This window comes from Microbacterium sp. NPDC056044 (assembly GCF_042267145.1).
Classification (GTDB): Bacteria; Actinomycetota; Actinomycetes; order Actinomycetales; family Microbacteriaceae; genus Microbacterium.
The window spans coordinates 1-113337 of the sequence record NZ_JBHJWZ010000001.1 but is presented as its reverse complement, the minus strand read 5'-3'; the positions used below and the strand labels follow the sequence as shown (position 1 = coordinate 113337).

Annotated in this window: 102 protein-coding genes and 1 tRNA gene (1 of these 103 only partly in view); 25 read left to right on the top strand and 78 right to left on the bottom strand. The window is 71.3% G+C overall.

Annotated elements, in window-relative coordinates; translation table 11 throughout:
* The 9 genes from ACFC1I_RS00515 to ACFC1I_RS00475 all read right to left on the bottom strand — a co-directional run.
* Positions 1-945, bottom strand: partial view of an NAD(P)H-dependent flavin oxidoreductase gene (locus ACFC1I_RS00515; RefSeq protein ID WP_376005757.1) — the 5' portion only. 177 nt of this gene lie to the left of the window's left edge; 945 of the gene's 1122 nt are visible here — the first part of the coding sequence; it begins with the start codon at positions 943-945; its stop codon lies off the left edge, out of view.
* A gap of 99 nt (positions 946-1044) precedes the next feature.
* Positions 1045-1845, bottom strand: coding sequence for an enoyl-CoA hydratase/isomerase family protein (locus ACFC1I_RS00510; protein WP_376005756.1), 801 nt, complete (start codon positions 1843-1845; stop codon positions 1045-1047).
* Positions 1842-2618, bottom strand: coding sequence for an enoyl-CoA hydratase/isomerase family protein (locus ACFC1I_RS00505; protein ID WP_376005755.1), 777 nt, complete (start codon positions 2616-2618; stop codon positions 1842-1844). Before ACFC1I_RS00505 ends, ACFC1I_RS00510 begins: the two co-directional genes overlap by 4 nt.
* Positions 2618-3775, bottom strand: coding sequence for an acetyl-CoA acetyltransferase (locus tag ACFC1I_RS00500; RefSeq protein ID WP_376005753.1), 1158 nt, complete (start codon positions 3773-3775; stop codon positions 2618-2620). Before ACFC1I_RS00500 ends, ACFC1I_RS00505 begins: the two co-directional genes overlap by 1 nt.
* Positions 3772-4167, bottom strand: a complete 396-nt coding sequence (locus ACFC1I_RS00495) for a Zn-ribbon domain-containing OB-fold protein (RefSeq protein WP_376005751.1) — start codon at positions 4165-4167, stop codon at positions 3772-3774. The genes ACFC1I_RS00500 and ACFC1I_RS00495 overlap by 4 nt, the downstream gene beginning before the upstream one ends.
* Complete coding sequence (locus ACFC1I_RS00490; protein WP_376005750.1) at positions 4164-4556, bottom strand: MaoC/PaaZ C-terminal domain-containing protein; 393 nt, start codon at positions 4554-4556, stop codon at positions 4164-4166. The genes ACFC1I_RS00495 and ACFC1I_RS00490 overlap by 4 nt, the downstream gene beginning before the upstream one ends.
* Positions 4553-5014: a MaoC family dehydratase N-terminal domain-containing protein gene (locus tag ACFC1I_RS00485; RefSeq protein WP_376005748.1), complete on the bottom strand. Its 462-nt coding sequence runs from the start codon at positions 5012-5014 to the stop codon at positions 4553-4555. The genes ACFC1I_RS00490 and ACFC1I_RS00485 overlap by 4 nt, the downstream gene beginning before the upstream one ends.
* Positions 5011-7125: an acetate--CoA ligase family protein gene (locus tag ACFC1I_RS00480; RefSeq protein ID WP_376005746.1), complete on the bottom strand. Its 2115-nt coding sequence runs from the start codon at positions 7123-7125 to the stop codon at positions 5011-5013. The genes ACFC1I_RS00485 and ACFC1I_RS00480 overlap by 4 nt, the downstream gene beginning before the upstream one ends.
* The gene (locus ACFC1I_RS00475; protein ID WP_376005744.1) at positions 7122-7886 is read right to left on the bottom strand and encodes an SDR family NAD(P)-dependent oxidoreductase; all 765 of its coding nucleotides are present in this window, start codon (positions 7884-7886) and stop codon (positions 7122-7124) included. The genes ACFC1I_RS00480 and ACFC1I_RS00475 overlap by 4 nt, the downstream gene beginning before the upstream one ends.
* A gap of 297 nt (positions 7887-8183) precedes the next feature.
* On the opposite strand from ACFC1I_RS00475, the gene ACFC1I_RS00470 reads away from it, so the two are divergent.
* From ACFC1I_RS00470 to ACFC1I_RS00460, 3 genes are read left to right on the top strand one after another with little or no spacing between them, the layout of a single operon-like run.
* Positions 8184-9221 carry an acyl-CoA dehydrogenase family protein gene (locus ACFC1I_RS00470; RefSeq protein WP_376005743.1) on the top strand — a complete coding sequence of 346 codons (1038 nt, stop codon included), beginning with the start codon at positions 8184-8186 and terminating at the stop codon, positions 9219-9221.
* A 1-nt stretch (position 9222) separates the two neighbouring features.
* Positions 9223-10359 carry an acyl-CoA dehydrogenase family protein gene (locus tag ACFC1I_RS00465; RefSeq protein ID WP_376005741.1) on the top strand — a complete coding sequence of 379 codons (1137 nt, stop codon included), beginning with the start codon at positions 9223-9225 and terminating at the stop codon, positions 10357-10359.
* Positions 10360-10372: 13 nt separating this feature from the next.
* Positions 10373-10975 (top strand): TetR/AcrR family transcriptional regulator, encoded by a 603-nt coding sequence (locus ACFC1I_RS00460; protein ID WP_376006750.1) that lies wholly within the window; start codon positions 10373-10375, stop codon positions 10973-10975.
* Positions 10976-10995: 20 nt separating this feature from the next.
* Here the strand turns inward: ACFC1I_RS00460 and ACFC1I_RS00455 are convergent, their stop codons facing one another.
* From ACFC1I_RS00455 to ACFC1I_RS00415, 9 genes are all read right to left on the bottom strand, one after another.
* The gene (locus tag ACFC1I_RS00455) at positions 10996-11433 is read right to left on the bottom strand and encodes a nuclear transport factor 2 family protein (RefSeq protein WP_376005739.1); all 438 of its coding nucleotides are present in this window, start codon (positions 11431-11433) and stop codon (positions 10996-10998) included.
* Positions 11430-12872 carry an aldehyde dehydrogenase family protein gene (locus ACFC1I_RS00450; RefSeq protein ID WP_376005738.1) on the bottom strand — a complete coding sequence of 481 codons (1443 nt, stop codon included), beginning with the start codon at positions 12870-12872 and terminating at the stop codon, positions 11430-11432. Before ACFC1I_RS00450 ends, ACFC1I_RS00455 begins: the two co-directional genes overlap by 4 nt.
* Positions 12860-13633, bottom strand: coding sequence for an SDR family oxidoreductase (locus ACFC1I_RS00445; RefSeq protein WP_376005736.1), 774 nt, complete (start codon positions 13631-13633; stop codon positions 12860-12862). The genes ACFC1I_RS00450 and ACFC1I_RS00445 overlap by 13 nt, the downstream gene beginning before the upstream one ends.
* A 100-nt stretch (positions 13634-13733) precedes the next feature.
* The gene (locus ACFC1I_RS00440; RefSeq protein ID WP_376005735.1) at positions 13734-15305 is read right to left on the bottom strand and encodes an ABC transporter substrate-binding protein; all 1572 of its coding nucleotides are present in this window, start codon (positions 15303-15305) and stop codon (positions 13734-13736) included.
* A 152-nt stretch (positions 15306-15457) separates the two neighbouring features.
* Positions 15458-17884 (bottom strand): CoA transferase, encoded by a 2427-nt coding sequence (locus ACFC1I_RS00435; RefSeq protein ID WP_376005734.1) that lies wholly within the window; start codon positions 17882-17884, stop codon positions 15458-15460.
* A complete protein-coding gene (locus tag ACFC1I_RS00430; RefSeq protein WP_376005732.1) occupies positions 17881-18660 on the bottom strand; it encodes an enoyl-CoA hydratase/isomerase family protein in 780 nt (259 codons plus the stop codon). The genes ACFC1I_RS00435 and ACFC1I_RS00430 overlap by 4 nt, the downstream gene beginning before the upstream one ends.
* Complete coding sequence (locus tag ACFC1I_RS00425; RefSeq protein ID WP_376005730.1) at positions 18660-19475, bottom strand: crotonase/enoyl-CoA hydratase family protein; 816 nt, start codon at positions 19473-19475, stop codon at positions 18660-18662. The genes ACFC1I_RS00430 and ACFC1I_RS00425 overlap by 1 nt, the downstream gene beginning before the upstream one ends.
* Complete coding sequence (locus ACFC1I_RS00420) at positions 19472-21856, bottom strand: CaiB/BaiF CoA transferase family protein (protein ID WP_376005728.1); 2385 nt, start codon at positions 21854-21856, stop codon at positions 19472-19474. Before ACFC1I_RS00420 ends, ACFC1I_RS00425 begins: the two co-directional genes overlap by 4 nt.
* Positions 21853-22545 carry a nitroreductase gene (locus tag ACFC1I_RS00415; protein WP_376005726.1) on the bottom strand — a complete coding sequence of 231 codons (693 nt, stop codon included), beginning with the start codon at positions 22543-22545 and terminating at the stop codon, positions 21853-21855. Before ACFC1I_RS00415 ends, ACFC1I_RS00420 begins: the two co-directional genes overlap by 4 nt.
* 55 nt (positions 22546-22600) lie before the next feature.
* Between ACFC1I_RS00415 and ACFC1I_RS00410 the strand changes: the two genes are divergently transcribed.
* The 4 genes from ACFC1I_RS00410 to ACFC1I_RS00395 all read left to right on the top strand — a co-directional run bounded on the left by ACFC1I_RS00410 (position 22601) and on the right by ACFC1I_RS00395 (position 25754).
* Complete coding sequence (locus tag ACFC1I_RS00410) at positions 22601-23542, top strand: MarR family winged helix-turn-helix transcriptional regulator (protein ID WP_376005725.1); 942 nt, start codon at positions 22601-22603, stop codon at positions 23540-23542.
* A gap of 111 nt (positions 23543-23653) precedes the next feature.
* Positions 23654-24085, top strand: a complete 432-nt coding sequence (locus ACFC1I_RS00405) for an HtaA domain-containing protein (protein ID WP_376005724.1) — start codon at positions 23654-23656, stop codon at positions 24083-24085.
* Positions 24082-24981: an LLM class flavin-dependent oxidoreductase gene (locus ACFC1I_RS00400; RefSeq protein WP_376005723.1), complete on the top strand. Its 900-nt coding sequence runs from the start codon at positions 24082-24084 to the stop codon at positions 24979-24981. Before ACFC1I_RS00405 ends, ACFC1I_RS00400 begins: the two co-directional genes overlap by 4 nt.
* A complete protein-coding gene (locus ACFC1I_RS00395) occupies positions 24978-25754 on the top strand; it encodes an enoyl-CoA hydratase/isomerase family protein (protein ID WP_376005721.1) in 777 nt (258 codons plus the stop codon). The genes ACFC1I_RS00400 and ACFC1I_RS00395 overlap by 4 nt, the downstream gene beginning before the upstream one ends.
* Positions 25755-25763: 9 nt before the next feature.
* Here the strand turns inward: ACFC1I_RS00395 and ACFC1I_RS00390 are convergent, their stop codons facing one another.
* Genes ACFC1I_RS00390 through ACFC1I_RS00365 form a run of 6 tightly spaced genes read right to left on the bottom strand, consistent with a single transcriptional unit; the run spans position 25764 to position 34005 of the window.
* Positions 25764-27218: an MmgE/PrpD family protein gene (locus tag ACFC1I_RS00390; protein WP_376005719.1), complete on the bottom strand. Its 1455-nt coding sequence runs from the start codon at positions 27216-27218 to the stop codon at positions 25764-25766.
* Complete coding sequence (locus ACFC1I_RS00385; RefSeq protein WP_376005717.1) at positions 27203-28786, bottom strand: ABC transporter substrate-binding protein; 1584 nt, start codon at positions 28784-28786, stop codon at positions 27203-27205. Before ACFC1I_RS00385 ends, ACFC1I_RS00390 begins: the two co-directional genes overlap by 16 nt.
* A 48-nt stretch (positions 28787-28834) precedes the next feature.
* Positions 28835-29860, bottom strand: coding sequence for an MBL fold metallo-hydrolase (locus ACFC1I_RS00380; RefSeq protein WP_376005715.1), 1026 nt, complete (start codon positions 29858-29860; stop codon positions 28835-28837).
* Positions 29857-31908 carry an acetate--CoA ligase family protein gene (locus ACFC1I_RS00375; protein ID WP_376005713.1) on the bottom strand — a complete coding sequence of 684 codons (2052 nt, stop codon included), beginning with the start codon at positions 31906-31908 and terminating at the stop codon, positions 29857-29859. Before ACFC1I_RS00375 ends, ACFC1I_RS00380 begins: the two co-directional genes overlap by 4 nt.
* Positions 31908-33050, bottom strand: a complete 1143-nt coding sequence (locus tag ACFC1I_RS00370) for an acyl-CoA dehydrogenase family protein (protein ID WP_376005712.1) — start codon at positions 33048-33050, stop codon at positions 31908-31910. Before ACFC1I_RS00370 ends, ACFC1I_RS00375 begins: the two co-directional genes overlap by 1 nt.
* A gap of 25 nt (positions 33051-33075) precedes the next feature.
* Positions 33076-34005 carry a cyclase family protein gene (locus ACFC1I_RS00365; protein WP_376005710.1) on the bottom strand — a complete coding sequence of 310 codons (930 nt, stop codon included), beginning with the start codon at positions 34003-34005 and terminating at the stop codon, positions 33076-33078.
* Positions 34006-34089: 84 nt separating this feature from the next.
* On the opposite strand from ACFC1I_RS00365, the gene ACFC1I_RS00360 reads away from it, so the two are divergent.
* Together ACFC1I_RS00360 and ACFC1I_RS00355 are read left to right on the top strand one after the other, a co-directional pair.
* Positions 34090-35592, top strand: a complete 1503-nt coding sequence (locus ACFC1I_RS00360) for a cytochrome P450 (protein ID WP_376005708.1) — start codon at positions 34090-34092, stop codon at positions 35590-35592.
* A 69-nt stretch (positions 35593-35661) separates the two neighbouring features.
* Positions 35662-36201, top strand: a complete 540-nt coding sequence (locus tag ACFC1I_RS00355) for a nuclear transport factor 2 family protein (RefSeq protein ID WP_376005706.1) — start codon at positions 35662-35664, stop codon at positions 36199-36201.
* A gap of 79 nt (positions 36202-36280) precedes the next feature.
* On the opposite strand, the gene ACFC1I_RS00350 is transcribed toward ACFC1I_RS00355, so the two are convergent.
* The 6 genes from ACFC1I_RS00350 to ACFC1I_RS00325 all read right to left on the bottom strand — a co-directional run bounded on the left by ACFC1I_RS00350 (position 36281) and on the right by ACFC1I_RS00325 (position 44084).
* Positions 36281-37780: a CoA-acylating methylmalonate-semialdehyde dehydrogenase gene (locus tag ACFC1I_RS00350; protein WP_376005705.1), complete on the bottom strand. Its 1500-nt coding sequence runs from the start codon at positions 37778-37780 to the stop codon at positions 36281-36283.
* 57 nt (positions 37781-37837) lie between these two features.
* A complete protein-coding gene (locus ACFC1I_RS00345; protein WP_376005703.1) occupies positions 37838-38611 on the bottom strand; it encodes an enoyl-CoA hydratase-related protein in 774 nt (257 codons plus the stop codon).
* Between the two features lie 23 nt (positions 38612-38634).
* Entirely contained in the window at positions 38635-39921 is a 1287-nt protein-coding gene (locus ACFC1I_RS00340) for an NAD(P)/FAD-dependent oxidoreductase (RefSeq protein WP_376005702.1), read from the bottom strand.
* Complete coding sequence (locus tag ACFC1I_RS00335) at positions 39911-41422, bottom strand: class I adenylate-forming enzyme family protein (RefSeq protein WP_376005700.1); 1512 nt, start codon at positions 41420-41422, stop codon at positions 39911-39913. The genes ACFC1I_RS00340 and ACFC1I_RS00335 overlap by 11 nt, the downstream gene beginning before the upstream one ends.
* Positions 41423-41526: 104 nt before the next feature.
* A complete protein-coding gene (locus tag ACFC1I_RS00330; RefSeq protein ID WP_376005698.1) occupies positions 41527-42885 on the bottom strand; it encodes an amidohydrolase family protein in 1359 nt (452 codons plus the stop codon).
* A complete protein-coding gene (locus tag ACFC1I_RS00325; protein ID WP_376005697.1) occupies positions 42882-44084 on the bottom strand; it encodes a CoA transferase in 1203 nt (400 codons plus the stop codon). The genes ACFC1I_RS00330 and ACFC1I_RS00325 overlap by 4 nt, the downstream gene beginning before the upstream one ends.
* 41 nt (positions 44085-44125) lie before the next feature.
* On the opposite strand from ACFC1I_RS00325, the gene ACFC1I_RS00320 reads away from it, so the two are divergent.
* Complete coding sequence (locus tag ACFC1I_RS00320; RefSeq protein ID WP_376005696.1) at positions 44126-45148, top strand: enoyl-CoA hydratase/isomerase family protein; 1023 nt, start codon at positions 44126-44128, stop codon at positions 45146-45148.
* A 15-nt stretch (positions 45149-45163) separates the two neighbouring features.
* Here the strand turns inward: ACFC1I_RS00320 and ACFC1I_RS00315 are convergent, their stop codons facing one another.
* From ACFC1I_RS00315 to ACFC1I_RS00280, 8 genes are all read right to left on the bottom strand, one after another.
* Entirely contained in the window at positions 45164-46162 is a 999-nt protein-coding gene (locus ACFC1I_RS00315) for a TIGR03617 family F420-dependent LLM class oxidoreductase (RefSeq protein WP_376005695.1), read from the bottom strand.
* The gene (locus ACFC1I_RS00310) at positions 46159-47718 is read right to left on the bottom strand and encodes an FAD-dependent oxidoreductase (RefSeq protein WP_376005693.1); all 1560 of its coding nucleotides are present in this window, start codon (positions 47716-47718) and stop codon (positions 46159-46161) included. The genes ACFC1I_RS00315 and ACFC1I_RS00310 overlap by 4 nt, the downstream gene beginning before the upstream one ends.
* A complete protein-coding gene (locus ACFC1I_RS00305) occupies positions 47715-48128 on the bottom strand; it encodes a nuclear transport factor 2 family protein (protein WP_376005692.1) in 414 nt (137 codons plus the stop codon). The genes ACFC1I_RS00310 and ACFC1I_RS00305 overlap by 4 nt, the downstream gene beginning before the upstream one ends.
* Before the next feature lie 73 nt (positions 48129-48201).
* Complete coding sequence (locus tag ACFC1I_RS00300; protein WP_376005690.1) at positions 48202-48420, bottom strand: hypothetical protein; 219 nt, start codon at positions 48418-48420, stop codon at positions 48202-48204.
* Positions 48421-48550: 130 nt separating this feature from the next.
* Positions 48551-48871 carry a 2Fe-2S iron-sulfur cluster-binding protein gene (locus tag ACFC1I_RS00295; RefSeq protein WP_376005688.1) on the bottom strand — a complete coding sequence of 107 codons (321 nt, stop codon included), beginning with the start codon at positions 48869-48871 and terminating at the stop codon, positions 48551-48553.
* 22 nt (positions 48872-48893) lie between these two features.
* A complete protein-coding gene (locus ACFC1I_RS00290) occupies positions 48894-50108 on the bottom strand; it encodes a cytochrome P450 (RefSeq protein ID WP_376005687.1) in 1215 nt (404 codons plus the stop codon).
* A 48-nt stretch (positions 50109-50156) separates the two neighbouring features.
* The gene (locus ACFC1I_RS00285; RefSeq protein WP_376005685.1) at positions 50157-51047 is read right to left on the bottom strand and encodes an SDR family oxidoreductase; all 891 of its coding nucleotides are present in this window, start codon (positions 51045-51047) and stop codon (positions 50157-50159) included.
* Positions 51048-51096: 49 nt separating this feature from the next.
* Positions 51097-52032, bottom strand: a complete 936-nt coding sequence (locus tag ACFC1I_RS00280) for an SMP-30/gluconolactonase/LRE family protein (protein WP_376005683.1) — start codon at positions 52030-52032, stop codon at positions 51097-51099.
* 176 nt (positions 52033-52208) lie between these two features.
* On the opposite strand from ACFC1I_RS00280, the gene ACFC1I_RS00275 reads away from it, so the two are divergent.
* On the top strand, positions 52209-52820 hold the full coding sequence (locus ACFC1I_RS00275; RefSeq protein WP_376005682.1) for a TetR/AcrR family transcriptional regulator: 612 nt from the start codon (positions 52209-52211) through the stop codon (positions 52818-52820).
* Here the strand turns inward: ACFC1I_RS00275 and ACFC1I_RS00270 are convergent.
* The 8 genes from ACFC1I_RS00270 to ACFC1I_RS00235 form a co-directional block, all read right to left on the bottom strand.
* A complete protein-coding gene (locus tag ACFC1I_RS00270) occupies positions 52766-53089 on the bottom strand; it encodes a hypothetical protein (protein WP_376005680.1) in 324 nt (107 codons plus the stop codon). The two genes, ACFC1I_RS00275 and ACFC1I_RS00270, sit on opposite strands and share 55 nt — an antisense overlap.
* A 144-nt stretch (positions 53090-53233) precedes the next feature.
* The gene (gene dmpG / locus ACFC1I_RS00265; protein WP_376005678.1) at positions 53234-54274 is read right to left on the bottom strand and encodes a 4-hydroxy-2-oxovalerate aldolase; all 1041 of its coding nucleotides are present in this window, start codon (positions 54272-54274) and stop codon (positions 53234-53236) included.
* Positions 54275-54276: 2 nt separating this feature from the next.
* On the bottom strand, positions 54277-55194 hold the full coding sequence (locus ACFC1I_RS00260) for an acetaldehyde dehydrogenase (acetylating) (protein ID WP_376005677.1): 918 nt from the start codon (positions 55192-55194) through the stop codon (positions 54277-54279).
* Between the two features lie 28 nt (positions 55195-55222).
* Positions 55223-56005 (bottom strand): 2-keto-4-pentenoate hydratase, encoded by a 783-nt coding sequence (locus ACFC1I_RS00255; RefSeq protein WP_376005676.1) that lies wholly within the window; start codon positions 56003-56005, stop codon positions 55223-55225.
* 86 nt (positions 56006-56091) lie between these two features.
* Entirely contained in the window at positions 56092-56853 is a 762-nt protein-coding gene (locus tag ACFC1I_RS00250; RefSeq protein ID WP_376005674.1) for an IclR family transcriptional regulator, read from the bottom strand.
* 53 nt (positions 56854-56906) lie between these two features.
* Entirely contained in the window at positions 56907-57803 is an 897-nt protein-coding gene (locus tag ACFC1I_RS00245; RefSeq protein WP_376005672.1) for an alpha/beta fold hydrolase, read from the bottom strand.
* Positions 57800-58831, bottom strand: coding sequence for a VOC family protein (locus ACFC1I_RS00240; RefSeq protein WP_376005670.1), 1032 nt, complete (start codon positions 58829-58831; stop codon positions 57800-57802). The genes ACFC1I_RS00245 and ACFC1I_RS00240 overlap by 4 nt, the downstream gene beginning before the upstream one ends.
* Before the next feature lie 52 nt (positions 58832-58883).
* Positions 58884-60059 carry a hydroxylase gene (locus ACFC1I_RS00235; protein WP_376005669.1) on the bottom strand — a complete coding sequence of 392 codons (1176 nt, stop codon included), beginning with the start codon at positions 60057-60059 and terminating at the stop codon, positions 58884-58886.
* Between the two features lie 353 nt (positions 60060-60412).
* Between ACFC1I_RS00235 and ACFC1I_RS00230 the strand changes: the two genes are divergently transcribed.
* The 3 genes from ACFC1I_RS00230 to ACFC1I_RS00220 are packed head-to-tail and all read left to right on the top strand — an operon-like array spanning position 60413 to position 63033.
* Positions 60413-61600, top strand: a complete 1188-nt coding sequence (locus tag ACFC1I_RS00230; protein WP_376005667.1) for a Rieske 2Fe-2S domain-containing protein — start codon at positions 60413-60415, stop codon at positions 61598-61600.
* A complete protein-coding gene (locus tag ACFC1I_RS00225; RefSeq protein WP_376005665.1) occupies positions 61600-61905 on the top strand; it encodes a hypothetical protein in 306 nt (101 codons plus the stop codon). Before ACFC1I_RS00230 ends, ACFC1I_RS00225 begins: the two co-directional genes overlap by 1 nt.
* Before the next feature lie 12 nt (positions 61906-61917).
* Entirely contained in the window at positions 61918-63033 is a 1116-nt protein-coding gene (locus tag ACFC1I_RS00220; RefSeq protein WP_376005663.1) for a 2Fe-2S iron-sulfur cluster-binding protein, read from the top strand.
* Between the two features lie 19 nt (positions 63034-63052).
* Here the strand turns inward: ACFC1I_RS00220 and ACFC1I_RS00215 are convergent, their stop codons facing one another.
* On the bottom strand, positions 63053-63412 hold the full coding sequence (locus ACFC1I_RS00215; protein ID WP_376005662.1) for an ArsR/SmtB family transcription factor: 360 nt from the start codon (positions 63410-63412) through the stop codon (positions 63053-63055).
* A gap of 152 nt (positions 63413-63564) precedes the next feature.
* Between ACFC1I_RS00215 and ACFC1I_RS00210 the strand changes: the two genes are divergently transcribed.
* The 3 genes from ACFC1I_RS00210 to panD all read left to right on the top strand — a co-directional run bounded on the left by ACFC1I_RS00210 (position 63565) and on the right by panD (position 67223).
* A complete protein-coding gene (locus ACFC1I_RS00210) occupies positions 63565-65052 on the top strand; it encodes an FAD-dependent oxidoreductase (RefSeq protein ID WP_376005660.1) in 1488 nt (495 codons plus the stop codon).
* Positions 65053-65107: 55 nt separating this feature from the next.
* A complete protein-coding gene (locus ACFC1I_RS00205; RefSeq protein ID WP_376005658.1) occupies positions 65108-66694 on the top strand; it encodes an ABC transporter substrate-binding protein in 1587 nt (528 codons plus the stop codon).
* Positions 66695-66839: 145 nt separating this feature from the next.
* A complete protein-coding gene (panD, locus tag ACFC1I_RS00200; protein ID WP_376006749.1) occupies positions 66840-67223 on the top strand; it encodes an aspartate 1-decarboxylase in 384 nt (127 codons plus the stop codon).
* A 19-nt stretch (positions 67224-67242) separates the two neighbouring features.
* On the opposite strand, the gene ACFC1I_RS00195 is transcribed toward panD, so the two are convergent.
* Positions 67243-68241 (bottom strand): phosphotransferase family protein, encoded by a 999-nt coding sequence (locus ACFC1I_RS00195; protein ID WP_376005656.1) that lies wholly within the window; start codon positions 68239-68241, stop codon positions 67243-67245.
* A gap of 5 nt (positions 68242-68246) precedes the next feature.
* The gene (locus tag ACFC1I_RS00190; protein WP_376005654.1) at positions 68247-69674 is read right to left on the bottom strand and encodes an NAD-dependent epimerase/dehydratase family protein; all 1428 of its coding nucleotides are present in this window, start codon (positions 69672-69674) and stop codon (positions 68247-68249) included.
* 241 nt (positions 69675-69915) lie between these two features.
* On the opposite strand from ACFC1I_RS00190, the gene ACFC1I_RS00185 reads away from it, so the two are divergent.
* The 3 genes from ACFC1I_RS00185 (at position 69916) to ACFC1I_RS00175 (ending at position 74072) form a co-directional block, all read left to right on the top strand.
* Positions 69916-72153 carry an MMPL family transporter gene (locus tag ACFC1I_RS00185; RefSeq protein ID WP_376005652.1) on the top strand — a complete coding sequence of 746 codons (2238 nt, stop codon included), beginning with the start codon at positions 69916-69918 and terminating at the stop codon, positions 72151-72153.
* A 102-nt stretch (positions 72154-72255) separates the two neighbouring features.
* Positions 72256-73416: a sensor histidine kinase gene (locus ACFC1I_RS00180; RefSeq protein WP_376005651.1), complete on the top strand. Its 1161-nt coding sequence runs from the start codon at positions 72256-72258 to the stop codon at positions 73414-73416.
* The gene (locus ACFC1I_RS00175; RefSeq protein ID WP_376005650.1) at positions 73413-74072 is read left to right on the top strand and encodes a response regulator; all 660 of its coding nucleotides are present in this window, start codon (positions 73413-73415) and stop codon (positions 74070-74072) included. Before ACFC1I_RS00180 ends, ACFC1I_RS00175 begins: the two co-directional genes overlap by 4 nt.
* Positions 74073-74291: 219 nt before the next feature.
* Here the strand turns inward: ACFC1I_RS00175 and ACFC1I_RS00170 are convergent, their stop codons facing one another.
* The 6 genes from ACFC1I_RS00170 to ACFC1I_RS00145 form a co-directional block, all read right to left on the bottom strand.
* The gene (locus ACFC1I_RS00170; protein ID WP_376005649.1) at positions 74292-75044 is read right to left on the bottom strand and encodes an enoyl-CoA hydratase/isomerase family protein; all 753 of its coding nucleotides are present in this window, start codon (positions 75042-75044) and stop codon (positions 74292-74294) included.
* Positions 75041-76243 carry a CaiB/BaiF CoA transferase family protein gene (locus ACFC1I_RS00165; protein ID WP_376005647.1) on the bottom strand — a complete coding sequence of 401 codons (1203 nt, stop codon included), beginning with the start codon at positions 76241-76243 and terminating at the stop codon, positions 75041-75043. The genes ACFC1I_RS00170 and ACFC1I_RS00165 overlap by 4 nt, the downstream gene beginning before the upstream one ends.
* 176 nt (positions 76244-76419) lie before the next feature.
* Positions 76420-79047 (bottom strand): family 78 glycoside hydrolase catalytic domain, encoded by a 2628-nt coding sequence (locus tag ACFC1I_RS00160; RefSeq protein WP_376005646.1) that lies wholly within the window; start codon positions 79045-79047, stop codon positions 76420-76422.
* A 19-nt stretch (positions 79048-79066) separates the two neighbouring features.
* Complete coding sequence (locus tag ACFC1I_RS00155) at positions 79067-79951, bottom strand: alpha/beta hydrolase fold domain-containing protein (protein ID WP_376005645.1); 885 nt, start codon at positions 79949-79951, stop codon at positions 79067-79069.
* A gap of 166 nt (positions 79952-80117) precedes the next feature.
* Positions 80118-85163, bottom strand: coding sequence for a family 78 glycoside hydrolase catalytic domain (locus tag ACFC1I_RS00150; protein ID WP_376005643.1), 5046 nt, complete (start codon positions 85161-85163; stop codon positions 80118-80120).
* A gap of 26 nt (positions 85164-85189) precedes the next feature.
* Complete coding sequence (locus tag ACFC1I_RS00145; protein WP_376005641.1) at positions 85190-86527, bottom strand: MFS transporter; 1338 nt, start codon at positions 86525-86527, stop codon at positions 85190-85192.
* A gap of 101 nt (positions 86528-86628) precedes the next feature.
* On the opposite strand from ACFC1I_RS00145, the gene ACFC1I_RS00140 reads away from it, so the two are divergent.
* Positions 86629-87621 (top strand): LacI family DNA-binding transcriptional regulator, encoded by a 993-nt coding sequence (locus tag ACFC1I_RS00140; protein WP_376005639.1) that lies wholly within the window; start codon positions 86629-86631, stop codon positions 87619-87621.
* A gap of 116 nt (positions 87622-87737) precedes the next feature.
* Here ACFC1I_RS00140 and ACFC1I_RS00135 read toward each other — a convergent pair whose 3' ends face one another.
* From ACFC1I_RS00135 to ACFC1I_RS00120, 4 genes are all read right to left on the bottom strand, one after another.
* Positions 87738-88886, bottom strand: a complete 1149-nt coding sequence (locus tag ACFC1I_RS00135) for a LacI family DNA-binding transcriptional regulator (RefSeq protein WP_376005637.1) — start codon at positions 88884-88886, stop codon at positions 87738-87740.
* A 148-nt stretch (positions 88887-89034) separates the two neighbouring features.
* Positions 89035-90663 carry an FAD-binding protein gene (locus tag ACFC1I_RS00130; RefSeq protein ID WP_376005635.1) on the bottom strand — a complete coding sequence of 543 codons (1629 nt, stop codon included), beginning with the start codon at positions 90661-90663 and terminating at the stop codon, positions 89035-89037.
* Positions 90660-91454, bottom strand: coding sequence for an SDR family NAD(P)-dependent oxidoreductase (locus tag ACFC1I_RS00125; RefSeq protein ID WP_376005634.1), 795 nt, complete (start codon positions 91452-91454; stop codon positions 90660-90662). Before ACFC1I_RS00125 ends, ACFC1I_RS00130 begins: the two co-directional genes overlap by 4 nt.
* Positions 91455-91626: 172 nt before the next feature.
* Positions 91627-91700 (bottom strand) — tRNA-Pro (locus tag ACFC1I_RS00120).
* A gap of 131 nt (positions 91701-91831) precedes the next feature.
* Between ACFC1I_RS00120 and ACFC1I_RS00115 the strand changes: the two genes are divergently transcribed.
* Complete coding sequence (locus ACFC1I_RS00115; RefSeq protein WP_376005632.1) at positions 91832-92419, top strand: GNAT family N-acetyltransferase; 588 nt, start codon at positions 91832-91834, stop codon at positions 92417-92419.
* Between the two features lie 43 nt (positions 92420-92462).
* Here the strand turns inward: ACFC1I_RS00115 and ACFC1I_RS00110 are convergent, their stop codons facing one another.
* On the bottom strand, positions 92463-93644 hold the full coding sequence (locus ACFC1I_RS00110; protein WP_376005631.1) for a low temperature requirement protein A: 1182 nt from the start codon (positions 93642-93644) through the stop codon (positions 92463-92465).
* A gap of 37 nt (positions 93645-93681) precedes the next feature.
* On the opposite strand from ACFC1I_RS00110, the gene ACFC1I_RS00105 reads away from it, so the two are divergent.
* Positions 93682-94359, top strand: a complete 678-nt coding sequence (locus ACFC1I_RS00105) for a lysoplasmalogenase (RefSeq protein WP_376005630.1) — start codon at positions 93682-93684, stop codon at positions 94357-94359.
* Positions 94356-94754 carry an RNA-binding S4 domain-containing protein gene (locus ACFC1I_RS00100; protein WP_376005628.1) on the top strand — a complete coding sequence of 133 codons (399 nt, stop codon included), beginning with the start codon at positions 94356-94358 and terminating at the stop codon, positions 94752-94754. Before ACFC1I_RS00105 ends, ACFC1I_RS00100 begins: the two co-directional genes overlap by 4 nt.
* A 9-nt stretch (positions 94755-94763) precedes the next feature.
* On the opposite strand, the gene ACFC1I_RS00095 is transcribed toward ACFC1I_RS00100, so the two are convergent.
* Entirely contained in the window at positions 94764-95666 is a 903-nt protein-coding gene (locus tag ACFC1I_RS00095) for an NUDIX domain-containing protein (protein WP_376005626.1), read from the bottom strand.
* Positions 95667-95756: 90 nt separating this feature from the next.
* Between ACFC1I_RS00095 and ACFC1I_RS00090 the strand changes: the two genes are divergently transcribed.
* Entirely contained in the window at positions 95757-96194 is a 438-nt protein-coding gene (locus ACFC1I_RS00090; RefSeq protein ID WP_376005624.1) for a GNAT family N-acetyltransferase, read from the top strand.
* A 52-nt stretch (positions 96195-96246) separates the two neighbouring features.
* On the opposite strand, the gene der is transcribed toward ACFC1I_RS00090, so the two are convergent.
* From der to ACFC1I_RS00005, 17 genes are all read right to left on the bottom strand, one after another.
* A complete protein-coding gene (der, locus tag ACFC1I_RS00085; RefSeq protein WP_376005623.1) occupies positions 96247-97782 on the bottom strand; it encodes a ribosome biogenesis GTPase Der in 1536 nt (511 codons plus the stop codon).
* A gap of 1 nt (position 97783) precedes the next feature.
* A complete protein-coding gene (cmk, locus tag ACFC1I_RS00080; protein WP_376005621.1) occupies positions 97784-98512 on the bottom strand; it encodes a (d)CMP kinase in 729 nt (242 codons plus the stop codon).
* Positions 98505-99611: a prephenate dehydrogenase gene (locus ACFC1I_RS00075; protein WP_376005620.1), complete on the bottom strand. Its 1107-nt coding sequence runs from the start codon at positions 99609-99611 to the stop codon at positions 98505-98507. The genes cmk and ACFC1I_RS00075 overlap by 8 nt, the downstream gene beginning before the upstream one ends.
* A complete protein-coding gene (locus ACFC1I_RS00070) occupies positions 99612-100382 on the bottom strand; it encodes a pseudouridine synthase (RefSeq protein WP_376005619.1) in 771 nt (256 codons plus the stop codon).
* Positions 100379-100993 (bottom strand): SMC-Scp complex subunit ScpB, encoded by a 615-nt coding sequence (gene scpB, locus ACFC1I_RS00065; RefSeq protein WP_376005617.1) that lies wholly within the window; start codon positions 100991-100993, stop codon positions 100379-100381. Before scpB ends, ACFC1I_RS00070 begins: the two co-directional genes overlap by 4 nt.
* A complete protein-coding gene (locus ACFC1I_RS00060; protein WP_376005615.1) occupies positions 100983-101804 on the bottom strand; it encodes a segregation and condensation protein A in 822 nt (273 codons plus the stop codon). The genes scpB and ACFC1I_RS00060 overlap by 11 nt, the downstream gene beginning before the upstream one ends.
* Entirely contained in the window at positions 101788-102678 is an 891-nt protein-coding gene (locus ACFC1I_RS00055) for a ParA family protein (RefSeq protein WP_376005613.1), read from the bottom strand. Before ACFC1I_RS00055 ends, ACFC1I_RS00060 begins: the two co-directional genes overlap by 17 nt.
* Before the next feature lie 128 nt (positions 102679-102806).
* Positions 102807-103322: a septum formation family protein gene (locus ACFC1I_RS00050; RefSeq protein WP_376005612.1), complete on the bottom strand. Its 516-nt coding sequence runs from the start codon at positions 103320-103322 to the stop codon at positions 102807-102809.
* Positions 103323-103411: 89 nt separating this feature from the next.
* Complete coding sequence (xerD, locus tag ACFC1I_RS00045) at positions 103412-104362, bottom strand: site-specific tyrosine recombinase XerD (protein WP_376005610.1); 951 nt, start codon at positions 104360-104362, stop codon at positions 103412-103414.
* Positions 104363-104428: 66 nt separating this feature from the next.
* Positions 104429-105016 (bottom strand): NUDIX domain-containing protein, encoded by a 588-nt coding sequence (locus ACFC1I_RS00040; protein ID WP_376005609.1) that lies wholly within the window; start codon positions 105014-105016, stop codon positions 104429-104431.
* Between the two features lies 1 nt (position 105017).
* Positions 105018-106715 (bottom strand): CTP synthase, encoded by a 1698-nt coding sequence (locus tag ACFC1I_RS00035; RefSeq protein ID WP_376005608.1) that lies wholly within the window; start codon positions 106713-106715, stop codon positions 105018-105020.
* 17 nt (positions 106716-106732) lie between these two features.
* Positions 106733-108424, bottom strand: a complete 1692-nt coding sequence (gene recN / locus ACFC1I_RS00030; RefSeq protein ID WP_376005607.1) for a DNA repair protein RecN — start codon at positions 108422-108424, stop codon at positions 106733-106735.
* Positions 108421-109440 (bottom strand): NAD kinase, encoded by a 1020-nt coding sequence (locus tag ACFC1I_RS00025; RefSeq protein ID WP_376005605.1) that lies wholly within the window; start codon positions 109438-109440, stop codon positions 108421-108423. The genes recN and ACFC1I_RS00025 overlap by 4 nt, the downstream gene beginning before the upstream one ends.
* Entirely contained in the window at positions 109437-110237 is an 801-nt protein-coding gene (locus ACFC1I_RS00020; protein WP_376005604.1) for a TlyA family RNA methyltransferase, read from the bottom strand. Before ACFC1I_RS00020 ends, ACFC1I_RS00025 begins: the two co-directional genes overlap by 4 nt.
* Positions 110234-110392 (bottom strand): hypothetical protein, encoded by a 159-nt coding sequence (locus ACFC1I_RS00015; RefSeq protein ID WP_376005602.1) that lies wholly within the window; start codon positions 110390-110392, stop codon positions 110234-110236. Before ACFC1I_RS00015 ends, ACFC1I_RS00020 begins: the two co-directional genes overlap by 4 nt.
* 53 nt (positions 110393-110445) lie before the next feature.
* Positions 110446-111483 carry an HAD-IIA family hydrolase gene (locus ACFC1I_RS00010; protein WP_376005600.1) on the bottom strand — a complete coding sequence of 346 codons (1038 nt, stop codon included), beginning with the start codon at positions 111481-111483 and terminating at the stop codon, positions 110446-110448.
* On the bottom strand, positions 111483-113201 hold the full coding sequence (locus ACFC1I_RS00005) for a primosomal protein (RefSeq protein WP_376005598.1): 1719 nt from the start codon (positions 113199-113201) through the stop codon (positions 111483-111485). The genes ACFC1I_RS00010 and ACFC1I_RS00005 overlap by 1 nt, the downstream gene beginning before the upstream one ends.
* Positions 113202-113337: the final 136 nt, after the last annotated feature.

Sequence of the window (113337 nt, the reverse complement as noted above, 5' to 3'; positions counted from 1 at the left end):
CTCGGAGTAGAGCATCTGCTGCAGCGGCATCGGAAGGTTGCCGGGGCTGCTCGGGCCGTCCCACGCGTCGGTCCACGGCGTGCGGATCTGGCGGTTGTACTTGCCCGTCTGCGACTTGGAGCGCACGGTGTCGCTCGAGTTCATCTCGAGCATGTGCTCCTTGACGCGCTGGTCGGTGGACGACTCCTGCGACGTGAGCCAGATCGAGCCCGTCCAGATGCCCTCGGCGCCGAGCGCCATCACGGCCGCCATCTGGCGGCCCGTGGCGATGCCGCCCGCGGCGAGCACGGGGGTGCCTCCGGCGGCGTCGACGACGTCGGGGGTGAGCACCATCGAGCCGATGTCGCCGGTGTGCGCGGCGGCCTCGTACGACTGGGCGATGTAGACGTCGATGCCGGTGCCGGCGCTCTTGGCGATGTGCTCGGGCTTGCCGACGAGCGCGCCGACCTTGGCGCCCTTCGCGTGGGCGCGCTCGATCGTCTCCACCGGCGGGGCGCCCAGTCCGCTCACCAGGAACGGGATGTCGTGGGCGAAGACGGCCTCCAGCTGCGCGGCGCCGTACGACGCGCTCAGGCCCTTGGCGCCGAAGCGGCGCGCCGCGTCCTGCGGCACGGGCACGTGGTACTGATCCATGAGGGCCTCGGCGAACGCCCGGTGGCCCTCGGGGATGAGCTTGTCGAGGTCCTCGACGAGGCTCTCGGTGTCGGTGAGACCCTGCTCGCGGTCGGCGGTCTTGGCCGGCATGACGACGTCGACGCCGAACGGCACGTCGCCGCACTGCTCCTTGAGCCAGGCGATCTCGACGTCGATCTCCTCCGGCGACATCGCCACGACGCCGAGGACGCCCATGCCGCCGGCCTTCGACACGGCGGCGACGACGTCGCGGCAGTGGCTGAAGGCGAAGATCGGGTACTCGATGCCGAAGTCACGACTGAGCTTGTTCATCTGCGGTACATCCTCGGAACGCTGAGAGGGAGATTTGATATTCGATCATAATCGCTGGATGCGGCGGCCTCAAGCCCGTGGGCTCAGCGAGGCCGGCGGTCAGCGACCTTCGAAGCCGGGGGTGCGCTTCTCCATGAAGGCGGCGGTCGCCTCGCGATGGTCGTCCGACAGGAACGTCACGGCCTCGCTCCACAGCCCGTGGTCGAGGACGAGCTCGACCTTCTCGCGGACGATGCGGTTCAGCGTCGACTTCGTACCCTGCACCGCGAGCGGCGCGAGGGCGGCGAGCTTGTCGACGACGGCACGCGCCTCGTCGTCGACGGCGTCTGCGGCGACGGCACGGTAGACCAGCCCCCACTCCGCGGCGAGGGCGCCGGTGACCCGCTCCCCCGTCAACAGGTGGAACCGCGCACGGCCGAGGCCCGCCAGGAGAGGCCACATCACCGCGCCGCCGTCGCCGGCGACGACGCCGATGTTCACGTGCGTGTCGGCGAGCACCGCGTCGTCGGCGGCGATCACGACGTCGGAGAAGAGCGCGATCGTCGCGCCGAGCCCCATCGCGTACCCCCGCACCGCGGCGACGATGGGCTGCGGCACGGCCAGCAGCGCGTCGACGAGCTCGCGGCCGCCCATGACGGCCAGCGCGCGCTCGGCGGCCGTGGGCGGCACCTCCGGCGTCTGGAAGTCGGCGACGTCGGCGCCCGAGCAGAACGACCGGCCCTCGCCCCGCAGGAGGACGACCCGCACGGCCTTGTCGTGCCGGGCCCGCTCGAGGGCGGCGACGAACTCGCGGTGCATCCGGCCGGTGACGGCGTTGTGCCGCGCCGGGCGGTTGAACGAGATCGTCATCACCCCGTCGGCGACATCCACCAGGACGGGCTGCTCCTCGGCGTCGGTCACGGCTTCTCCTTCTCCGGGGTCTTCGACCCCATGCTCTCGACGGCGCGGGCGCGCGCGGCCGCGCGCTCGGGGTCGGACACCGCGAGCTGCTGCAGCTCGACCTCGAGGTCGAGATTCGCCGCGAGCAGGCGACGGCCCTCGGCCCACAGCATCCGTTTCGTCAATCCGTAGGCTCGCCCCGGCGCGGACGCGAGCCGGCGTGCGAGGTCGATCGCGGCGGGCAGCGGCTCGTCGATGACGGCCTCGTACACACCGCGCGCGAGCGCCTGGTCGGCGGTCAGGGGCTCGCCGCCGGCGAGCCAGCGCAGCGCCTGGGCCTCGCCGAGCACGCGCGCCGCGAGGTAGCCGACGCCCGAGTCCGGGACGAGGCCGATGGTCGCGAACGCCGGCACGAGCTTGGCCGCGGGTGCGCCGATGCGCGCGTCGGCCGCGAGCAGCAGCGCGAGCCCTGCCCCGGCGGCGGGCCCGTTGACGGCGGCGACCACCGGCTTCTCGAGCGCCGTGAGCGCGAGCACCATCGGGTGGTAGGTCGCGCGCAGGCTCTCGCGGGCGACGTCGCCGGTACGCGTGTCGCGGAGGTCGGCGCCCGCGCAGAAGCCGCGGCCGGCGCCGGTGACGACGACGGCGCGCACGTCGGGCTGCGCGGCGCGGGTGAACGTGCGGGTGAGCTCGTACGAGAGCGCCACGGACAGCGCGTTCATCGCCGTGGGGCGGTTGAGGGTCACCACGAGGACGCCGTCCTCGAGGCTCGTCAGCACGATGTCGTCGCTCATCAGCGCTCCGCCGAGAGGATCGCGGTGACCTGGCTCGACAGCTGGCCGCCGTTGCCGTGCGCGAGGGCGGTCGTCACGCCGGCCACCTGGCGCTCGCCCGCCTCGCCGCGCACCTGACGCACAGCCTCGATGAGGGCGAAGATGCCGTACATGCCCGGGTGGCAGAACGAGAGGCCGCCGCCGTTGGTGTTGACCGGCAGAGCACCGCCGGGCGCGATGCGCCCGCCCTCGACGAAGGCACCGCCCTCGCCCTTCGCGCAGAAGCCGAGGTCTTCGAGGAAGAGGATCGGGTTGATCGTGAAGGCGTCGTACAGCTGCAGCACGTCGATGTCGGCGGGCGTCAGGCCCGCCATCTCGAACGCCCGCTCGCCCGACTCGCGTGCCGAGGTCGTGGTGAGGTCGGGCATCTGCGAGATCGACCGGTGCGAATGCGCCTCGCCGGCGCCGAGCACGTACACGGGCGCCTTCGCGCGGTCGGTGTACGCGTCGGCGCGCGTCATCACGATGGCGCCGCCGCCGTCGGTCACGAGGCAGCAGTCGAGCGTCGTGAAGGGGGTCGCCACGACCCGTGCCGAGAGCACGTCGTCGATCGTGAGCGGATCGCGCTTGAACGCCTTGGGGTTCAGCTGCGCCCAGCGCCGGGCCGACACGGCGACCTCGGCGAGCTGCTCGCGGGTCGTGCCGAACTCGTGCATGTGGCGGGCGGCGGCCAGCGCGTAGCCGGTCACCGGATGCACCGGGCGCGCGGGCGCTTCGTAGTTCGGAAGCTCGGGCGGGTACGGCACGCGTCCGGGCCGCCGCGCGTCGGTGCGCGCCGTGCTGCCGTACGCGATGACGGCGACGTTGCACGCGCCCGCCTGGAGCGCGAGGGCGGCGTGGTGCACGTGGCTGACGAACGAGCTGCCGCCGATCATCGTGCCGTCGGTGAACGACGGGGCGATGCCGAGGTACTCGCCGACGTCGAGGTTCGACATCGCGCGGCCGCCGACCGCGGTGAACAGGCCGTCCACCTCGGACTTCGCGATGCCGGCGTCGGCGAGCGCGCCTGCCACCGCCTCGCCGACGAGGTCGAGCGGGTAGCGGTCGGGCCCGACCTCGCCGAGCTGGGACTCGGCCACGCCGCGGATGACCGCGGCGCCGCGCAGCGCGTGCGTCATCGCGGCCCCTCCTCGGCGAACACGAAGCGGGGCTCGCCCTCGGGGACGCCGGCATCGACCGAGCCGCGCACGCGCGAGCCGATCACGTAGTCGCCGGTGTCGTCGGTCGCCGACCCCATGACGCGGAACCCCTCGTCGAGGTCGACGAGCAGCACGTAGCGGCCACCACCTTCGCGGCCCGGCAGGAACGTCTGCGAGTACACCGTGCCGAGTCCGGCGCTGTCGCGCCACTCGAGTTCGACCGACCCGCAGTGCGGGCACAGCACGCGCGGGTAGAACACCGCGCGCTCGCACGACGAGCAGTACTGGAACGGGATGCGTCCCTCGGCCCGGCGCGCCGCGAACGCGGCCCACGGAGCGGGCTCGGCGGGCGCGAGATCGGCGGCGCTCATCGGGCCGCCTCCGCGGTGCCGGTGATGACGACGCGCCGCTCGGCGCCTCCTGCAGCCGCCTCGACGGTCACCTCGAAGGAACGGAGAGTGGATGCCGCGGCATCCGTCTCCCGCACCGTCACGCTGATCGTGTCACCGGGCCACACCTGACCGACGTAGCGCACCGCGAAGCGCCGCAGTGCGAGCGGTCCGACCGCCTCGGCCAGCGCCGCGCCGGCGAGGCCCGCGGTGTAGAGACCGTGCGCGAAGACCGACGGGTAGCCAGCCGCCTGCGCGAAGCCCTCGTCGTGGTGGATCGGGTTGAAGTCGCCGCCGGCGCCGGCGTAGCGGACCAGGTCGGTGCGGGTGACCGGGCCGAAGTCCTTCTGCAGGACGATCCCGGCGCTCATGCGCCGACCTCGTCGACGGCGCCGAACTGGATGATGTTCGACGTGTACCGCTGCACGACTTCACCGTCGCGCGAGAAGTCGGTGCGCACGCGGATGACCGCCATGGGCCCGCGGCTCCCCTGCTTCTCGACGACCGACTCGACGGAGGTGACCGCCTCGAGCTCGTCGCCGGCGACGACGGGCGCGAGGTACTCCCACTCTCCCCCGCCGGCCAGCACCCGCTTGAGGTCGAGGCCCAGCGCGGGCGACGACTCGGGACCTGCCCAGTGCGCACTCGCGGTGCTGAACGTCGGCGGCGCGAGGACGCCCGACAGGCCCGCGTCGGCGGCTGCGGCGGCGTCCCGGAACAGCGGGTCGGTCGCCTGCACGGCGCGGGCGAACTCGGCCACCTTGCCCTCCTCGACGACGAAGCGGAACGGCTGGGCGGCCGTGCCGACGAGCTCGGTGAGCCGGCTCACGACGCGTCGCCTCCGCGGTCGAACACGACGAGGGCGTCGGCGGCGACCGCGCGTCCGTCGTGGACGCGCACCGGGTTGACATCGATCTCGGCGATCTCGGGGACGTCGACGGCGAGGCGGCCGACGGCGACCGCCGTGCGCGCGAGCTCCGAGAGTTCGGCGTCGTCGAGCCCGCGGGCGGCCGAGGTGATGCGGCCGTCGAGCAGGCCCGCGATCGTGCGGACTGCCATCTCGTGCGAGAACGGCGCGTGCAGCAGCACCGCGGCGGCCATGATCTCGACGGCGACGCCGCCGAGACCCACCGCGACGACCGGGCCGAAGACCGGGTCGCGGCGCATGCCCACCGTGAGCTCGAGGCGTGCCGGCACCATCTCCTGTGCGAGCACGCCGACGATCTCGGCGTGCGGCGCCTTGCGACCGACCTCGGCGAGCATGTCGGCGGTGGCGGCCGTCACGTCGTCGGCGCGCACGCCGAGCCGGATCGCGCCGTACTCGGTCTTGTGCGGCAGGTCGTAGCTCATCGCCTTGAGGGCGACGGGAGCGGCGAGCTCGGCGGCGAAGGCCGCAGCATCCGTCGCCTCCCCCACGAGCCGTTCCCGCGTGACGGCCACGCCGTACTCGGCGAGAAGCGCCTTCGCGTCGTGCTCGAGCATCGTCGAGCGGCCCTCGGCCGGCGCCAGCAGGCGGGCGAGGTCGCCCGGCGCCGAACCCGCGGCTCCGGGCTCATCCAGCGGCGCGCGCTGCGAGTGCCGGGCAACCGCCGAGAGCGAGCGCATCAGGCGGTTCGGATCGAGGTACATCGGCACGCCCGCTGCCTGGAACTTGTCCATGTACCCCGTGGTCAGCACGAAGAACGGCTTGTCGGTCGACTGGTAGGTCTCGACGATGCGGTCGTTCGAGGGATAGTCGCCCTGCCACGTGACGACGGCCATGCAGTCGAACGTGTCGAGGTCGCGCACGGCGTCGAGCACGAGGCCGAACGAGTGCGGCGAGGCGGTTCCCTGCGCCGTGATGTCGACGGGGTTCTCGATGCTGCCGTAGAAGGGCTGCGGCATGACCGCGGCGATGCGCTCGACGGCGTCGGCCGGCGGAGGCGGAACGTCCAGACCCGAGGAGGCCGCGGCATCCGTCAGCAGCACACCCGCGCCGCCCGAGGCCGTGATGATCCCGACGTCGCCGCGGGGCGCGCGGCGTCCGTCCTGGAACGCCAGGCCGAGGTCGATCAGCTCCTCCATGGAGTACGCGATGTGGATGCCGTACTGCCGGCACACCGCATCGAGCACGTCCGCCGAGCCGGTGACCGACGCGGTGTGGCTCATCGCGGCGCGCGCGGCCTCCTCGGTGCGGCCGGCCTTCAGCAGCGCGATCGGCTTGTCGAGCTCGTGGGCGCGACGCGCGGCGCGGATGAGGGTCTCGGGCTCCTTCAGCGACTCGCTGAAGACGAGCACCGTGCCGACCTCGTCGCGTTCGACGAGGTGCTCGACGGCGTGCGCGAGCACGACGCCCGCCTCGTTGCCGGTCGAGACGAAGTAGCCGAGTCGGATGCCGGCGCGCAGCGACGCGTTGGTGAGGTACGACGCGAAGCCGCCGCTCTGCGAGACGAGCGCGACCGGGCCGGGCTCGGGGAGCTTGACCGCGCCCGACATGGCGAAGTTCGCCATCACGCCCTCGTGGAGGTTCATGAAGCCGATGCAGTTCGGCCCGAGCACCTTGATGCCCGTCGACGCGATGATGTCGGCGAGCTCGGCCTGGCGCGCGATGCCCTCCGGGCCCGACTCCGAGAAGCCCGAGCTCAGCAGCGTCACGCCGCCGACGCCCTTGGCCGCGAGACGCGCCACGGTGGGCACGGCCTGTTCGGCCGGCACCGCGACGACCGCCATGTCGACGCCGTCGGGCAGCGCGTCGACGTCGGCGACGACCGGCAGTCCCGCGAGCACGTCGGCGCGGGGGTTGACCGGGTAGATCTCGCCCGCGAACAGCCGGGAGATGTTGTCGAGGAGCTGCGTGCCGATGCGGCCCGGCTTGTCGGAGGCGCCGACGACCGCGATCGAGCGCGGCGACAGCAGGCGCGTCAGGTCGGACGCGGTCACGGTCAGGGCATCGGCGCTCATCGGACCATCATCGATCCGCCGTCGACCGACAGCACCTGACCCGTCATGTAGCTGGACGCCGAGCTCGCGAGGAAGAGGTATGCCGGGGCGATCTCGTCGGGCTCCGCGAAGCGGCGCAGCGTGCTCTTGGACGGGTCGGCGCCGAACTTCGGGTCGGTCATGACGGTGCGCGTCATGTCGGTGAGCGCCGCCGGTGCGACGGCATTCACGAGGATGTTGTAGCGGCCCAGCTCCTTCGCGGCACTGCGCATGAGTCCGAGCATGCCCGACTTCGCGGCGGCGTAGTTGACCTGTCCGATCGACCCGTTCTGCGCGGTCGACGACGACGTGAAGATGATGCGCCCGCCGCCGGCCTCGATCATGGGCTCGACGACCTCCTTGAGCCAGTAGAATGAGGCGTTGAGGTGGACATTCACCACCTGCTCCCACTGCTCGTCGGTCATCTTGCGGATCATCGCGGGGCGGGTGATGCCGGCGTTGCTGACCAGCACGCGGATGGGGCCGAGCTTCTCGGTCACGGTTGCGACCGCGGCGCGGACGCTCTCGCGGTCGGCGACGTCGCACGTGACGGCGACCGCGCGGCCGCCGGCGGCCTCGATCTCGCCCACGACCGCCTGGGCGGCGGGCTCCTGGACGTCGATGACGGCGACGTGCGCGCCCTGTGCGGCGAAGGCGAGGGCGATCGAGCGGCCGATGCCCTGCGCTGCACCGGTGATGGCGACTACAGTGCCCTCGAACTCTGACGGGGACCACGGACTCATGGGGGCAGCTCCTTCGATGCTGAATCCGATTCGGGTGGAATCGAGCAGTTCATTCGTAGTCCGTGCGGTGCTACAGTGTCAAATACTTGATCAGAAATCTGGAACGCCGGTATGGGACGAAATACATCCTGAACAGGCATATTACGTGACAGAGGTCGACGGCTGACTGCCGATCCCACGCGGGTCGCAGCATCCATCCCCTCCCGTGATCCAGAACCTCACTCATGACGAAGCCGCTTCAGAGATGAACCGGATTCATGCAACGATCACAGTCCGGCACACGCACGAAGGAGTCGCATGCAGGCCCTCATCGACGAGACGCAGCAGGAGTTCCGCGAACTCGCGGACGACATCGCCGCGTCCATCGGGATCGCGAACCCGTCCGACATCGACGGCGCCGATCCCCTGGCGGGATGGAGCACCCTGCAGTCCGCAGGACTCCTCGAGCTGCGCGAGCGCACCGACGGCGCGCCTCTCGCCGGCGGTGTCGAGATCGCACTGCTGTCGCAGGCGCTCGGCGCGGCCCTCTCCCCCGCCCCGTACCTGGCCGGCGGCGCCCTGGCCGTGGACCTCATCAGCCGCTCCGGTGACACCGGCGCGTGGCTGCCGGGACTCCTCGCCGGCACCGACCACTACAGCCTTCTGCTCGATGCGGGCCTCGACGCGCTCGGCGGCACCGGCGGTGAGAACGGCGTGCTGTGGGGCGCCTCCCGCGAGTCGGGCTTCGCCCTGACGGTGCTCCGCGACGACGACGGCGGCACGTTCGTGGCGCGCCGGCCGATCGCCGGCGCCCGCAGGCTCGACTCGATCTCCCTCACGAACGAGCTCTGGGAGCCGGCCGGTGACGGCGAATGGGAGCGCGGCGGGCGCGTGTCGCCCGAGGATCTCGACCGCTTCACCGCGCTCGCGCTCACCGGGCTCGCCGCCGACACCGCGGGGACCCTCCGCGCGGCGCTCGCGGGCGTCGTGGAGTACTCGAAGCAGCGCATCGCCTACGGCGTGCACATCGGCTCGTTCCAGGCCGTGCAGCACATCGCCGCCGAGGCGCACGTGGCCATCGAGGCGATCGCCGCCGCGGTGAACTACGCGGCCTGGTCGGTCGACGAGCTCGACGCCGGCGAGGCTCTGCTCGCCGCGCGGACCGCGAAGGCGGTCGCCGCCCGCAACGGCCGGCCTACCGCCGAGGCCGTCATGCAGCTGTACGGCGGCATCGGCCAGACCTGGGAGCACATCGCCCACTTCTACACGCGCCGCGCCATCTTCGACTCCGTGCTGTTCGGCGGCGAAGAGGCCCAGCTGCGCGCGATCGCCGACGCACGACTCGGAGGAGAGTGACATGGACTACCGCGACAGTACGGAAGAGGCCGAGTACCGCGCGACGCTGCGCGCCTGGCTGACCGAGAACGTGCCCGCGAAGCACGACGACGAGCGCACCAACGCCGAGATGGCCGCCGAGCGCCTCGCGTGGCACCGCAAGCTCTACGAGGGCGGCTACATCGGCCAGTCCTGGCCCGTGGAGTGGGGCGGCAAGGGCCTCAGCCCCACGATGGACGCGATCCTCAACGAAGAGAACGGCAACGCCGACGCCCCGTCGCTGCCGGCGATGGTCGGCTACATCGGCCGCGCCCTGCAGATGTTCGGCAACGACGAGCAGCGCGCCCGCTTCATCCCGCCCACCCTCAGCGGCGAGATCCAGTGGTGCCAGGGCTTCAGCGAGCCGGGCGCCGGCTCCGACCTCGCCTCGCTCACCACCAAGGCCGTACGCGACGGCGACGAGTACGTCATCTCGGGCCACAAGATGTGGACCTCGGCGGGCCAGTGGGCCGACTGGTGCCTCGTGCTCGCCCGCACCGACCCCGACGCACCCAAGCACAAGGGCATCTCGGCGTTCCTGGTTCCGATGGACTCGGCGGGCCTGGTGCTGCAGCCGATCGTGCTGGCCAACGGCGACCCCGAGACCAGCGAGGTCTTCTACGACGCCGTGCGCGTCCCCGCGTCGGCGCTCGTCGGCGAGGAGGGCGACGGCTGGAAGATCGCCATGACCACGGTCGCCTACGAGCGCGGCCCGTCGGACGTCGGCGCGATCTCGACCCTCAACAAGCAGCTCGCGAGCCTCGAGCGCCACGCGAAGGCGACCGGCGCGACCGCCGACCCCCGCGTGCGCCTCGAGCTCGCACGGGCCTACGTCCGCGGCGAGGTGGTGCGCCTGGTGGCGCTCGAGCAGCTCAGCTCGCGCGCGACGGGCAAGCTCGTCGGCGAGGAGGGCTCGGTCGCCAAGATCCTGCAGACCGAGGCGAGCCAGGAGCTCGCCCACCTGGCACTGGAGCTCCACGGCGCCGACATCGTCACCGGACGCGCGGCCGAGGTCGTCGGCCAGTACTTCCAGACGCGCCCGATGAGCGTGTACGGCGGCTCGGCGCAGATCCAGCGCAACATCATCTCGTCGCGCATCCTCGGCATGCCGCGCAGCTGAGCGGAGCACGACGATCGCAAACACCACCACCAGGACCGCCCCGGCCGCACCGACGACCGGGGCGGCTCTGGATGCCGCCGCCGAGCTCTTCATCGAGCACGGCTACCAGGGCGCGGCGATGTCGGACATCGCCCGCCGCGCCGGCATGAGCGTCGGCACGCTGTACAACCGGTTCCCGAGCAAGGCCGACCTCTTCCTCGAGGTGTTCCACTCCTATGGACGCCGCCAGGGCGAGCGCGTGCGCGACGCGATCGCCGGCGCCCGCAGCGCCGGGGTCGTCGACGACGTCGCGCTCTTCGTCGCCGGCACGCACGCGTACCTCCTGGGCGCGTTCCGCGAGGCCTCGCTCGGCCGGCTGTTCCAGACGATCGGCACCGCCGACATCGACGTCTCGTCGATCCGCTCGGGGCAGGAGATCTGGGTCGAGCGCAACGCCCGCCAACTCGGCCTCGAGACGGGCACGCCCCGCGCCGACGCCATCGCCGCCGCCATCACCGGCGCCCTCGGCGGCTGGGTGCGCGGCGTGCAGCTCTGCGAGAGCGACGACGAGGCCCAGGCCTACATCGCCGAGGTCGTCTCGATCGAGCGGGCCATGCTCCGCGCCGTCATGGGCTGACACGCGAACCACCGGATCCGCTACAGCGGGTAGCGCTCCAGCACGGACGCGGCCATCGCGGGGTCGACCTTGAAGAAGATGTTGATCCGCGAGATCCGGCCGTCGGGCGCGAAGGTGTACTCGAACAGCTCGTCGATCTCGCGGCGGCGGTCGCCCCGCACGAACACCTCGTGACAGCGCATGAACGCGTAGGCGCCGTCGTCCGACACGTGGATCGGACCCGGATCGAGATGCCACTCGTCGAACGACGGGATGATCTCGCGCAGCTTCTCGAGGTAGGCGTCCCGGCCGACGCGCGTGTCGGGGCCGCCGTACCAGAGCACGATGCGCTCGACGTCTTCGTGCAGCAGCGGCACCAGGTCGTCGAACCGGTGCGCGTGGACGTGGTCCCAGAAAGCGCGCACGGTGGATCGCCGCGCCTCGGCGCGGTCGGTGTCGGCCAGGGCCTCGGCGCTCATCCGGCCGCCCCCTTCGTGATCGGCAGGTGCACGACGCGCACCCGCGTGTACTCGTGGAGCCCGAGGCGGCCGTTCTCGATGCCGAGCCCGGAGTGCTTGTGCCCGCCGAAGGGCAGCGTGGGAGCGAGCGCCAGGTGCGCGTTGACCCACACCGTGCCGGCCTCGAGCCGGCCGGCGACGGCGGCCGCAGCATCCGCGTCCACTCCCCAGACCGAGGCGCCGAGACCGTAGTCGCCCGCGTTCGCGCGTTCGACGGCGTCGTCGAGGTCGCGGTAGCGGATCACCGGGAGGGCGGGCCCGAACTGCTCCTCGGTCTCGAGCCCGGTGCCGTCGGGAAGGTCGGCGACGATCGTCGGCGCGTAGAACCAGCCGGGGCCGTCGATGCGCCTGCCGCCGGTCACGATGCGCGCGCCGTCGCGCGCGGCCTCGTCGACGAGCGTCTCGACGCGGTCGCGCTGGGCCTCGTTCGCGAGCGGGCCGAGGCGCACGCCCTCGTCGAACCCGTTGCCGACGACGGTCTCGGCCGCGATCGCGCCGAGTGCGGCCACGAGCTCGTCGTAGACGTCGTCGTGGGCGTAGACGCGCTTGACCGCGGTGCAGATCTGGCCGTTGTTGGCGAAGGCGGCGGTGAACAGCCTCGGTGCGATGTCGGCGACGTCGGCGTCGCCGAGCACGATCGCGGGGTCGTTGCCGCCGAGTTCGAGGGTGACGCGCTTGAGGTCGTGGCCTGCGGCGACGGCGACCTTGCGCCCTGTGGCGACCGAGCCCGTCATCGTGACCTTGCGGGGAGTCGGATGCTGCGTCATGGCCGCCCCGAGATCGTCACCGCCCGTGACCACCGTGAGCACGCCGGGCGGCAGCACGTCGGCGACGAGCTCGCCCAGGCGTGCGGTGGCGACCGGCGTGAACGGCGAGGGCTTCAGCACCATGGTGTTGCCCGCCAGGAGCGCCGGGACGAACTTCCAGGCGGCCAGCCCCAGCGGCACGTTCCACGGCGTGATCGCGGCGATCACGCCGATGGGCTCGCGACGGAGCTCGACGATCTTGTCGTCGGTCCGCTCGAGGATCTCGGGCTCGAGGTCGTACGCCGACAGCGCCGCGATCCACCGCAGCACCGTGCCGACCTCGCCGCGCGCGTTGGCGAGGGGCTTGCCCTGCTCGTGGGTGAGCAGCGCCGCGAGTTCGTCGGTGTGCTCCTCGAGGCGGCGGCCGACGGACTCGAGCAGCGCCACGCGCTCGGCGTGCGGGCGTGCGGCCCACCCGGGCTGCGCCGCGGCGGCGGCGGCGAACGCGTCGTCGAGGTCGGCGAGCGTCGCGTCGGCGACGGTCGCGAAGACCTTCCCCGTCGCGGGATCCTCCACCTCGATGCGGCGCGCGGTGTCGCGGGCGACGCCGCCGATCACGAGCGCGGGCTCGACGAGTGAGGTCAGAGCGTCCATTCGGCGAACTCCGCTCCTGCCAGGTAGCCGCCGTCGACGACCAGGTTCTGCGCGTTGAGCCGCGATGCCGCGTCGCTGAGGACGAACCGCATCACTGCGGTGATCTCGGACGCGACGATCGGCGCCCCCACGATGTCGTTCATGCGCGCGCGCACCGCATCCGACATCGTTCCTTCGAATGCGGCCCGCAGGCGCGTGTCGACGAGGCCCGGGCCGACCGAGTTCACGCGGATGCCGCGCGCGTAGAGCTTCGTCGCGAGCACGCTCGTGTATGCCCACACCGCCTCCTTCGAGGTGGCGTACACCGGGCGGTCCTGGATCTCGTCGGTCGTGCGCAGCCACGCGAGGCCGGCCTCGAACGACCCGTCGGCGAGCAGCCGCCGGTACGCGTCGGCGCGGTCCTTCCAGCGGTGGCCGGCCATCGAGCCGATGCTGAGCACCGCTCCCCCGTCCGCGATCTTCGGCACGAGCACGTCGGTGAGCGCCCGGAGGCCCAGGAAGTTGACGGCGAACACGGTCTCGTCGGGCGCTGCACCGCCGCCGGGGATCCCGGCGCAGTTGACCAGCGCATCGAGAGAGGAGATGGCGGATGCCGCGGCCGCGATCGCCGCCGGATCCGCCAGGTCGACGCGCACGAACCCGTCCACCTCGACGGTCGGGTCGGCGACGTCGAGCGCGACGACCTCGACGCCCTCCCGTCGGACTTCACTCACGAACTGCGCACCCATTCCCGTGGATGCCCCGGTCACCACATAGCGCATGCGCGCTCCCGTCTTCTTCGTCGGTCTCGCTTCGAACGGATGCACCCGAGGGGTGCGGGGCGCCGGACGTGCCGGCGCCGCGCACCCCTCGGGTGTCAGCTCACTGCTCGAGCCACGCGCTGTCGAGGTACACCATCGTGCTTCCCACATACGGGTGCTCGGGGGTGCCGAGGTGCAGCTCCGGGCTGTGCGCCATGGCCGCGGTGTACGGCGACGTCCAGAACAGGATCGACTTGTCGTGGATGATCTCGGCGACGTCCTGCCACGCCTTGTTGCGGTCCTCGAGCGTCAGCTCGTCGCGGGCGCGCAGCAGCGCCTCGTCGAGGTCGTCGTAGGCCACCTTGCCCCAGTTCGTGCCGCCCGAGTAGTAGCGGGTCCACACGGTGGGGAAGCCGGCCGACGCCGTCGATCCGAGGAAGATGCCGTAGTCACCGGCGGCCTGCCGCGCTGCGAGGGTTGCGGCATCCACCGACGTCAGCGTCACGTTGAGGCCGATCTCGTTGAACTGCTGCTGGTAGTACGTCGCCTGGTCGGTGAGCGTCTGGAAGTAGACGAGCTCGGTGTCGGGGCTGCCGCCCTCGTCGAGGTACTCCTTGACGAGCTCCTTCGCCTTCTCCATGTCCTGGGCGTTGGTGGTGCCCTCGGCGCACGCGGGCGAGCCCGGTGCGAACGGGATGCACGACACGTCGGCGTCCCACACCTGCGTGCCGCCGAACAGCACCTGCGCGGTCACCTCCGGGTCGAGCGCCATCGTCATCGCCTCGCGCACGCGCTCGTCGCTTCCGGGCTCCATCGTGGCGTTGGGAACGAGCGCCTGGCCACCCGTGGGCACGGGGATCAGCACGATGCTCGGCAGATCCTTCACGGCGTTCCACGCGTTGCCCTGGATCAGACCGAGGTCCTTGCCGCCCGAGATCAGGTCGTCGGTGCGGGTCTGCGAGTCGACCATCACCGTGTAGACGACGCCGTCGAGGTAGGGCTTGCCCTCATCCCAGTAGTCGGGGTTCTTGTTGAGGACGAGCTTGTCGTCGGGCGTCCACGACTCGAACACGAACGGGCCGGCACCGACCGGGTTCGCGTTGAACGCGGCGGGGTCGGCGAGGGCCTTCGGGGAGCCGATGAGGCTCGCCGACGACGAGCCGGTCAGTGCCAGCGGGAACGACCCGCTCGGCTCGGCGAGCGTGATGGTGACGACGTATTCGTCCGTCGCCTCCATGCTCTCGATGCCCGACAGCATCGCCTTGGCAGTGCTGGTCGAGTCCGGTGCGATGTGGCGCTCGAGGTTGAAGATGACGGCCTCGGCGTTGAGCGGCTCGCCGTCGGTGAACGTCACGCCCTCGCGCAGTTCGAGGGTCCACACCTTCGCGTCGTCCGAGGTGATGGACTTCGCGAGCTTCGGGTACACCTCGTCGGTGAGGTCGTCGCGCATGAGCAGGGTGTCCATCACCTGCGCGGCGCGTTCGATGCCGGTGCCGACGTTCGCGAGCTTGACCGGGTCGAAGCCCGGCATCTCGCTGAGGGCGGCGATCTGCGCGACGCCGCCGGTCTGGATCTCGGCCGTGGCGGATGGCTCCGCCGGTGCGCCCCCGCTCGTCCCCGCACACGCGCTCAACGCGAGCGCGAACACTGCGGCCCCCGCCGCGAGGCCGATGCGCATTCGCTTGTTCTTCATCGAGCATCCTTTCCGCCGCCCCACGTCGCGCGGCGTGTTCCGACCGCAGCTTCGCGGCTCAGGAACCATTTCTACTGGATTTTTGATCAAAAGTCACGGGAATGCATGATAAACATCACGTAACGAATTCCGCTCGGCGGGATCCCCCGTTGTCACAGCGATCGCGGACGGTTACCGATCAGGCCTTTTTCCTCCCACGCGTCGAGCGCCTCCGCGGACACGCCGAGCAGGCCGCCGAGCACGCGGGCGTTGTGCTGCCCGAGCGTGGGTGCAGCGGTGCGGGGCGCGCACGGCGTCCGCGACAGTCGCAACGGCGACGAGGGGTACGGCCAGCTGCCGACCCACTCCCGCTCGACGACGTGGAACGCGTCCGCCAGTAGCGGATCCGAGAGCACATCGGCGGCCGATGCCACGCGCGCGGCCGGCACCCCGGCGGCGCGCAACTCGGCGGCCGTGGCGGCGGCGTCCCGCTCCGCGCAGCGCGCGGCGGCCCACGCTGTCACCTCCTCCGCGTGCGCGGCACGCGCCTCCGCATCGGTCCAGGCGGGGGCGGCGCCGCCCAGGATCCCCGCGAGCGCGACCCACTCGGCGTCGTCCATCGCCGAGAGCACGATCCATTCGTCGTCTCCCGCGGCCGCGAAGCATCCGCTCGGCTGTGCCCCCAGAACGCCGCTTCCCCGTCGTGGGGGCACGGCGCCGAGCAGCTGGGTCGCCAGCAGCTCCGCACCCACGTGGGTGACAAGGGCTTCAAGCTGGGCGACCTCGATGCACCCGCCTTGCCCCGTCAGCATCCGGTGCCGGAGTGCGAGCGCCGTCGCGAACGCGCCCACGAGGCCCGCGTTGGGATCGGCGTGCTGCTGCGCGACCACCTGCGGCACACCGTCGGGGTAGCCGCACCTGCTCGTCACACCGGCGACTGCCTCGGTCACAAGCGCAGTGGCCCGGAAGTCCGACCATGGTCCCTCCCGGCCCATCCCCGGCATCGACACGATGACGAGGTCGTGCCGCGCAGCCCGGAGTACCTCGTCCGTCAGTCCCAGGTTGCGCATCACGCGGGGGGTGAAGTTCTCGACGAGGACGTCGGCAGACTCGACGAGCCGGAGCAGGATGCCGCGGCACTCGGCATCCGTCAGGTCCAGGGTGACGCCGAGCTTGCCCTCGTTGACGCCGTTGAACATCGGTGAGGTCTCCCACAGGTGCTCGACGACATCGTCGGGCCCGGTGAAGAACCGTCGCGCCGTGCGCACCCAATCGGTGCGCCCGACGGATTCGACCTTGACGACCTCGGCGCCCAGATCCGCGAGGAGCTGCGTCGTGTAGGGTCCCGCCCACCCCGCCGTGAGATCGACGACTCGGAGACCCGCGAATGGGAGCGACGCCGCGGTCAGGAGGGCCGGGGTCGCTGTCGGGGCGGGACGCGAGCCATCCTGCCATTCGGCATCGACGGCGTCGTCGTGCGCACCAGGTGCGGGCGCGACCCCGCCGCCGGCCCACGGCAGGTGCGGGATGCGGACGGGCGCGCCAGCCGCACGCAGGACGAGGCGGTCGCCGCGTTCGCACGTCGGGATGTCGACGAACCAGTCGCGCTGGGTGAGCTGCGGAAGCTCGAGCACGTCGTACAGGGATGCGACCTCGCCCACCAGATGTCCCAGCAGCTGCGCGAGCTCCATCAGCTCGCGCTTCTCGCGCGTCGCGATGAGCGCGGCCAGTCGTTCGAGATCCTCGGCATCCGACGGCTGTCCGTCCCGCGCGAGGCGATCACCGACAGCCTGTTCGCCGAAGACCACTGCCCACAGCGAAACCCACGCACGCGCTGCGGACGAGCTGACGCTGACGTGGCCGTCGGCGGTGGCGAAGACCGCCCACGACTGCCCGGGTTCGGTCGTCCGGCGTGGGCGCAGACGCCCCGTGCCGGCATAGCCGGTGGCATCGAACATCGTCGAGCCGAGAGCGACGTCGATCGCGCGCACCTCGACGAGCTGGCCGCCGCCGCCGGCCTCGGCGACCAGCAGTGCTGCGACGGCGCCGAGCGCCCCCGCAGCACCGCTGAGGTGCGCGACATAGTCGCCGCCGGCGCCGACCGGTGGGCCGTCGGAGGCGCCCTGCACGCTCATCCAGCCGGCCATCGCCATCAGCGTGGGATCCGTGGCGGCCTCGCCTGCCCGGAGCCCCGTCACGCCGAAGGGCGTGATGGCCACGAGAGGGACGCCGGGGCACCGTGCGGCGAACTCCCGGGGCTCGACCCCCAGCGTCTGCGCCTCGGCACCCACGGCAGCTGTCACGACCAGGTCGGCGGCCTCCTGGAGCCGCCGCAATCGCTCGCGATCACGCGCCTGGCGCGCGTCGATGCGCACGCTGCGTTTGCCCGCGTCGGCGTGCAGGCGGCGCGCCCGCGCGGCAATGCCCGCCGCGTGGTCTCCGCTCGCCGCGTGCGGTTCCGCCGTGTCGGTGACGAGGTCGACGCGCACCACGTCGGCGCCGAAGCCCGCCAGCAGCCGCGCACACCACGACGCCGCGAGATCGGACCCCACCTCGAGCACGCGCACGCCCTCGAGCGCCCGCGCCGCGCCGTCGGTCACGCGCGAGCGGCCGCCGCGCCCGCGCCCCGAGCAGCCAGGAACTCCGCGTCTCCGTCGCCTCGTCGCCGTTGGATCTCGAGGCGCAGCTCGAGGGCCGCGTCGACCAGCTGCTGCGGCACCGCCGGGGCGATCTGCTTCAGCAGCGCGCGATTGTCGCGGATGACCTCGGGCGGCATCGCCGCGATCTCGCGCGCCGCGGCGAGCGCCGTGTCGAGCAGCTCGTCGTCGTCGCACACGCGGTTCACGAGGCCCATGTCGTACGCGCGCTGACCGGAGACCTTCATGCCGAACGCGAGCTCGTGCGCCGCGGCTCGGCCGAGGCCCATCCAGAACCCGGTCTGCCAGCCGTGCAGGATGCCGCGGGGCACCTCGGCGATCTGGAACGTCGCCGATCGCGCGGCAACGCTGAAGTCGACCGCGCGCGTTCCGAGATAGAACCCGGCACCTCCCGCGTAGCCGTTGACGGCGGCGACGAGCGGTTTCGGCGAGTTGTTCTCCATGAAGAGATCGGTGTTGGCCGACGTCGCCTGGTCCTGCAGCCTGGCCCCCGCCTCGGCGCCCTCCTTGATGTCACGCCCGGCGCAGAAGGCCCGCCCGGTGCCGGTGATGACGCCGACGCGCAGGTCATCGTCTTCGACGAGGGCACGGTACGCATCGCGGAGCTGGCCGAGCATCAGCGCGCCCATCGCGTTCATGCGCTGAGGCCGGTTGAGGCGGATCACGGCGACCTCGCCGTGGCGGTCGAACTCGACGAACGTCTCTTCGGCGTCTGTCATCAGGATTTCCTTTCGTCTGTGGCCGCGTGGGCCCGGGCGGACGGCCACTGCGGCGCCCGCTTCTCGAGGAAGGCGCGCGCGCCCTCGCGCGCGTCGGGCGAGCGGACGGCTTCGGTGAGGATCGGCCGCTGCCTCTCGAAGAACTCGGCCTCCGGCCAGTCGGCCGACTCGTCGATGATGCGCTTGGTCGCGGCGAGCGCCACGGGGGAATTGGCGGCGATGGCGTCGGCCAGCACGTGGGCCGCCGCGAGCGCGTCGCCGTCGTCGACGACCCGGTTGAGCACGCCCCACGTCCCGAGCTGCTCCGCCGTCGTCGTCGCGCCGGTCAGCAGCAGCTCGAGCGCGACGCCGCGCGGCGCGCGCTGCAGCAGCCGCAGGATGCCGCCGCCCCCGGCGACGAGACCGCGCGACACCTCGGGCAGCATGAAGCGCGCCGACCGCCCCGCCACGATGAGGTCGCACGCGAGCGCGATCTCGAACCCGCCGCCGGCGGCGAACCCCTCGACGGCCGCGATGAGCGGCTTCGCGCCGGGTCGCTCCACGATGCCCGCGAACCCCCGGCCGGTCATCGACGAGTCCCCGGCGATGCCGAGGCTCTTGAGGTCGTTGCCGGCGCAGAAGCCGGCGCCCGCCCCGTGCAGGATGCCGACGCTGAGCGACGGGTCCGCTTCGAGCTCGTCGAGCGCGGCGTGGATCCCCCGCGCGACCGCCCCGTTGATCGCGTTGCGCACGCGTGGGCGGTTGAGGGTGATGACGAAGGTGCGGCCGCTGCGCGCGGTGAGCACCTCGGGCTCGGACGCGGTCTCGCCGGTCACGGCTGCAGCACCTTGCCGTCGCGCGAGCCGCGGGGCTCGGTGCCGCTGACGCCGTCGGCCTCGAGCTCGTCGACCTCCCCCGCGTCGATACCCAGCCAGTCGCCGAGCACGGCGCGGGTGTCGGCGCCGAGGGTCGGTGCCGCCGTCCGCGGCACGACCGGCGACGTCGAGAGCCGGAACGGCGCCGACGGGTACGCGTGCGCGCCGACGTACGCGCGATCGGTGCGATGGAAGAATCCGGATGCTGCGAGCTGCGGGTCCGTGAGCACCTCCCGGGCGGACTGCACCGGCGCCGCCGCGACGCCCGCCGCCTGCAGCTCTGCCGCCGCAGCACGGGGATCGCGCGCGGCGATGAAGCGCGACACCGCGTCCGCAGAGGCCGAGCCGACGACGCGCGCGAGGGCCGCGGCATCCGTCGTCGACACCACCACCCATGCGTCGTCGCCGGCAGCAGGCCAGCAGCCCGACACCGTGGCGCCCGGGACGCTGTTGCCTCGCCGCGCGGGCTCCTCGCCGGTCGCTTGGAATTCGAGCAGGTCGAACGAGAGGTGGTGCGTCATCGCCTCCACCTGCGCGACCTCGATGCGCTGCCCGCGCCCCGAGCGCCGCGCCGCCCGCACGGCCGCCATCGCGGCCCACGCGGCGACCAGCCCCGCGTTGGGGTCGGCCGGGCTCATCTGGATCACCTGGGGCGGCCCGTCCGGGTGGCCGCCCCGCCCCGTCAGGCCCGCCATGGCCTCGGTGACCAGGGCGGTGCTGCGGAAGGCCCCCCAGGGTCCGCCCGCACCGAATCCCGGCATCGAGACCATGACGGCGCCCGGGTTGAGCGCGCGGATCGCGTCGTACGAGAGCCCGAACGAGCCCATCACGCGCGGCGTGAAGTTCTCGATCACGAGGTCCGCCTGCGCCGCGAGCCGGCGGATGATGTCGCGGCAGCGCGGGTCGGAGAGATCCAGCGTGATGCCGCGCTTGGACTCGTTGACGCTGTTCCACAGCGGCGACATCTCCCACAGCCAGTCGGGGTCGTCGACGCCCCCGGTGAACATGCGGCGCGCGGTGCGCCACCAGTCGGTGCGAGTGACGGATTCGACCTTGACGACGTCGGCGCCGAGGTCGGCGAGCAGCTCCGTCGCGTAGGGACCGGCCCACCCCATCGTGAAGTCCAGCACCCGCAGCCCGCGGAGCGGCGGCTCGGTGCGGGCGGGCGCGGCAACGGCCCCGGGGTGGGCGTCCCCGGTCAGCTCGGCGAGCACCTCCGCGGTGTGCTCACCGAGCGCTGGAGCGCGCAGTGCGCCGTCGGCGACCGTGCGCCACGGCGTGTCGGAGAAGCGCACCGGCGGGCCGGGCTGACGTACGCGCCCCGACGGGTAGGGCACTTCGTCGAAGAATCCGCGCGCCTCGTGCTGCGGCGACTCCAGCACCTCGGGGATGGTCAGCACCTCGCCCACGATGTGCCCGAGCAGCTGGCACAGCTCGACGAGCTCTCGCTTGTCGCGCGTGGCGACCAGGGCGCCGAGCGCTGTGCGCACCTCGTCCCCGCTCGCCGCCACCGTCGGGTCGAGCACCCACTCGGGAACCGCGTCGCCGAACACCGGGATCCACAGCTCCTCCCACGCGCTCATCGCCGACCGGGCGGCGGCGATGTGCCCGTCGCGGGTCGCGAGCACCGCCCACGGTTCGGCGGGGTCGTTGGCGCGGCGGGGGCGCTCGATGCCGGTGTACGAGTACGCGACGGTGTCGAAGATCTGGGTCGCGACGGCGACCTCGAGCGCACGCACGTCGACGTGCTGCCCACGTCCATCGCGATCGCGACCGGCGAGCGCCGCCGAGATGCCGACGACCGCGGCGTTGCCGGTGAGGTAGGCGACAGCATCCGTCCCCGTCGCCAGTGGCTCACGGTCCCGCTCCCCCTGCACCGCCATGAGGCCCGACAGCGCGGCGATGACGAAGTCGTCGGCCGCGTGGCCGGCGTACGGGCCGCGATCGCCGAACGGCGTGAGCGAGGCGTGCACGATATGCGGGTGACGGGCGGCGACCTCGTCGGCACCGATGCCCAGCGCGGCACGCTGGCCCGCGCCGGCCGAGTCGATCAGGACATCGGATGCCGCGACCAGGCGCTCGAGCGCCGCGCGGCCCTCGGGCGAATCGGTGTCGAGCAGCGCCGAGCGCTTGCCCGCGTTGCACGCGGCGAAGGCGGTCGAGATGCCGTCGCCGAGGTCGGCGCCGAGGTCGCGCAGCGGGTCGGGCCACCGCACCGTCTCGACCTTGACGACATCGGCGCCCAGCCCCGCGAACACCCGCGCGGCGTACGCGCCGGCGATGCCGGTGGAGAGGTCGACGACGCGCAGGCCGGCCCACAGACCGGGAGCCGGACTCGTCACGGGTGGATCCGCACGGTCTCGTCGAACGTCGCCCGTTCGGTGCGGAACGCGTTCGCGGGGTCGTCGAGGTCCTCGTAGCCCAGGGCGATGCCGCACACGAGGTGGCGGTCCTCGCCGATCGCGAGGACGCTGCGGATCGCCCTCGGCCGCAGCACGACGGCCGCCTGCGCGATGGCCCCGAGGCCGAGGCTCTGCGCCGCGTTCAGCACGTTCGCGACGAACCCGCCGCAGTCGACGTAGCCGTAGGGACCGAGCGCCACGGGGCTGGAGACGATCGCGACGTGGGGGGCGCCGAAGAACTCGTAGTTGCGCAGCATCTGCCGCGTACGGCCCGGACGGTCGTCGCGCGCGATGCCGAGGGCGTTGTAGAGGGCGTAGCCCGAGCCGCGGCGGCGCTCGGCGTACTCGTTCTCGTAGCTCGCCGGCGGCGGGATGTCGCTGCCGCCGGCGGGGTTCGCACGCACGTCTGCGAGAAGGGCGTCGGCGAGCAGGCGCGTGGTCGCGGTGCCGGTGAGGTCGACCTGCCACGACTGGGCGTTGCACCACGACGCGGTCTGCTGTGCGATCGCGAACACGCTCTCGAGCCGCTCGGCCGGAACGGGGTCGGGAAGGAAGGCCCTCACACTGTGTCGGGAGAAGGCGAGGTCGGCGAAACTCAGCGTACTGACGTCGTCGGCAGTGGAAGTCATGCATCCGTTATATGAGTTTTGGCAAACAGTCGCAACCGGGAAGTATGGTGGTCTCGTGCGTTCGCAGCTCAGACATCCGCTGCTGGATTACTTCCGCATCCTCGAGCTCCGGGCGCGGAGCACCGCCGTGCGCGATCGCGTCGCCGCCGAGACCGGCCTGCCGCTGACACCGCTCGACAATGCGGCGCTCGTCGTCATCGAGCGCGAGCCCGATCTCACGATCTCGCGCTTCGCGGCGGCGACCGGGGTGAGCGTGGCGCGGGCGAGTCGCCAGGCGACCAGGCTCGAGGAGTTCGGCCTCGTCGCGCGCGCGACCGCTCCGCACGACGGGCGCTCCGCCGTGCTGGCGCTCTCGGACGCCGGCCTCGATGTGCGCAGCCGCTGGGGCCACCACTGGCCGGCCGATTACGAGAACGCCATCGCCCCGCTGGACGACACCGCCCGCGAGGCGCTCTGGACCGGAATCCCGCGGCTGCACGCGGATCTCGCACAGCGGCCCGAGCTGCGGGGGCTCGGCGCGGGAGCCGCGCCGAACGTGGGCGCCCGTGACATCTCGGTGCTGGTCGCGTTCGCCCAGTGGGCGGCGCCGATCGTGTATCACCCGTCGTACGCCCGGGCCCTCATCGAGCGTGCCGGCGCGCGGCTGAGCCCGCAGTCCCTCTTCCTCCTGCGGGTGTGCGCCGGGTCCCCGCCGATGGACATCGGCGACCTCGCCGCGCGGGCGCACATCGACCCGTCGTCGGTGAGCCGTCACATCGCGAAGCTCGCCGACGACGCGCTCGTCGTGCGGTCGCCGAACCCGGCGGACGGCCGCAGCACCGTGACCGAGGCGACGATCGGCGGCCGCCACCTGCTGCAGGTGATGGAGGCCTTCGAACTCGCTCCCATCGGTCGCGCGATGGCGTCGTGGGATCCGGTCGACGTGAACGCGACGCTCACCGCGGTGGGTGCGCTGGCCGACGGCCTGTACGCGCAGTCGCTCGTGACCCCGGCGTGATTGCTCTCCATCACGTATCTCCACGGACCCGCCACACCTGATCTTTGATCAGGTAGGCTCGATCCACGCGGCCGGCGCGACGGCTCGCGACCGTCGAGGAGGAGGCGCACCGTGGCGTCACTGGAATGGCCCATCCGCCGATCGCTGCTCGCCTACGTCGGCGAGCTCGACGACGGCGAGGTGATCCTGGGCGACGGCGCGCAGGACTCCCCCGGCGGCTTCCTGTTCCCGTCCGCCGGCGCCGACAGCGACGCGCTCCGTTTCTCGGGCGCGGTGACGGTCACCGGTTACGAGGGTGCGCTGACGCTCCCGGTGGTCGAGCCGTGGATCGAGCCCGACGACCACGGCCACAAGCTCACGATCCGCGACCCCGCCACGCCGGGCGCGCGCATCCGCCTCGTGACGATCGCGCGGCTGGAACGCCGGGACGACGCGTCGGTCCTCGGAACCGGCGTCGCACTGGCATCGCCGGGTTCGCTGCTGCTGACCTTCGGGCCCTACACGGCGGGCACGCGCTTCGACGACCTGCGGATCACGGTGTGACCGCCGACCGGGCGGTCGCGCTCGACGGCATCCGCCGGCGCATCGGCCCGGTGGGCTTGTGGGCGGGCGGTCTGACCCGCGCGTCGGAGGGCGTGCCGGCTGCCGTGGCCGTGGCCGCCGAGAGCGCCGGTTTCGGGGCGGTCTGGGGCGGCGAGGTCCTCACCGGGCGCGACATCTTCGACGTCCATGACGAGATGCTTCGCGCCACGGCCTCGCTCACGACGGCGACCGGCATCGCGAACATGCGGGTCCGTGACGCCGCCACCGCGGCGCGACAGGTGCAGGCGATCCACGCGCGTCATCCCTCGAGGTTCATCGCAGGGTTCGGCACGAGCCATCGCGAACTGACGGGCGACGGGGTGCCGGCATCCGTCGTCGACACGGCCGGCGAGTACCTCCGCGCCGTGCGCGCCGTGTCCGGCACCCCGGCCTCGCCGCCGATGCTGCTCGCCGCGCTCGGCCCCCGCATGCTGCGGCTCAGCGCCGAGCAGGCCGATGGCGCGCACACGTACTTCGCGTCCGCAGCGCACACGGCCGGTGCGCGAGCCGTGCTCGGCCGGGTCCCCCTGCTCGTCCCCCAGCTGGCTGTCGTGCTGGGTGAGCAGCACAGCGTGCCCGACGCCGCGCGACGCCACACGGCGGGCCTGCTCGCCAAGCGCAACTACGCCCGGCACGTCGAGCGCATGGGGCTCGACCCCGCAGACGGCGATGCTGTGGCACGTGCCCTCGTCGCGGCGGGCGATGCGGATGCCATCGCCCAGGCCGTCGCCGAGCATCTCGCGGCGGGCGCCGATCATGTCGCGATCCAGCTTCTCGGCGTCGAGACAGACGAACTCCCCGCGCAGGCGGAGGAGCTCGCCATGCTCAGCGGCGCGGTGCGGAGCGTGGCGGCATGACCGAGGACGCGGCGCCGCTGCTGCTCGTCGAGGACGCCGGTCCCGTTCGGATCCTCACGCTCAACCGTCCGCGATCGCTCAATGCGATCTCTCGCCCGCTGGGCTACGCCCTGATCGAGCAGTTCTTCGCCGCCGACGAGGATCCGAGCGTACGCGTCGTCGTGCTGACCGGTGCGGGCGACCGCGCGTTCAGCGCCGGCGGCGACCTCAAGGAGCGCATCTCCGACAGCGAGACCGCCGCCGAACGCGAGCGGTTCGCCCACGACCTCCTCGAGCGGCGTCGCTCGACTCTCTCGATCGCGGCCGTCAACGGCCTGGCATACGGCGGCGGACTGGAGCTGGTGCTGAGCTGCGACTTCGCGATCGCCGTGCCCGAAGCCCGCTTCGCCCTGCCCGAAGCCACCCGCGGCATCCTCGCGAGCGGCGGCGGGATCGTGCGGCTGCCGCAGGTGATCGGGCGTCAGCGCGCGCTGCGGCTGGCGGCGACAGGCGACTCTATCGACGCCGACACGGCGCTCGCGTGGGGCATCGTTTCGGAGGTCGTGCCGGCCGAAGACCTCCGCGCGGAAGCACTCGGACTGGCCGATCGTCTCGCCGCCGGCGCGCCGCTGGCCGTGGACGCCACCCGGCGCATCATGCTCGCGCTCGAGAACGACGAGCGGGCGTGGGAGCTCAATTCCGAGCTCCGACGCATCGTCGGGGCTTCGGCGGACGCGCAGGAAGGCCCGCGGGCGTTCGCCGAGAAGCGGCCGCCCCGGTGGAGCGGCCGCTGAGCGGTCCCGTCACAGGGAGGCGGCGGGCAGCCGGCGTGCGCCGAGCAGACCGGTGAGCTCTGCGAGGTCCTCGATCTCGTCGAGCCGGGCCGCCGCCTCGCAGAGTCGCGCGACCTGGGCGACCCCCAGGATCGGATCCAGGAAGCCGTGCGCCTTCGCGACGACCTCGTCGTATGCCGCGGCGGGAGCGCCGCGGACAGGGTCGCCGCGCACGTAATCGCACGACGCCGTGAACACCGATCCCCGCGCGCGCACGACCACTCCCGCTCCCCCGCTGAAGGCCACGCGCCCGTGCCGCTCGGCAGCCGCCGCGTCGCGCAGCCGCTCCGACATGGCCGGATCCTCCACGACGCGCACCCGCGGCAGGAACGACACCACATCGGCCCGGGCGCGCGTGCGCGCGTCGTACCACTCGGGCCCCGGCTCGACGCCGTGCGCGACGAGCGCCGCGTGATAGGGCGCGTTGAACACGAGGTTGAGCGGGTCGGCGGCATCCGCAGGATCGGGATCGAACACCCTCGGGATCTTCGGGTTGCTCAGCGCCAGCGCGCTGACGCGCACCTCGACCGCGTCGATCTCGCCGGCACGCAGCCCCTCGTCGCGCACGATCGCGGCGAACGCGCCGATCGGACCGCTGATGAAGCGGCACCCGGGAAAGAACTTGATCGACGTCTGCGTCACCGACCACACCCGGCCGAGGTCCTCGAACGACGGGATGGGATGCTGCACCCCGGCGAGCAGCTTCTCGTCCACGCACTCGAGCCTGCCCGTGAGCCCTGCGGCGGCGCGGTGTGCCGCGTCGACGGCAGCACGGGCCTTGCTCGCGTAATCGCAGTAGTTCACGTCAGCGAGAGGAGCGACGTTGCCGCCGTCTCCCGGGGCGAGGGCCGCGGCGATCGAGAGGGCGTGCGCGACAGTGGCCTCATCCTCGCCGAGGGCGACCGCTGCGGCGACAGCCGCGCCGATCGTCATGTACTCGTTGCGGCTGGGCTGGAACTCCGCGACCGGAGTCTGCGGCGGCAGCGGCGGGCGGCGCGCGAGGTGGAGTGCTCCCGAGACCTCGAAGCCGGCGACGAACGCCTCGAGGACGTCCACGCCGCTGCGGCCCTCCTGCTCCGCCACCGCGAGGGCCGTCGCCAGATGGAGGTTGGCGGTGTGCGAGAAGAAGAGGCTCTCCTGTGCGCTCAGCGCACCGCCGAACTCTGAGTTGAGAGCCGCGGCGGTGGCAGCATCCATCCGCTCCGCCTCCCCCGCCACCGCGCTGCGGCCGACGCCCGCGGTGCGCAGCATCGCCGCGGTGAGCCTGGACGTGCGCGGCTCCACGGCGGTCCCCGCGACGATGCAGACGAGGGTATCGAGCACCAGCAGCTTCGCCGCCGCGCGGGCGTCGACCGGAAGGGACTCCCAGTCGACGCCCGCGGCGAAGCGCGCCAGGCGCTCGGCGCTCGCTACTGCGACAGCCATGCCTCGTCGAGGTAGACCATCGTGCTGCCTTCCCACGGGTGACCCGTGATCCCCAGGTGCAGATCGGCCGAGTGCGCCATCGCCATCTGGTACGGCGCGATCCACACGAGCACGGCATCGTCGCGGATGATCCCGGCGACCTCCTGCCACGCGGCGTTGCGGTCCTTCAGGTCGACGGCGTCGCGCGCCTCGAGCAGGGCCGCGTCGAGCTCGGGGATCGCCGCGCGACCCCAGTTCTGCCCGCCCGAGTAATAGCGGCTCCAGACCGTCGGGAAGCCGGACGACGCGGTCGAGCCCTGCAGCAGCTCGTAGTCGCCGTTCGCCTGCGCCTGCGTGTGGGCGGCCGTGTCGACCGCGCGCAGGTTCGCGGTGATGCCGATCTCGGCCAGCTGCGACTGCACGTACTGCGCCTCGGTCGCGAACGACGGGATCGCGTAGTGGACGTAGTCGACGACGGGCTCGCCGTGCTCCGCGGTATACTCCCCGACGAGCTTGCGTGCCTTCTTGAGATCCTGCGGGTAGGTCGCACCGTCGAGGCAGGCGGGTGAGCCGACCGGGAACGGGATGCAGTCGGTCGTGCCGTCCCAGTTCTCGGTGCCGCCGAACAGCACGCCGGCCGTGGTCTCACCGCTGAAGGTGTACAGCAGGGCCTCGCGCAGCCGCGCGTCGGCGAACGGCCCCTTCGAGGCATTGGGGATGACGGCCTCACCGCCCGTGGGGATCGGCTTCAGCTCGATCGTCGGGATGGATCCGACCTGCGTCCAGGCCGAACCCGGTACGAGGGCGAGATCGGTGCCGCCGGCGATGAGGTCGTCCGTGCGGGTCTGCGGATCGACGCGCACGTGGTACTCCACGCCGTCGAGGTAGGGCTTGCCCTCGTCCCAGTAGTCGGCGTTCTTGGTCAGCGTGAGAGTGTCGTCCCGCACCCACGATTCGAGCACGAAGGGTCCCGCGCCGACCGGGTTCGCGTTGAACGCCTCCGGGTCGGCGAGCGCCGCTGGCGACCCGATGAGGCTCGCGGGCGACGAGCCCGTCAGCGCGAGCGGGAACGAGCCGCTCGGCTGCTTCAAGGTGAAGGTGACCTCGTGGTCGCCCGTCGCCTCCATCGTGTCGATCGCCGAGAGCATCGCCTTCGCGGTGCTCGTGGAGTCGGGCGAGATGTGCCGTTGCAGGTTGAAGATCACCGCCTCGGCGTCCAGCGGGGTGCCGTCGGAGAAGTTCACCCCTTCGCGCAGCTCGAGCACCCACGTCTGACCGTCGGTGGACGAGATGCCCTTAGCGAGCTTCGGCGAGACCTCGTCGGTGAGCTCGTCGCGGTAGAGCAGGGTGTCCATGATGGCGGCTGCGCGCTCGAGCCCGGAACCGACATTCGTCACCCTCACGGGATCGAAGCCCTGCATCTCGGTCAGCGCCGCGATCTGCGCGACGCCTCCGGTCTGGATCTCGGCCGACGCGCTCGACTGTAGTGCGTCGCCAGGGCTGCCGCCGGAGCCGCACCCGGTGAGCAGGAGTCCGACGGCGGCGACACCAGCGGCGATCGAGAGGGAAAGACGTCGAGATCTGATCATTTGCGCATCCTCACGCGAGTGTGAACATCGGCGGTCACATATCTTTGATCAGATTAGCAGGTACAGCTCCGCGCCGCCCTCGATACGGAGCTCGGCGCGGCCGAGGGCCACGAGCCGCCGCAGCCGCGCGAACCCGTCGGCGAACGCGAGGAAGAGCTCGTCGCCCTCGAGGTCGGCGAATCGCGCCGCTCCCCCGCGCCACCGCATCCGCGACACGACGTCGAACGCCGTCCGGGGCGTGGCGTCGAGCGCCTCCGCGGCGGGCCGGAGCTTCGCCTCCGCATACGCCAGGTGATCGTCGATGAGCGCGCGAGGCTCGTCGACGACCGGCCCGTGGCCGGGCAGGCACACGCGGATCGAGGCGCCCTCGGCGCGCAGTCGCTCGATGCCGGCGACGTAATCCGACAGCGGATCGGGCGGCGTGAAGGCGCGCACGGTCACGTGCGGATTGCCGTGCCCGCGCGGCAGCAGCGCGTCGCCCGAGAAGAGGATGCCCGTCGTCCGCTCGAACAGGCACACATGCCCCGGAGTGTGCCCCGGCGTCTCGATGATCTCGAACACGCGACCGCCCACGCGGATCGACTCCGACCCGGTCAGCCACTGCGGATCGGGCACGTCGAACTCGCGGTCGGGCAGCTTCCCCCGCACGATCCGCCGCGCCTCGCCGGCCGGGAAGCCTTGCCCCTCGTACCAGCGGACGGCGGACGCCTCGTCGGGAAGCCCTTGATAACCCGCAAGCGATTCGACCGTCGCCCGTTCGGCCCGATGGAGCGCGACCGTCGCCCCGGTCTCGGCCGCGAGCCGCCGCGCGAAGCCGGCATGGTCGCGGTGCGCGTGGGTGAGGACGATGGTCGACACGGCGACGGGTTCGACTCCGGATGCTGCGAACAGCTCGTCGAGGTGCGCGCCGTCGTCGTGCCACCATGCGGTGTCGACGAGCGCCGCCTCATCGCCGTCGGCGATCAGATAGGCGTTGTTCGACAGCCGGTAGCGGCCGCTCACGACCTCGTTCGTGGCGCGCCAGATCCCCGGCAGCACCTCGGCCACCGGGGACACCGCTGTCGCCTCGGTCACGCGTACAGGTGCACCTTGGCGTCGAGCGACACCACGCGCCCCGTCGCGTCGATGACGAGGGGGTTGAGGTCGATCGACTCGATGCGCCCGTCGCGCAGCATCAGTGCCGACAGGGCGTCGAGCACGGCGCGGAAGCCGTCGTGATCGGCGACGCCCGGGGCGTAGCGCGCGAGCGCGACCTCCTGCTGGCGCGGCGAGAGCGGCAGCAGGCGCAGGCCCACGTCCTTGTCCTCGACGCCGGATCCACCGGGTCCGACGGCGAGGAGCACCTCGCCGTCGGCGCCGCGCGAAAGCCCGACGAAGTACTCGTCGGTGAACGCCACGCGCTCCGAGAACGTGACCGCCGAGTCGAAGAGCGCGCGGAGGTAGCCGGTCGCGGCGACGGCGGCCGCAGCATCCGGAACATGCGTCAGCACCCCGCCCGCCTTCGCACGGTGCGCAAGGCCGGCCTCGGCCTTCGCGACCAGCGGGAAGCGCGCGCCCGCGAGTGCGGCGGCAGCGTCGGCGTCGCGGGCGACGGTCCACTCCTCGGGCCACGCGAGCGGCACGTCGGCCAGGACAGCGCGCATCTCGTCGCCGAGCACGACCCGCGTCTCGGCGCCCGCGCGGGACGCGTCGCCGACGGCCGGCTCCGCTCCCGCGTCGCCGCGCGCCCACGTCGAGAGCGCCTGCAGCTTCGCGATCGTCTGGCGCATGCCGAGTCCCACCACGACGTCGTCGCCGAGCACCTGCGACGCGAGCAGCCCGCGGCGGTCGATGCCGGTGCCGAGCACGGCGAGCTTGCCCGCCTCCTGCGTGAGGCGCGCCCCCTCGGTGATCCACGCGTACTGCGCCGTCAGGTGCTGCTCGGGCACGTCGAAGATGTGCACCGCGATGTCGATGTGCGGGTCGGCGGCGAAGGTCGACACCAGGCGGCGGAACTCCTCCGGTGCGCCGAGCAGGCCCGCGCCCATGTCGAACGGGTTCAGCGGCGCATCGGCGTGGTCCTCGCCCACGAGGGCGACCGCAGTCTCGCGCGTCGGCTGCGGCACGACGATGTCGCTGCCGGCGACCTCGTCGCTGAACGTGATGCCGAGCCCGCCGCTGCCGGTGAAGACGCCCACGCGGCCGTCGCCCCAGCGGCGGAAGCCGCCGTTCTGCAGGCCCTCGAGGCTCGAGGCGAGGTCGTCGAGGTTCGTGACGAGCGTCACGCCGTACTGCTCGGCGATGCCGCGCACGAGCCGCAACGGCGTCGCGATCGCGCCGGTGTGCGACGCGGCGAGCGCCTGCCCTTGCTCGGAGCGACCGGCGAACTGCATCACGAGGGGCTTGCCGGCCTCGGCAGCGCGCCGGGCGAGCCCGGCGAAGCCGCGCAGCGACCCGATGCTCTCGACGTACAGGCCGATCGCCGACACCTCGGGGTCTTCGAGCAGCACCGTCGCAAGGGTGACGTAGTCCATGACCGCGCCGCCGCCGAGCGTGAACGCGGAGTGCAGGCCGATCTGCCGCTCGATGACGGTGTTGGTCATCTGGATCAGCACCGCGCCGGACTGGCTGACCAGCGCGATCCGGCCGGGGGTGATCTCGCCGCGCAGCGACCCGTCGAGCACGTTCACGCCGTGCACCGGCGCGAGGAAGCCGATGGACTGCGGACCGAACAGCGGGATGCCGGTGCTGCGCGACCAGTCCGCCAGGCGCTGCTGGTCGGCGACGTTGCCCTGCTCGGCGAAGCCGCCGCTGAAGACGATCACGCCGCGCGCGCCGCGCGCCGCCAGGTCGTCGAGCACGGTGAGGGCGATCTCGCGCTTGACCAGCAGCCACACGATGCCGAGCTCGCCGTCGACGTCGGCGACGGTCTCTGCCACCGGGTAGCCGTACACGGTGCCGCCACGCGGGTTGACCAGGTTCAGCGCGCCCTGCCATGGCCGGTCGAAGCGCTCGATGGAGTCGAGGATGAGGCGCGTCGTGCCCGCCGACTCGTTGGCGCCGACGATCGTGATCGCCGGGGTCTGCCACATGTGCGCGAGCGCGGCGTCCCATCCGGTCTCGACTGCTGCGGCCATCGTCATCACTTGCCTCCGTAACGCTTGAGGACGTCCTTGCCGACGATCATCTTCTGCAGCTCGATGACGCCCTGCCCGACCTCGTAGAACTTGCCCTCGCGGTACAGCCGCTCGAGCACCATCTCCTGGGTGAATCCGTACGCGCCGCACACCTGCATCGCGAGGCTCGTCACCTCGCGCGCCATGCGCGCGCAGACGATGCGAGTGGATGCTGCGATCACCTTGAGGTTCGGATCGCGCCGGTCCACCGCCTCGGCGGCGGCGTGCACGACCGCACGGGCGCCGTCGACCTGCGCGGCCATCTCGCCGAGGATCCCCTGGATCGTCGGGAACTTCTGGCCGATCGGCTCGCCGCGGTGCTCACGCCCGAGCGCGTAGGTCGCCGCCTCTTCGAGCGCGCGACGGCCGATGCCGATCGTGATGGCGCTCGCGCGCACCTTCGCCTCGGACTCGGTGCCGACCATGATGTCGAAGCCGCCGTCCTCGGCGCCGAGCAGGGCGCTCGCGGGCACCCGCACGTCGATCGAGACCGGGGCGGTGCCCTGGCCGCCGAAGGCGAGCATCTTGATGGGCGGACCCGGCTGCCAGCCGGGGTCGGTGGTGTCGACGAGGAACGCCCCCAGGCGGCGCTCGCTGGTCTTCGCGAAGACGAGGGCGACGTCGGCGTGCGGGGCGAACGACGTGAACATCTTCGAGCCCGTGATCACCCACTCGTCGCCGTCGCGGCGCGCCCACGTCTGGATCTGCTGCGGGTCGGAGCCGGTCTGCGGCTCGGTGAACGACCAGGCGCCGAGGAGCCCGCCGCTGATGAGGCCCTGACCCCAGCGCTCCTTCTGCTCGGGCGTGCCGAAGCGGTCGATCGCGGTGGCGACCTGCACGGTCGGCCCGGAGTACAGCGCGGCGCACGCGCCGTGGCTCGCGACCTCTTCGATGCCCTCGACGTACGCGCGGAACGAGCCGTCGTGGCCCGCCTCCTCGTCGACGAACGGCATGGTGGGCAGACCGAGCTCGCACAGCAGCTCCCACAGCTCGCGGGAGAACTCCTGGGTGCGGTCGACCTGGGTGGCGAGGTCGCGGATGCGCTCCTTGCCGACGTCGCGGAGGATGGCGAGCAGGTCGGGATCGAGCGGACGGGATTCGACGGTCACAGCGGGCCTTCTGCGTCGGGCCGTGTCAGAGCACGGCGATGGGAGAGAGCGGGCTGCCCGTGCCGCCGCGCAGACGCAGCGGCAGGGCGATGAAGAGGAAGGATGCCGCGTTCCTGCGGCTGAGCTCCTCCAGATCGAGGAACTCCAGGAGGTAGATGCCGCAGTCGCGGATGAGGAACTGGTGCACCGGGCACACGGTGCCGGGTGCCCACGGGATCACCTCGACGCCGCTGTTGTCGGCGCCGACGAGCGTGACGTCATGGCGGGCGAGGTACTCGGACGCGTCGAGCCCGATGCCCGGGCGGTCGCCGTGGTACTCGATGCCCTCTTCGCGGTACGCCGTGATCCAGCCGGTGCGGATGAGCACGGCATCCCCCGCCTGCAGTTCGACGCCCTGTGCGGCGAGCGCCGCGGCGATGTCGGCCGCCGTGATCTCGTAGCCGGGCTCGAGCCGCGTCACGCCGAAGTGGCGAGGGAGGTCCACCAGCACACCGCGCGAGAGGAGCGGCGGCGCCTTGTCGATGCCGAGCTTGCGCAGGCCGCCCGAGCGCACCTCGGTGTGCGGGTAGCCGTTGTAGAGCGTGTTGTCGTACCAGACGTGGCCGAGCGCGTCGAGGTGGGTGGTGCCGCCGTGCACGGCGAGGCTCATGTGATCGGTCGCGGACTGGAAGCCGCTCGGCGCCGTCATGCCGGCGAGGAAGTCCCCCGCATCGCGCAGCATGAAGTGCTGCGGCTCGGCGCCGTTGCGCGGGGCGTTCCGATCGCCGATCACCTGACCGAGCGGAACGATGTCGCCGGTCTGCGCGAGGGCGAGCGCCGCGAGCACGGCCGCCGGTGTCGAGTGGTTCGCGGCACCGCGTTGGTCGTCCTCCCCCCAGCGCCCCCAGTTGCTGAAGTCGGGGCGCGGCGGGGCTTCACCGTCGGCCGCCCGCGGCGAGAACTGCGACGTACTCACGGTGTGTCCCTTTCGTTCGGCATCGAACCTCTTCGCACGAGCATCTTATATGATCAAAGATCAAGTGTGACCGAAGGAGGTCCTATGGACATCGTCGTCGACGCAGCCGGGGTGCGCATCGCCGCCCCCGAGACGCTCACGTCTTTCTCTGTTCTCAGCAGCCTTTCGCTCGCGGAGGTCGATGCCGCGCTGCGCGCCGTGGAGCTCGGTCACGTGCACGACGGTCACGCCTGGATCTCGGCGGACCGCCTGCGCGAGCGGGCCGCGGCGCTCGTCACCGCTCCCGACTGGCACGACCAGTACGGCCGCATGGTCGACTACGCCGTCTCGAAGGGCTGGTGGGACGATGAGCAGCGGCTCATCCGGGCGCACGTGCAGTCCTCGGCCGAGTACCCGTTCTCGGCGCGACCGGCACCCGAGGCCGTCGCTCAATTCCACCGCGTGGCCGCCGACCGCCCGATGACGCGCGTCACCATGCCGTTCGGCGGCGACGTGTGGGTGGTCCACCGCAACGCCGCCGCCCGTGAGGTGCTGTCCGACGGGCGATTCGTCCGCGAGCCCTTCCGCACCGGCAGCCGCGACGTGCCCTACTTCGTGCAGTTCCCCGCCTTCCTCAAGAGCACGCTCCAGTTCGAGGACCCGCCCCACCACACGAAGCTCCGCCGCCTGGTGCAGCGCGCGATCTCGCCGGCGGCCGTGAAGAAGATGCGCGACTCGGCCGCGGCGTTCGCCGACGAGCTGCTCGAGGCGATGGCGGCGAAGGGCAACCGCGCCAACCTCGTCACCGAGTACGCACTGGCGCTGCCGATCCAGATGCTCGCGAACCTGCTCGGCGTGCCGGCCGACGACCACGAGAAGTTCGAGCGGTGGGCGTCGTCGACGCTCGCCGTGGCGGGCGCCGCACCCGAAGACATCGCGCGCGACATGGGCGAGCTGCACGCCTATCTCACCGCGCTCATCGCCGCCCGCCGCATCGACCCGCGCGAGGACCTCATCTCGAGCCTCGCCCGCGCGCAGGACGCCGACGAGACGCTCGCCGACGAGGAGATCCTGACGATCGCGATGCTGCTGCTCGTGGCCGGATTCGACAACACCGCGAACTTCATCACGATCGGGGTGTCGTCGCTGCTGCACCACCCCGACCAGCTCGCCGCGTTCCGCGAGGACCCGGCCGGCCTCGCCCCGACCGCCGTGGAAGAGGTGCTGCGCCACGGCCGGTTCTCGCTCGGCACGCCGGTCGCCGGCATCGGCGGGCTCGTGCCCTTCGTCGCGACGGAGGCCGTCGAGATCGACGGCGTCGTCATCGCCGAGGGTGAGGCGGTCCTCGTCGACCCGGCCTCGGTCAACCACGACGGCATCGCCCTCGAACACGACGACCGCCTCGACATCACGCGCGAGCAGAACACGCATCTCACCCTCAGCTACGGCCTGCACCACTGCCTCGGCGCGCCGCTCGCGCGCATGGAGATGCAGGTCGCGCTGGAGCGCCTGTTCACCCGTTTCCCGCACGTGGCGCTGGACGGCGACCCGGTCGTCAACGAGAACCACCTCAGCCGGCCGATCGTCGAGCTCAACGTGACCTGGTGACGCGGCATCCGTTCCGCTGAGCGGGAGGCCGCCCTTCGGGCGCTGCCGCGGCGATGCGAGGATCCGGGCATGACAGAAACGATCGATGGCGCTCGTTGGTCCCGCGAGGAACTCGAGGGCGCCTATCAGAACTGGTACAAGACGATCAACGAGGCGGCCTCCGGCCAGGCGAGCTGGGAGGAGTTCCTCGCCCTCTACACCGACGACGTCGTCTACCACGACCAGATCCAGGGCGATCTCGAGGGGCGCGAGAGCGTCCGCCAGTGGGCCAGCATGGCGCTCGACTCGTTCCCCGGCGACCAGTTCCGGTTCCCCGAGATCTGGCACGCCATCGACGAGACGCAGGGGCTCGTCATCGCGCAGATCAAGAACGAGATGGTCGATCCCGGCGACGGCGTCGTCGCGTGGGAGCCGCACATCAGCGTCATGACCTATGCGGGCGAGGGCCGCTTCTCGGCCCAGACCGACGCGTACGACGTCGAGAGCTTCCTCACCATGATCAAGGAGTGGGGCACGCGCGCCATGAAGGCCGGCTTCCTCGACGCCGAGCAGCGCGGCTGGTACGAGATGGTGTACCCCGAGACCGTCCCCGACGAGGTCGCCTCGTAGCACGCACCCACAGCAATCCGCACACAGCAGAAGGCGGTCACCGGCGAGGAGCCGGTGACCGCCTTCTTCAGGGATGCGGTCAGTGCATCGTCGGGATGACGAAGCTCGCGCCCTCCTTGATGCCCGAGGGCCAGCGGCTCGTGACCGTCTTGGTCTTCGTGTAGAAGCGGAACGCGTCGGGACCGTGCTGGTTCAGGTCGCCGAAGCCCGACTTCTTCCAGCCGCCGAACGTGTGGTACGCGATCGGGACGGGGATGGGCACGTTGACGCCGACCATGCCGACGTTCACGCGGACGGTGAAGTCGCGGGCGGTGTCGCCGTCGCGGGTGAAGATCGCCACGCCGTTGCCGAACTCGTGGTCGCTGGCCATCGCGAGCGCCTGCTCGTAGTCGTCGGCGCGCGCGATCACGAGCACGGGCCCGAAGACCTCTTCACGGTAGATCGTCATGTCGGTCGTGACGTGGTCGAAGAGGGTCGGGCCGAGGTAGAAGCCGTTCTCGTAGCCCGGCACGACGTGGCCGCGGCCGTCGGCGAGGAGCGTGGCGCCCTCGTCGATCCCCTTCTGGATGTAGCCGCTCACGCGTTCGACGGCCTCGCGGGTGACGAGCGGGCCGTAGTCCACGCCTGTGTCGAGGGCCGGGCCGATCTTCAGGTCCTTGACGCGCTCGGCGAGCTTGGCCGCCAGCGCGTCGGCCGTCTCGGCGCCGACCGGCACCGCGACCGAGATGGCCATGCAGCGCTCGCCGGCCGAGCCGTAACCGGCGCCGATGAGCGCGTCGGCGACCTGGTCGAGGTCGGCGTCGGGCATCACGATCATGTGGTTCTTGGCGCCGCCGAAGCACTGCGCGCGCTTGCCGTGCTGAGCGGCCGACGTGTAGATGTAGTGTGCGATCGGGGTCGAGCCGACGAAGCCGATCGCCTTGACGCGATCGTCTTCGAGGAGCGTGTCGACGGCCTCCTTGTCGCCGTTGACGACGTTGAGGACGCCGGCGGGAAGCCCCGCCTCGAGGAAGAGCTCCGCGATCTTCAGCGGCACCGAGGGGTCGCGCTCGCTGGGCTTGAGGATGAACGCGTTGCCGGCGGCGAGGGCCGGGCCCGCCTTCCACAGCGGGATCATCGCCGGGAAGTTGAACGGCGTGATGCCCGCCACGACGCCGAGCGGCTGGCGCATCGAGTAGACGTCGATGCCGGTGCCGGCGGCGGTCGTGTACTCCCCCTTCAGGAGGTGGGGTGCGCCGATGCAGAACTCGATCACCTCGACGCCGCGCTGGATGTCGCCGCGGGCGTCGTCGATCGTCTTGCCGTGCTCGCTCGAGAGCAGCCGCGCGAGCTCCTCGGTGTCACGCTTGACGAGGTCCACGAACCGCATCAGCACGCGGGCGCGGCGCTGCGGGTTGGCGGCGCCCCACTCGACCTGCGCGCGCTCGGCGTCGGCGATGGCGGCACGCACCTCGTCGGCGCTCGCGAGCGGCACGCGCGCCTGCACCTGGCCGCTCGAGGGGTCGAAGACGTCGGCGCAGCGCCCGGACGTGCCGGCGACGTGCTGGCCGCCGATGAAATGCGTGAGTTCACGGACCATGGGTGGTCTCTCCATATCCTGACCGCGGCGCGGTCGATGTCGGGTGCCGTCGGGCGTTCAGCGGTGCTGGAACACCGCCGGGCGCTTCTCGAGGAAGGCGGCCATGCCCTCCTTCTGGTCGTCGAGCGAGAAGAGCGACGCGAACACGTGCCGCTCGAACCGCAGTCCCTCGCCGAGCCCGCTCTCCTGCGACGCGCGCAGCGCCTCCTTGGCGGCGTACGCGACCGGCAGCGATCGCGACGCGACGGTCTCTGCGATGGTGGATGCTGCGCCCTCGAGCTCTGCGGCCGGCACCACGCGCGAGACCAGGCCCGCACGCTCCGCCTCGTCGGCGCTCAGCGACCGGCCCGTGAGGATCATGTCGGCGGCCTTGGGAAGCCCGATGGCCCGCGTGAGCCGCTGCGTGCCGCCGAGGCCGGGGATCACGCCGAGCGTGAGCTCGGGCAGCCCGAACGAGGCGGTGTCGGCGGCGAGGATGATGTCGCACATCAGCGCCAGCTCGCAGCCGCCGCCGAGCGCGTAGCCCGACACCGCGGCGATCAGCGGCGTGCGGACGCGCGTGAAGTGCTCGAACGCGGCGAAGGGGCTCGAGAGCGTCATCTCGACGGAGGTCTTGCCCGACATCTCGGAGATGTCGGCGCCGGCGGCGAACGCGCGCTCCGACCCGGTGATGACGATCGCGCCGATGCCCTCGTCGGCGTCGAACTGCTCGGCGGCGTCGGCGACCTCGGTGACGAGCTGCGAGTTCAGCGCGTTGAGCGCGCGCGGTCGGTCCAGCGTGATCCACCCGACCCGGCCGGTCGTGGACACGCGGATCGTCTCGTAGGTCATGGCGGGGCCTCCGGGTGGGGTGCTCAGGCGCTCACGGCGTCGCGCAGCACGACGGCGAGCTTCTCGGACGTGTCGGCGAGGCGGGCGGGGTCCACGCGCACGTCGCCGGCGAGCGCTCGGCGCACGGCCGCGAAGTCGGCGGGCGAGTTGACGCAGTCGGCGGCGATGAGTCGCCCCTCACGGAGGTAGAGGAACGTCACCCGGTCGGCGGCGGGGTCGCCGCGCACGATCACCTGGTCGTGGCCGCTCGAGAGTCCTGCGATCTGCAGCTTGAGGTCGCCCTGGTCCGACCAGAACCACGGCACGCTGCGGTACGCGACCGGGGTGCCGAGGATCGTCTGGGCGGCGTGGTTCGCCTGCTCGACGGCGTTGTTCACGCTCTCGAGCCGCACGCGCGTGAGCGTCGGGTCGACGGGGTACGGGCTCGGGAGGTTGGCGCAGTCGCCGATCGCGAGCGTCCAACCGTCCGAGGCGAGTGAGTGGTCGTCGACGACGATGCCGTTGTCGACCTCGAGGCCGAGCTGCTCGGCGAGTTCGACGCGCGGCGCGACGCCGACGCCGAGGGCGACGAGCTGGGCCGGCACGACGGTGCCGTCGGCGAGTTCGACGCCGGTGACCTCCCCATCGCCGCCGGTGCGGATGCCGGTGATGCGCGCGTCGAGCGTGACGTCGATGCCGCGGCGGCGTGTGGCGTCGAGGTAGTAGGCGCTCGTCTCGGCGCCGACGGCGCGGCCCATGAGCTGCGGAGCGGCCTCGAGCACGGTGACGTGGCGGCCGAGCTTGCGGGCGCTGGCGGCGACCTCGAGACCGATGAACCCGCCGCCGATCACGACGACGTTCTCGGCCGCGGCGAGTCGTTCGCCCAGGCGCACGGCGTCGCCGGCATCGCGGAGCGTGATGACGCCGTCGGCGTCGGCCCCGGGGATCGGCAGCCGGCGCGGCGACGCGCCGACGGCGAGCACCAGCCGGTCGCACGTGATCGCGCGTCCGGCCGAGGTGCGCACGATCGCGCCCTCGGCGGTGCGCTCGACCGACTCGACCCGCTCGCCCAGCAGCACGCCGATGCCGTTCTCCGAGAAGAAGGCGGACGAGCGGAACTCGAGCCCGCCGAGTGCCTCGTCGCCCAGCAGATAGCCCTTCGACAGCGGCGGCCGCTGGTATGGGAGGTGCGGCTCGTCGCCCACGATCGTGATCGGCTTGTCGTACCCCGCGTCACGCAGGGTCGACGAGAGCTGCACGGCGGCCTGACCGCCGCCGACGATGAGCACGCCGGTCACGAGGTCGGCAGCGGCCTCTTCTTCATGCGCCATGGCGGGCCTCCATGAGTTCGGCCTTGAGGGCGCGCCGCAGGAGCTTGCCCGTCTCGTTGTAGGGAAGCGCGTCGCGGAACAGCACGCGCTCGGGAACCCGGGTGCTGCGCAGCTGCGAGGCCACCCAGCGCTTGAGCTCGTCCTCGGTGACGTCGCGCCCGGCGACGGCGACGACCGCCGCGACGGCGACCTCGCCCCACTGGTCGTCGTGGACGCCGACGACCGCGGCCTCGGCGACCGCGTCGTGCAGGGCCAGCACCTCTTCGATCTCGCCCGGCGAGAGGTTCTCGCCGCCGCGGACGATGACGTCGTCGAGGCGGCCGTCGACGAACACATAGCCGTCGGCGTCGATCCAGCCGGCGTCGTTGGTGTGGAACCAGCCGTTCTCGTCGGTCACCGAGGAGTGGGAGTACTCCCCCGACACCTGGGGTCCGCGCACCCACAGTTCGCCGCGCTCGTCAGGGCCGAGCACGGTGCCGGCGTCGTCGCACGCGACGAGCTCGACCGACGGCAGTGCACGCCCGACCGAGCCGAGGCGGCGGCGCACCGCGGGGTCGTCCGACGCGATCGCCTGCCGGTGGTCGTCGGGGCCGAGAACGGCGATCGACGACGTGGTCTCGGTGAGTCCGTAGCCGTTCACGAAGTCGACGTGCGGGAGAAGCTCGAGCGCGCGCGTGACCACGGGCAGAGGCATCCGTCCTCCGCCGTAGGAGAGGTTGCGCAGATGCGGGAGGGTCTCGCCGGTCTGCTCGAGCACCTCGACGATGCGGGCGAGCATGGTGGGGACGACCATCGCGTGCGTGATGCGCTGCTCGCGCGCGATGCGCACCCACTCGGCGGCGTCGAAGTTGGGCAGGTACACGATGCGGCGGCCGCTGTAGAGCGCGGTGAGCAGGCCCGCGACACCCGCGATGTGGTACGGCGGCACGGCGACCAGCTGCGCCTCGTCCGGGTCGGACGAGAGGAAGTCGACCGACCCGAGCACGTACGAGGTCAGGTGTCGGTGACGGAGGATCGCGACCTTCGGCTTGCCGGTCGTGCCGCTGGTGTGAAGGAGCACGGCGGGCAGCTCGTCGTCGTCGGGCGCGTCGGCGTCGAGCGGCGCGGTGCCCTGCACCGCCGCCCGGAAGCCGGGGATGTCGAACGGCACGACGGCCTCGCCCGCGACGTCAGCGCCGAGGGCGAGCACATCGGCCTCGGCCACCAGGACGGCGGGGCTCTGCTCCTCGATGATGGCGCCCAGGGGGCCGGCGGCGAGGCGGTAGCTGACCGGCACGAAGGGGGTGCCCGCGAGCGCCGCGCCGAAGAGCGCCACCGGGTACGCCTCGGACGCGACGGTGACGTAGACGACCGGCCGGCCACCGTCGGCCTGCAGACGGCTCGCCGCGCGGCGGGCCTCGTCACGCAGGGCCGCGTAGGTCAGCCCCTCGGTGCGGTCGCCCACGATGACGCGGTCAGGATCGGTGTCCGCGAGCATGTCCAGCAGCATGAACACATTCATCCGCGTCTCCTTCTCATCCGTGAGCGGGTGGGCGATCGAACTCCGTCGGGCACGTCGTCGACCCAAACAATATCATTTATCGAATATCTGCGAGCGCTTTTCGCTCAGATGACGTCGACGTCCTCACCGTCGATCAGAACGCGTCGCGGCAGGAACGGGGATCGCCGATCCCGCACGATGCGCTCGAGTTCCGCGTCGACCACGATCACATCGGCACGCGCGCCGATGCGCGGGCCCGCGGCGAGACCTCGCAGCGCTTGCCGCCACGACACGCGCTGCTCCGGCACAGCGACCTGACCCGACGCGGTGCGCCTTTCGACCGCGTCGCGCAGCCACCGGGCCGGGTCGAGGGGGCCGTACGGCGCATCGCTCGAGTACCGCACCCGGACGCCCGCCGCGCACAGGTCGCGCATCGGGTAGAGCGACGGCAGGTCGGCGGGATCCACGTCGCTGAGGTAGGCGTCCCCGCGCTCGGACAGGAACCCCGGCTGCGTCACCACCCTCACCCGGAGCGCAGCGAGACGCTCGATCACCGCGGGCGGCAGCACCGAGCCGTGCTCGACGCGGTCGCCGCGCCGCACGCCGGCGGCCTCGAGTGCGAGCACCAGCAGGTGGGCGCTCGCGGCGGTCACGCAGTGCACGGCCACCGGGCGCCCGGCCGCGTGGATCTCGGCGATGCGCGCGGCGAGTGCGTCGAGGTCGGGCAGGTCTGCCTCGTCGAGCACGAGCTTGAACGCGCCGACACGCACCCGCGCGACCTCGGGCCGCCAGCCGAGGGGCGCCCCGAGCAGCGTCAGCCGCTGCGGCAGGTCGCCGCACCGGACCGCGTCCTCCAGCAGCCGCAGCGACGAGGCGTCGAGGTCGGGCGTGGCATCGGTCACCGCTGTGATGCCGTGCCGCAGCAGCAGTCGCCCCACCGCCGCGAGGTCGGGAGCGCGCGTCGGCACGCGCTCCCGCAGCCACGCGTCCGCGCGCCAGAGTCGTCCGGTGGGCTCGCCGCGGTCGTCGCGCTCGATGCCCTCGTGGTCGAGCGGGCCGACGCGCTCGAGCGCCGCGGTGTTGAGCGTCCACAGCATGCCGGTGCGGTGCTGCACGCGCACCGGCACATCGGCGCGCAGCGCGTCGAGCGCCCGCGCATCGAGGTCCCCGGTGAACGACTCGTGCGCACCGGTCACGCGCAGCCACCCGTCCGGGCCGACGGCGTGCCCGCGGATCGCCTCGCGCCACGCGGGCGCGGACATCTCGACAGGACAGACGACGGATGCTGCGGCCCCCGCAAGCGCGAGCAGGTGCAGGTGGCGGTCGTGAAGGCCGGCGAGCACGCGGGTGTCGGCGCGTGTTCGCGCACCGCCGTCGGCGGCAGGCAGGACGCGCGCGATGCGTCCGTCGCGGATCTCGACGTCGCAGACGCGCTCCGAGTGCGGACCCCATTTCACGGCAGTGAGCGTCGAGCGGGCGGTCATGACGGCCACTCCGGCGACGGCCGGCCGGTGCGACCGCGGAACGCGTCGCCGCCGAGCGTGGCCTCGACGATGCCGGCCATCGAGCAGTCCCACACGACGCCGCCGTCGGTGGCCGACGCCGCCAGCGCCGCCGCCGTGAGGCCGGTCAGCGGGTCGGCGATCGCGTCGCCCGCGAACACGGGTGCGCCCTCGGCGTCGACGGCGACGAGGCCCGCGGCCGCGGCGACGTCGTCGCCGAACCCGACCCGGTCGCCGGCCCGTCCCGCGGCGGTGATCGACACCCATGTGGCGCCGCGGCGCGCGTGGGCCTCGGCATCCAACCCCCACGCGCGCAGCGCGCGCGGGCGCGAGGCCTCGATGACGATGTCGGCGGCGGCGACCAGGTCTTGCAGCACCCCGCGGTGGGCGGCCGACGCGGGGTCGACGGTGCGCAGCTCGTGCCCCGCGTGCAGCTGGGCGTGGAGTCGCGGATCTCCCCGGCGCGACCCGTCGGGGCGCGCGACGGTCTCGATCGTGGTGACGTGCGCGCCGGCGCGGCCCAGCAGCCACGCGGCGAGCGGGCCCGCCCACATCGCGCTGAAATCGACGACGCGCAGGCCCGCGACGGGCCGGGCCTCGAGCGCCGCCACCGCGGACGGCACGCCGCGCCGCGCAGAAGGCTCTGGCGCATCGCGCCACCGCGTCGGGCGCACCGGCGCCCCGGCGATGCCGAACGTCTCGAACGCCTCCGCGATCTCGTCGGCCCCGCGGTCGGCCGCCCACGTCGCGACCTCGTCCCACGGCACCACGGCCTCGGTGATCGTGGCGCCGACGGCGGCGGCGAGCAGCCAGGCGTCGTCGTCGCGCGCGGCGCTGACGGCGATCCACCCGTCGCGGCTCGGCAGCAGGCGGCTGCCGCCGCCGGCCGATACCCGCCCCGATCGGCGCAGCTCGCGATACCGGCTCCGCTGACCGAGCAGCGCCGCACCGTCGAGCGACGCCGCGACACCACCGAGCGCCGCGGACTCCGCCACGCGGCGAACCATCGCGTCGGCGACGAGCGGAGCCGTCCCTGGCGGCCGCAGCGCCGGGCCGTCGGCGTGCCCTGTCAGGTGCCCCAGACCGGTGCGCTCCCACGCCGCCACGAGCTCGTCGGCGGGCGCGGCGACCCGGTGCGGTCGAGCCTCTTCCGCCACACGGCGGCTGCCGCCGTTCGACATGCCTACCATCGTAAGCACGGGCCTTCGACCAGAGGAGCACCATGCCCCCCACCGTGCAGACGGCCTCCGAGGTCCTGGCCGAGCGCCTCGCGCGGCCCGCGCCGCTGGCCTACCCGGCGACCGCGATCCGGCTCGACGACGGCGCCGACCTGCTTCCGGCGCTGGAGTCGCTCCGCGCCCGTCAGCACATCGTGATCGGCGTGCTGCGAGCGGGCGCCGCTCCCCCGGCCGAGGTGCTCGCGGCCTGCGACCTCGTCCTCGCGCCGGATGACCGGCATCCCTCCGCTGTCGGAGCCGATGACGTCGACGACGGAGCCGAGCGCGTCCTCGCGGCGATCGCACGCAACCCCCACGCCGCGACGGTGCTCGCCGACGTGCTGCGCGCGACCGAGTCCGCCTCGGTCGTCGACGCGCTGCATGTGGAGTCCCTCGCGTACTCGGCGCTGCTCGCCGGCTCGGAGTTCGCCGCGTGGCTCGAGGAGCGCCCCACCCGCCCCGTCGTCGTGCCCGACCGCCCGCCGGTGCGGGTCCAGCGCAGCGGCGACGAGCTGCGCCTCACGCTCGATCACCCCGAGCGGCGCAACGCCTACTCCGCCGCGATGCGCGACGGCCTCGTCGACGCCCTCGGCCTCGCCGAGGCGGACGACACGATCGCGCGCATCGTGCTCGCCGGCGCCGGTCCGTCGTTCTGCGCCGGCGGCGACCTCGCCGAGTTCGGCACCAACACCGATGGCGCCGAGACCCACCTGCTGCGCACGCGCGGCGGCGCGGCGGCCCCGCTTCACCGCCTGGCGAGCCGCGTCGAGGCGGTCGTTCACGGCCACTGCATCGGCGCGGGCATCGAACTGCCCGCGTTCGCGGCGACGGTGCGGGTACAGGGCGATGCCGTGTTCCGGCTGCCCGAGGTGCAGATGGGCCTCATCCCCGGCGCCGGCGGCACCGTCAGTATCCCGCGTCGCATCGGCCGTCACCGCACGTTCTGGCTCGCCGTGACGGGAACCGCGATCGACACCGCGACCGCCCTGCGATGGGGATTGGCGGATGCTGCGCTCCCCGCTCCGTGAGACCTGCACGCTGCGTCAGCCCAGCGCCGCTCGCAGCTCGTGCAGCGCGGCGGCCGTCGGCGGCGCGGGCAGCTGCAGGCACAGCGCGTCGACGTCGGAGTCGTAGCGGGCGCGCAGGGCCTTCGCCACGTCGGCCGGGGTACCGACGGCCGCGAACTCGTCGAGCACGTCGTCGGTGACGAGAGCCGTCATGGCGTCCCAGTCGCCGCGACGGGACTTCGCGTTCAGCAGGTCGCCGAGCTCGCCCCAGCCGTGCAGCTCCAGTGCGCTGCTGTACGCGGGGGTCGAGCCGTAGAACGCGAGCTGGCGGCGCACCGCGTCGCGGGCGATGCCGATCTCGTCGGCGGTGACGCCCACGCCGACCAGCGGCGAGGCGATGACGCGGAAGCCGTCGCGCACAGGCCCGCGACGCCGGCCGACCTCCAGAGCGGGCAGCGACACCTCGCGCAGGAAGCGCGCGCTCGCGAACGGATGCGCGAGGAAGCCGTCGCCGACCTCACCGGCGACGGCCGTCATGCGCTCGCCGAACCCGGCGATCCACACCGGCGGCGCGCCGTGCGCGAAGCGCTCCGGCACGAAAGCCGGCGGCAGAAGGGTGTGGCGGTAGTGCTCGCCGCGCACCGCGAGACGTGCCCCCGTCGCGTACGAGTCCCAGATCGCGCGCAGCGCCCGCACGAACTCGCGCATGCGCGGCGCGGGCGCCGACCAGGGCATCGAGTAGCGCAGCTCGACGTGCGGCTTGATCTGGGTGCCGAGGCCCAGCACGAAGCGGCCGCCCGACAGCGCCTGCACGTCGGCCGCCTGCATCGCGACAGTCATGGGGCTGCGGCCGAAAGCCACCAGCGCGGCCGTCGCCAGCGTCACCCTCTCGGTGCGGGCCGCCGCCGCCGCGATCGACACGATCGGATCGTGCGCGAGCTCGGCGACGGCGACACCGTCGAACCCCGCCCCCTCGGCGACGCGGGCGGCGTCGCGGTCGGGGGCGGGATCGATCGAGAGGAAGACCTCGGTCATACGGGTGCGGTGACCCCCGCGAGGTGATTCGCCGCGCGGTAGCCCCACACCATGCCGGTGCCGATGGGCGCGCCGGGTCCGGGGTAGATGGCGCCCGTGACGTTCGCGGCCGTGTTGCCTGCGGCGTACAGGCCCTCGATCTGCGTGCCGTCGGCGCGGACGACCCGCGCCTGGTCGTCGATGCAGAGCCCGCCCTTGGTGCCGAGGTCGCCCAGCACGATCTGCACGGCGTACAGCGGCGGCTGGTCGAGCGGGTGCAGCGCCTTGTCGCGCTCGAACCGCACGAAGAACAGGTCGTACGGGTCCTCGGCGCGGTGGAACTCGCTGTCGCTGCCGGCAGCGGCGTCGGCGTCGTACCGCTCGAGGGTCGCGGCCAGCGCGTCGGCGGGCACGCCGATCTGCTCGGCGAGGGCTTCCGCGGAGTCCGCGCTCACCCACAGGCCCGCCTCGCGGAACGCCGCCTCGTCGGGCGCCGGCTGCACGTACGACGGCACGTTCGCGTGGCGCGAATCGAGGATCCACCACACGCGCTGGTAGCCGCCGTTCTGGTCGTAGTAGTCCTTGAGCGCGTGCCCCATGCGGTCGTAGGGCTGCAGTTCGTTCGCGAACCGCTTGCCGTCGGGACCGACGAAGATGCCGTCCTGGATGCCGACGTTGAACGCCGCGCGACCGTTCGGGAACAGCAGGGCGGGCATCCACCACGCCTCGTCGAGCAGATCGGTGGCCGCGCCCAGCGCGACACCGGCCGAGATGAGGTCGCCCGTGTTGGTGCCGACGGGCCCGGCGGTCCAGTCGCTGCCCGGGATGTTGTGCCAGTCGCGGCGCGCCTGGGCATCGGACTCGAATCCGCCGGCCGCCAGCACGACGCCGCGGCGCGCGCCGATGCGACGCGGGCCGTCGGCCCCGTCGACCACGACGCCGACGACGCGGCCGTCGGCCTCGACGAGCTCGGTCACCGGCGATGCCGTCCGCAGCTCGACGCTCTCGACGTCCTGCAGGGCGCGCAGGAAGCGGCCGATGAGCGCCTGGCCGCCGACGAGCGTGTCGGCAGGGTGGCCGGCCGTCACACCGAACGTGTCGACCGCGACCGTCGCGCGCAGCTGGTCGACGGCCTCGCCGAGCTCGGCGCGCTCGACGGGCGCCGGGAAGAGGCCCCGGCCGAGGTCGAAGCGCCCCTTGCCCGGGAAGTAGTCCGGGAAGGGCGTGTGGATGAACTGCAGCCAGGGACTGGTGTCGGTGAGGAAGCGGACGAGCTCCGGTCCCGTCTCGACGTAGGTGCGCTGCAGGTGCTCGGGCGTGCGCCCGCCGACCAGCGCCGTGAGATACTCGAGGCCCAGCTCGACGGAGTCGTCGACACCGGCCTCGCGCACGACGTGGTTGCCGGGCAGCCAGATGCCCGCTCCGGAGTAGGCGGTCGTGCCGCCGAAGGCCGGGCTCTTCTCGAGCACGAGCACGTCGAGCCCGGCGCGGCCCGCGGTGTACGCGGCGCTGAGCCCCGCCGCACCGGATCCGACGACGACGACGTCGGTCTCGTCGTCCCACTCAGTTGACGTCATGGCGCTTCCTCGTTCTGCTCGGTGTCTTCGATGCGAACGTCCTCGTTCGACCAGATGGCGCGCATCGATGTGATCCGGCCCTCGGCGTCGAAGGTCATGACGTCGATGGGCGTGGTGGTGATGCGGCGTCCGGGGACGTGGACGTCGACCTCGAAGCCGAAGGCCGCGGTGCCGCCCGTGGCTCGGAAGTGCGTCAGCCGGGTGCTCCGGCTCAGGATGGCGAGCGGTCGGTAGAAGTCGACGATGGCCTCGCGCCCCTCGTGGGGCACGGAGCCGGCCGGGTCCTCGACGCTCGCATCGGGCGCGTAGAGGTCGGCGATCTGTTCGGGGGTTCCGTCGGCGACGGCGGCGAGATATCGCTCGACCGCGTCGCGCATCTGCTCCCGCGTCGGGAGAATCGTGTCGGTCATGGGCGCGGTCGCCCGGCGCGCCGAACGCGGAGGGAGCGCTGCCGCGACACCGCGGTCAGCGCTCCCGCCCGGTTCAGAGCGCGCCGAGGCGCTCCTGCAGACCGTTGATCTGCGCCTCGCTGAGCTGCCCGCCCGAAAGCTTGATGATCTGCAGCACGGGCATGCCCATGGCCATCTTGATCATCGGGTGCTTGCGCAGGTCGGGGACGAGCTCGTCGAAGATCGCCTCGGCCTCGGGGTCCTTCAGGATGTCGCCGAGCTTGGTCTTGGCGAGGTCGTACTTTCCGGCCATGTCTGGTCCTGCCTTCACATCGTCGTTGATGCGCCCCTGCGGATGCAGAGACGTTGCCGCCGGTCCCGATCGTGGTCCGGCTTCTTTCGCGATTGCAACGGGCGTTGCGGGTTCTCCCGGGGTCCGGAAGTCAGAGCTGGGTCGGAGGGATCGTCACGTGGATCCTCTGGTCGTCCCGCACCTTCACCTGGCAGGAGAGGCGCGAGCAGTCCAGGCGGTCCGCCGCGGTGGTGTCGAGCATGTCGTCCTCGAAGTCCGCGAGCGGCCCGCAGTCCTCGAGGTCCGCGTCATCGACGTAGACGTGACATGTCGCGCACGACAGAGTCCCGCCGCACTGGGCGAGGATGCCGCGCACACCGTTCTTCGTCGCCAGCTGCATCACCGACTGACCCGGCTCGGCCTCCAGCTCCCGCACCGTGCCATCCGGCTGCGTGTAGACGACGCTTCCCATCCGATTCCCTTCCCAGCAGTCCTTACCAGGCCACGGGGAGGTCCGTGACCGGAATCGTGAGCACGTGCATGTTGCGCACGATCTCGCCGTTCAGCCGCAGCGACGGCAGACGACGGAACAGCTCCGCGATGCCGACCTGCATCTCCATGCGTGCCAGGGGTGCCCCGAGGCAGCTGTGGATTCCGTAGCTGAGCATCATCTGCGGGCTGTCCTCTCGCAGAATATCAAATATCTGCGACTCCTTGAAGACCGCCGGGTCGTGGTTCACGCTGGCCGGGTCGACGTAGACCGCCTCACCCTCCTTGACCAGCACGCCGTCGAGCTCGATGTCTTCGGTGGCCACCATGGGCACGGTGCCCATGCCGCCCGCCATGGGCGAGCCGACCTCGAACATCGCGTGACGCAGGATCTCCTCGACCGCGGGGCCGATCCGGCCGTCGAGGTCCTCGAGGAGCCGCAAGCGCTGGTCGTCGTTGCGCAGGAGCGCAGACACGCCGGCGGCCAGGAAGCCCGCGGTGTTGTCGAAGCCGGCGACCAGCAGGATCATCGCGATCGGCATGATCTCGGCATCCGTCAGCGTGTCGTCCTTGTCGCGGGCGTTCGCCAGCGACGACAGCAGGTCCTCCTTCGGCTCCTCGCGGCGGGCGGCGATGAGTTCGAGCAGGTAGGAGTACAGCTCCATCCCGTTCATCATCACCTCCTCCTCGGGGGTGTCCAGCGACAGCACCGTGGTCGCCCACCTGATGAACTTCGGCTGGTCTTCGACGGGGACGCCGATGAACTCGCTGAGCACGCGGATTGGGAGCGGCGTCGCGTAGTCCTCGGCGAGGTTCGCGGTGTCGCCCTTGGCGATCATGTCGTCGATGAGCTCGTTCGCGATCTCGGTGGTGCGGTCGCGCAGTGCCTGCACGCGACGCGGCGAGATCGCGACCTGGACGAGACGGCGCAGCTTCTTGTGCTCGTCGCCGTCCGCGAACTGCAGCGTGTCGAGGAGGAACTCCGGGAACTCGAAGGCCGCCGGCACGATCCGCTCACGCCGGGCGAACGGACCCCGCACGAAGCGGGGATCGGTCAGCACCTGCTGCGCGACCTCGTACCGGTGGATGGCCCACGCCTCGTCGCCGTACTGCATGGCCACCCGCGTGAGCGGGCGGTCGACGGCGATGCGCTGCTGGTGGGCGACGGCTTCCGGAGCGGGCCGGAGGTCGAAGGGATAGGTGGTCTGGCTGTCAGACATCGGCGTCCTCTTGTCGGGTGTGGATGGTGCGGGCCGCGGGGACCGCGGTCACTCGGGGATCTCGACGAGCTGCGGGAAGTTCAGCTCGAGGTCCATGATCTGGTCGATCTGCGCAGCGACGTCCTCGACGGTCTGGTCCTGCTGCACGATGCCCATCGCCTGCGTGAACACCTGACGGGCGACCGATCCGCCCGCGGTGAAGATGATCTCCCCGGTGATGTCCTGCGCGTCGGGGTGCGCGAGGTAGGCCACCACGGGCGAGATCTGCTCGGGGAGCACCGCCTCCTTCATCCACTCGATGACGTCCTCGGGGATCGACCCGCTGGTCGCGTCGAGCATGCGGGTCGCAGCACCCGGCGAGATCGCGTTCGAGGTGATGCCGAACGGCGCCCCCTCGATCGCGAGCGTGCGCGTCAGCGACACCAGGGCACCCTTCGAGCCCGCGTACGCGACGAGCCCCGACACGCCGAGGAACGCCGGCGAGATCGTGTTGATGACGCGACCCGAACCCGACTTCTTCAGGTGCGGCCACGCGGCCTGGGTCACCAGGAAGGGGCCGAAGTAGTGGACGTTGAGGTACTTCTGCAGGTCGTCGGTGGTGGTCTCCTCGAACGAGGCCTGGGCGACGATGCCGGCGTTGTTGATGACGACGTCCACGCCGCCGAACGCGGTCACGGCCGCGTCCACGATGGCGCGGGCGCCCTCGGGCGTCGTGACGTCGGCGCGCACGGCGACGGCCGAGCCGCCGGCATCCGTGATCTCGGTGACGACGTCCGTCGCGGGGTCGTCGCCGGCGATGCCGCCGTCGATCCCCGACCCCAGGTCGGCGACGACGACGTTCGCGCCGCGAGAGGCGAACAGCAGGGCGTGTGCGCGGCCGATGCCGCGGCCCGCCCCGGTGATGATGATGTTCCGGCCGGTGAAGTCGAGCTCGGTCATGAGTGCTCCCACAAATCTCGGGTCAGGGGGATGGATGAAGGACGGCCGGTCAGGGCCGGGCCACGCCGGCGCCGACGGGGACCTGCACGGTCCAGACGGTGCCTTCGGACTCCTCGACGGACTTCTCCTTGTCCATGACCTCCTGGCCGGCGGTGATGAACAGGGTGCGGCGGTCCTCGCCGCCGAGCGCGCACGCGACGGCGATGCCGTCTTCCCACGGCAGCCGCACGACGTAGTCCATGACGCCGTCGGCCGTGATGTGCACGACGTGCTCCGAGCCAGGCAGGCCGTACCAGACGCCGCCCTGCTCGTCGACGGCGATGCCGTCGGGGCCCACTCCGGGAGAGATGGGCGGGCTCGGCGCGATCACCCGGCGGTTGACGGCCTCGCCGGCCTCGTCGAGGTCGAACGCGGCGATCTTGACGCCGATGTTCTCAGCCGTGATGACGGTCTTGCCGTCGGCGGTGATGCCGATGCCGTTGGCGCCGCCGAACTGGCCGGCCGACTCGAAGATGCGGGCGGAGCCGTCGGGCTCGACCACGATGATCGGCGAGTCCTCGGGCAGTTCCCCCGCCCACAGGTCGAAGCCCATCTGCGTGATGTACGCGCGCCCCTCGGCGTCGACGACCATGTCGTTGATCGGGCTCTGCGCGATCTCGCGGAGGTCCGCGTAGACGTCGAGCGACGTGCCGTCCCACACGAGCACGACCTTCTCGTTCATCGAGTTGATGAGCAGGCGCCCGTCGGGCAGCCAGCCGGTGCCGACCGTGACGAGCTCGGCGCCGTCGATGGTCTCGCGGGTGGTGGCATCGACGACGGTCTCGATCGAGCCGTCGTCGGAGATGCGGACGATGCGGCCGGCGTACATGTCGGACACGTACAGCGAGCCGTCGTACCAGCGGGGCGCCTCGGGCCAGCTGAGGCCACGCGGAACGAGCTGTGAGACGGGCAGAACCTCGGCGCCGTCGAACGGTCCATCGGTCATCTGGCTATTCCTCCTTGAATAGTCGAACAGGTTTGCGCAACGATCGTTGAGCAACAGTCGTTGCGACTGTAGATCCGCGTGGTTCCGGTGTCAAGCCAGGACGCGCGGTCGCACTGGCGGGCCTGGTCGAAAGGTGCCGTGTAGTGTTCCTGATGCCCGATCACCAAGGGGGACGTTTGGCCCGCACACCCAGGCCCGCCACGCTCGAGCAGGCGCGCGCGGTCGTCGACGCGGCGGCACGGCTGTTCGCCGAACGCGGGTACCACGGCACGTCGATGCGCGACATCGCCCAGGAGTTCTCGCTGAACCCGGGGAGCCTGTACCTGTACATCCGCTCCAAGGAGCAGCTCCTCCAGTCGATCTGCGAGTTCGTCCTCGACCTGCTGGAGCGCAACCTCGACGACGTCGAGTCGCTCGGCACGGACACCATGACGGCGCTGCGCCTCATCGCCCGCGGCGAGCTCGGCATCCACGTCGAGCACCGCGACTGGTACCGCGTCTACGAGACCGAGTACCGCCACCTCACGGGCGACGCGCTGGAGCGGGTGCTCAAGGGCCGGCGGACGCTGGACGTGCGACTGCAGGACATCCTGCGCGACGGCGAGCGCCGCGGGGTGCTGCGGTCGCTCGCGCCCGAGCCCATCGCGAGTGCGGCCTTCAGCGAGAACCTGCACCGCGTATACGAGCGGGTCGGGTCGACCGGTGGGATCTCGGTCTCCCAGTTCGCGGACGCCTACACCGACATGGTGCTGGAGGGCTGGCGGCCGAGAGCCGCCGAGACCCAGTGACTGGCGGCACCCCAGTCGTCCGACACGAGGTAGCCACGCGCGCGCTCGACGAGTTTCTCGACGGGTGAGAGCGGACCGCCCACCATCGACGCCACCGAGCGGATCGTGAACCCCGACAGCGGTCGCAGGGCGTCCAGCGACAGCCCTGCCTCGGCGAGGGCGGCAGCCAGCGCCGCCCTCCCCTGGGGATCGATCAGCCACTGCCTCACCGTCTGCTCGGCAGTGAGGCCGTCGGCCTCCTGATCGTGCGAGAGCGCCTCGTCGACCATCGCTCAACCCTTCTCGGATGCCGTCCCCAGCGGACAGCCCAGTCTCCATCGACCACTCGGCTCCCCCCGGAGGGGGGCCGATGCGGAACATGCTACCGCGCGCTAGCGGTCGGTGGGGGGTTTTCACAGCACCCTCGGGGCGTGCTACCGAGCGACGAGCTCGGCGCTCTCCTGCGCGAGGTTCGCGGCGATCTCGATGAGCTGATCCTCCTGGCCGCCGACCAGCCGGCGGCGCCCCGCTTCGCGCAGCACGAGCGCACCGGGAACCCCGTAGCGCGCGGCCTGCCGCTCGGCGTGCTTGAGGAAGCTGGAGTACACGCCGGCGTACCCCATCGTCAGCGCGAGGCGGTCGAGGCGGCAGTCGTCGTCCATGATCGGGCGCACGATGTCTTCGGCGACGTCCATCATCGCGATGGGGTCCACACCCGTGCGGTAGCCGAGACGCTCGGCGACGATCGCGAGGGCCTCGGTGGGCGTGTTGCCCGCACCGGCGCCCAGCCGGCGTGTGCACGCGTCGATCTGCACGGCGCCCGACCGGATCGCGATCACCGAGTTCGCCACGGCGAGCGCGAGGTTCTCGTGGCCGTGGAAGCCGACCTGCGCGTCGCCGCCGAGCTCCGCGACCAGCGCCTGCACGCGGTCGCCGACCTCGTCGAGGACGAGCGCCCCGGCCGAGTCGACGACGTAGACGCACTGGCATCCGGCGTCCGCCATGATGCGCGCCTGCGCGGCGAGGGCCTCGGGCGTCACGCTGTGCGACATCATCAGGAAGCCGACGGTCTCGAGGCCGAGTTCGCGGGCCATGCCGAAGTGCTGGATCGAGACGTCGGCCTCGGTGGCGTGGGTCGCGATGCGGCAGACACGGGCGCCGCGGTCGGCCGCGGCCTGGATGTGGTCCTTCGTGCCGAGTCCCGGCAGCATCAGGAACGCGATCTTCGCCTGCTGCGCCGTGCTGACGGCGACATCGATGAGGTCGAGGTCGAGCGAGGCGCCGAAGCCGTAGTTGAACGACGCTCCGCCGAGGCCGTCGCCGTGGCTGACCTCGATGACGGGGACGCCGGCGGCGTCGAGCCCGGCGACGACGTCGCGGACCTGGTCGGCGGTGAAGCGGTGCCGCATCGCGTGCGACCCGTCGCGCAGCGTCGAGTCGGTGATGCGGAAATCGAGGTTCTCGTTGAATGCCATGGTCACTCCGTCTCCGCCAGGACCGGCGCGGCGAGCAGGCGACGCGCGATCGCCTCGCCGGCGCTGGTGGCCGCGGCTGTCATGATGTCGAGGTTTCCCGCGTAGGGCGGGAGGAAGTCGCCGGCGCCGGTGACCTCGAGGAAGACCGCCACGCGGGCCGGCGAGCCGGTCTCGGGATCGGCCTCGAAGAACTGCGGGTCGGCACGCAGCCGGTAGCCCGGCACGTACTCGGCGACCTGGTCGACGCGCGCGCGGATCGCCGCGTCGATGGCGTCGGTGTCGGCGCCGTCGGGGATCTGGCAGAAGACGGTGTCCTGCATGAGCATCGGCGGCTCGGCCGGGTTCAGGATGATGATGGCCTTGCCGCGGCCGGCCCGCCCGATCGTCTCGATGCCCTGCGCGGTGGTGCGGGTGAACTCGTCGATGTTGGCGCGCGTGCCCGGGCCCGCCGACGGCGAGGCGACGCTCGCGACGATCTCGGCGTAGGCGACGTCCACCACATCGGACACGGCGGCGACGATCGGGATCGTCGCCTGGCCGCCGCACGTGATGAGGCTGACGTTGGGCTCCGACGCGGTGTCCTCGAGGTTCACGGCCGGGACGATCGCGGGCCCGAGGGCTGCGGGAGTGAGATCGACGGCGGGGATGCCGAGATCCTTGTACTTGGGCGCGTTCGCGATGTGCGCGTAGGCCGACGTCGCCTCGAAGACGATGTCGGGCAGCTCCTCCTGCGCGAGGAGCCAGTCCACGCCCTCGTGCGAGGCGATGAGCCCGTGGTCGCTCGCCCGGCGGAGTCCTTCGCTCTGCGGGTCGACGCCGATCATCCACTTCGGCTCGATGATGTCCGAGCGCAGCAGCTTGTACATCAGGTCGGTCCCGATGTTGCCCGATCCCACGATCGCGGCGGTGACCTTCTTCATTCCTGTCCTTTCGCCGGCCGGGGCCGGATCACTCGAAGTCCACATCGACCGAGCCGAGCCCCTCGAAGCGGGCGCTCACCCGGTCGCCGGGGCGCACGTCGATGGCGCGGGTGCATGAGCCCGACAGCACGATGTGCCCGGCCTCGAGCGGCACGCCGAACTCCCCCAGCGCGTTCGCGAGCCACGCGACAGCCTCGGCGGGGTGGCCCAGCACGTCCGCCGTCGATCCCTCGGTGACGACGACGTCGTTGATGAGCAGCGTCGCGGCGCGGGGCTCGCTGATCACGTCCGCGGGGTACTCGTGCGGGCCGAGCAGCACGGCTGCGGAGGAGGCGTTGTCGGCGATGGTGTCCATCAGCCCGATGCGCCAGTTCTCGATGCGGCTGTCGATGAGCTCGAGGCACGGCAGCACGTGGCTGGCCGCCGCCTCGACGTCGGCACGGGTGATGCCGGGACCGCGGAGCTCGGAGCCGAGCACGTAGGCGATCTCGACCTCGACGCGCGGCTGCACGAAGCCGGCCAGTGACACCGGGCGGCTGGTGTCGGGCACCATCGTGTCGAGCAGGTGCCCGAAGTCGGGGATGTCGACGCCCATCATCTGCTGCATCGCCGGCGACGTGAGGCCGATCTTGTGCCCGACGATGCGGGCGCCGCCGTCGATCTCGCGGCGGATGTTGATGCTCTGGATCTCGTAGGAGTCCGCGACCTCGAGGCCCGGCTCCGTCTCGATCAGGGGCGGGATGGGGCGCACGGCCGTGCGGGCGTCCCAGAGTCGGCCGGCCAGCTCTTGCCTCGTTGCAGCGTCGATCACGCGCTCATGCTGACACGCGGCTCGCGCCGTCTGCGCAGCGATATCCCACTGACCGGGACGGTCGCCGGAGGCCGTCCCGCGCGGGATCACGAGGCCGGAAGAGGTGCCCATTCGCTGCCTGTGACGCGTCGCGAGATCTGGGTGGCGACGTACTGCACGTTGCGCCGCACCTGGGTGATGTCGACCTGCCGGGCCGGGCCCGACACCGAGATCGCCGCCTCGACGACGCCGACGTCGAACACGGGCGCCGCGATGCAGGTGAGTCCCGGCACGGCCTCGCCGCGGTCCATGGCGTAGCCGAGCTGGCGGATCCTCGCGAGCTCGGCGGTGAAGTCGTCCGGGTCGACGATGGTGGCGGTCGTGCGCGGGGTGAGCCCGCCCCGGAGGAAGTCGGCGACGACCTTCGCCGGCGCGTGCGCGAGCATCGCCTTGCCGACGCCGGTGCAGTGCGCGGGCAGGCGCCCGCCCACGCGCGAGGGCAGGCGCCCGGCGAGGGCGCCGCCGACCTTCTCGAGGTAGACGACGTCATGCCCGTCGAGCACGGCGAGGTGCACGACGAACCGCCCGGACTCGCTGAGCTGCTGCATGAAGGGGCGCGCCGCGGCCACGATGTGGCTGCGATGGGCCACCAGCGAGCCGAGCTCGAAGATCGCGAGACCCAGCCGGTAGTCCGCGTCGACGCGCTCGAGCCAGCGCGCCGCGGTCAGCTGCTGCAGGATGCGGTGCACCGACGACCGCGGAAGGCCCGTGCGGGCGACGATGTCGGCGAGACTCTGACTCTCCCGCGACGCGAACGCCGACAGGATCAGCGTCACGCGGTCGACCATCGCCGCCGGCGTCTCGCTCACGGCGCTCTCATTCCGGCACGACCCTGGTGCGCAGCATCCGCTCCCCCGCTCCTTCAGACCGCCGGAACGGCACCCGAGGGGCGTCCGAGGAACTCGCACACCACGCGCGCGAACGCCGCGGGGCGCTCGATCATGACCCAGTGGCCGGTGTTCGAGATGACGTGCAGCTCGGAGCGGCGCAGCAGGCGCAGCGGCAGGAACGCGCTCTCGAGCGGCGTGACCCGGTCGTCGCGGCCGTAGACGAGCAGCACCTCGTTGCCGATCTCGCCCAGGCGGGCCCACAGCGGCACGGCGGGCGTGGCGCCCTTGGCCATCGCGCGCATGGCGGCGGCGTAGAAGGCGCGCGTGAACGCGAGCGCCTCGGGCGTGCTGGCCGTCTCCCACCGCGCCTGGATGCGCTCCTCGGTGACGAACGACGGGTCGCCCACCATCGAGTGCATCCACGCGACGAGCCGCTCGCGCGTCGGGTCGGTCGTGAACTCCACGAGCCGGCGGATGCCCTCCGTCGGCTGCGGGCCGAACAGCGGGAACGCCGCGCCGCCCGGCCCCATCGCGACGATGCGGTCGACGAGCTCGGGGTGCTCGAGCGTGAGGCGGAACGCGATCATGCCGCCGAGCGAGTTGCCCAGCACGTGGACGCGGTCCACCCCCTCGGCCTCGAGCACGCGGCGGATCGCCGCGATCGCGGTGAGCGAGTAGTCGCCGTCGAGCTCGGGGATGTAGCTGGTGCCGTACCCGGGCAGGTCGGGCGCGATGATGCGGTGCTGCGCGCCGATCGCCGGGAGCAGGTCGCCGAAGTTCGCCCACGCGCTCACGCCCGGGCCGGACCCGTGCAGCAGCAGCAGCGCGGGCCCGTCGCCGTAGACGTGGTAGTGGATCGGCTCGTCACCCTCGAGCGTGCGCGAGGTCGCCTCGTACGTCGCCTCGAGGGTAGCCACGGTGTCGGTCATGCAGTCACGCTCTGCGCCTCGGCGGCGACGTCGAGCCCGGCCACGTCCATCGTCTCGAGGTACGTGCTCGAGTCGGGGTTGACGTCGGGGAAGTCGCCGTACCAGGTCATGCCGTAGCCGAAGTCCTGCTGCTCCCACACCTGCGTCGGGTGGTCCGGGTCGAAGAAGGGGTAGCCGCCCGAGTACAGCTCGACGCGGTAGTTCGAGCCGGGGTCGCGCACGTACAGGTACATCGCCTGGCCGATGCCGTGCTTGCCGGGGCCGGCGTCGATCTGGATGTCGAGGTCGCGCAGCTTGTCGACGGCGGTCAGCACGTCGTGCAGGTTCTCCAGCGAGAACGCGACGTGGTGGAACTGCGAGTTCTTGCCGTTCATCGACGCGCCGATGGCGATGTCGTGCATCTTCGAGTTCACCGACAGCCACGACACCATGGGCACGTCGGGGTTGCCCGGCAGCACCATCGCCTCGCGGCGCTTCATGCCCAGAGCGCTGCGCAGCCAGCCCTCGGCCTCGGCCATGTTCTCGGGGGCCGCCTGCACGTTGAGGTGGTCGATGCGCTGCACGCCGAGGCCCCGGCGGCGCGAGCTGTTGCCGTGGAGCTTCGAGCGGATGCCCTCGGGCGCGGCGGGGCGCTCGATGTCGTAGAAGAGCTCGATCGGGTGCCCGCCGCCGGGGAGGAGGAAGCGGATCGCCTCGCCGCGGCCGGTCTCGGCGCCGGCGGTGACGTGACGCACGTCGATGCCGTCCTCGACGAACTGGTCGTGGAAGAGCTCGACGTCCTGCGGGCGGCTGACGCGCAGGCTCATCGTGTTGACCTTCGCCTCGTCCTGGCGGGTCAGCACGAGCGAGTGGTGCACGTGCTCCTGATAGCCGCGGAGGTAGGCGACGCCGTCCTCCTCGGCGGTGACCTCCATGCCGAAGATGTCGCGGAAGAACCACAGCGACTTCTCGAGGTCGGGGGTGCCGATGTTGACGCCGCCGGCGTGCGAGATCGTGGGGCCGGGGTCGTAAGAGGGGCGGGGTGCCATGAGCACTCTCCTTCGAGTTGGGGTGGTGTATGAGTCCGGGTGGCGGGTGGGGCTACATCATGACGAAGGCGCCGGCGGGAAGCTCCGCGCCGCCTTCGAGGGTCGTCGATGCCGAGAACACGCCGCCGGGCGCGTGGATCGCGTGCTGCAGCCCGGTGTTGATGTCGCGGAAGTACTGCTGCAGCGGGTTCGTGCGGCGGATCGAGTTGCCGCCCGACCGCGCGAAGATGTCGTTGGCCGCGCGTGCGGCGCGCCACGCGCAGCTCACCTGGTTGCGGCGCGCGATGGCGCGGTCGGCGAGCGTGATCTCCTGGCCCGACGCGACGAGGTCGTACATCTGCGTGACCGAGTCGATGAGGAGGGCGCGGGAGGCGGCGATGTCGGATGCTGCGGACCCGACCGCGTACGTCGTGTGCGGCTCGTGCAGGTACCCGGTGCCGTCCCAGCCGTGACGCGCCTTCTGCTGCTCGAGGAAGATGCGCAGCATGCCCTCGGCCATGCCGATCACGGCCGACGTGATGCCGATCGGGAAGATCGAGTAGAACGGCAGGTTGTACAGCGGCTCGGTGCGGATGCCGGTCGCGCCGCCCATGACGTGGGAGCCGATCGTGCGGTACGCGGGCACGAACACGTTCTCGGCGACGAGATCCTTCGAGCCGGTGCCGTGCAGACCCATGACATCCCACGACTCGTCGTCGATGCGGTAGTCGCTGCGCGGCAGCACGATGTGCATCGCGCGCGGCGGCTGGGCGGGCTTGCCCTCGGGGGTGCCGAGCATCACGCCGAGGAACGCCCACTGGCAGTGGTCGGTGCCGCTCGAGAACGGCCAGCGCCCCGAGACGGTGTAGCCCGAGCCGTCCTCCGCGGGGATCGCGAGCCCGCCGGGCGCGTAGGGCGACGCGATCCAGGTGTCCTGATCCTCGCCCCACACCTCGTCCTGCAGGCGCGCGTCCATGAGGGCCATCTCCCACGGGTGCACGCCGACGACGCCGGTGATCCAGCCCGCCGACGGCGAGTAGTTCGCGGTCGCCATGACGGCCTCGGCGAAGTCCGCCGGGTGCACCTGGAAGCCGCCGTGCTCCTCCGGCTGCAGCAGCCGGATGGTGCCGGCCTCGCGGATGATCCGCACCGCCTCGTCGGAGAGTCGTCCGAGCCGGTTGCTCTCCTCGACGGTCTCGGCCAGTGCGGGCCCGGAGTCGATGATCTTCTGCACGACGGTGTGCGTCATTGCGTGGTGTCCTCTCGCGGTGCGACGGTGCACGTCTCCCGCCGGACGGTGGCGGGATTCTCGACATTAGGGGTGGGAAGCTCCGCTTCGCGCCGAGGCGTCCCACTCAGCGGGAAGCCTAAACAGTCGTTGCGGAATCGTCAACCCATGCCGCACACTAGCAAGCGCAACGCGTGTTTTCCAACGGGATTCGGGCGCAGCATCCAACTGCATCGCTCGTTGCATTTTCCGGTCAACGGGATACGATGTTGCGCTAACGGAGCCCAGCGGGGTTGGCTTTCTGATCCCCAGGCGGCGCAGTGCACACGCGACTGCCGCCCGGTTCCGGGATCTATCGGTCGAAGGAGACGGACATGTCCATTGCTGAAGCACCGGGTGCGCGCATCATCGAGACGAAGGCGCCCCCCGCGAGGTTCGCGCGCGGCTGGCACTGTCTCGGGCTCGCCGACTCGTTCCGCGACGGAGAGCCGCACGGCATCCAGGCGTTCGGCACCAAGCTCGTCGTCTTCGCCGACTCCAACGGCGCGCTCAACGTGCTCAACGGCTACTGCCCCCACATGGGCGGCGACCTCACGATGGGCACGGTGAAGGGCGACGCGATCGCCTGCCCGTTCCACGACTGGCGCTGGGGCGGCAACGGCCGCTGCGCCGGCATCCCCTACTCCAAGCGCGTCCCCCCGCGCGCCCGCACCAAGGCCTGGACCACGCTCGAGCGCAACGGGCAGCTGTTCGTCTGGAACGACCCCGAGGGCAACCCGCCGCCGGAGGACGTCACGATCCCCGAGATCGCGGCGTACGGCGACCCGGAGTGGACGATGTGGACGTGGGACTCGGTGCTCATCGAGGGCTCGAACTGCCGCGAGATCGTCGACAACGTCGTGGACATGGCGCACTTCTTCTACGTGCACTACTCGTTCCCGACGTACTTCAAGAACGTGCTCGAGGGGCACACCGCGTCGCAGATCATGACCTCGTCGTCGCGCGAGGACGTCATGCTCTTCCCCGGCCGCAAGCCCGGCACGTCGACCAGCCGCTCCGAGGCCGCGTACTACGGGCCGTCGTACATGATCGACTACCTCTGGAGCGAGTCGCCGACCCACAAGTCGGAGTCCGTGCTCATCAACTGCCACTACCCCGTCACGCCGACGAGCTTCGTGCTGCAGTGGGGGATCATGGTCAAGAAGATGCCCGGCATGACCGACGACATGGCGAACGCCGTGGCCAAGGCGACCGCCGACGGCGTCGCGGTCGGCTTCAAGCAGGACGTCGAGATCTGGCAGAACAAGACCAAGATCGAGAACCCGCTGCTGTGCGAGGAGGACGGCCCGATCTACCAGCTGCGTCGCTGGTACGAGCAGTTCTACGTCGACGCCGACCAGGTCAGCGAGCAGATGGTGGAGCGGTTCGAGTTCGAGATCGACACCAACCGCGCGGTGCAGTTCTGGCGCGACGAGGTCACCGAGAACCTCGAGTCGCACCACCTCCTGAAGATCGGCGACGACGGCAAGATGCACGTCGTCGAGTCGTTCGAGGACGCCTGATGTCGGCCCGCCTCTCCATCGAGGAGGAGCAGTTCCTCACCTATGGCGCGGGCGGGGAGCAGCCCGACATGACGCCGTTCGCGTGCCCGAGCTGCGACAACCGGGTGCTGGTGCGCAAGAACGGTCCGGCGCAGACGTCCGTGCAGTGGACCGAGCACCTGCGGTGCCCCGTCCTGCGCGCGGCGTCGAGCGCGGCCGAACGCGCCCTGATCGACAGCTGCCCGACCCTGAACACCGCCATCGACGAGGCCGTCCTCGCGGGAGACATCCACCTCTCCGCACAGCTCGACGTGCCCAAAGAGTAAGAGACACACGCAGTGAACACGACCGCACTGGAGATTGACATCGACGAGACCGAGGAGGTGGTCCTCGCCGAAGTGGCGGCGAGCGGCCCCGGGCACAGACTGACCGTGCGCGAGGTCATCGTCGAGACCGACGATGCCCGATCGATCGTGTTCGACATCCCGGAGTCGTCGGCCGAGGCGTTCGCCTACCGGCCGGGGCAGTTCCTCACCCTGCGTGTCGTGCTCCCGGGCGGCGACGCCGTCGCCCGGTGCTATTCGCTCAGCAGCACCCCCGGCCTCGATGCGGCGCCGAAGATCACGGTCAAGCGGATCGCGGGCGGAGCCGCGTCGGGATGGCTGTGCGAGAGCCTCGAGGCGGGTGCGCAGCTGGACGTGCTCCCGCCGACCGGCATCTTCACGGTGCGCGACACCTCGCGCGACCTGCTGCTGTTCGCCGGCGGCAGCGGCATCACGCCGGTCATGTCGATCCTGCGCGACGCGCTGCGCAACGGGACCAACCGGGTGATCCTCGCCTACGCCAACCGGGACGAGCGGTCGGTGATCTTCGCCGAGGAGCTGAAGCACCTGGCGCGCGAGTTCCACGACCGCCTGCTCACGGTGCACCTGCTCGAGAGCGTCCAGGGCCTGCCCTCGGCGGCCCTGCTGTCGGGCATCGCGCGCATGGCCGACCTCGACGCGTCGACCGCGTTCGTGTGCGGGCCGGGTCCGTTCATGGACGCGGTCGAGCGCGTGCTGCGCGACGCGGGCATGCCGCGCGACCACATCGTGATCGAGCGGTTCGTGTCGCTGTCGGCCGACCCCTTCGCCGCCGTCGACATCGAAGCCGTCGCCGCGGCGGAGCAGGCAGGCGACACCGTCGCGCTGAGCGTCGAACTCGACGGCGAGCAGCACGACCTGGCGTGGCCGTCGGGCGTGACACTGCTCGACTTCCTGCGCTCCAAGCAGATCGACGCGCCCTTCTCGTGCCGCGAGGGCGCGTGCAGCGCGTGCTCCTGCCGGCTGCTGTCGGGCAGGGTCTCGATGATCAACAACCAGATCCTCGAGAAGGAGGATCTGGACGAGGGTTGGATCCTCGGCTGCCAGTCCGTCGTCGAGGGCGACGAGCCGGTCTCGGTCACCTACGACTGAGGCCCCGAGCCCGAGAGTGTCACGCGGAGCGGTTCAGCGGCGCGAGCGCGTCGACGAGCCAGTCCTCGTCGAGCGCCGCGCCGCACAGCCAGTCCTCCACCGCGTCGAACCCGCGGGAGTCGAGGCGGTGCAGCACGGAGTGCCGCTGTCGCGTCGCCGACACCAGACCCACCTCGCAGAGGATGCGGAGGTGCCGTGAGGCGGAGAATCGCGTGAGCCCCGTCGCCTCGGCGACGCGCGAGATCGAGACGCCGCCCGGCTCGTCCGCAGCCGACCCGCGCAGCATGTCGATGATCGCGATCCGGTCGGAGTTCGCCAGAGCGCCGAACACGCGCGAGAGACCGCGCTCGTCGTCGGGCGTGTGCGTCTCGTCCACCATGGCGACCCCTTCCGGGACGACTATCTGATCTTTGATCAGATTAGCGCACTCTCCGCTGCCCGCCCGGGAGATCCCGGTCAGCGGGACCCCTTCTGGCTCGGCGTTCGACGGCTCGCGCATGCTGACGTCTCATCGAGCCCGAGGAAGTGTCGATGCACCTGCCTTCACACCCCGCCGACGTCGAGGAATTCTCCGCCGACGTCGTCATCGTCGGTTCCGGCGCCGCCGGCGCCGCCGCCGCCATCGCCGCCCACGACGCCGGCGCGTCGGTCGTCGTCCTGGAGAAGACGGATGCCGCGCATGCCGGCGGCAACACCCGCGTGTCGGGCGGCTCGTGGTTCCACCACGACGACCCCGAGCAGATCGCGACGTACCTGCGCGCGCTGTCGGGCGAGCGCACCCTCCCCGAGCCCGTCGTCCGGGCCTGGGCGGACGGCACCCGCACCGTGACCGAGTGGATGCAGTCGCTCGGCATCGAGGTCGGCATCCCGGGTGACTTCGCGCCCGAGTACCCCGAGCTGCCGGGAAGCGACGCCTACGGCGGCTACCGCAGCGTCGACGGCGTCATGGGCGCCGGGCGCCTCCACCGCGCGCTCACGGGCGCGCTCGCGGAACGCGGCATCCCGATCCGGTACGACGCCCGCGCCGTCGAGCTGGTGCTCGACGCGTCGACCGGGGGTGTCACGGGCCTGCGCCTCGAGAGCGGCGACGTCGTCCACGCCCGCGGCGGCGTGGTCCTCGCCACCGGCGGATTCGAGGCGGATGCCGAGCTCGTCCGCGAGCACCTCGGCCTCGACGGCGCGTCGATCTGGGGCAGCCCCGCCTGCACCGGCGACGGCCTGCGGATGGCCCAGCACATCGGCGCCGACCTGTGGCACACCGACAACATGATGGCCGTCACCGGGATCACGCCGCCCGGAGCCCGCCACGGCCTCTTCGCGATGATGCTGCGCCGCCGAGGCTACATCTGGGTCGACGCCGCCGGCGAGCGCTTCGTGAACGAGACGGCACCCGCCGGGCATGGCCAGGCCCTCATCGACGGATGCTACGTCCTCAAGCCCGACCGCCCCACATGGGTGGTCTTCGACGAGCGCACGCGGCTGGCCGGTCCGATCAGCCCCGACGCGTCGGTGTACCCGGTGGGATGGTCGGTCGTCATGGACGGCTACGCCTGGAGCGCCGACAACACGGCCGAGATCGACGCGGGCTGGGTGCTGCGCGCCGATACGCTCGCCGGGCTCGCCGACGCGATGGGCGTGCCGCCCGCCGCGCTGGCCGCGTCGGTGACGGCGTACAACGCCGCCTGCGCCGCGGGCGTGGACGAGCGCTTCGGCCGCGCGCCGGGCACGCTCGAGCCGCTGGCCGACGGCCCGTTCCACGCGTTCCTCAGCAAGCCCGTCCTCGCGTGGACGAGCGGCGGCCCGCGCCGCGATGAGCACGCGCGGGTGGTGCGCCCCTCGGACGAGCCCATCGCCGGGCTGTACGCGGCCGGCGGCGTGAGCTCGACGTACAGCTGGGCGAAGGACGGCGGCTTCCACATCGCGGACGCCATCGTCTTCGGGCGCATCGCGGGCGGTCACGCGGCCGCGCGCGCCGGTGCGTCATCGACACCGCTCCCCCTCAGCGCCGCCGCCCGGTGACGCCACAGACCCCCTCCCACCGCCGCGTCGCCGCGGCCCCATCCGAAGGAGCGCGATGACGCGTCCCCGTTCACTCCCCCAAGGCCGCCGTCTGCTGCGAGGCTCCCTCGTGCTGATCGGCGCCGCCGCCCTCGTGCTCACCGGCTGCTCGTCTGCCGGGCAGGGCACCTCCCCCGAGCCGGCGGCCTCGGCCGACGAGATCGTCACCGGCGGCGTCGCCGAGGTGGCCACCGGCGCCGAGATGCCCGGCTTCGACCCCGTCAAGGTGCGCGGCGTCGGCGCCGGCACCGAGAAGGTCGCCCAGGTCCTCGACTTCCTCATGGACTACGACGAGGTGTCGGGCGAGATCACCCCGCGCCTCGCGGAGTCGATGACCAGCGACGACGGCATCACGTGGGTCATGACGCTGCGCGACGGCGTCACGTTCACCGACGGCGAGCCGTTCGACGCCGAGGCCGTGCTCTTCAACCTCCAGCGGCACATCGCGCCCGACTCCGTGAGCGCGGCGAAGGCGGCGCTCGCCCCCGTCCAGAAGATGGAGGCCACCGGCGAGTACGAGGTGACCTTCACCCTCGCCGCGGCCAGCGGCTCGTTCCCGCTCGCGTTCACGTGGGCCTCGTCGGCCGGCCTCATCGGCTCCCCCAAGGCGCTCGCCGACCCGGACGCCTTCAACAGCGCCCCAGTGGGCGCGGGGCCGTTCAAGGTCGAGTCGTGGACGCCGGACGACGAGCTCGTCCTGACGCGCAACGACGACTACTGGGACGAGGGCAAGCCCTACCTCGACGGGCTCGTGTTCCGGGTTCTCCCCGACCTTCAGACGCGCGCCGACGAGCTCGTGTCGGGCACGATCGACAGCGCGCTCGTGCCCTCGATCCGCTGGAACGCGATCGGCGCCAACCCCAACGTGAAGATCGTGCCGGTCGAGGGCATCGCCCAGGTGATCGTGCCCAACGCGTCCAAGGGCGCCGGCGCCGACGAGCGCGTGCGCAACGCGATGGCGATGACGCTCGACGGCGAGACCACCGCGAAGGTGCTCTTCGGCGGCACCGAGTACTGGGACGGCGACACCACGTGCCTGCCGTGGGCGACCGGGTCGCCGATCTGCGTCGAGGGCTCGGTCTACGAGCAGGACCTCGACGAGGCCAAGAAGCTGGTCGCCGACTACGTCGCAGACGGCGGGGACCCGAAGATGACGATGACCTACCACCAGGGCCTCGTCGACCAGGCGACCTACTACCAGCAGCAGTTCACCGAGATCGGCCTCGACGTCGAGCTCGACCCCGTCGACATCGCCGCGTACTTCCAGGCGGAGGCGACCGGCGACTACGACATCTTCGTCGGGTCGGGCGGGTACCCGTATCTGTTCAGCCGGCTGTACTCGGGCTCGCCGCTGCAGTGGGGCCGCGTCGCGTACCCCGAGCTCGACGAGCTGCTGCTGCACGCGCGCGACGACCTGACACTCGACGAGCGCAACAAGGCGTGGAGCGGCGCGGTCGAGTTCCTGCACGACAACGCGGTGCTGCAATGGCCCGCGCCGTACACCTCGGGCGTGGGATACTCCACTTTGCTGCACTTCGGCGAGTCCGACGACTACCACGGCTCGCTCATCGTGTACTTCGACGACGCGTGGCTCTCGTCCTGAGACGAGCGCCCGGCGGGGCCCGCACCTCTCGGGGTGCGGGCCCCACCGTCTGTCACGAGTGCGTGGCCCTGGTACCATTCTTGATCACATATCGGCTGATGCACTCCGGCGTCCGCCCGAAGGAGACACCCCCGTGAAGCGCACGATGCTGAAGTCCAAGATCCACCGCGCGACCGTGACGGGCAGCGACCTGAACTACGTCGGCTCCATCACCATCGACCCCGATCTGCTCGCGGCCGCTGACATCCGCGTCAATGAGCAGGTGCACGTGCTCGACGTCGACAACGGCGCGCGCTTCGTCACCTACGCGATCGCCGGCGCCGTCGGATCGGGCGACATCCAGGTCAACGGCGCGGCCGCCCGGCTCGTGCACCACGGCGACATCGTGATCGTGGTCTCGTACGCCGAGTACGACGATGCCGAACTCGACGACTTCCAGCCGCGTGTCGTGCACGTCGATGCGCAGAACGCCATCATCGCCGTCGACGACGCGGTCGACCGGCTGCTGACGGGCGCCCGGCGCCCGTGATCGCGGCGGCCTGCGCTGCTCAGGCCGACAGCCGGCGCAGGTCCGCCTTCAGCCGCCGCCGGACGAACATCGCCATGCCCGCCGCGCCGAGCCCGCGGTAGCCGCGCGGCGCGGCCTCCGCGAGCATCAGCAGGCAGAGGTACGCCGAGTACAGCGCGAGCCGGGTGCGGGCAGCGTCGTCGAAGCGCAGCGGCGTGCCCGACGCCTCGGCATAGCCGCGGAGGAAGTCGCGGTCGGCGGCGGGATCGCGGAACAGCGACGTCGAGACCAGATCGGCGAGCGGGTCGCCCCAGAACGCGCGCTCCCCGTCGATGATGCCGCTGACCCGCTCGACACCGCCCTGCCGCGCGACGAACACGTTGCCGTCCCACAGGTCGAAGTGAACGAGCACCGGGGTCTCGACCGCAGCCAGCGCACCGGAAGCCGCGTGCAGGATCATGCGCACCTCGCCGGGGTCGACCCCGATCGGCACCCCGTGCTCGCGGATGTCGTCGAGGACGGCAGCCGTCATCGTCCCGAACGCCTCGCGCCAGGTGGCGGCCGAGAGCTCGCCGCCGGTGCGCTCGTAGCCGAACCGCTCCCCTGTCACCCCGTGCAGCCGCCCGACGATGGCGCCGAGGTCGGCGCGCACCGCCCGGCGGGCTCCCCGGGAGAGCCGGCGGCGGGCGCTGTGCAGCGACCTGCCGTCGAGCGCCGACATGAACATGACGTCGCGGTCGACGAGGCGACGCGAGAAGTCCGTCGCCACCACGTCGGGCACCGGTGCGAGACCCTGCGCCCTTTCGTAGAAGCCGACCTCCGTCGCCATCAGCGAGCGCTCGTAGCGCAGCGAGGGCACGTCGTCGGGCGGAGCGACCTTGAGGACGAGGTCGCCCCGGCCCGGCACCGTCACACGGTACGCGGCGTTGTACATGCCCTCGGTGAGCTCGGTGACCGCCTCCGGCTCGGCGCCGATGAGCGTGCGCGTGAGAGCCGCGACCTGTTCAGCGGGCAGCGGGACCTTGCTGTCGCTGCGCACCGCGGTCAGGCGCCGTCGAGCTGCGCGAGGAAGAGGTTCTTCTCGGACTGCTGACGGTACGCCGCGCTGTCGCGCACGCACTCCGGGCACCAGTTGCCGCCGGTGAGGATGAGCCGCGGGCTGCCGGCGAACACGTGGCCGAAGGCGCAGCGCCAGATGAGCGGAGTGCCCACTGCACCGGTCTCGACGTCGTCGCTGAGGAGTTCGCCGCCCCGGAAGGCCGCTGCCTGCGTGTAGTCCTCGGCAGACCACGACGACGAGGGCTTGCTCTCGTCGTAGCCGTGGTCGAGGAGGCTGGGCGTGCGCGACGGCGCCGGAGCCTCGAACGTCGACCAGTCGCCGATGCGCTGCCACGCCTCGTACGAGCCGAAGTGGGCGGCGATCTCGGCGGACTGCTTGTGCGAGATGGCGTGCATGGTGCCGCGCGGCTTGCGTGTGATCGGCCGCATCACCATGTTCTTGACGATGAAGGGGGGCACCTTGCCGGCGTTGCGCACGGCGGACGGCAGCGTCGCGACCGCGCGCGACATGGCGGCGCCGAAGCTGTCGCGACGGAACTGCACGAGCTCTTCGAGCCGGTCGCTGTCGCTGTACCACTGGCCGTGGAAGTTGCGGGTCGCGAACCAGTTGCGGTCGTACCACCGACGCACGTCCTTGACGCCCATCGCGCCGCTGATCGCGAGCTGCAGCTCCCAGTTCGTGAGGCGCCAGCCCTCGCCGCCGCCGATGTTGTAGATGCCGTGCCAGAACTCCTCGGGCACGTCGGGCGATGCGAGGCCCACGAGGAGGCGGGCGGCGTCCTCGGCGGAGACCCACTCCATGACTCCGGTGAACGGCGAGTGCGTCATGATCGGGTCGCGGATCTCGAGCATGGCCGGGTGGAAGATGCCGGTCTGGCGCAGCCATGCCCAGCGGGGCAGCCCGGAGTCGACCAGGAGCTTCTCGGCGATGACCTTGGTCTGCCCGTACTCGTCGAACTGCGACACGCGGATCGGGTCGCCGACGCGGCCCCAGTGGTGGGGCTCCTGCCGGTCGCCGGTCTCGGCGACGGAGCCGATGCCGACCACTGCGACGGAGCTCGGGTCGGCAAGCGCCTTCACCGCGCGGATGATGTTCTGGATGCTGCCGACATTGACGCGACGCGCGAGCGCGGGGTTCGCGTCGGCCAGGGGCGACACCACGGCGCCGACGTGCAGCACGACGTCCACGCCGTCGATCGCGCGGACGACGTCGTCGTAGCGCGTCAGGTCGCCGAAGATGACCTCGAGGTTCTCCATGCCCTCGAACTCCGCCAGCACCGCCTTGTCGGCGGCGCCCGGCAGGGCGAAGGCCCGCACGATCACATCGGGCCGCTCGCGGAAGGCGCGCAGCGTCGCGCGGCCCCAGTTCCCGGTGGCGCCCGTAAGCAGAACCCGGCGTCGGTCATCCGTCATGAAGGGACCCTTTCCGTTGATGCGTTGCGCCCATGGTAGCGCGCGCTAGCTGGATGCTAGGCGCTCCGAGACCGGGAGTCCACCGAAGATCCCGTCCTTCGGGACGAGGCGCACCCGAACCTACTGCGATCGCAGTACGGCGAAGCCTGCGGCGGGCGGATGTGCGGCGGGGAGCGATCGCGGAGGCTCGAAGAGAACCGATGCGTGCGTGTGCGCGCACCCCGATCGCAAAGGACTCTGTATGGCACGGCTACTCGCCCGACTCGGGCGCTTCTCTGCTCGGCACCGGTGGGCGGTGATCATCGCGTGGCTGGGAGTGCTGGTCACCCTCGCGGTGGTGTCGCTCTCGGGCATGCGCTTCAGCGACGGGGGCTTCGACGTTCCCGGCACGTCGTCGAGCGAGGCCATGTCGGTCCTCGACGAGGAGTTCCCCTCGGATGACGACGAGTCGCGCGGACCCGGACTGCAGTTCGTGGTCGAGGCGAACGACGGGTCGATCGTCGACCCCGACAACCTCGCAGCACTCACGGACGCCCTCGACGAGGTGCGCGCCGTGGACGGCGTCACCTCGGTGAGCGACCCGCTCGACCCGGCACGCCCCTACATCTCCGAAGACCTCACCACCGCCGTGGCGTCGATCGAGGTGGAGCGCGGCGTCGACCCCGAAGAGTTCCCGCACGAGATCGAGGCGATCGCCGACGACCTGAGCGACGCGGGGTTCACCGCCGAGGTCGGCGGCACCCTGACCTCGGGCGCCCCCGAGATCCTCGGGCCGAGCGAGATCGTCGGCGCGCTGCTGGCCTTCCTGGTGCTGCTCATCACGTACGGCTCGCTCGTGGCCGCCGGCGCGAACATGCTCGGCGCCCTGGTCGGCGTGGGGGTCGGCATCCTGGGCGTGCTCGCGTTCTCGGCGATCACGCCGATCGGCTCGCTGACGCCGATCCTCGCCGTCATGCTCGGCCTCGCGGTCGGCATCGACTACTGCCTGTTCATCATCGCGAGGTTCCGCTCCGAGCTCCGCGAGGGGGCGACCGTGCTCGATGCCATCGGGCGCGCGGTCGGCACCGCCGGCTCCGCGGTCGTGTTCGCCGGCGCCACGGTGATCATCGCCCTGACCGGCCTCACCGTCGTGGGCATCACCTTCCTCGGTGAGATGGGCCTCGCCGCCGCGTTCGCCGTCGCCGTCGCCGTGCTCATGGCGCTGACGCTCGTGCCCGCGATGCTCAGCCTCATGGGCACGAAGGCGCTCTCGCGCCGCGACCGTCGCCGCCTCGACGAGGTCGTGGTCGGAGAGATCACGGAGACGGATGCTGCGCCCTCGGCCGAGAAGGGGTTCCTGGCCGGATGGGTCCGTGTGGTCACGCGTCACCGCGTGCTCAGCCTCCTCGGCGGCGCAGCGCTCCTCGCCCTGATGGCGGTGCCGGTGGCCTCGATGCAGACCTCGCTCAACACCCCGGGCGGCGAGGACCCCCAATCGACCCAGCGCGCCGCGTACGAGCTGGTCGCCGACAAGTTCGGCGACGGCGCACAGGATCCGCTCGTCGTGCTCGTCCGCGAGGACGACGTGGAGGCGGCCCTTCCCACGGTGCTCGAGCGCCTGGGCGACCTCGACGACGTCGCGATGGTGATCCCGGCCGGCATCTCGGCCGACGGCGACACCGCCATGGTGACGGTCATGTCGGAGCACGGACCGCTGGACGACCGCACGACCGAGCTGGTCAAGAACATCCGCGCCGAGAGCGGCGAGATCCCCGGCGCCGAACTGCTGGTCACCGGCGGCACGGCGATCGGCCTGGACTCCGACGAGCAGCTGCAGTCGGCCCTCATGCTGTACACCGCGCTCATCGTGGGGCTGTCGCTCATCCTCATGATCGTGCTGTTCCGCTCGCTCCTCATCCCCGTCGTCGCGACGCTCGGCTTCCTGCTGTCGCTCGGCGCGGGCCTGGGTGCGACGGTGGCGGTCTTCCAGTGGGGCTGGATGGACTTCATCGTCCCCTCGCCGCAGGGCAACCCGCTGCTGAGCCTGCTGCCGATCGTGGTGACCGGCATCCTGTTCGGTCTCGCGATGGACTACCAGGTGTTCCTGGTGTCGCGCATGCACGAGGCCCACGCGCGCGGCCTGTCGCCGCTCGAGGCGATCCGCGCCGGCTTCCGTCACTCCGCCGGAGTGGTGGTCGCCGCGGCCGCCATCATGGCGGCGGTGTTCGGCGGCTTCGCGATGAGCCCGTCGTCTCTGGTGGGCTCGATCGCCCTCGCGCTCACGGTGGGCGTCGTCGCCGACGCGTTCATCGTGCGCATGGTGCTCGTGCCCGCTGCGCTCGCGCTGCTGGGTCGCTCGGCATGGTGGATGCCGAAGTGGCTCGATCGCATCCTCCCGACGATCGACGTCGAGGGAGCCGCGCTCGAGTCCAGCACCCCGGCCCCCGCACTGGACCCCCAGCCGGTGCGGGCCCGCGAGGCGGTCGGCGCCGACCGCTGATCGCCCCGCCCCGGTGGCCGTCGACCCAGCGACGGCCACCGGGGCCCCTTCACCCGGGCGGGCTGCGCGCCTGGGGCCGCACGCGATGGGAGAATCATGCGCATGATCGCCTCACCACGGATGCTGCGCCGCACCGCCGGTCTCGGCAAGTGGGAGCTGCTGCTCGATGCGGCGGCGGCGATCGCGGCCGGCGTGGAGCTCGTGCGCATCGTGAGCACCGGCGCCTGGGTGAGCCTTCCGGTCCTGCTGCTCGCCGGCGCCGCGGTGGTGCTCCGTCGACGGATGCCGGTGCCCGCTGCCGCGGCAGCGATCGTCGCCAGCGGCATCGTGCTCTTCGAGCCCGCCGCCGCCGTGCCGATCTGGGTGCTCGCCGAGGTCGTGCTGTTCACGCTGGCGCTGCGCAGCCCGCGGCCCCTCGTGCTCGCCGCCGGCGCGATCCATGCCGTGCTCCTCTATGTCGGCGCCGTGGTCGTGTTCGATGTGCCGCCCTACGAGCCGGTGGCCCTGATCCTTCCGGTGTGGACCGCCGCGGTGATCGCCTCGGGTCTGGCGCTCCGCTCCAACGACGACTACGTCCGCGCCCTCGAGGAGCAGGCGCGGTCGGCGGTCGCGTTCCGCGACAGCGAGGTGCAGCGTCACGTCGGCGCCGAGCGGCTGCGGATCGCGCGCGACCTGCACGACTCGGTCGCCCACACCGTGTCGATCATCTCTGTGCACGCGGGTGCCGCCGAGCGCTTCCTGGAGCGCGACCCCGAGCGCGCGCGCCGCTCGCTTCAGCAGGTCCGTTCGTCGGCCCGCGCCGTGATCGACGAGCTGCAGGACATCCTCACGGTGCTGCGCGGCCAGGACGCTGTCGACGCCGCCGAGGCCGTCCCCGGCATCGAATCGCTCGACGCGCTCGTCGCGACCGCCCGCACGGCCGGCGCAGCCGTGACGCTGCAGAACTCGGCGCCGGCCGACGCCGATCGGTCGGTCAGCGTCGCCGTCTACCGCATCGTGCAGGAGTCGCTGACCAATGCCCGCAAGCACGGGGACGGGCCCATCGACATCACGATCGAGCCCGGCGGAGACGAGCTGCACCTCGTCGTGACGAACCCGATCGCACCAGACCGCCCTCCGGGCGACGGCTTCGGTCTGCTCGGCATGCGCGAGCGTGCGGCGAGCGTCCACGGAACGCTGGAGACGCGCCCCGACGGGACGCGGTTCGTCGTCACGGCGGCGCTCCCCCTCCACCCCCACCAGCGTGAGGAGGCGCGCGCATGACCACCGTCGTGCTCGTCGACGATCAGGCGATGATCCGTGCCGGTCTGCGCAGCGTGCTGGAGTCGGCCGACATCGAGATCGTCGGCGAGGCGGCCGACGGCGGCGCGGCACTCCCGCTCCTGCGTGCCACGGCCCCGCAGGTGGTGCTGATGGATCTGCGGATGCCGGGGGTCGACGGCGTCGAAGCCACACGGCGCATCCGCGCCGACGCCGCACTCGGCGCCGTGCGCATCCTCATCCTCACGACCTTCGACGGCGACGCCGAGGTCGTCGCCGCCCTCAGCGCGGGAGCCGACGGCTTCCTCAGCAAGTCCGCCGAGCCGGAGGACCTGATCGACGCCGTGCTGCGCACCGCCGCGGGCGAGTCGAGTCTGTCGCCGCGCGCCTCACGGGCTGTGGTCTCGCATCTGGCGAAGGGCGCAGCATCCGTCGATCCGGATCCGGAGCTCGCCGCACGCGTCGCCACGCTCACGCCCCGGGAGCGCGATCTCGTCATCGCCGCGGCCGCCGGCGACGACAACGCGACGATCGCGAAGCGGCTGTTCATCTCGCCGCTCACCGTGAAGACGCACCTGAACCGCGCGATGATGAAGCTCGACGCGCGCGATCGCGGGCAACTCGTCGCGATCGCGTACCGCAGCGGCCTCGTGGGCTGATCGGGCATCAGCTCTCACGGGGGCGCTCCGCGCGGATCGCGTCACGGAACGCCTGCAGCTGATACGGAGTAGGTCGATCGGCCGTCGGCCGGCTCGAAGCGGCGCCACCGTGGGCTGCGCACGGCGATCCCGCCGCGCATGAGAGGGGAGGCATGACAACGGACGCGAGATGGCGACCGAGGCCGGACCGCCGGTATCTCCTCATTCGGGCGAGGAGCCCTACCCACGTGGCCGGTGAAGAAAGGCGAGCACGCGAGCACGCTGTTCGGGATCGTCACGTGCCACCCGCTCCCAGCGCTGGGTTGCTGCAAGCGGCGTTTCATCGTCCGGACCGAGCCGATCGATGAACTCCTTGGCCGCAGCCTGGCTGATCGGCGCAAGGATCGCCAGCTTCGCCGCGAGCGCGTCAGCCGCGTGGTCTAGGTCGCCGGCAGGATGGACCCAGTCGACGATACCCGCGGCCCGCGCGTCGTCTGCCGAGAACACCTCGGCAGCCAACAGCAGTCGCTTGGCCACCGCAGGACCGCCGAGATCGGCAAGGCGCCGCACCGACGTTGCCGGGTAGACGACGCCGAATCGTGCTGGAGTCACCGCGAGGACGACATCGGCGGATGCGAGGCGGAAATCGCAGGCGCACGCGATCATCGCCCCGCCGCCGACGCATTGGCCGCGCAACACGGCCACAGTGGGAGTGCTCGCGTGCATCAGCGCCGCTTCCGCCTCCGTGGTGAGAATCGAAGGATCCACACGCTGGCCGTTCTCCCAGGCCGCGACAAGATCCACGCCGGTGGAGAAGTCTCCACCGTCACCACGAATCTCGATCACCTTCACCGCGTCGTCGTTGTCCGCACGCTTCACCTGCTGGGCCAGACCTGCCCACATCTCGGCGTCGAGGGCATTCTTGCGCGCGGGGTTGCTCAGTGTGATCCGGGCCGTCGGCCCGACTCGATCCACGAGGATGCGGCCGGTCACCCCGCTTCCCCCACGGCTCCGCGCTTGACCAGCGCATCCACCTCGACCTCGCTCCGCCCGAGTTCGATAAGGATCTCGCGGCTGGACTCGCCAAGGCGCGGCGGGTAAGCCGCGATAGGCAGCCTCTCGCCGCGGAGTCTGAAGGGCGCCGCGAGCAGCGGCCGGGGGTCCATGCCGTCGGGCGTGGGCAGCTGACGCACGAGTTCGAGGGCCGCGACCTGCTCCTGTGCAAGCGCATCGGTTACCCCGAGCACGGGACCAGCGGGGATGCCGGCCGCTGTCAGCCGCACCACCCACTGCTCGACTGTCGCACCGGCGAGCCGCGCCTCGATCTCCACCGTGAGCGCCTCACGGTGCGCGACCCGATCTGCGGGCGTCGCGAACTCCCGGATGCCAAGCAACTCTTCCGCCCCCAGGACTTCGCACAGCCATCGCCAATGCCGCTGACTGCTGGCGGCGAGAACGATCTCTCCGTCGGCGGCCCGGTACGCACCGTACGGCTGGATGGTCGGATGCATGTTGCCTTGCGGTTCGGGATCCTCCCCTGTCCGCAGACCCTTCTGCGCCTGAAAAACAAGCGAGTACAACGCCGTCTCGAGGAGCGATGTCTCAACCGTCGTGCCGTCTTCGTCGCGGGCGATCAGTGCCGCAAGGACGCCGATCACAGAGACCAGACCCGTCATGAAGTCGACAACAGGAACCCCGACTCGATACGTTTCCGCTGCGGAGGCGCCAGTGACGGACATGAGTCCGGACATCGCCTGGGCGATCTGATCGAGCCCCGGTGCATTGCTCAGCGGCCCGACCGAACCGAAACCCGTGACGCTCGTGACGACCAGCCGAGGGTTCGCCGCCTTCAACGAAGTCGCGTCGAGGCCCATCGCGCTCATGACACCAGGCCGGAAGCTCTCGATCAGAACGTCGGAGCTGCGCACGAGATCGACCAGGATGCCACGGGCGGCCTTGTCACGAAAGTCCAGCGCGAGCGCGCGTTTACCGTGATTGACCGAGGCGAAGTAGAGGCTCTCGTCGCCATCGTGCGGCCCCCAGGCCCTGGAGGGATCACCGTCGATCGGCTCGACTTTCGTCACCTCGGCGCCAAGGTCGGAGAGGAGGGTGGCACAGAGAGGTCCAGCGAGCGCCCGAGAGAGATCGAGTACACGTACGCCGACCAATGGACCTGGGCGCTCTCTAGACATCTTCTTTCTCCTTCACCGCCATCGTCGATTCTTGATCACATATCATTTCCATACCGGATGCGTCTGTCAAACGACCGACCTCTCAAGTCCCCCTTTCCGTTGGCGAAGGCCGACGTTCCCCAGCGATGTCCCGCGGCGCCTGGATGTTCGCGCTGAGCGCGACTTTCAGGGCGTCGTCACAGCTTGGAGAGTCTCCTGCGTAACTCCCGGACGTGCTCCGGTGGGATCGATCCGGCTGCCATCTCCAGAACGGTGTTCAGAGGGATGGGTCTCGCCATGGCGATCATGGGGCTGTCGGCCACACCGGGCATGACCTGATCGAAAACCCGGCGTGAGGCGGGTTCTTCCAGCAGTTCGCCGAGGGTGGTGACATCAGGGTCGATCCGGCCCCAGTCGAGCGACTCCTCTGGTGACGCGGCGGGCGCCGCATCGCGTGAAGCGCGCAGATCCGGGTACGGCGTGCGAGCAGCCGACGCGGGCGCAGCGAATGTCCACGTACTGCGACCCCCGGTCACTTCATGCGTCTCGCCATCTGCCAAGTGCACGATGCCGGTTACACCGTCCGGGATCTCGATGGTGAGGACAAACTTCTCCCCCTCGCGCTGCCAGCGGCTACTCACGGTGCCGTGACGGGTTTCGAGCGATCCTTCTGCCCATGTCAGGCGCTCGTCGAGGTGCGGGCGGATGTCGACCTTGGTGTAGCCCGGTTCGGCCGGGCTGATGCCGGCGATGTACTCGTGGAGGAAGGTGATGACCGCGCCTTTGGAGTAGTGGTTGAGCGATTCGTGGGGATTCCCTTCCGCGTCGATGCCCGACCAGGACTCCCAGACCGTCGTGGCGCCGCGGTCGAGCATCACGAGCCATCCGGGTTCATCGCTCTGGAACAGCAGGTTGTAGGCCACATCGGCGTAGCCGTGTTCTGCGAGGACGGGGAGCAGCATCCCTGTCGAGAGGAATCCGGTGCCCAGGCGCGTGCCGTTCTCTTCGATCAGCCGCACGAGGTGGTCCGCCGCCGCGGCAGTCAGCTCCGCGGGAATGAGGCGGAAGGCGAGACCGCGTGCGTAGTTCGCCTGGGTGGGCACGGCGAGGGTACCGTCGGGGTGAAGGAACTCGGTGCGCCACGCATCGATGACGTTCCCCGCGAGCCGGGCATAGTTCTCCGCGGCGGCGCCGTCGCCGATCACCCGGGCGGCGTCGGCGGTGAGCTGTGCGGAGTGAGCGAGATAAGCGGTTGCGACGATGGCGGGATCGCCCTGCGGGTTGAAGGACACGCCGGGTTCCAGCCATTCGCCCCAGTGCCAGCCGGTGTCCCAGAGGTATCGCTCGTGCGGTGCGGGCTCAGGGTCTGCGGCGATGCGAGCGGGGTGCCGGCCGTCGGCTGCCGCATCGGCGGCGTAGTCCACCCAGCGGCGCATCATGGCGGCGGTCTCGGTCAGGATGCTCGGGTCGCCATAGGCGCGGTAAAGCTCCGACGGGACGATCGTCGCGGCGTCACCCCATCCGGCAGAGCCGTCGAAGGAGATCGAGATGACCGGGTCAGTCTCGATGCCGCAATCCGGGGCGACATTCGTGATCTTGCCGTCGGCGTGCTGGTCGTCCGCCAGCGAGGTCAGCCACTTGCCGGCGAACCCGGTGATGTCGTCGAGGAACGCGGCGCTGCGGGCGAAGATCTGGAAGTCGCCGGTGTAGCCCCATCGTTCCCGTTGCGGGCAGTCGGTCGGGATGTCGAGGGTGTTCGCTCGCCAACTGGCAACCGCGATACGGTGCAGCTCGTTCAGCCGAGGGTCGCTGCAGGAGAACGTTCCGGTGTGGCGGAGGTCGGATCGCACCTGATGCGCGGTGATGTCTTCCGCGGTCAGGTCCTCCTCGAGCCCGTCGACGGCGACATAGCGGAAGCCGTGGCTGGTGTGCCGGGGTTCGAAGACGTCGGTCCGTTCCCCACGGGAGATGACGGTGTCGCGCTGTCCGACCGGCAGCTTCGGCAGGCCGGGCGCGACGGTGATGTCCAGGTGCCGGAGTGTGAGGTCCCCGTCGTGATCGAGGGCTTCCCCGTGAGCGAGGTGGACGGTGGTCCCGGTCGGGCCGAGCCGGGAGAGACGGACCCAGCCGTTAAGGATCTGCCCGAAGTCGACGATCTGCCGGCCAGACGGGAGACGCGCGATAGATGCGGGAGTGAAGCTCTCGGCCTTGCGCACCGGCGGTGCCACCGACCACACCAACCGGCCCTCGTCGCGTGTCAGCGGATCCTCCGCAGCCACGACGGGCTGCCACTCGGTGGCGCCGAGACGACGCAGGTCGATGGTCTGTCCGTCCATCAGGTCAGCCTGGATGATCGCCCCGACGCCCGTCTCCCAGGTGCCGTCAGTGACAACCGTCGTGACGCCTTCCATCGCCTCGATCGAAAGAGCGGCGACCACAGCGGTATGCGTGCCGAAGCTGTCGGGCACCCGGTGCGCGCCGACGCGCCCGCGGAACCAGCCGTCACTGAGGACGATGAGCAGTTCGTTGTCACCTTCGAGCGTCGATGCGGTCAGATCGTACTGCTGAACCTGGAGAGTCTTGCGGTAGCTGGTGATCCCGGGAGTGAGCTCGAAGTCGCCGACGCGTTGTCCGTTGAGGAATGCTTCATAGACGCCGTGCGCGGTGACGGTCAGCGTTACACTTCTCGCTGCACCAGCCACGGTGAACGTGCGCCGGAACTCGTAGGCGGGGCGCTGGCCGGCCGCCGGCGTTGCTTCGGGCGTGGTGATCCACGTCGCCCCGGCGAGGGCTGCGGCCGGTGACGTCTTCTGGAGCAATGGCATGGATGTCGTCCTTTCGTGATCAGGATCGCAAGACACGCACGACTTCATCGTGCACGCGCCGCGCTTCCGGCGTTGCCGAGCCGCTGAGGCCCACTGCGTGATTGGCGTCGGGAGCGTAGGTGAATGTGCCGGTGTTGCCGGCTCGTTTGAGGAGCCGGTAGGCGTCGAGCGCCTGGGGTAGCAGGAGATCCCGACCGCCTGACACGATGTGCACCGGCGGCAGCCCCTCGAATGGGCCGTGAATCGGGCTGATGGCAGGGTCGGAGGTCGGCAGCTCCGCTGCCCAAGCTCGACCCCATTGCCGGAGCTCGACGGGGTCGAGGATGGCGTCCCATTCCTCCAGTACGTCAGCTGCAGGGTGCGCGAGTTCGACGTCCAGCCATGGGCTCAGGAGGATGGCGGCGCGGACGCCCTCCGTGCGCCGTTGCAGCACGCTCAGCGCAAGGCCGGCGCCTGCGGAGTCTCCAGCGAGGAACACCTCCCCTGGCCCTCGCTGTGCGATCGTATCTGCGAGCACTCGGGCGACGAACTCCTGGGCGCGACGAGCGTCACCGGAGGGAGCGACCTCGTAGAGCGGTACAACGGCGTCGATCTCGGCGGCGGCCGCGTACTGGGCGACGGCTTTCCAGTGTGCCGTCGAGATCGGATGCGCGTATCCGCCGCCGGCGAGGAAGATGACCGCGCGTCCGAGCGGAGCGTTGCGACGACGGAGGGTGACGACTGGCGAACCGGCCACCCGCGCTTCGATGATGTGGAACCGCTTCTGCATCGATGGCGGTACTGCGGCGGGGATGGGTGGTCCCTGGGTGCGGCGGCGCGAGATCTCGGCGGAAACGTCCGATCTGCCGGCTCGCGCGATGAAGCGCTTGACGATGGCATCCATCGCCAGTGCTCGGATTGACATGGAATTCTCCTGGTGCTGTGCCGGCGGCGAAGGCACCGTCGTCGGAGAGGAAGGTGCCGATGCACGCGGTGACGTCAGTCGGAATGACGAACTCTCCCACAGGTGTGAGCTCGCATGGAGATGCAGAGGGTCATGCTGAGTCGGTGGGCGTGGCAGCGCAGGGCGCTCAGTGCGCGAGGCTCAGTGTGACGAGTCGATCGAGCGCTTCGTCGGAGATCTCGACGCCGGGGAATCGGGCGAACTGTGCCATCGGCATGGACTCGACCATCTTGAGCATGTTGCCGTTGCCCTCCGCGGCGGTCAACTGCTCCGGGGTGGCATTCGCCATCATGGCCTGCATGAGCGCCGGCCCGACGGTCGGGTGGCCGAACCAATCGCCGACGGTCGAGTCCAGGCTCAGCGGCTCCGGTCGATCTGTGTCGCCTTCCAACTCGACTGGGGCAGAGGCGGTGATGTCGGCGGAGGATCGACCGATCTCTACGCCGTACGTTCCCGGCTGCACGCGCCAGCGGTCCTTGACGGTGTCCCAGTAGGCGAACGCCCGACGCTCCAGCGCCAGCTCCACGGTGCGCGCTTCGCCAGGCTCCAGCTGCACCTTCTGGAACGAGGCGAGCTCGCGGACCGGGCGACGGACCGGGGAGTCGGCAGGAGAGGCATAGACCTGGACGACGTCGGCCCCGGCGACTGCGCCGGCGTTGCGGACGGTGACTCGCACGGTCGCGCTGTCGGGTCCGGTGGTGACGACCTCGAGCGCCTCGTGGACGAAGGTCGTGTACGACAGGCCGTGGCCGAAGGGGTAGCGCACGGGCTGCTCGGCGGACGCGTAGTACCGGTAGCCGACGAAGACGCCTTCGCCGTATCGGACGATCTCGTTCTCACCCGGGAAGTTCAGGAACGAGGGGGTGTCTTCCAGGCGATGCGGGATGGATTCGGCAAGCCGGCCGGAGGGGTTCACCGCGCCGGTGAGAACGTCGGCGAGCGCGCCGCCGACGGCCTGTCCGAGCGCCCAGCCTTCGACGATCGCGTCGACGCGGTCGTGCCACGGCTCCAGCGTGACCACGCCGCCGTTGGACAGGACGACCACCGTACGGCCGGCCCGCCCGGCCACCGCGTCGATCAACGCGACATGTTCGGCGGGGAGATCGATGGTGATGCGGTCGAAGCCCTCGGACTGGTCCTTCTCGGAGAGTCCGACGAACACGACCGCGACGTCCGCGGCGGCCGCCGCATCGGCGGCATCCGCGCGCAGCTGTACAGCATCCCCCTCACCGTAACCCGGGGCGTACGAGATGCTGTGGTCGCCGAGCGCGGCGCGCAGCTCATCGAGCGGGATGTCGAGCCGCGTCGGGTTGACGTGCGAGCTGCCGCCGCCCTGGTACTGCGGCTCGACGGCGAGCTCGCCGAGCACGGCGACCTTCTGCCCCGCCCGCAGCGGGAGTGTCTGGTTCTCGTTGCGCAGCAGCACGATGGCGGCTGCCGCCGCCCGGCGCGCCAGCGCGTGGTGAGCCGCCCGGTCGAACGTCGACGGCTCCTCGGGCAGACGCGTGCGCTCGACCAGCGCTGCGACCCTGGCGGCCGCCTGTTCGACGACGGCACGGTCGAGTCGGCCTTCGCGCACCGCCTGGAGGATCGCGTCGGTGCCCTCGTCACCGGTCCCGGGCATCTCGAGGTCCAAACCTGCCTGCAGCGCGTCGACGCGATCCTTGATGGCGCCCCAGTCCGACACGACGAGACCGTCGAAGCCCCACTCGTCGCGCAGGAGCTCGGTGAGCAGCCACCGATTCTCCGAGGCGAAGACCCCGTTGATCGCGTTGTACGCGCTCATCACTGACGTGGGGGCCGCCTCCTTCACAACCCGCTCGAAGGCGGGCAGGTAGATCTCGCGCAGTGCGCGCGGGTCGACCTCGGCGCTGACGCGCATCCGGTCGGTCTCCTGGTTGTTCGCGGCGAAGTGCTTCACCGATGTGCCCACGCCGGTGGACTGCACGCCGCGGACGTACTCCGTCGCGAGGATGCCGGTGAGCAGCGGGTCCTCGGAGAGGTACTCGAAGGTGCGGCCGCCGAGGGGGGATCGTTTGATGTTGATCGCCGGGCCCAGGATCATGTTCACGTTCAGCGCACGGGCCTCTTCACCGAGCGCGACCCCGACCTCACGCATCAGCGTCGGGTCCCAGGTGGAGCCCATCGCCACGCCGGGCGGGAAGCAGGTGGAGGGCAGCGAGTCGTTGAATCCCAGATTGTCGGCGGTGCCGTCCTGACGTCGCACGCCGTGCGGGCCGTCGACCATCACCATCGACGCCACTCCGGCGCTGTCGCGGGTGGACCAGAAGTCGCGGCCGGACAGCAGCGCGGCCGTCTGCTGCAGGGCGGTGTCGTCCACCGCCGGCTGCGGGACGGTGTAGATGTCGGCCGGGATCTCGTCGCCTGTGTTGAGGGCGGCGAAGCCTCGTTCGAGGTCGGCGAGCACGCCGGCGGGATCGGGCAACATGCCGGTGATCTGTCGCGGTGTGACGTCGTCCTGGCCGCGCAGGCCGCCGGACATGTGCTCGGCGGCGCCCGGCACCCACTTGGCGATGACGCCGGTCAGCACCTCGAGCGCGGGCTTGTGGTCGACGATGTCGGCCATGCGCGAGTCGACCGTGAACGTGCGCACGACTTGCTGGTCCACCTCGAACGGCTCGATCCAGTCGTGCGTGCCGGCCGACACCTCCAGCGTCCGGCCGGAGGGGAGCACGACCTCGGCGGTGACACCGACCGGCACGGTCGCGAAGATCCGTGCCTGGCCGTCGGTCAGCACCCACCCCGCCTCCGCTGCACCGTAGGGCGTCTCGAGCTTGGCGGAGGCGGACGTCAGCCCGCGCTTCGGAGGCTGCGGGGCCACGCGGATGCGGCGGTATCCCGGGGCTGCGGCCGCGAGACCCGCCACCACACGGTGCATCCAGTCCGCGACGGCGCCGAAGGCGTAGTGATTGAACGAGGTCATGCCGCTGGGATTGACCGTCCCATCGGGCAGCAGCGAGTCCCATCGCTCCCAGATGGTAGTGGCGCCCTGTTCGACCGTGTACAGCCAGGACGGGGCTTCGGTCTGCAGCAGCAGCCGATAGGCGACGTCGGCGTGGCCGTTGGCGCTGAGGGCGTCGGTGATGATCGGGGTGCCGATGAACCCGGTCGCGATCTTGTAGCCGTTGCCGGCCACGATCTCCGCGAGCCGGTCGGCGGCGCGCTGCCGCTGATCGGCGTCGTCAAGCAGATCGAACGTCAGCGCGAGGGCGTACGCGGTGGCCGAGTCGGAGAGCAGCCGCCCGGAGCCCGAGACGTACTCGCGGACGAACGCCCGCTGCACCTCGTCGGCCAGCGCGCCGTACCTGCGGGCTTCTGCTGTGCGGCCGAGCAGCGCGGCAGCCTCGGCCACGATGCGCGAGGAGCGCGCGAAGTACGCGGTGGCGACGATCTCGGGGTAGGTCTGCGCCTGTTCGGGGCGGTTGGCCGGTGCGGTCGGATCGAGCCAGTCGCCGAACTGGAACCCGGCACTCCACACCCGGTCTGCGCCGGCCGCCGCCGTGACCTCGTCGACCCACGCGACCATACTGTCGAACTGGGCCTCGAGCACACCGAGGTCGCCGTACGCCTGGTAGATCGTCCACGGCACCACGGTGGCGGCATCCGCCCACCCAGCTGTCGGGCCGGTATAACCGGTGACGATCGCGGGCACCACCATCGGCGTGCCGCCGTACTTCCTCTGCTCTGCGGCGAGGTCCTTGAGCCACGAGACCAGGAACCCGGCGGAGTCGAAGAGGTACGTGGCGGTGGGGGCGAATACCTGCAGGTCTCCCGTCCAGCCGAGTCGCTCGTCGCGCTGCGGGCAGTCGGTGGGGATGTCGAGGAAGTTGCCCTTCATCCCCCACACCACGTTCTCGTGCAGCCGGTCGACCAGCGCGTTGTCGGTTTCGAACCAGCCGGTGCGGTGCATGTCGGAGTGCATCACCTCCGCCGTGACTGCCGCGGGGTCGAACTCGCCGGGCCATCCGGTGACCTCGGCGTACCGGAAGCCGTGGAAGGTGAAGCGCGGCGCCCACGTCTCCTCGCCCGCTCCGGCGAGCGTGTAGGTATCGGTTGCTTTCGCCCCGCGCAGCGGCTCGATGGCGAGCTCGCCGTGGTCGAGCACCTCCGCGTGCCGGAGGGTGACAGTGGTCCCCGCGTCGCCCGAGACGGTGATCCGCAGCCGGCCGACCAGGTTCTGTCCGAAGTCGAGGATCGTGGCGCCCGACGGGGACGTCAGCACGTTCTGCACGGCACGGTTCTCCACGACCCGCACCGGCGGGCCGTCTGGGGCGACCAGCTCGACGTCGCCGAGTTCGCGCACCGCGACCGGCGTCCACCCCTGCGCCGCAGCATCCGTCGTCGACCATGCCGGGTCGAGGTCCCGGGCGTCGAAGTCCTCGCCGTTGTAGAGGTCGGCGGAACGGATCGGGCCGGTCCCGGCGACCCAGTCCGGGCCAGAGGCGACAGTCTGGCGGGTGCCGTCGGCATACTCGATCTCGAGCTGCATGAGCACTGCGAGGTGGGAGCCGTAGAGTGCCTTCTTGTCACCCCAGCCGAGATATCCCCGCCACCACCCGTCGCCCAGCCAGGCGCCGATGACGTTCTCGCCGGTGGTGACCCGGTCGGTGACGTCGTAGGCGGTGTAGCGCAGCCGGGACTCGTACGCGGTCCAGCCGGGGGCGAGCTCGTCATCACCGACCCGCCGGCCGTTGAGCTCGAGCTGGAACAGCCCATGACCCGTGGCGTAGACCCGCGCGCGCACGACCTCGCTGTGCCCGGCTGCGGTGAAGGAGCCGCGCACCAGCGGAGCCGCGATCGCGGAATCGGACGGTCCGACCAGCTGGGCGGTCCAGTCGGCTGCCTCCAGCAGGCCCGCCTCGACCGGTGCCCAGTCGCTCCACACGCTCGTGAACCCATCGGCGCCGTGCACGCGCACCCGGATCTCCCGGCGCTCTCGCGAGCGGAGCGCGTCGAACGGCCACGGCACCAGCACGGACTCGCCACTGTCGACGCGGACGCTCTCCCCGCCGCGCTGCTCGACCTCGTAGGCGGCCTGCGACCAGCCGTTCGGGGCATCCGTCGTGACCCACGACAGACGAGGGCGGGCATCGCCGATGCCGAATGCTTGGCGGTGGTGCTCGAAGCGGACAGGGGTGACGGTGAACGACATCTGCGAGGTGCTTTCTGCGGGACGGGTCAGCGGACGGAGCGGATGCGGAGCACGACGGCGCCCGCGAGGATCACCGAGACGGCGGCGACGATGAACAGCAGCGTGTAGTTGCGCTCATCCCCGGTGACGCCGATGAGCAGGATCCCCGACGCCACCAGCGGAGCGATGGACTGCGGGATGGACGTGGCGAACCCGGTGATGCCCATGAACCGGCCGGCGTCGGTCTCGCGCTCCGGCAGCACATCCAGCAGCAGCGCCTGGTCGACCGCGGCGAACAGCCCCAGCCCGACCGACGTGACCAGCGACCCGGTGATGAGGAAGGTGATGTCGGGGGCGAACGCCTGCAGCAGCATCCCGGCCGCCATGATCAGACCGCCCAGCAGCACGAACAGGCGGCGTCGCTTGAGACGGTCGGACAGGAACCCTCCGCCGATGGCGCCCAGCGTCACCGCGAGGATGCCACCGAGGCTCAGCGTCGCGATGATGCCGGCGACGGACTCGACTGCGATACCCAAACGGTCGGCGAAGAAGTACGCCGTGTAGGTCGTGTTCAGCGTGATGCCGGTGTAGAAGAGGAAGCGGCCGAGCCAGTTCCACGAGAAGTCGGGGTGCTTGCGCGGGTTGTAGAGGTACTTCGCCAGCAGCTGGAGGACGGTGATGGGGTCCTTGGGCAGTGCCCGACTGTCGTCCTCGTGGACGAGGGCGACGAACAGCACGACGAACAGCACTCCCACAGCACCGGGAACGAGGAAGAGCAGGAGCGGGTCGCCGGTGAAGAACTGGGCGAGGATGACACCGAAGACGGGCGCGATCTGGGTCGCGAAGCTCGTGAGGCCGGCGACCTTGCCGCGCTGCGACTCCGGCAGGCGGTCGGCGGTGGAGATCTGCAGGTTGCTGAGCGTGGTGCCCCAGCCCCACTGCGCGAGGATCCAGCCCAGCCCGACGATGAAGACGTTGGGGGCGAGTGCCATCACGATGAGCGAGAGCACGCCCACGAGCATTCCGCCGATCATGAAGGGCCTGCGGCGCCCGACCCGGGTGCGGGTACGGTCGCTCCAGATGCCCATGAACGGCGAGGTCAGCATCACGAACAGCGCGCCGGCGCCGGTGATGAAACCCAGGTACTCGGGGTGGCCCGGGGCCAGTGTGTTGACCCGGATGGTGAGCGAGATCGCCAGCGGGGTGATGAAGGCCATGAAGACGCCGAACTGCGCCAGCACCATGAACCAGATGTAGCGGGAGCCCACCTTCGGCAGCTCGGGAGCCGGATGCGCCGCTTCGTCGAGTTCCACCGCGTTCACCGACGGAGCGGGAAGGGATGCCGGAAGCGGGGTGATGAGCGGTTCGTCGTTGCTCGGGGTCATCGTGAAGACTCCATTGTCGGGCTGATTGCTAGCACGTGCTAGCGAGGTACCTGGATGCTACGGTAGATCACTAGCACGCGCAAGTCACTGAGGAGAGGGAAATGCCGGGAGCACCGACCAAGCGAGTCACCGCAGCCGATGTTGCCCGCTCGCTGGGCCTCTCCCGCGCCACGGTCGGGTTCGTGCTCAATGACACTCCCGGTCAGACCATCCCTTCCGGAACGCGCGACCGTGTGCTGGCGGAAGCGAAGCGGCTGGGCTATCGCGCGAACGCGGCAGCGCAAACATTGGCGAGCGGCAAGAGCCGGATCATCCTGCTCGTGCTTCCCGACTGGCCGATGGACTACAGCATGCGGACGCACCTCGACGAGGCGTCCCTCGCACTGGACGAAGCCGGTTATACGCTGGTCACCATGACCCCGCACCCCGGGGGCCGGGCCCGGCCATTGTGGGAGACGCTGCGCCCGGACGTCGTGATGGGCATGGTGCCTTTCACTCAAGAACAGCTCGACCAGATCCGCGGCAGTGGTGTGCCGCAGATCATTCCGCCGGTAGCGGCCGGCGAGGAAGGCGCCGTGGGCGACCTCGGATACACGGACGGCCCCCGCATGCAGGTGGAGCACCTCCTGGACCGCGGCTGCAGGCGGTTGGCCTTCGCCGCATCCGCCGATCCCCGCATCGCCGATCTCGTCGCGCAGCGACGTGCGCTCGCCCGCCACACCCTGTCGACGCTGGACGGCTCGACGCTGGCCGCCGAGGCCGCAATCACCGAATCGAACGCTGCAGATCAGCTGCGCAGCTGGATCGACCAGGGCGTCGACGGCATCGTCGCCTACAACGACGACATCGCGGCGATAATGCTCGGCGCTGCCCTGCGCTCCGACCTCGCGGTTCCCGGCCGGCTCGCGATCGTCGGCCACGATGATACGCCGCTCGCACGTCTCGTCGTCCCAGCGCTCTCCACTGTGCGCGTCGACAACGCCGGTCTGGGTCGGTATCTCGCAGAGCTCGCCCTCAGCGCAGCAACGGGTTCACCTCCCCCGCTCGCCGGCCCAGAGACCGACGCCCACCTCATCATCCGCGAGACGAGCTAGCCACCGCCGAGGAACGACGCAGGCGGATGCGTGGCCGCCCGAAGGATGCTCTGAGCGCCTCTCGGGTGGAGGCCCAGCCAGCCCGACCGGAGACGGGCGAGCGCATTCCGCGTCCGTCAGGTGGTCTCGCGGCGCACCAGCTGCACGTCGGCGGACGGCCCTGCCGACGGCCGCTCGCCGCCTTCCACCGCGGCCACGGCGACCAGGGCGAGGTAGCGGCCGAGGCCCGCAGCATCCACTCGCACGCTCGAGAGCGCCGGAACGAGAAGTCCTGCGAGCGGCGTGTCGTCGTGGCCGACGATCGCCAGCCGGCCGGGCACGTCGACGCCCTGCCGCAGCGCCGCCGCGAGCAGGCGCGCCGCGACGTCGTCGTTGTAGGCGACGACGGCGTCCACTCCGTCGGCGACCCAGCGGGCGATGACGTCGCCCGCGTTGTCGGCGTTGAACGCAGCCACCGCGGCGAGTTCGAGGCCGGCCGCGCCGAGGGTCGCAGCGGTGAGGTGCTGACGCTGCGCCGCGAGATCGGCGAGGCGCAGGTCGTCGGGTGCGGCGAAGGCGATCGTGCGCCGGCCCTGCGCCAGCAGATGCTCGACCTGCACGCGAGGTCCGTCCGCGAAGCGGAGGTCGAGTTCGAGTTCCAGCGAGCCCCTGCCCGGCACGAGCGGGATGGCCCCCGACGACGCCACTGCGGCGTAGCGCTCGTCGCTGAGGGGCGTCAGCGACAGCACGACATCGGGGCTGAGGCTCTGCCAGAGGGGCACGGCCTGCCCGTCGGGGTGGGGCGTCATCGTCACGAGCGAGTAGCCGACGCGATCAAGGGTGAGCGACGCCTCGTCGATGTTCGCGCGCATCGAGTGGTCGAGCGGCCAATCCGGGAGCACGAGGAGGACGATGCGGCTGCGGCCGCTGGCGAGGGCGCGCGCCGCGGTGTGCGGCCGGTACCCGAGGCGCTGGGCCTCGTCCAGGACGCGGCGCTTGGTGGCCTCCGAGATGCTCTGACCCGGCGTGTTGTTGAGCACGAACCCGACCGTCGCGCGAGACAGCCCGAGCGATCGAGCCACGTCGGCCGCGGTCACCCGCTTGCTTGCGCGATCCGTCTGCGCGGTCATCGTTCTCCTGTCGATCGCCTGAACTCTACCCGTCGGGCGCACGCTGCGGTCCTCGTGCAACTCGGTCGACGGCGAGTGGTCGAGCTCGAACCGAGAGCCTGCGGCCCCGGAGAAGCCTTCGCCGAGGCGGCCGCTGCCGGCCTCGCCATCGATCATCGCGTGATCGGCGGGACGACGCACGGGTTCCTCGACAAGCCCGCGTCCGACGGGTTCGCGCGCGGCGTCGCCGCCATCCACGACTGGCTCACCGCTGCGGCGGGGTTCAGCGCGCGGTGAGCGTCGGGCGCGCGGTCGCTCCCTCGATTCAGTCGGCGAGCTGCCGTGAGACGCGTGCGGAGGCATACTCGCCGGCGCGGCGGCCGCTGAACACGCAGTCCGCGAGCGACAGCCCCGACACGTAGCCGTTCGCGCAGATGCCGACGGCGTTGCGACCCGCCGCGTAGAGGCCGTCGATCGTCGACCCGTCTGCGCGCAGCACGCCGCCGGTGCGCTCGTCCACGACCAGCCCGCCGAGGGTGAGGCCCGGGAGCGGGTAGTAGATGACGTTCTGCGCCGAGATGTCGATCGCGTAGAACGGCCCGCCCTCGATGGGCGCGCAGTACTCCGGCGCCTTGTGGAACGGGTCGCCGAGTCCCGAGCTGAGGCCCTCGTTGTAGGCAGCCGTCGAGGCGCGCAGGCCCGCCGGATCCACGCCGATCTTCGCGGCCAGCGCGTCGAGGGTCGATGCCTTGCGGTACCCGAACAGGAAGAGCGGGATCAGCTGCAGGAGCTGGAACGACTGCGTCTGGGTGCGCAGCTGCGCGCGTGCCCGGCGCCACGTGGCAGCGTCGCAGACCAGCCAGCCGCGGCCGCCGTGGTGGCGCATCATGATGTCGCCGTGCGCCGCGCCGTAGAGGTCCTCGTTCGCGATGCGCGCGCCGTCCTGGCCGACGGCGATCCCCTCGAGCAGGGCGCTCGGGGGTGTCAGGAACCGCCACGCCGTGACGTTGCCCATTTTGCCCGTCGCGGCGCCGACGGACTGGCCGAGACGGATGCCGGCCCCGTCGTCGCCCGGCGTGCCGAGCGGGCTGATGTCGACGAACTCCGGCGCGTGCTCGCGGACCCATTCCGGATTGTTGATGAAGCCGCCCGCTGCCAGTACCACCGCGTCGGCGTACGCGGTGTGCGACTGCGCGCTCTTCTCCCAGAGCGCGTCGGCCCTGTCGGTGAAGAGGCGGCCGATGGGAGGCATCCAGTTCCCGATCTTCCCGCCCCACCCCAGCAGGCGTCGGTGTCGTGCCGCACCGCGGGAATCGGGCGACAGGGAGCGGAACCGCACGCCGGTCACGCGTGCGCCGTCGAGCACGAGCTCTTCCACGCGCGCCGCCGTGATCGCGGTGACGCCCTTCGCGGCGGCCGACGCGGCGAGCGCCGTGAACATGACCTTGCCCGACGAGAGGCCCTTGGCCAGTGCGCGGTGCCCCCGTGGCGCCGGCTCGGCGACGTCCTTGTAGGGGTGCGCCTTCTCGTTGCCCGAGTAGTACAGGTAGTGGTCGTCGGTGGGGTACGAGGTCTTGTACTCGGGCACACCGCCGGCGAAGCGGACGCCGTGGTCCTCGAGCCAGGTGACCGTGTCGACGCTGGTGTCGCAGAAGCGGCGCAGCGTCTCGGGCGAGACGGCATCCCCTGTCTCGCGTGCGAGGTACCGGTACATGTCGTCGACGGTGTCGTCGTAGCCCGCTGCCCGTTGATACGTGGTGCCGCCACCGGCGTAGACGACGCCGCCCGACAGCGCGCTCGCACCCCCGCCGTAGGCGCGGTCGATGACGAGCACCCGCGCTCCCCGCTCAGCGGCTTCGATCGCCGCCGAAGCGCCGGCCGCGCCGTAACCCACGACGATCACGTCGAACTCGAGACGTGCGCCCACCTCGTTGCGCTCTCCCGCGGCCGTCATGCCGGCAGCACCGACTTCATCTGGCGCGCGACGAAACGCGTCGCGCCGCCGGGGCTGATCCTGACGAGAGCTTCGAGGATCGCAGCATCCTGTCCGATGAGGATGCGGAAGCGGCCCTTCTCGATCCCCGCGATGATCTTGCGGCCCGCCGCCTCGGGCGTCGTGGCGCGGACGGCGCGCTCCCCCGCCTCGATCATCGTCACGCCCGAGTTACCCGTGAGGTCGGTGCTGACATTGCCGGGGAAGATCGTGCACACCTCGACGCCGGTGCCCTGCAGCTCGGCGTAGAGGCCCTCGCTGAACTGCTTCACCGCGCCCTTGCTCGCGCCGTACATGGTCTGCGACGCGAACGGGATCAGTGCCGAGAGGCTCGACATGTTCGCGAGCACCGCCTGCGGGCGCTCCTTCAGTGCGGGGAGGAACGCGCGGCACACGTTGACGGTGCCGTCGAAGTTGATGCGCATCACCCGGTCGGTCTCGGCCGTGTCGAGGTCGGCGACGTACGCGAAGCGGTGGATCACGCCGGCGATGTTGACGACACCGTCGACGGCGCCATGCCGCGCACGCACCTCGTCGGGCAGCGCGTCGACAGCCGCCCGGTCGGTGACGTCGACGACGTGCGTCGACAGCCGATCGCCGGCATCGGCGAGTCTCGCGGTCTCGGCGAGTCCGTCCGGCCGGAGGTCGACGGCGGCCACGGTGGCACCCTTGCGGATGAGCCCGATAGCGACCTCTCGCCCCATGCCGTTGCCCGCGCCTGTGACGACGAAGACCCGGTCGGCGATCTGCATGGCAACTCCCTCGTCGCGGCTGATCTCTGCGGCCCGCACCGCGGTTCGCGGCACGGCCGAAGCCCGTTGGCACGACCCAACCAGATCAACGCCGGGTTGAGGGCGGCGCGTTCCCGATCACCGGGATGCGACGAAGAAGGGCCGGGATTCCGTAGAATCCCGGCCCTGTCTGTCGGGATGACAGGATTTGAACCTGCGACCCCTTGACCCCCAGTCAAGTGCGCTACCAAGCTGCGCCACATCCCGTTGAACCCGCTTGCGCGTGGACAACTCCCCCATCCTACCCGCTCCGCGGAGGCCTCGCGAACCGGCGGGCGCCCGGGCGTGGCATCCGTCGATCGCTTGCCGCTGTCGGTGGCCGGCGTTAGCGTCTCGACATGGTGAACATCAGCATCGAACCGGCCACCGCAGATCGCTTCGACGATGCGCAGCACGCGCTCAGCGGCGGGGGCGACGGGCACGGCTGCCAGTGCCAGTGGTGGATGATCACGAACGCCGAGTGGCAGAAGACATCGCAGGAGCAGCGGGAGGGACTCCTCCGTGACGAGATGCACGCGCAGCCCGCGCCGGCGCTCATCGCCTACGTCGACGGCGAGGCGGCCGGCTGGGTGCGGGTCGGGCCGCGCACGAAGCAGGTGCGGCTGGGCCGCACACGCAACTTCACCGGCGCCTCGGAGGAACCATGGGACGACGACTCGGTCTGGTCGGTGAGCTGCTTCGTCGTCCGCAAAGAGCACCGCAACCAGGGCCTCAACGGGAAACTGCTCGACGCGGCGATCGACTATGCGCGCACGAGCGGCGCGCGGGTGATCGAGGCGTACCCGCTCGACCCCGCTGCGGGCAAGAAGATCCCCGTCAACGACCTGTACCACGGGGTGCTGTCGACGTTCGAAGACGCCGGGTTCCGCGAGGTGGCACGACCCAAGCCGCACCTGGCGATCGTGTCGCTCGACCTCGCCGGCTGACCCCGCACCGTGGACGAGCGCGGGAGCGCAGCATCCGTCCCCGTCACCGCACCGGTGACACGGACTCCCGGCGCACGCGGTCGACCTCGAGCACGACGACCACGCCCACGAGGAGCGCGGCGGCGACGACGTACTCCGCCGACGGCAGGAGCCCTGCGAGCCCGATCAGCACCGCGCCGCAGAGCACGGCCGCCGACGCCCAGCGCGACAGCGTCGCCCGCAGCAGCACGATCCACGAGGCGGCCACGACGATGGCGATCGGCATCGTGAGCGCGAGGCCGGCGATCGCATGCGGGATCTCGGTGTGCCCGGTGATCTCGTCGATCTCGACCTCCACTCCCGCCGACACGGCGCCCACGGCCGCGAAGATCATGTAGTGCAGGTAGCCGAAACGGAAGGCAGACTTCCTGCCCTCGAGCCGGTGCTGCTGCTCACGGGAGAAATAGACCCACCAGATGCCCGCGGTGACGACGATGCCCGAGATCGCGAGTGTGACGAGCTCCTGCGTGTGCTCGCCCTCGCTCAGCGCGTCGATGATCGCGTTCGCCGAGGCGAGCAGGCTCTCGCCGAGGAGCAGCAGCGTGAAGAGGCCGTAGCGCTCCGCGATGTGGTGCGGGTGCCACGCGGTGCGGCCCGACGACTCGCCCCACACCGGCACCAGCAGCTCGACGGCGACGAGCACGAAGAACGTCCAGAACTGCGCCGCCTCGTCGAGCAGGTAGATGCGCGCGACCCACAGCACCTGCACCACGGTCACGCCGAGCGCCATGCGCAGTGCGGTCCGACGCGATTCGGGATCGGATGCTGCGGCCCGCAGCCACTGCGCCACCATGGCCAGTCGCATGATGACGTAGCCCCACGTCACGACCAGGAAGTCGAAGTCGACCATCGCGGCGTGCACACCCGCCGCGAGCACGAGCACGCCGCCCATCTGCACGATCGTGAGCACGCGGTACAGCCAGTCGTCGGTGTCGAAGGCCGAGGCGAACCACGTGAAGTTCATCCACGCCCACCAGATCGCGAAGAACACCATGAGGTACGCGAGCACGCCCTGGCCGACGTGATCGTCGCTGATGAGGTGGTGCAGGTTCTGCGACGCCTGCGACACTGCGACGACGAAGACGAGGTCGAACAGCAGCTCCAGCGGCGTCGCCACGCGGTGCGCGGCTGTCGTGTCGCGTGCGGACATCCGGACGAGGCCCATCCGAGCCAGCACATCGGTCATGCGACGATTATGGTTGCCCTGCGTATCGAGGAGGATCATGCGTCGGCTCTGGATCGGGTTCGCGCCGTTCATCGCGGTGTCAGTCGTGCACGTCGCGGCGCTCGCTGTCGGCTCGGACGTGGTCGCCGCGCCCACGAAGCTCGCCCTGATGCCGCTGCTCGGGCTCGCGGTCGTCTGGGGCGCGTGGGGGTCCGCCTGGACGCCCGCGCACACCCTGCTCGTGGTCGCGATCGGGCTCTCGTGGCTCGGAGACGGCGCCGGCACGTTCGTGCCGTGGCTGCCGACCGTGCCGATGATGCTCCTCTTCTTCGGCCTCGCACACCTCTGCTACATCTGGCTGTTCTGGCGGGTGCTGGCCGTCCGCCGCGTGCCGTTCTGGGCCGCTGCGTACGCCGTCTGGTGGGTCGTGCTCCTCGCGGTGCTGTGGCCCCACCTCGGCGGGCTCGCCATCGCCGTCGCGATCTACGGCCTGGTGCTGGGCGGCACGGCTTTCGCGGCGTCGCGAGGCCATCCGCTCATCGTGTGGGGCGGCGTCTTCTTCCTCACGTCGGACTCGGTCCTCGCGTTCCGGCTCTTCACGCCCGACGCGATGCCCGACTGGACGAGCCCGCTCGTCATGCTCACCTACTGTCTCGGCCAGGGCCTCATCGCGGCGGGTGTGCTGGTGACCGTGCGGGCGCGCACCGCCGCGCGCACCCCGGTGGTGACGCCGTGACCGATGCCACGGCCCCGGCGAAGCCGGTGCGCGTGGACGCCTGGCTCTGGGCCATCCGCATCTACAAGACGCGGTCAGCCGCGACGACGGCATGCCGCGCCGGGCATGTGCGCGTCAATGGCGAGCGGGCGAAGGCTGCGCAGAACGTGAAGCCCGGTGACGAGGTGCGCGTGCGCATCGACGGGTTCGACCGCATGCTGGTGGTGCGGCAGACGATCTCGAAGCGCGTCGGCGCGCCGCTCGTCGCGACCGCCATGGAGGACCGCACTCCGCCGCGCGACCCCGCTCCCCTCCTCGCACAGCGCGACCGCGGCGCCGGCCGCCCCACAAAGCGCGAGCGTCGCGAGATCGACCGCCTGCGCGGCCGCGACGACGACTGGGCGCCCGGCGAGTAGAGCCGCGGGTCAGTCTCCGAGCAGATCGAGCAGCCAGCGCGCGCCGCGGACGGCGGCTCCGGCATCCGTCGCCCGCTCCGCCAGCCCGCGGTCGCTCGTGACCACCGTCACCCGGCGCCCTGCGGCGACCTCCTGCTGCGCCGCCGCGACGATCGCGTCGTCACCGGATGCCTCGGCCCGCACGACGCCGATACCCGGGGTTCCCGCCACCCCGCGTGCCTGCCCCTCGACGACCGCCGTCCACTCGGGATACCAGGTCTGCTCGGCAAGCTCGAGCGCGGAGCCCGGCACGCCGCGCGCGGCGAGCTCGTCGATGCGGCCGATCAGCCGGGATGCCGCGCCGGGGCGGTCGCGCCACCAGCCGTCGGGCACCGACCCCATGACGTTGGCGATGTCGACGACGACCGCGGGCCGCACGTCGATCAGACTCCGCAGGCGCTCCCACGAGGCGGCGAAGCCGGGGTGCAGCGGGTAGCGCGTCACCTCGTCGACCGGCACCCAGGCGAGCTCGCGGCTCTCGGGGTCGCTGATGGTGGGCTCGAAAGGGGTCACGACATCGCCGACCACGGTCGTGTAGCTCCAGTAGCCGAGATCGAAGACACTCAGCACGCGAGGCTGCACCGCGGTGCCGGGCACGCCCGCCTCCTCAGCGGCCTCGCGCAGCGCGCCCTCGGACGCCGACTCGCCCTCGTGGCGCGCGCCGCCCGGCAGCGCCCAGGTGTCGCCGAAGTGGCTCCACGAGACGCGGTGCTGCAGCAGGATCCCGCGCTGCGCGTCGATCGCGAGCAGCCCCGCCGCACCGAACCGGCCCCAGTACCGCTCCCCCGTCGGCGCCACGACCCACGCGTCCCCCGGGTTGCGGGGCCCGTGCGGACGCCGGGGCTCACCGGGGGCGGGAGGCTCGATCGTCACCCTGCCAGCCTGTCACACCCGCCGCCGCGCACGGCCGCATGACCGCGCGTGACCGCGTCGCACCGCCCGCGCATCCGACAGAATGGCGGGATGCCGGACGACCTCTACGAACTCGACGACGATCCCGCCCGCATCCAGCGGGACGCCGTGTGGGCGTGGCTCTCGACCGAGGCGTACTGGGGCGGATGGCGCACCCGCGCGCAGGTCGAGACGCAGCTCGACAACGCGTGGCGCGTGGTCGCCGCCTACCATCGCCCGACGGGCGAGCTGGTGGGCTTCGCGCGCGCCGTCTCGGACGGAGTCGGCTTCGCCTACCTGGCCGATGTCTTCGTCGTCGACGCACACCGCGGACACGGACTCGGCAAGCGCCTCATCCGCCTGATGATCGACGACGGCCCGGGCGCCGACATGCGGTGGACGCTGTTCACCGGCGACGCGCACGGCCTCTACCGGCAGTTCGGCTTCGCCGAGCCCGACGCCACCGCGATGGTGCGCCCGGCTCGCTACGGCCACGGCGAGCAGGCATGAGGGAATGACGGATGCCTCGGGCCGAGGCATCCGTCATTCACGGAACTCCGCGTCAGCGCTGGCGACGCTCGCGCACGCGCATGTTGATCACGATCGGCGAGCCCTCGAACCCGTACAGCTCGCGCAGGCGTCGCTGGATGAAGCGGCGGTAGCCGGGGTCGAGGAAGCCTGTCGTGAACAGCACGAAGGTCGGCGGGCGCGTGGACGCCTGGGTGCCGAACAGGATGCGGGGCTGCTTGCCGCCGCGCAGCGGGTGCGGGTGCTCCGCGATGAGCTCGGTGAGGAAGGCGTTGAACTTGCCCGTCGGGATGCGCTGATCCCACGACTCGAGGGCGGTCTCGAGCGCCGGCACGAGCTTGTCGAGGTGGCGGCCGGTGCGGGCGGAGATGTTGACGCGCGGCGCCCACTGCACGTGCGCGAGGTCCTGCTCGATCTCGCGCTCGAGGTAGCGGCGGCGGTCCTGGCCGTCCATGTCGTCGTCGTTCAGGCGATCCCACTTGTTGTAGGCGATGACGAGCGCACGACCCGACTCGAGGACGAGGTCGATGATGTTGAGGTCCTGCACGCTGATCGGCTGCGTGACGTCGATCACGACGATCGCGACCTCGGCCTTCTCGAGCGCGGCCGACGTGCGCAGCGACGCGTAGAAGTCGGCGCCCTGCTGCAGATGAACGCGCCGGCGGATGCCGGCAGTGTCGACGAAGCGCCAGAGCTTGCCGCCGAGTTCGACGATCTCGTCGACGGGGTCGCGGGTAGTGCCCGCGAGCTCGTTGACGACGACGCGCTCTTCGCCCGCGGCCTTGTTGAGCAGCGACGACTTGCCGACGTTCGGGCGGCCGAGGATGGCGACGCGACGCGGGCCGCCGATCTCGGCCTTGGCGACCGCCGACACGTCGGGCATGACCTTCACGACCTCGTCGAGGAGGTCGGCGACGCCGCGTCCGTGGATGGCGGAGACCGGCCACGGCTGGTCGAGGCCGAGGTTCCAGAGCGCCGCGGCCTCGGGCTCCTGGCGGGCGTCGTCGATCTTGTTCGCGACGAGGAAGACCGGCTTGTTGGCCTTGCGGAGGAGGCGCACCACGTGCTCGTCGGTCGCGGTGGCGCCGACCATCGCGTCGACGACGAACAGCACGACGTCCGACAGGTCGATCGCGACCTCGGCCTGCGCGGCGACGGAGCGGTCGATGCCCTTCGCGTCGGGCTCCCACCCGCCGGTGTCGACGAGCGTGAAGCGGCGGTCCATCCACTCGGCCTTGTACGTGACGCGGTCGCGCGTGACACCGGGGGTGTCCTCGACGACGGCTTCGCGCCGGCCGAGGATGCGGTTCACGAGCGCCGACTTACCGACGTTCGGGCGACCGACGATCGCGACGACGGGCAGCGCCGGCAGGAACTCGATGCCGTCCTCGCCGCGGACGATGCCGGCGAGCAGCGCCGCGTCTTCGTCGTCGAGGTCGTAATCGTCGAGGCCGACGCGCAGGGCGACGGCCCGCTGCTCGGCGAGCTCGTCGTCGAGGTCCGCGAGGTTCTCGGCGAGGTGGTCGTCGGCCGGCTCGAACTCGTCGAACTCGGCGTTGTCATCAGCCATCTCAGGCTCCTGTCTGCAGTGGGTCGACCGCCGGCGCGCGGAGCGCGGCCTGGATCACGCCGAGCACGGCGTCCACGGTCTGGTCGAAATCGAGGGGCGTCGAGTCGACCACCTCGACGCCGGGCGCGGCGGTGAGGAAGTCGACGACCGCCGAGTCGGAGGCGTCGCGCTGGTGCAGGGCGGCGGCGACGGCCGCGGCATCCTGTGTGGTCAGCTCGGCACTGCGGCGCGCGGCCCGGATCTCGGGCGCGGCCGTGAGGAGGATGCGCACCGGCGCGTCAGGGGCGACGACGGTCGTGATGTCGCGGCCTTCGACCACGACGCCCGGTCGCCCCGAGTGCGCCACGAGCGCACGGAACAGCGCGTTCACCGACTGCCGCACCGCGGGCACGCGCGCGACGCCGCTCACGGCGTCCGAGACGCGCGGCTCGCGGATCGCGTCGGTCACGTCGGCCTGACCGACCCGCACCCAGTACGCGTCGGGGTCGAGCGAGATCGCGTAGTCGAAATCACCCGAGACATCGAGGACGGATGCTGCGTCCGACGTGTCGATGCCGCGCTCCAGCGCGTGCCACGCCAGCGCGCGGTAGGCGGCGCCGGTGTCGAGGTAGCCGTAGCCGAGGCGCCGGGCGACCTGCTTCGAGACGCTGGACTTGCCGCTGCCGGCGGGTCCGTCGATCGCGACGACGACGGGGTCGGGCCCCGGCTTGGTGATCGCGGGGTCAGTCATTGGTGGTGCTCGCAATCTTCCAGCCGCGCGACTCGAGACCGTCGATCGCCCGGCGCACCGCGCTCGGGACGACGCTGATCTCGGCGAGGCCGAACTGGGCGCCGGGCGAATGCTCCAGGCGCAGGTCTTCCACGTTCACGTCGAGCTCGCCGAGTTCGCCGAACAGGCGCCCGAGCTGGCCGGGCGTGTCGTCGACCATCACCACGACCTGGTCGTAGCGGCGGTTCTGCCCGTGCTTGCCGGGGAGGCGCTCGACGCCGTCGTTGCCGCGGCGGATCGTGTCGGCGACGGCACGACGTGCCCCCGGCGCGTCGGGCTCGCGCAGCGCATCGGCGACGGCGGTGAGGTCGGCCGCGATCAGGTCGAGCACGTCGACGACGGGCGCGGCGTTCGCGCCGAGGATCTGCACCCACAGCTCAGGAGCCGACGCCGCGATGCGCGTCGTGTCGCGGACGCCCTGGCCGGCGAGGCGCAGCGAGCCGTCGGGCGCGTCGACGAAGCGGCCGGCGAGGAGGCTGGCGACGAGCTGCGGCACGTGCGAGACGAGCGCGACGCCGCGGTCGTGGTCTTCGGGGGTCATCTCGATCGGCGTCGCACCGAGGTCGAGCGCGAGGGCCTCGACGAGGGCGAGGTCGGCCGACGGCGTCTCTTCGTCGCGGCAGACCACCCAGGGGCGGCCGACGAAGATGTCGGCGCGGGCCGAGATCGCTCCCCCGCGCTCGCGACCCGCGAGCGGGTGCGAGCCGATGTAGTGCGTGAGGTCGACGCCGCGCTCGCGCAGCGCGCGGAGCGGTTCGAGCTTGACGCTCGCGACGTCGGTCACGACGGCGCGCGGGTAGCGCTCGAGCTCGCGCTGGATGACATCGGCCGTGACATCCGGCGGCACGGCGACGACGACCAGCGACGGCTCGTCGTCTTCGGCGGCACGGCGGCCGGCGCCGTAGTCGATCGCGAGGCGCAGCTGTGCGGGCGACGTGTCGTCGAGGGCGACATCGAGGCCGCGCGCGCTGAGCGCATGGCCGATGCTCGCGCCGAGGAGGCCGGCGCCGACGACGCGCACCGTGCCCTGCACGCGCGGAGCGAGGGAGGTCGCTGTCACTTAGTCCTCCTGTTGACCTGCGGCTTGGCGCGAAAGAGTCAGCAGAGCGCCCCGCTCCACTTTAGTCAACTCGCGGGCGCGCCCGGCTGGCAGCGTTCCCAGGTGCAGCGGGCCGAACTGGCGGCGCACGAGTTCGACGACGGGATGCCCCACCTCGGCCATCATGCGGCGCACGATGCGGTTGCGCCCCGAGTGGAGGGTGAGCTCGACCAGCGACCCGCCGCCCTCGGCCGACGACGACAGCAGCCGTGCCTTGTCGGCGGAGATGGGGCCGTCCTCCAGCTCCACGCCGCGCAGCAGCTTCTGGACGGTCTGCGGCGTCACGACGCCCTCGACCTTGGCGATGTAGACCTTGGTCACGCCGAACGACGGGTGCGCGAGCACGTGCGCGAGCTCGCCGTCGTTGGTGAGCACGAGCAGACCGCTGGTCTCAGCATCCAATCGCCCCACGTTGTAGAGGCGCTCCTCCCAGTCCTTCGTGAAGCGGCGGAGGTCGGGGCGGCCGCGGTCGTCCTTCATGGAGCTCACGACGCCGGTGGGCTTGTTGAGCATGACGTAGCGCTTGGACTGGTCGAACTGGACGGCGGTGCCGTCGACGTCGACCAGGTCGTTCTCGGGGTCGACGCGCGAGCCGAGCTCGGTGACCACCGTGCCGTTCACACGCACGCGCCCTTCGACGATGAGCTGCTCGGCGACGCGCCGCGACGCGACCCCCGCGTTCGCCAGGGCCTTCTGAAGGCGCACGCCCTCGGTGGATTCGGCGCCGGTCATCGTCGCACTCCTTCGTCCAGGTTGTCGCCGACCTCGTCCGCCCCGTCGAGCAGCGGCGAGATGTGCGGCAGTTCGTCCAGCGAGTTGATGCCGAGGTGCACGAGCAGCGCGTCGGTGGTGCCGTAATTGATGGCGCCGGTCTCGGCGTCGGCGAAGAGCTCCGTGATGAGTCCGCGCGCGAGCAGCGTGCGCACGACGGAGTCGACGTTCACGGCACGGATCGACGCGACCTGGCTGCGGCTGACCGGCTGCTTGTAGGCGATGACCGCGAGGGTCTCGAGTGCCGCCTGCGACAGCCGCGACGGCGCCTGGCCGCCGACGTACTCGCTGACGAGGTCGTCGAGCTCCTCACGGACGTAGAGGCGCCAGCCGCCGCCGACCTCGCGCAGCTCGAAGCCGCGCACGGGGCCGCCGGACTTGCCGTCGTAGTCGTCGACGAGCGTCTCGATGGCCTGCCGCACCGCGGGCACGGGCGCGCCGACGGCCGCCGCGAGGCTCACCAGGCTCTGCGGCTCCTCGACGATCAGCAGGATCGCCTCGAGCCGCCGTGCGACGTCGGTCACGGTGACGGCGGGCGGCGTGCTCTCTGCGGTGGTCGGGTCATCGGTCATAGTCGGCTCCCAAAGTGGCGAGGTTCTCGTCGCTCCAGCGCTGCGCGCTCCAGCGGAGGGTCAGCTCGCCGAGCGGCTCGAGCTGTTCGAACGACAGGGCGGCGTGGCGGTACAGCTCCAGCACCGAGAGGAAACGGGCGACTACCACTCCCGCCTGGCCGACGCCCGCGATGAGCTCGCGGAACGTCAGGGACCCGGCATCCCGCAGCAGCGTCACCACGATCGCGGCCTGCTCGCGGATGCTCACCAGCGGTGCGTGCAGGTGGTCGAACCCGATGCGCGGGATCTCCTTCGGCGTCATCGCCAGCAGCGCCAGCGCCCCGAAGTCGTCGGCGCTCAGCGACCACACGAGCTCGGGCACGGCGTTGCGGTACTTCTCGTCGAGGCGGACCGAGCGGGTGTGGCGCACCGCCTCACGGCGCAGGCACCGCTCGAACCACGTCGAGACCTCCTTGAAGGCGCGGTACTGCAGCAGCCGCGCGAACAGCAGGTCGCGTGCTTCGAGCAGCGCGACCGACTCGGCGTCGACGAGCTCGCCCTGCGGAAGCAGTCCCGCGACCTTCATGTCCAGCAAGGTCGCGGCGACGACGAGGAACTCGGATGCCTCGTCCAGCTCTTCGCCCGGACCCACCTGCCGCAAGTAGGCGATGAACTCGTTGGTCACGAGCGACAGCGACACCTCGGTGATGTCGAGCTCGTGCTTCGAGATCAGGGTGAGGAGGAGGTCGAACGGCCCGTCGAAATTCGAGAGCGCGACCCGGAATCCCTCCCCGGCCGGTGAGCCTGCCGAAGCGTCAGGCGACAGCGCCACGGGCGACCAGCTCCCGCGCCAGTCGCAGGTAGGCCTGCGCGGCGGCGTGCTCCGGCGCGAACTCGGTGATCGGCATGCCCGAGACGGAGGCGTCGGGGAACTTGACGGTGCGGCCGATGACGGTCTCGAGCACGTCGTCGCCGAAGGCGTCGACCACGCGCTCGAGCACCTCGCGCGAGTGGAGCGTGCGCGCGTCGTACATCGTGGCGAGCACGCCGTCGAGCGTGATCGTGGGGTTGAGACGGTCACGCACCTTGTCGATCGTCTCGATCAGCATCGCGACGCCGCGGAGGGCGAAGAACTCGCACTCGAGCGGGATGACGACGCCGTGGCTCGCGGTGAGCGCGTTGACCGTCAGGAGGCCGAGCGACGGCTGGCAGTCGATGAGGATCACGTCGTAGTCGCCCGTGAGCTTGCGGAGCGCCCGCGACAGCGTCTGCTCGCGCGCGACCTCGTTGACGAGGTGCACCTCGGCAGCCGACAGGTCGATGTTCGCCGGGATCACGTCGAGGTTCTCGACGCGCGAGTGCACGATGACCTCGTGCGGGTCGCGCTTGCCGTCGAGCAGCAGGTCGTAGATCGTGGGGATCTCGTGGGTCTGGATGCCGAGACCCGCCGACAGCGCCCCCTGCGGGTCGAAGTCGACCGCGAGCACCTTGCGGCCGTAGCCGGCGAGGGCGGCCGCGAGGTTGATGGTGGTCGTCGTCTTGCCGACGCCGCCCTTCTGGTTGCACAGCGCGATGATGCGAGCGGGACCGTGGCCGTCGAGCTTCGGCGGAGTGGGGAAGCCCTGATAGGGACGACCGGTGGGTCCGATGGGGACGTCAGACTCCGAGGCCTTCGCCGGTCTGGTCTTCGCCGTGCTGTCCGCCACCGTGCTCCCGCTTCCTTGTGCTCGCTCGATCCTAGTCGGCTGTTGGGCAATCGTTCAGCAAAGCGCCGCCTCAGCGGCACATGGACCTCAGGTGCCGGCGCCCGCGGAAGCGGGCGCCGGGAGGCCCGTCAGCGCGCCGCGCCGGCGAGGGTGCCGGTCAGCTGCCCCGACGGATCCCACGCGATGCACAGCACCTCGCGGTCGCCGTCGCTCCACGACCCGTCCGTCGGATACATCGGCCAGTAGTCGAGCGTCGACTCCTCGTACGCGATGCCCACGAACGTCGCGAACTCGGCCACGCAGACGTTGTCGGCTTCGGCGAGGATCGCGTCCTGACCCGGATACTCGCCGTCGGCCAGCACGTAGGCGTGGTACACCTCGTCGTCGTGCGGCTCCGCGCACGGCACGACAGGCACGTTGCTGACCTGATCGGTCGTGTCGAGGTCGGCGGTGTTCAGGCAGTCGCCGACGCGCACGGCGAAGACGTCCGCGTTGTCGACCTGCTCGGTGACCTCGCCGGTCTCGGCGTCGCGCACCGGCTGCGAGGCCGGCATGAGCTGCTCGACGATGGAGCAGCCGCTCAGCGACACCGCCGCAGCGACGACGACTGCCGCGAGCGAGAGGCGTGCACGTGTGTTCTTCATTCGATCCCCCCGGACGAATCGATGGTCCGCCCTCGTGGCGGATCCCCAGCCGCTCAGTCTGTCGGAGATCGCGGCCCGGGGTGAAATCGTCAGCGGGCGCGCGGATGCGACGTCGCGTACACGTCGCGGAGGGCGTCGACCGACACGTACGTGTAGATCTGCGTCGTCGCCACGGAGGCGTGGCCGAGCAGCTCCTGCACGACGCGGACGTCGGCGCCGCCCTGCAGGAGGTGCGTCGCGAACGAGTGCCGCAGGGTGTGCGGCGACACGTGCGCCGTGAGGTGCGCGCGCTCGGCGGCCGACTGGATGATGAGCCAGGCGCTCTGCCGCGACAGCGGTGCTCCCCGCGCGCCGAGGAAGAGCTTCGGCGTCGACCGGCCGCGATGAGAGAGTTCGGGCCGCGCGCGTGTGAGGTACGCGTCGACGGCGGCGCGCGCGTACGAGCCCACCGGCACGATGCGTTCCTTCGAGCCCTTGCCGCGTACCCGGAGCACGTCGCCGTGCGCGGCGTCGTCGACGTCGAGCTGCACGATCTCCGACACCCGCGCGCCGGTCGCGTACAGCAGCTCGAGCAGGGCGCGGTCGCGCATGCCGAGCAGGTCGCCCGCTGCCGCTCCGGGCGCCCCGGACACGTCGGCCTCGGTCGCGGGCGCCGGGCCCGAGGCATCCAACAGGCTCTCGACCTGGTCGATCGTCAGCGCCTTGGGCAGCCGCCGCGGCTGCTTGGGCGGGCGCAGGTTCGACGACGGGTCGGCGGGCTCGATGCCTTCGCGCGCGAGGAACCGGTGCAGGCCCCGCACCGACGACTGCAGTCGCGCCAGCGACGACGCCGCCATGGGCGGCTGCGCGGCGGCGCGGTCGGCGATGAAGCTCGCGAGCGTCACCGACGTGACCGCGGCCGTGTCGTCGACGTGCTGTTCTCGCAGCCAGTCGGCGTACCCGGCGAGGTCGCGCCGGTACGCCGCGACCGTGTTCTCCGACAGGCCGCGTTCGATCGCCACGTGGCGCAAGTACGAGTCCACGGCTCGAGCGATCTGCATGTCAGGCGCCTCCTGTCACGAGGGTCTCACGTTCGGCGGGCCGGTCGGCGCACTCCGGCGGGCTTGTCAGGCTCCCGGGGCGTCCGCCTGGCGGAGACGCTCGGCGGCGGCGAGCAGGCCCACCGCGAGGATGCCGTTGCGCAGCCGCCCCGCGAGGACGCCGGCCACCGCGTCGGCGAGCGGCAGCCACTCGAGGCGGATGTCGGCCTCCTCGTCCTCGCGCGCGTGCACCTCGCTCGCGGGCGTCAGCCCGCGAGCGAGGAACAGGTGGACGATCTCGTCGTTCCCGCCCGGCGTGGTGAAGATGCTCACCAGCGGCTCCCACGACGAGGCGACGAGGTCGACCTCCTCGGCGAGCTCGCGCCGAGCCGTCTCGAGCGGCGTCTCCCCCGCCATGTCGAGCAGGCCCGCCGGGATCTCCCAGTCGCGGTGACGGATCGGGTGCCGGTACTGCTGGATCAGCAGCACCCGCCCCTCGTCGTCGACCGCGACGACCGCGGCCGCCCCGGGATGATCGACGTACTGGCGCACGATCTGGCCGTCGCCGTACGCGACGGTGTCGCTGCGCACGTCCCACACCCGGCCCTCGTAGACCAGGTCGCTGTCGAGGACGGTGGCGTCGACGGGCTCGTCGGCGAGGAGTTCCGGCGTCACGTCAGTCGTTCTCGACCTCGAACAGCTCGCTCGAGCGGTGCCGCTCGAGCGCCGCGCCGACGAGACCGCGGAACAGCGGGTTCGCGTTCGTCGGGCGCGAGCGCAGCTCGGGGTGCGCCTGCGTCGCGATGTAGTACGGGTGCACGTCGCGCGGCAGCTCGACGTACTCGACGAGGTTCAGGTCGGGGTTGATGCCCGAGAACACCAGGCCGGCCTCCGCGATCTGGTCGCGGTAGCGGTTGTTCACCTCGTAGCGGTGGCGGTGGCGCTCCGACGCGCGGTCGCCGCCGTACACCTCGGCCGCGATCGATCCCTCGGCGAGGTCGGCCGGGTACAGGCCGAGACGCATCGTCCCGCCCAGGTCGCCGCTTTCGAGGATGTCGACCTGCTCCTCCATCGTGGCGATGACGGGATGCTGCGTGTCAGGGTCGAACTCGCTCGACGAGGCATCCTCGATCCCGGCGACGTGGCGTGCGTACTCGATCACGATGCACTGCAGGCCCAGGCAGATGCCGAGCGTCGGGATGCCCTGCTCGCGCGCGAACTTCAGCGCGCCGATCTTGCCCTCGATGCCGCGGATGCCGAAGCCGCCGGGGATCACGATGCCGTCGAGCGGGCCCAGCGCCTTGGCCGCGCCCTCGGGCGTCTCGCACTCGTCCGAGGGGATCCAGCGGATGTTGACGTGCGTCTCCTGCGCGAACCCGCCGGCCTTGAGCGCCTCGGTGACCGAGAGGTAGGCATCCGGCAGGTCGATGTACTTGCCGACGAGGCCGATCGTGACCTCGTGCTTCGGGTTGTGCACGGCGTTCAGCACGCGCTGCCAGCGCGACCAGTCGACGTCGGCGGCCTTCGACAGGCCGAGGGCGCGGACGATGTAGTCGTCGAGGCCCTGCTCGTTGAGCATCGAGGGGATGTCGTAGATGCTGGGCACGTCGACCGCGTTCACGACGGCGCCCTCGTCGACGTCGCACATGAGCGCGATCTTGCGCTTGTTCGACTCGGTGACGGGACGGTCGCTGCGGAGCACGAGCGCGTCGGGCTGGATGCCGATGGAGCGGAGCGCGGCGACCGAGTGCTGCGTGGGCTTGGTCTTCTGCTCGCCCGACGCGCCCATGAAGGGCACGAGCGAGACGTGCACGAAGAAGACGTTGTTGCGGCCCAGCTCGTGGCGGATCTGGCGCGCCGACTCGATGAACGGCTGCGACTCGATGTCGCCGACCGTGCCGCCGATCTCGGTGATGATCACGTCGGGCTTGGGGGTCTCGTCGGCCTGCAGGCGCATGCGGCGCTTGATCTCGTCGGTGATGTGCGGGATCACCTGCACGGTGTCGCCGAGGTACTCGCCGCGGCGCTCCTTCGCGATGACCTGCGAGTAGATCTGCCCCGTCGTGACGTTGGCCGCCTGGCTCAGCTCGATGTCGAGGAAGCGCTCGTAGTGGCCGATGTCGAGGTCCGTCTCGGCGCCGTCGTCGGTCACGAAGACCTCGCCGTGCTGGAACGGGTTCATCGTGCCCGGATCGACGTTCAGGTACGGGTCGAGCTTCTGCATCACGACACGCAGGCCCCGGGCGGTGAGGAGGTTTCCGAGGCTGGCCGCGGTGAGTCCCTTGCCCAACGAGGAAACGACACCACCGGTCACGAAGATGTGCTTGGTGGTGTCGTTCGAAGTGTCGCCGCGGGAAGAATCAGAACTCTGCATCACGGGCTTTGATCCTATCAGTCGACTTCGGTGCGAAGGCTGAGCAGCTCGCGTGCGTGCGTGAGCGCGGCGTCGGAATCGGGCATGCCCGACAGCAGGCGCGCCATCTCGGCCTCGCGGTCGGCGCCGTCCAGGCGGCGGACGTCGGATGCCGTGACCGAGCCGTCGTTCGCCTTCACGACGGTCAGGTGGTTGGCCGCGAAGGCGGCGACCTGCGCGAGGTGCGTGACGGCGATCACCTGCGACGACTCCGACAGGCGGGCGAGACGCCGGCCCACCTCGATCGCGGCGGCGCCGCCGATCCCCGCGTCGACCTCGTCGAACACGAACGTCGGCACGGGGTCGACGGCGGCGATCACGACCTCGATCGCGAGCATGACGCGGCTGAGCTCGCCGCCGCTCGCGCCGCGCGAGACGGCCCGCGGCTCGGCGCCCGGGTGCGGGGCCAGCAGGATCGCGACGTCGTCCCGGCCCGATGCGGTCTCGGCGCCGGCGGTGACGGCGACCTCGAGTCGCGCGTCGGGCATCGCGAGCGCCCGCAGTTCCGTGGTGACCGCGGCGCCCAGCCGCGCGGCCGCGTCGGTGCGCGCCGCGGTGAGCACGGCGGCGGCCTCGTCGAGGACGGATGCTGCGGCATCCCGCTCCGCGGTCAGCCGGTCGATCCGATCCGAGTCGTCATCGAGTTCCGCGAGGCGCGACGAGCCGGTGTCGAGAAGCTCGATGGCGGCGTCGAGTGTGCCGTGCGCGCGGACGAGGCCGGCGAGCACGGCGCGACGTTCTTCGACCGCCGCGAGCTCGTGCGGACCGGACTCGTCGAGATCGGCGAGGTAACCCGCCAGCGCCGCCGCGATGTCGGCGACGCGGTAGCCGACGTCGGCGAGCTGCCCGGCGAGTTCGGCGAGCACCGGATCGTGCACGCGCTCGAGCGCGCGCCGCGCCTCGGCCAGCAGGGCGCCGGCGTCGGGTTCGTCGCCCTCGCCCGAGAGCCCGTCGTGGGCGGTCGCGGCGGCGACGCGCAGCTCTTCGGCGTTCGCGAGCCGCTCCGCGCGCGTGGTGAGCTCGGCGTCCTCACCGGATTCCGGTGCGGCCTGCTCGATCTCGGCGAGTTGAACCCGCAGGTCTTCGGCTTCGCGCGCCCGCGCATCGCGATCGTCAGTGAGCTGCGACAGCTCGCGCTCGATCGCGCGCCAGTGCTCGAAGGCACGACGGTAGGTGTCGCGCGCGGTGTGGACGGTCTCGCCGCCGAAGCGGTCGAGTGCATCGCGCTGCGCGGCGGCCGACCGCAGGCGCAGCTGGTCGGACTGCCCGTGCACCACGACGAGCTCGTCGGCGAGATCGGCGAGCACGCCGGCCGGTGCGGCCCGGCCGCCCACGGACGCCCGCCCGCGGCCCTCGCTCGAGATCGAGCGGCCGATGTACAGCTCGGCACGGCCTCCGCCGATCGGTTCGACGTCGCCGCCGGCTTCGCGAACGCGCGCGGCGACGGGTCCGTCCTCCGGGACGATCCACACGCCGTCGACGGTCGCCTGCGGGGCGCCGGCGCGCACCGCGCCGGAGTCGGCGCGCTGGCCGAGCAGCAGCCCGAGCCCGGTCACCACCATGGTCTTGCCGGCACCGGTCTCACCGGTGATCGCCGTGAATCCGGCGCCGATCGGCAGCGTCGCCTCGGCGATCACGCCGAGGTCGCGCAGGCGCATCTCCTCGATCACGGGGCGACCTCGCTGCCGACCACATCGGTGCCGAGGTCCACGGCGGTGGCAGCATCCATTCCCGGCTTCTGCGTCGGCAGCACACCCGTGATGGCCGCCGGACCACGCCAGCCCTCGACCGGCAGGCGGAACTTGCGCACCAGGCGGTCGGTGAACTGCGCGTGGTGCAGGCGCGCGAGACGCACGGGGCGATCGGACCGCCGCACCACGACGCGCGCGCCCGGCGGCAGGTCGTGCGAGCGTCGCCCGTCGCACCACAGGATGCCGGTGCCGTTGGTGCGCTCGAGCACCTCGATCGCGACCGAGTGCTCGGGCCCGACGACGAGGGGCTTCGCGAACAGCGCGTGCGCCGACAGCGGCACGACGGCGATCGCCTCGACGGTCGGCCAGATCACGGGGCCGCCGGCGGAGAAGTTGTAGGCGGTCGAGCCCGTGGGCGTCGAGACGACCATGCCGTCGCAGCCGAAGCTCGACAGCGGGCGGCCGTCGATCTCGACGACGACCTCGAGCAGGCGCTCACGGCTGGCCTTCTCGACGGTCGCCTCGTTGAGCGCCCAGGTCTCGTAGATGACGGAGTCGCCGGTGTCTTTCACCCGCACCTGGAGCGCCATGCGCTCCTCGACCTCGTACTCGCGGGCGATGACACGGCGGACAGCCTCGTCCATGTCGTCGCGCTCGATCTCGGCCAGGAAGCCGACGTGGCCCATGTTGATGCCGAGGACCGGCGCGCTCCCCTCGCGCACGAGTTCGGCGGCGCGCAGGATCGTCCCGTCGCCGCCCAGCACGATCGCGAGCTCGATGTGGGTCACCGGCACATCGATGCCCAGCACGGCGACGTCGGCCAGCGACGGGCCCGCCTGCACGAGGTCTTCGCCGTCGTCGAGCGCGAGCACGGGACGCGCGCCGGCAGCACGCAGCGCGGCGACCACCCGCTCCGCCGCAGAGACGGTGTCGGCGCGATGGGCGTGCGCGACCACCAGGATGCTGCGCTGGGCCTCGGTGTCGGCGTCGTTCATCGGCTCCCCGCCAGTCGGTTCACAGTGCTCAACCATTCTGTCGGATTGCTCCCCCGCCCCGGCGCGAGGTGTGCGATGAACTCGGAATTGCCGTGCGTACCCGCGATCGGGGAGGAGACGAGGCCACACGTGCCGAGCCCCGCGTCCCACGCCGCCCACAGCACGCGCGCGACGGCATCGGCGCGGAGCACGGGGTTCGTCACGAGGCCGCCCTTCACCGCCGTGCGCCCCACTTCGAACTGCGGCTTGATCAGCAGCACGAGATCGGCATCGGATGCCGCGACCCCGCGCGCCGCCGGCAGCACATGCGTGAGCGAGATGAACGACAGATCGCCCGTGATGACCGACGGCGCCTCCGCGACGCCGCTCGCCTCGGCGAGGGTGCCGGCGGTCATGTAGCGGACGTTGAAGCCCTCGACCGCGTGCACCCCGGGATCCTGGGAGACGGATGCCGCGAGCTGCCCATGCCCGACATCCACCGCGATCACCGGCTCGGCGCCGCGCTCGCGCAGCACCTGGGTGAACCCGCCGGTGGACGCGCCCATGTCGAGCGAGACACGGCCGCTGACGTCGACGGCGAAGGCGTCGAGACCCGCAATGAGCTTGTGCGCGGCCCGGCTGACGTAGTGATCGGAAGCCGCCACCTCGATCACGGCGTCGTCCCCGACGGGGGTCGAGGCCTTGACGACGGGACGCCCGTCGACCGTGACCACTCCCTCGGCGATGAGCGTCGCGGCGTGGGTGCGGGAACGCGCGAGGCCCCGGGCGGCGAGAGCGGCGTCGAGGCGGCTCGTCATGACGAGGTGCCCGGGGTCGCCTCGAGGCGGCGGGCGAGCGTGTCGTGGAGCGAGTCGTACGCCTCGGCGCGGGTCTCCAGAGGCTGCGCCTCGATCACCTCGAGGGTCGACAGCAGGTCGCCGTGCTCGTCCTCATGCGCGTCAGGTCGATCCATGTCCTCCAGACTACGGGGGTCGCCCGACACCGCCCGGTTCGCCGCGGCGAGGATCAGGGGCGGTGGAACGGATCCGCGTACAGCCGTTCGGGCACGCGGAAGCCGAAGATCGCCCGCCCGGACGACCAGATCGCCGCCGCGCCCGCGCGCACGAGGTCGACCGGCCGGTCCCCCTCGCTCAGGATGCGGATGTCGGCGCCGTCGATCGCGACGCGTGCGTCTCTGACCGTCGCCACGCCATCCTTCACCTGCACCTCGGGGTACGGCTCATGGAGCTCCCGGAGGTCGCCCAGGATGTACGTCGGGCGCGAGTTCTCGGGGGCCGCGAGCACATGCTTCGGCCGGTCCACGCCGGTGAGCACGAGGGCGGAGGGAATGCCGGCGCGGTTGGCGCCGAGGATGTCGGTATCGAGACGGTCGCCCAGGAACAACGGATGCTGCGCCTCGAACCGTGCGACGGCCTCTTCGAAGATCGGCACCTCGGGCTTGCCGGCGACGGTCGCGAGGCGGCCGACAGCGGTGTGCACCGCGGAGACCAGGGTGCCGTTGCCCGGCGCGATGCCGCGCGACTGCGGGATCGTCCAGTCGGTGTTCGTCGCCACCCACGGGATGCCGCCGTCTTCCTCGGGCGTCTTGAGCGCGAACGCCGCCTCGGCGAGCTGGGTCCAGCCCACCTCCGGCGCGAACCCCTGCACGACCGCGGACGGCGCGTCGTCGGCGCTGCGCGTCACGACGAAGCCGGCCTTCTCCACCTCGACGACGAGCCCGTCGCCGCCGACGACCAGCACGGTCGAGCCGGGCGCGATCTTCTCCGTCAGCAGGCGCATCGCGGCCTGCGGGCTCGTGACAACATCACGCGGCGTCGTCGCGAGCCCGAGTTCGCTCAGGTGCGCCGCGACCGAGGCATCCGTGCGCGCAGCATTGTTCGTGATGTACGCGAGCGAACGGCCGTCACGGGCGCGGTTGAGGCTCTCGACCGCGTGCGGCAGCGCGCCGGCGCCGGCGTAGACGACTCCGTCGAGGTCGGCGAGAACCACGTCGACGCCGTCGAGCGGGGCAGGCGTCGCAGCCCTCCGCCCGAACAACGCCATCAGCGCTCGGCCTCGTCGTCGCCGGGTGCGTCGTCGACGCCCGCCTCCACGAGGATCTCGGCGACCTCGTCGGCGACGGAGACCTCCTCCGGCTCGGCCTCGGTGGGCGCGGACTCGGACTCGGGCGCGGACTGGCCTGGTTCCTCCGTCGTGTCCTGCTCGGCCTCTGCTTCGTCCTCGTCCTCGTCCTCGTCCTCGTCCTCGTCCTCGTCCTCGTCCTCGAAGTCCTCTTCGATGACCTCCTCGACGAAGACCGTCTCGAGGTCGTCGACACCCGACGCCGCGTCGATCGCTTCTGCGGCGATCACCGCACGGCGCTGCCACTCGGCGGCTTCGTCGGTGCGGCCGAGCTCCTCGAGCACTGCGGCGCGGGCGGCGAAGAGCGCCGGGCTCCACTCGAAGGCGCGATCCGGATCGAGCTCGGGGATGTCGAGCTCCTGCAGCGCGCGCTCCGGCTCGCCGAGGTCGAGACGGGCGCCCGACATCGCGATCGCCAGCTCGACGCGCACCGGCGTCTCGAGCGTGGCGCGGTCGACGGCACGGCCGACCTCGAGCGCGCGATCGGCGCGGCCGACACCCCGCTCACTGTCGACCATGAGCGCGATCTGGTCGTCGCGCCCCGAGATGCGCCGGTAGGTGCGCAGCTCGCGCAGCGCGAGCGCGAAGTCGCCGGTGGCATACGCCGTGATGGCGAGCGTCTCGCGCACGACGGCGATGCGGCCGGCGCGGCGCGATGCCGACAGCGCGTGCTGGTGCGCCAGCACCGGGTCCTCGTCGATGAGCTGCGAGGCCATCACGAGGTGACGCGCGACCTCTTCGGCGTTCTCCTTGCTCAGGGTCTTGAGCTCGTTGCGGGCACCGGGCGGAAGGTCGCGCCCGGTGATGTCCGCAGGGATGACCGGGTCGTCGTGCCGGGCACGGACCGGACGGATCTCGCCCTCACGCATCGCGCGGTCGGGGCGGTTCGCTCCCCCGCGCGTCGGACGCGCGGAGCGCTCGGACGGCTTGTAGTCGCCGCCGTCGCGCTTCGCGTAGGGACGGTCGCCGTCGCGCTTCGCATACGGCTTCTGGTCGCCGTCGCGCTTCGCGTAGGGACGGTCACCTTCACGCTTCGCGTAGGGACGGTCACCTTCACGCTTCGCGTACGGACGATCGCCGTCGCGCTTTGCGTACGGCTTGTGGTCGCCGTCGCGCTTCGCGTAGGAACGGTCGCCGTCGCGCTTCGCGTAGGGCTTGTGGTCGCCGTCGCGCTTCGCATACGGGCGGTCGCCATCGCGCTTGACGTAGGGACGGTCGCCGTCGCGCTTCGCGTAGGGCTTGTGGTCGCCGTCGCGCTTCGCATACGGGCGGTCGCCGTCACGCTTCGCGTAGGGCTTGTGGTCGCCATCGCGCTTCGCATAGGGACGGTCACCGTCGCGCTTGACGTAGGGACGGTCGCCGTCACGCTTCGCGTAGGGCTTGTGGTCGCCATCGCGCTTCGCATAGGGACGGTCGCCGTCGCGCTTCGCATAAGGCTTGTGGTCGCCATCGCGCCTCGCGTGAGGCTTCTGGTCTCCGTCGCGCTTCGCGTAGGGACGGTCGCCGTCGCGCTTCGGGTACGGCTTGCGGTCGCCGTCACGCTTCGCATACGGTTTGCGGTCGCTTCCTGCCGACGAGGGCTTGCCGCCGGATCGTTCGCGTGGCGCGCGTCGATCGTCGCGCGGCTCCTGCTCTGCCATTGTTCGATCCTCCTGGATGCGGTGTGCATCGGCAATCACCGTGTTAACGCGGAATGGCCACCCTGCGATGGGTGGCCATTCCGTGAATGGGTGTCCGGCGGTGTCCTACTCTCCCACAGGGTCCCCCCTGCAGTAC

Coding starts and splice junctions, on each gene's coding strand:
- ACFC1I_RS00350 (WP_376005705.1), bottom strand. CDS start 37,780: ATGGTCCGTGAACTCACGCATTTCATCGGCGGCCAGCACGTCGCCGGC.
- ACFC1I_RS00180 (WP_376005651.1), top strand. CDS start 72,256: ATGATCGCCTCACCACGGATGCTGCGCCGCACCGCCGGTCTCGGCAAG.
- ACFC1I_RS00295 (WP_376005688.1), bottom strand. CDS start 48,871: ATGGGAAGCGTCGTCTACACGCAGCCGGATGGCACGGTGCGGGAGCTG.
- scpB (WP_376005617.1), bottom strand. CDS start 100,993: ATGACCGATGACCCGACCACCGCAGAGAGCACGCCGCCCGCCGTCACC.
- ACFC1I_RS00385 (WP_376005717.1), bottom strand. CDS start 28,786: ATGATCAGATCTCGACGTCTTTCCCTCTCGATCGCCGCTGGTGTCGCC.
- ACFC1I_RS00455 (WP_376005739.1), bottom strand. CDS start 11,433: ATGAGCGCCGAGGCCCTGGCCGACACCGACCGCGCCGAGGCGCGGCGA.
- ACFC1I_RS00445 (WP_376005736.1), bottom strand. CDS start 13,633: ATGCGCTATGTGGTGACCGGGGCATCCACGGGAATGGGTGCGCAGTTC.
- ACFC1I_RS00145 (WP_376005641.1), bottom strand. CDS start 86,527: ATGACCCCGAGCAACGACGAACCGCTCATCACCCCGCTTCCGGCATCC.
- ACFC1I_RS00165 (WP_376005647.1), bottom strand. CDS start 76,243: ATGTCTAGAGAGCGCCCAGGTCCATTGGTCGGCGTACGTGTACTCGAT.
- xerD (WP_376005610.1), bottom strand. CDS start 104,362: ATGCAGATCGCTCGAGCCGTGGACTCGTACTTGCGCCACGTGGCGATC.
- ACFC1I_RS00160 (WP_376005646.1), bottom strand. CDS start 79,047: ATGCCATTGCTCCAGAAGACGTCACCGGCCGCAGCCCTCGCCGGGGCG.
- ACFC1I_RS00470 (WP_376005743.1), top strand. CDS start 8,184: ATGCAGGCCCTCATCGACGAGACGCAGCAGGAGTTCCGCGAACTCGCG.
- ACFC1I_RS00140 (WP_376005639.1), top strand. CDS start 86,629: ATGCCGGGAGCACCGACCAAGCGAGTCACCGCAGCCGATGTTGCCCGC.
- ACFC1I_RS00495 (WP_376005751.1), bottom strand. CDS start 4,167: ATGAGCGCCGCCGATCTCGCGCCCGCCGAGCCCGCTCCGTGGGCCGCG.
- ACFC1I_RS00330 (WP_376005698.1), bottom strand. CDS start 42,885: ATGACCGCCCGCTCGACGCTCACTGCCGTGAAATGGGGTCCGCACTCG.
- ACFC1I_RS00070 (WP_376005619.1), bottom strand. CDS start 100,382: ATGACCGGCGCCGAATCCACCGAGGGCGTGCGCCTTCAGAAGGCCCTG.
- ACFC1I_RS00290 (WP_376005687.1), bottom strand. CDS start 50,108: ATGTCTGACAGCCAGACCACCTATCCCTTCGACCTCCGGCCCGCTCCG.
- ACFC1I_RS00335 (WP_376005700.1), bottom strand. CDS start 41,422: ATGAATGTGTTCATGCTGCTGGACATGCTCGCGGACACCGATCCTGAC.
- dmpG (WP_376005678.1), bottom strand. CDS start 54,274: ATGGCATTCAACGAGAACCTCGATTTCCGCATCACCGACTCGACGCTG.
- ACFC1I_RS00360 (WP_376005708.1), top strand. CDS start 34,090: ATGGACATCGTCGTCGACGCAGCCGGGGTGCGCATCGCCGCCCCCGAG.
- ACFC1I_RS00215 (WP_376005662.1), bottom strand. CDS start 63,412: ATGGTGGACGAGACGCACACGCCCGACGACGAGCGCGGTCTCTCGCGC.
- ACFC1I_RS00155 (WP_376005645.1), bottom strand. CDS start 79,951: ATGTCAATCCGAGCACTGGCGATGGATGCCATCGTCAAGCGCTTCATC.
- ACFC1I_RS00235 (WP_376005669.1), bottom strand. CDS start 60,059: ATGACGCACACCGTCGTGCAGAAGATCATCGACTCCGGGCCCGCACTG.
- ACFC1I_RS00125 (WP_376005634.1), bottom strand. CDS start 91,454: ATGCAGATCGCCGACCGGGTCTTCGTCGTCACAGGCGCGGGCAACGGC.
- ACFC1I_RS00375 (WP_376005713.1), bottom strand. CDS start 31,908: ATGACGATGGCCGCAGCAGTCGAGACCGGATGGGACGCCGCGCTCGCG.
- ACFC1I_RS00490 (WP_376005750.1), bottom strand. CDS start 4,556: ATGAGCGCCGGGATCGTCCTGCAGAAGGACTTCGGCCCGGTCACCCGC.
- panD (WP_376006749.1), top strand. CDS start 66,840: ATGCTGAAGTCCAAGATCCACCGCGCGACCGTGACGGGCAGCGACCTG.
- ACFC1I_RS00010 (WP_376005600.1), bottom strand. CDS start 111,483: ATGGCGTTGTTCGGGCGGAGGGCTGCGACGCCTGCCCCGCTCGACGGC.
- ACFC1I_RS00300 (WP_376005690.1), bottom strand. CDS start 48,420: ATGGCCGGAAAGTACGACCTCGCCAAGACCAAGCTCGGCGACATCCTG.
- ACFC1I_RS00440 (WP_376005735.1), bottom strand. CDS start 15,305: ATGAAGAACAAGCGAATGCGCATCGGCCTCGCGGCGGGGGCCGCAGTG.
- ACFC1I_RS00185 (WP_376005652.1), top strand. CDS start 69,916: ATGGCACGGCTACTCGCCCGACTCGGGCGCTTCTCTGCTCGGCACCGG.
- ACFC1I_RS00205 (WP_376005658.1), top strand. CDS start 65,108: ATGACGCGTCCCCGTTCACTCCCCCAAGGCCGCCGTCTGCTGCGAGGC.
- ACFC1I_RS00285 (WP_376005685.1), bottom strand. CDS start 51,047: ATGACCGAGCTCGACTTCACCGGCCGGAACATCATCATCACCGGGGCG.
- ACFC1I_RS00355 (WP_376005706.1), top strand. CDS start 35,662: ATGACAGAAACGATCGATGGCGCTCGTTGGTCCCGCGAGGAACTCGAG.
- ACFC1I_RS00310 (WP_376005693.1), bottom strand. CDS start 47,718: ATGACGTCAACTGAGTGGGACGACGAGACCGACGTCGTCGTCGTCGGA.
- ACFC1I_RS00345 (WP_376005703.1), bottom strand. CDS start 38,611: ATGACCTACGAGACGATCCGCGTGTCCACGACCGGCCGGGTCGGGTGG.
- ACFC1I_RS00415 (WP_376005726.1), bottom strand. CDS start 22,545: ATGACTTCCACTGCCGACGACGTCAGTACGCTGAGTTTCGCCGACCTC.
- ACFC1I_RS00480 (WP_376005746.1), bottom strand. CDS start 7,125: ATGAGCGCCGATGCCCTGACCGTGACCGCGTCCGACCTGACGCGCCTG.
- ACFC1I_RS00225 (WP_376005665.1), top strand. CDS start 61,600: ATGTCGGCCCGCCTCTCCATCGAGGAGGAGCAGTTCCTCACCTATGGC.
- ACFC1I_RS00325 (WP_376005697.1), bottom strand. CDS start 44,084: ATGTCGAACGGCGGCAGCCGCCGTGTGGCGGAAGAGGCTCGACCGCAC.
- ACFC1I_RS00175 (WP_376005650.1), top strand. CDS start 73,413: ATGACCACCGTCGTGCTCGTCGACGATCAGGCGATGATCCGTGCCGGT.
- ACFC1I_RS00245 (WP_376005672.1), bottom strand. CDS start 57,803: ATGACCGACACCGTGGCTACCCTCGAGGCGACGTACGAGGCGACCTCG.
- ACFC1I_RS00280 (WP_376005683.1), bottom strand. CDS start 52,032: ATGACCGATGGACCGTTCGACGGCGCCGAGGTTCTGCCCGTCTCACAG.
- ACFC1I_RS00150 (WP_376005643.1), bottom strand. CDS start 85,163: ATGTCGTTCACCGTCACCCCTGTCCGCTTCGAGCACCACCGCCAAGCA.
- ACFC1I_RS00105 (WP_376005630.1), top strand. CDS start 93,682: ATGCGTCGGCTCTGGATCGGGTTCGCGCCGTTCATCGCGGTGTCAGTC.
- ACFC1I_RS00450 (WP_376005738.1), bottom strand. CDS start 12,872: ATGGACGCTCTGACCTCACTCGTCGAGCCCGCGCTCGTGATCGGCGGC.
- ACFC1I_RS00135 (WP_376005637.1), bottom strand. CDS start 88,886: ATGATCGATGGCGAGGCCGGCAGCGGCCGCCTCGGCGAAGGCTTCTCC.
- ACFC1I_RS00390 (WP_376005719.1), bottom strand. CDS start 27,218: ATGGCTGTCGCAGTAGCGAGCGCCGAGCGCCTGGCGCGCTTCGCCGCG.
- der (WP_376005623.1), bottom strand. CDS start 97,782: ATGGCTGATGACAACGCCGAGTTCGACGAGTTCGAGCCGGCCGACGAC.
- ACFC1I_RS00270 (WP_376005680.1), bottom strand. CDS start 53,089: ATGGTCGACGAGGCGCTCTCGCACGATCAGGAGGCCGACGGCCTCACT.
- ACFC1I_RS00050 (WP_376005612.1), bottom strand. CDS start 103,322: ATGAAGAACACACGTGCACGCCTCTCGCTCGCGGCAGTCGTCGTCGCT.
- ACFC1I_RS00320 (WP_376005696.1), top strand. CDS start 44,126: ATGCCCCCCACCGTGCAGACGGCCTCCGAGGTCCTGGCCGAGCGCCTC.
- ACFC1I_RS00230 (WP_376005667.1), top strand. CDS start 60,413: ATGTCCATTGCTGAAGCACCGGGTGCGCGCATCATCGAGACGAAGGCG.
- ACFC1I_RS00315 (WP_376005695.1), bottom strand. CDS start 46,162: ATGACCGAGGTCTTCCTCTCGATCGATCCCGCCCCCGACCGCGACGCC.
- ACFC1I_RS00115 (WP_376005632.1), top strand. CDS start 91,832: ATGGTGAACATCAGCATCGAACCGGCCACCGCAGATCGCTTCGACGAT.
- ACFC1I_RS00130 (WP_376005635.1), bottom strand. CDS start 90,663: ATGACGGCCGCGGGAGAGCGCAACGAGGTGGGCGCACGTCTCGAGTTC.
- ACFC1I_RS00500 (WP_376005753.1), bottom strand. CDS start 3,775: ATGACGCACGCGCTGCGCGGCGCCGCGGTCATCCGCGGCGTGGCCGAG.
- ACFC1I_RS00110 (WP_376005631.1), bottom strand. CDS start 93,644: ATGACCGATGTGCTGGCTCGGATGGGCCTCGTCCGGATGTCCGCACGC.
- ACFC1I_RS00505 (WP_376005755.1), bottom strand. CDS start 2,618: ATGAGCGACGACATCGTGCTGACGAGCCTCGAGGACGGCGTCCTCGTG.
- ACFC1I_RS00305 (WP_376005692.1), bottom strand. CDS start 48,128: ATGACCGACACGATTCTCCCGACGCGGGAGCAGATGCGCGACGCGGTC.
- ACFC1I_RS00260 (WP_376005677.1), bottom strand. CDS start 55,194: ATGAAGAAGGTCACCGCCGCGATCGTGGGATCGGGCAACATCGGGACC.
- ACFC1I_RS00015 (WP_376005602.1), bottom strand. CDS start 110,392: ATGGATCGACCTGACGCGCATGAGGACGAGCACGGCGACCTGCTGTCG.
- ACFC1I_RS00025 (WP_376005605.1), bottom strand. CDS start 109,440: ATGAACGACGCCGACACCGAGGCCCAGCGCAGCATCCTGGTGGTCGCG.
- ACFC1I_RS00475 (WP_376005744.1), bottom strand. CDS start 7,886: ATGAGTCCGTGGTCCCCGTCAGAGTTCGAGGGCACTGTAGTCGCCATC.
- ACFC1I_RS00210 (WP_376005660.1), top strand. CDS start 63,565: ATGCACCTGCCTTCACACCCCGCCGACGTCGAGGAATTCTCCGCCGAC.
- ACFC1I_RS00430 (WP_376005732.1), bottom strand. CDS start 18,660: ATGACAGACGCCGAAGAGACGTTCGTCGAGTTCGACCGCCACGGCGAG.
- ACFC1I_RS00020 (WP_376005604.1), bottom strand. CDS start 110,237: ATGACGAGCCGCCTCGACGCCGCTCTCGCCGCCCGGGGCCTCGCGCGT.
- ACFC1I_RS00090 (WP_376005624.1), top strand. CDS start 95,757: ATGCCGGACGACCTCTACGAACTCGACGACGATCCCGCCCGCATCCAG.
- ACFC1I_RS00035 (WP_376005608.1), bottom strand. CDS start 106,715: ATGCAGAGTTCTGATTCTTCCCGCGGCGACACTTCGAACGACACCACC.
- ACFC1I_RS00395 (WP_376005721.1), top strand. CDS start 24,978: ATGACCGAGGACGCGGCGCCGCTGCTGCTCGTCGAGGACGCCGGTCCC.
- ACFC1I_RS00190 (WP_376005654.1), bottom strand. CDS start 69,674: ATGACGGATGACCGACGCCGGGTTCTGCTTACGGGCGCCACCGGGAAC.
- cmk (WP_376005621.1), bottom strand. CDS start 98,512: ATGACTGACCCCGCGATCACCAAGCCGGGGCCCGACCCCGTCGTCGTC.
- ACFC1I_RS00005 (WP_376005598.1), bottom strand. CDS start 113,201: ATGGCAGAGCAGGAGCCGCGCGACGATCGACGCGCGCCACGCGAACGA.
- ACFC1I_RS00340 (WP_376005702.1), bottom strand. CDS start 39,921: ATGGCGCATGAAGAAGAGGCCGCTGCCGACCTCGTGACCGGCGTGCTC.
- ACFC1I_RS00465 (WP_376005741.1), top strand. CDS start 9,223: ATGGACTACCGCGACAGTACGGAAGAGGCCGAGTACCGCGCGACGCTG.
- ACFC1I_RS00240 (WP_376005670.1), bottom strand. CDS start 58,831: ATGGCACCCCGCCCCTCTTACGACCCCGGCCCCACGATCTCGCACGCC.